The organism is Aeromonas sp. L_1B5_3, assembly GCF_963866575.1.
Lineage (GTDB): Bacteria > Pseudomonadota > Gammaproteobacteria > Enterobacterales > Aeromonadaceae > Aeromonas > Aeromonas jandaei.
The window spans coordinates 1-80,980 of sequence record NZ_CAWMDN010000164.1; the positions used below are offsets into that span (position 1 = coordinate 1).

An 80,980-nucleotide genomic window follows, 5' to 3' on the forward strand; every position below is an offset into this window, starting at 1 on the left:
GCACTAAAGTAGCGTAAACAAGACACCGGTTTGATGCCGGTGTCAGGTGATAACTAGATCTGTACACACTATTTAGTTAACTTGTATATATTACATAACAGACTTCAATAATTACATTGAAATAATCCATTTATTCCTAAATATATCTACCACTCAAAACCACAATTACTTGCCACTAAATAATAAAGTTGTCAAATCTGATAGAGAACGAATGCATTTAAAGTCATTCTTTTCTTGTGGAATATCTGGAGTCTCTGTAAGTAAATAAGTAACTAGACCTGCTTGGAGAGCAGATGTAGCACCTGGGATAGAATCCTCCACCGCAATAACATTGCCAGCACATAGCCGAGATTTTTCCAGTGCAAGCAGATATGGTTCAGGATGAGGCTTCCCATTACGAACATCTTCACCATCGATAATTAAATAGAAGGTGTCCTTCAAGCCATTCAGAGCTAACCATGCCTCAACTCTACTTCTCTTATTCGATGTCACTATAACTAAACGATACGAATGCTTCACCGCCTCATGAATCAACTTTATCGCCCCTACACTAGGGGGAGAATTAAGATATGATTCATCTATCAAATCATTATACTCAGCAAGCAATGATTGATTGCTTTCAGGTAAATTGAGCCACTCCTTTAGACAACGAACGATCTCGATTAAAGGAGGGCCATTTAACTTTTCAAATTCAATTTTAGACGCCAGTTCTCCCCTTCGAGACAAGAATAAAGAATAAACATGAAACATTGATTCCAAACTTTGAACCAATGTTCCATCAAAGTCAAAAAAAATCCCTTTCATATATTTACCTTGACCAAACATTATTGTTTTTTATATAGATACAATCTATTTTGGCCATAATCTCCTAACATTTCATAGTTATCTTCTGTTAGAGCACATGATAATTTTGCAGCAGCTTCAACCATGGGGTTTTCATAGTCGACTTTGCCACCATTAATCATTGGCAGAAGAACATAAAGAACGACATCATGCAATGTTGAGAAACAGCTGTTTTTAATTTCAACGAAACCCAACGATTTTAATTCATCATGAACCAGCTTTTCATTCATAAAGTGATTAAATTCCGCTGGTTCTCTCTCCTCAAGACCAACAAGTGTTCGCAAATGATTTTGTCTCGAGTAAGAGCCTATAGAATTTTCAAGCATCAAAAAATACCCACCTGATTTTATTTTTTCTGCTATATTGGCAATGGCTTTCATTTGCAGCGAATCTGTATTTATGTTTATCAAGCATCGAACAGTAAAAATTAAGTCGTATTGCTCAACCGGACATTCCAAATTGAGAACATTACCCACATCAAAGCAAATTGATTCATTATCGATTAGTTTGCTTTTCCTAAGTTTCTCCGCCGACATAATCATTTCTTCAATAAAATCTATCCCCTGGTATCTATAATCAGGAAAGACTTCATGCAACGAAAAAATATTGTAACCATTGCCACAACCGATCTCCAAAATTCTCGAGTTAATTGGGAGCGACTCTTTCAAAGATGAAATGGTTTTTTTTAATTCAGCCAACTCGATTAGTTTTGCTGTTCCCGTTTTAGTGGTAGCCCGGAGCTCGGTGCCATAGGTAATAGCCCAATTTTTCCAATGCTCATGAATCTGAATCAAATCAAACTTATCTTTCATAAGTTTACCTCCATACATACTATCTGTTAAGATAGCATAACATTCCACTTTAAGGGAAGATATAATATGCTAAGCGTGCATGAGCTTTCAGATAACGCAGTGCTTCTCATAGAAAGAGATCGAGCTAAACATGATGATGCACTGCTTACTATAGTCGATAAAATTTGGTGTGAAGCGCAAAGAAAAAACAGTCGCCTTTTCGATGGAAGTATACTCTCTTGCATATCAGACTCATCAAACAAAATTACATCAGTCATCGATGATTACAAATCTTTCTTTTCAAAAAAAAGCCATCCGGAGCTTCTTGAAAAGATTCAAATAATGCCCATTGCAGTTTCTGGCATTCTGGAATGCAAAGATGGTTTTGTTTTTGGAAAACGAGCCAAATTCACAACCCAAGATGCAGAACTCTGGGAGTTAGTACCAAGTGGTGGGTTAGATGCGTCCATAACAAACGACATAAATACATATGATTTCAAGCAACAATTGCTGACTGAGCTATATGAAGAAATGGGGATAAACCAAGATATGCTTCGCACAATAACTCCTTTTTGCTATGTTATTGACCATGAAGCATCTGTGCTAGATATTGGTATTTATATGTATAGTGATGTAAACCAAGAGACGATTAATCACTGCTTTACAACAGTCCGCTCTTTTGAGTATGAATCAATTATTTTTATCCCTAGGAACATAATTATTGATTATATTGCAATGGAAAGACAAAATATATCTTCTATTTCTATTGCAATTATGGAATTTTTCTTAAAAAAAAGATAAATTAACAAGTATAAATAGACCACGTGAGTATTTACCTATGATTCCTTTCTCTATTAATGGCCGTCTGATTGATCAGAATTCCCCACCTTACATTATTGCCGAATTATCTGGTAATCATAACGGGGATCTAGGCAGAGCATTAGCATTGGTAGATGCTGCAGCTGATGCTGGTGCTGATGCAATCAAACTTCAGACCTATACAGCCGACACTATGACACTCAACTGTGATCTGCCCGATTTTCACATCGAGGGTGGATTATGGAATGGCTATACACTTTACGAGCTCTACACCCTGGCACATACCCCGTGGGAATGGCACCGACCTCTCTTTGAACGAGCCAAATCACGCGGATTGACTATTTTCTCCACTCCATTCGATGAGAGTGCTGTTGATTTTTTGGAGGAGCTGGATACCCCTGCATACAAAATTGCCTCATTCGAAATTACCGACCTTCCCCTTCTCAGCTACATAGCTCAGCAAGGAAAGCCGGTCATTATCTCTTCTGGCATGTCGAATGAAATTGAAATTGCCAAGGCCCTGACCATTTTGCGTGAAAATGGCTGCCCACAGATCCTGCTACTTCATTGTGTCAGTGGCTACCCAACCCCTCTTGCCGATATCAATCTCAAGCGTATTACCCGCTTGGCAGAAACATTTTCAGTACCTGTTGGTCTATCTGATCACACGCTGGGGAATACCGCAGCTCAGCTGGCAATAGCATTGGGCGCTGTGGCCATCGAGAAACACCTGACCTTGGCTCGCGCTGATGGCGGCCCAGATGCCGAGTTCTCCATTGAACCACATGAACTGAAAGAACTCTGTAGCCAGACAAAGCTCTGCTGGCAAGCGGTGGGATCCGGAGAAAGTGGTGGTAACCAAGCTGAACAGGCAAACCTGAGATTTCGTCGTTCTTTATATTTTGTTGCCGACATTCCTGCGGGTACAACAATAAAGCAGGAACACATCCGAAGGATCCGGCCTGGCTATGGGTTGCCACCAGAATCACTACCACAAATATTGGGCAGAAAAACTCGCCATGATATTATTCGTGGGAAGGCCGTTCATATAGATGATTTTTTATAAAAGCTAAAAGCAATAAGTTATAACTCTCATATTACAGGATATGTTATATGAAACAAAAAAATGTATTCATGAAAGAAGAAGCAGATGCATGGTATGAGAGGAATAAACTCTGCATCAACCAAAAGTCTCTGAATAATGACCAAATATTCATAGCACTACAAAATATCGACTACCAACCCAAACGAATCCTTGAAATTGGCTGCGCAAATGGCTGGCGATTGGCACAACTGGCTAACCATTATGGCGCCACCTGCTATGGAATAGATCCATCACAAACAGCTATTGAGGATGGTACTCTGAGCTATCCGGCATTAAATCTAAGCGTTGGAACTGCAGATGGTTTACCTGATATTGAACCTGTCGATCTTATTATTTTCGGTTTTTGTTTATATCTATGTGATCCACAGGATCTTTTCAAGATTGCGGCCAATAGCGACAGATTACTAAAAGATAAAGGTGTAATGGCTATTTTGGATTTTTGCCCTCCGGCAGGGCACTATCGAAATGACTACCAACATCATGCTAACCTTTTCAGCTATAAAATGAATTACAGTAGTATGTTCAGTTGGCATCCAAGTTATTGTCGAATATATGAGCATGTCACACATCATGATGGCACCAATGAGCTGGAGCCAGATGCATTGGTGTCTGTTCAGCTATTAAAAAAAGACTCACAGCTTCTTGATGCGAAAAATCCATACTCCAAAAAATATTGCTAATAGTAATGGGAGGTTTTTTTACCTCCCATTATGAGTAATAATACCTTATGCACTACACTAAAAACATCATTCCTTTCTAAAAAAGGACATGATTTCATTATCAATCATATCAACACTATCGAAAGATCTTGGATACATCTCTTTTGCTTTTGCTAAAAAATCTAACCATAAGCAGATCGCTGGCCTCATCAGCTCTATTGTTTTCTCCTCTCCCTCAAAGGAGTAAAGAATGGAACTCAATAGAGTAAACACATAGTTCATTGAACCAATCATGATCTGAGATATATGTTTTTGTCGAGTTACTGCAATCTGCGAGAGATAGCCCATATTGCGCAACATCAACTGATTGATTTCATTTCTAGATGAGAACTTATGTTGCCACTCACCCATCATCTTATCGATTAAAATATCAAAAAACTCAACATCCAGATATGGTTTGAAGTCTTCTTTTGACAAAGGGATTGGGGCTGATAGTTGCGTAATTTGGTGAATCAGCTCAGCTTTATCTATGACTTGTGAAAAACTGATTTCACTATCAGGAAATGGTCTTGCTTTTGCAATTTTAGCCCCATCGCTGCAGTTAAAACACTGAACATGTTCATTCGCAGCTAATACTTGTTCAATCACTCTTCGGGATGTATTAAACATGGCATTGCTTATTACGACACCACCAAAGTTACCTTCATGCTGCCACTGACTATCTCCATACATCAACTCTCCAAGTACCTCAGCGCCTTTATCACTATTGTAATACGCACTAAATTTCGAGTGATGATGCCCTTTGTTTTTATAACCGTTATCAAGGCCAAATAAATAGATGTTTTTAAAACCAAGATGAATTGGCGCAGTGACTCCAATATTGCCAACTAAAGGATTCACCCCCCCCAAGGCCGCGTATTTTTGCAAATGTGGGAAATTTACATTATAGAGGAGAACACCAGGCTCACTGCGCTTAAACATTAATACTGATTTTTCAAACAGCGTAGAACAATAGGGATGGATAACATCTGTACTTAGGAAAAGTATATCTCTAAGATAATATGGGTCATTCATATTAACCAAGAAGTCATAAACAATCTTAGTTCGTTCTGTCTCAACATGAATGTCTGGCTTTATACCTACTTTATGCAATGCAGAAATCGCGCTGCCACAAGAAATTAAAATTGCTTTTTCTTTATTGTTTTCAATAACAGGAAGAGAGGCATCCAAAGATGGACCATTAGCAATAACAAAAATTGGAGTTCGATTGTATTCAGATGGTATCTTATTATCCTGTATAAGGAATGGAACAGTTCGTTCAATATTATCAACTGTATGAGAAAGAGCTATCAGATTATCATCAAAAAAACCCCATCCCATCACCAGCAGATAATACTCACGCTGGATTCTCTCAATTAAACTTTTGATTTTATCATTTTGGTAGCCCCACATGATAAAGGCATTAGCGATAAGAAAAGAACCTCGGCTATGAATAGCCGATGCAAAATCATTAAAAATAGTATCTTCATCCTGGCCTAATAGGATATGTAGACCGAGGTTCTCTTTATGTAAATAATCAAGCAGAGGTGCCCAATCGAAACAGAAAAGAGATGCATAAAAAAGATCTAGATCTGGTTCAAAAAGAAATAGAGTGCCAATTTTGCATTGTTCATAAAGATAACCAAGGTGATACCCCAAACCAACCCCAAACACCAGTGCGGTAGGAACTTCAGTTGGCACTTTGCTTAATGGCTCTTCTCGAATGGAAATATCATCTAGATAAGCATTGAGTTTATTAAGATACTCAACGTGCATAAATCCGAGTGGGTTGGCTTCTTGACTAAATGAGAACTTGGATAAACCCCCTTTATCCATGAACTCTTTAACTAATGTCTCGCAGATAAGATACGGTTCATCACCATATACCGCGACATCATCATCAATCCAGGCCATGTTTGGTTGGCCATTTTCATTACAAAAAAAACGAAATGGTCGGATTGGTTGATATGACTCATACATGTCTGCAATATGGGGGATATATTTACGAAATGCAGCAATATTCTGTGAGAATCGAAGTGGCAAAGCAACCGACATGGCAGCCTCTTGCTCTGCACGTTCTTTTAGTCGTAAAGCAACACCTTCGGCTTTTTTCAAAATATCATCAATATTTTCCGACATCAGAACTCCTTGCTACTCACACTATTATAAATTTGCTTTGCTTTACTCGCCAACCCAATAGCAGATAACTCATTGAAAATGAGTTGATGGTGATCAGATGCCACTTTTTTCATGCTTTCTTCTTGTCGAAAAAGTAACGTAGCCAATAAATTGGCATCTTGCTTCAGTGAAGGTTCACGTTCAACGAGATACAGCAAACGATCAATCAAAGAAATTCGATAATCCATACAGACCAGAGCATCATCATAGCTTTTTCTGGCTAATAGATATTGAAGTTGCTCGTAATTTTCTGTGAGAGCTTGTTGCAAAGAGGCTAAAGTGGTCATTACAACTCACCCAGTTGCTGTCTCATCTGATAGCCCTGTTGTTTAGCAGAATCGGGTAACTGATCCCAGCCAGATTTTATAGTTACCATCAAAGCCATAACCTCTTCAATCGGGGCTGCATCCAATGCAAGGCTCGCGTCCCAAATTCGCTCATCCATATAGGAGTAGAGGCTATATAGATCTTCAGCAATAGCCCCTTGACTCATATCAAGTGCATCCTGCAAACCATGTAATAACCCCTGAGCTTTCGATACAGCGGTAGATTTCGCTTCCATATCTCGACGCTCAATTGCACCTTTGGCTTGAGCCAAACGTTCAAGTACACCTTGCATCATGAGTTGAATCACACGATGAGGATCGGCAACAGCCAAGTCAGCAGCGACACTGGTTGCCTTATATGCTTTTAAATTACGCTGGTACATCGCCTGCTCCTCGTAATATGAATTTATTTATTGTTATTAATTTGTAATGATTGCAGCGCAGCCGCAGAGTGATTCATTTTCGCCAGCAACGCATCCAAGCTGCCATATTGAGCACGTAGTGATGCTTCATATTTTACCAGTTGGGCATTGGATGTAGCTTGTTTTTGGTTCAAGCTACGCAGATCAGCATTTAAAACATCTGTACGTTGATCCAACATACCGCCAGACTTGGAATACTCTTTTAAACCCGTATTCAAGGTTGCAGCAATACCCTTTTCGCCACCAAAAAGACCAACAACCTGGTCAAAGTTTTTATCCACAGCCTCATCAAATTTGGTTTTATCCAGAGACAACTTACCTTTATTGTCCATCTTAATACCCACTTCGAAGATGGTTGAATAAGTTGTACTGGTACCTGCTTTATTTGTTACGGTATTAGCCATAAAACTGCTAATGGTGCGTGTGCTCGCATCACCAGCAAGCGCGCCACCATCATCTTGTCTAACTCCGCCAACGATACTATTGCGCTTGCCCAGCGCATCCATTTTATCTTGCAGTGCGTTATAACCATCAATAAACTGCTTTACCATATCCTGAATAGCAGTTTTATCCGTTGTTATTGCAACTTTGTTGGATTTCAGAGTCGTGCCATCACTTTCTTTATCGGATACACGCAAAACCGTTAATTTCAAATCCTGAATAGAGTCGTCAAATACATTGGTATCACTTTTAAGTGTATTACCATCAACAGTAATCTCAGCACTACTAGCAGCTTGCTTCTGGCTCATCACCGAACCTGCCGCACCTGTAGCAAAGATATCCAGCTCAGAATTATTGCCAGTGATCACCAAATCTTTGCCATCTCCAGATATACCGGAGTCAATAACAAATTTTGCCTTACCATCTGCCGTATTGACGATATTTGCACTAAGACCGAAGTTATCGCCATTACTATTGATACTTTTACGAATGTCTTGCAGAGTATCCCCTGCTTTGACATCAACTTTGAACTCCTTGGTACCAGCTTTAAAAGTTAATTGACCGTCTTGAGTCACAAGTGGGGTGGTCGAACTGGCAAACTCACCTTCAACACGGCTAGTAGTAGCCAATTTATTGACGGTAATGTTGTACTGGCCATTGGAGCCACCACTTTTACTCTCCACCTTCATCACCGGATTATCTTTATCCTGGGTGATGGTAACGGCTCGCTTGTTGAAAGCGCCGGGTTTGCTCAAGGTATCGAGAATATCGGTGAATGCGGTGAGAGATGACTTCAACTGGCCTATACCTGATATGCTGATCTGGGTGCTGTTTTGCTTGGTGACTATGGGCTTCTGTAGTTGAGCCTTCTTGGCAGCCACGCTAGAGGCAATAACGCTCTCGAGATCCAACTGAGAGCCCGCCCCGGCAGAAGTAATGGCCATGTTATCTTCTCCTCATCAATTCGATTCAAATCTCGCTATCAAACAACAGTCCGCGTTTGGGGTTCGCCCCTGCTTCACCTTGTTGCAACGCCTGGATCCGCTTGTGGATAGCAATCAACTCTTCTGTAGGGATCTGGCGGATCACCGAGCGGGTATCAGAGTCCATTACCTTTATTACCATCTGGCCAGACTCCTGCTCCATGCTGAAATTAACGGTCCACCCTTGCAATTTGCCAAATTCCTGCAAGTTTTGTACCTGTTTTTCAACATCTGCCTGGCTCTGCACCTGTTGAAGCTCAGTCTCCTTTGGCTGCCCCTGACTTTTCTGCTGCACGGCCCCGGTATCCTCTACCGTGCCAGAAAGCAGTTGAGCGGCCACTTGGCCGCTCTTGTCACTTAGCTGTAAGGAAGCGCCATTGGCAGATGACAGATTGCCTATTTCGGTTGCCATCTTATCTCTCCCATCTTAGTCAGCCTGGTCCACTCATTACCCGAGCAGGGAAAGAGCAGACTGCGGTCTCTGGTTAGCCTGAGCCAAGACACTGGATGCAGCCTGCTGCAGAATATTCTGCTTGGTCATGTTGGCTGTTTCGGTTGCGAAGTCCGCATCACGGATACGAGAGCGTGCAGCACTGACGTTTTCCGAGATATTGGCCTGGTTACGAATGGTAGAATCCAAGCGGTTTTGCACTGCACCGAGCTCGGCTCGCTTGCTATCGACGACTCCGAGCATAGCATCAGCAGCTGCTAACACTTGCTGTGCACCATTTTGGGTACTGATGCTGATAGAACTACCTGCGACAAAGATAGCTGTCACGTTGATAGCTGTACCTATAACAGTACCAACATCCACTGTTGTGTTTGCCGCAGCAGCAATACCAGAAATACTGAAACCGTTTGCTTGGGTCAAACTGAAACTGATGGTCTGGTTGGCATCAGCACCGACCTGGAAGCTGCCAGAAAAAGTCCCATCAAGTAATTTGGTGCCAGCAAAGCTGGTATCTTTGGAAATCCGGTTGATTTCAGCACCCAGCTGATCAACCTCTTTTTGCAGCGCTTCACGATCCTTGGCTGAGTTTGAGCCGTTGGCAGACTGTTGCGCCAAGGTACGCATGCGCTGCAGCATACCGGTCACTTCATCCATCGCCCCTTCTGCCGTTTGTGCCAGAGAGATACCGTCGTTGGCGTTACGGTTACCCTGATCCAGACCGTTGATCTGGGAGGTCAGACGGTTGGAAATCTGCAAACCCGCAGCATCATCTTTTGCGCTGTTGATGCGCAGACCGGATGCCAGACGCGTATACGAGGTATCCAGAGATTTGGTGGTATTCATCAAATTACGCTGAGCGTTCAGTGATGACGTGTTGGTGTTAATGAACATGGCCATAATAAATTCTCCCGAAGAACATGCGACTGCGGGTTGCGCTGCCAAAGCTGACAACGGCCCACCGTAGAAGAGGAGGTTGAACGAGTCTCTCTCTTCTGGCGGGTATCTGTTTGAACGGACAGGCTACCCGCAGCTATGCAAACGTTGGATTCCGAACACCCCTCGATTGCCTCATCCTCTTTAACGGCAGTAAAGATGCAACCTTTAGAAAAATAATGTGCACAACGGCAGATAATCTGACGCATCTGATTTCAAACGTTAAGAATGAAACATCGTCTAAAGTGAGTAGCCAAAACTTTGACGCCAGTGCGCTTGTAGCCCTCATTTCTGCGAAATGAAGTGCGCTTGGGCAAAAGAGGGGGCTGAAAATGTGTCCTGATTCGGAATGTATAGAAGATAAAAAACAAAAAAGCGGCCTAAAGAGGCCGCTTTCTCATACTTGATGAAGCTCTGGCATTGTTATCCCAACAGTGACAATGCAGATTGCGGGCGCTGGTTGGCCTGAGCCAAGACGCTGGACGCAGCCTGCTGCAGGATGTTCTGCTTGGTCATGTTGGCAGTCTCGGTTGCAAAGTCCGCATCACGGATACGAGAGCGGGCTGCACTGACGTTTTCCGAGATGTTGGCCTGGTTGCGAATAGTGGAATCCAGACGGTTTTGCACCGCACCAAGCTCGGCTCGCTTGCTATCTACCACAGCTAGCATTGCATCGGTTGCGGCAAGCACGTTTTGAGCATTACTCTGGCTACTGATGCTGATCCCCCCAGCACTGCCGCCAACAAAGATCGCTGACAGCAACACCGTTGCACCTGTAGCAGTAGTGATAGAGGTGTTAGCTGCAGCTGAGATTCCCGAAATGCTAAAGCCATCAGCTTGGGTCAGGCTGAACCCGATAGTCTGGTTAGCATCGGCACCAACCTGAAAACTGCCAGCAAAAGAACCATTCAGCAGTTTGGTACCAGCAAAGCTGGTATCTGTGGAGATACGGTTAATCTCCGAACCAAGTTGATCTACTTCTTTTTGCAGCGCTTCGCGATCTTTGGCTGAGTTGGAACCGTTGGCGGATTGTTGAGCCAAGGTACGCATGCGCTGGAGCATACCGGTCACTTCGTCCATAGCGCCTTCTGCCGTTTGTGACAGAGAGATACCATCGTTGGCGTTACGGTTACCCTGATCCAGACCGTTAATCTGGGAGGTCAGACGGTTGGAAATCTGCAAACCCGCCGCATCATCTTTTGCGCTGTTGATGCGCAAACCGGATGCTAGACGGGTGTACGAGGTATCCAGAGACTTGGTGGTATTCATCAAATTACGCTGGGCGTTCAGTGATGACGTGTTGGTGTTAATGTACATGGCCATAATAAATTCTCCCGAAGAACATGCGACTGCGGGTTTCGTCACCATTACTGCATGACGGCCCACCGTAGAAGAGAAGGTTGAACAGACCTTTCTCTTCTGGCGGGTATCTGTTTGAACGGACAGGCTACCCGCAGCTATGCAAACGTTGGATTCCGAACACCCCTCGATTGCGTCATCTTTTTAGCGGCAGAATTTAGCCAAGCTTTAGGAAAATTGTTGCCGTTAGCGGCAAGCCTTCTCCGGTGAGGGGTAACATACTCAATCGCCCCACCCTCTATGGGGGAGCCTTCCAGCCATGTCCATAGATGAGCCTGAGGAAATATAATTTTGGCATGATGTATGCAGATATTGGGAGGAGTGACGCCAATTTGGCGACACAATAAAAAATGGCCGGAGAACCGGCCTAAAAATGAGCATATGCTCAGGAGAATATGACCAAGCGTGACAGAACTGAACAGCTGGACAACACTTGGCATTACTAGTAGAGAATTATATCTCTCCCGATAGAACAGAGTGCGAACCCGAACACCCCTTTGTTCCATCTCTTGACCAGGGCGGCCTGAACAACCGCCCTGTTTTCTTTTGTTAGCCTTGCAGCAGTTGCAGTGCTGACTGAGGTCTCTGGTTGGCCTGTGACAGGATACTGGAAGCTGCCTGCTGCAGGATATTCTGCTTAGTCATATTGGCAGTTTCGATCGCGAAGTCAGCATCACGGATACGTGAACGAGCTGCACTGACGTTTTCCGAAATATTAGCCTGGTTGCGAATGGTTGAGTCCATACGGTTTTGTACTGCACCGAGCTCGGCTCGCTTACCATCTACTATTGCGAGCATGGCGTCTGTGGCAGCAAGCACGTTTTGTGCATTACTCTGACTGCTGATACTGATCCCGCCAGCGCTACCACCGACAAAGATGGCTGACAGCAGCACGGTTGCACCAGTAGCTGTAGTGATTGATGTATTCGCGGCGGCTGCGATCCCCGAGATACTAAAGCCATCTGCTTGCGACAGGCTAAAGCTGATGGTCTGGTTGGCATCGGCACCGACCTGGAAAGTTCCGCCGAAAGAGCCATCCAGCAGTTTGGTACCGGCAAAGGTGGTCGAGGTCGAGATACGGTTGATCTCTGCCCCCAGCTGATCCACCTCTTTCTGCAAGGCATCACGATCCTTGGCAGAGTTGGAGCCGTTGGCTGATTGCTGGGACAGGGTACGCATGCGCTGCAGCATTCCGGTCACTTCATCCATTGCCCCTTCGGCAGTTTGTGCCAAGGAGATGCCATCGTTGGCGTTGCGGTTACCTTGATCCAGACCGTTGATCTGGGAGGTCAGGCGGTTGGATATTTGCAGACCCGCCGCATCATCTTTTGCGCTGTTGATGCGCAGGCCGGAAGCCAGACGAGTATAGGAAGTATCCAGTGATTTGGTCGCATTCATCATGTTACGCTGAGCGTTGAGTGATGAAACGTTAGTGTTGATAAAAAGGCCCATGACTATTCTCCTAAGCTATTAAATTTACTCTTCTATTTGCTCGAGCTTTATTATGTTTCGTGCCCGATGCGTCTTATTTAACGGCCCGTTTTTCGATGTCTTTAGCATTTTTTTCAACGCTTCATCGCATTAACGCCGCTTACCCTATTTATCGGCATGTCATCGATTAACTTAAGAAAAAAATCGCCACTTCAGTGAAGATGGGAAGGCCTGTATCAATGCGCCCTCGCTGCATCGCAAGCTGCTCATACGACACCGACGGTTCCAGGAAGAGGAAAAAAATCGGGGCAGACTCGCAATTTTGCCCGCTGCATCTTGGCGGTTGACGCCGCCAGCCCCTAAAATCGCCGCCCCATCAACAATTTGACGTGAGTTGTTTCCATGCAGACAGTGGTTGAGCAGCTTGTTTACATCAGCGACATGTTTGGTACTGCGGTATTCGCGTTTTCAGGGGTTCTGGTGGCGGGCCGGCTCAGGATGGACGGATTTGGCGTCATGGTTTTGGCGGCAGTAACAGCCATCGGTGGCGGTACCATTCGCGATATGATCTTGGGGGCTACCCCTGTGTTTTGGGTTCGTGACCCTCTCTACATCTGGGTGGTCATTGCAACGGCACTCATTGGTATGTGGATGGTCAAACTGCCGCGACGCATGCCCTGGTATGTCTTGCCGGTAGCGGATGCCTTTGGGCTCGCCCTCTTTACGGTGATCGGCGCCCAGAAAGCCCTCAACTTTGGTACTTCGGGACTAATCGCCGTGTTGATGGGCACCATGACCGGGGTGGCTGGTGGCATGATCCGCGATGTACTGGCCCGGGAAGTGCCCATGGTGCTGCAAAAAGAGATCTATGCCACCGCCTGTATCCTCGGCGGCATTCTCTACACGCTGGCACTGGAGGCCGATATGGATCGGGTCACCGCCATGCTTATCTGCATGAGCGCCGTATTTGGCCTGCGGGTTGCCGCCATCTATTGGCATCTCTCCCTGCCCACCTTCTCGCTACAGCGCAGCAATTGAGGGAAGCCCCGCACAGTGTGCGGGGCTTCGCGTTGAACCAAAAGCGCTTTTCTGTTGTCATACAACACAGTTGTTGTTAGCCGGAACTTCTCATGCAAAAGATCGGAATGTTCGCCACGCTCTTTCTCACCAGCGTGACGGCACTTCATGCCGAGGCACAGGCAGTATTTGGACGATTGGCCTCGGCGCCCGTACAACAGTTCAATCAGGTAATACGTGAGGCCAGCAACGAGCAGCAAGGCTGGGTCAATGACTATCGCGAAGTGGCGCGACGTTTTGTCGGCCATGGCGACATGACCAGTCGTATCCACGCCCAGCAGCTGGATAACGATCTGGTGCTCTCTGTCGCACTGGATGGCGCAAACAGTGACATGCTCTATATCCTGACCCTCTATCGCAGCAACAATCTCTGGCAGATGCGGGAAGCCGAAATGGGTTGGCGCTGTCAGGGACAGGACTCCTTCACCCCGGTCCCCTGCCCCTGACAGGCATGACAAAACTGGTGAAATAAAAAATCCGGCACATTGGCCGGATTTTTTATGGGTGATTGAGCGTCAAATTACGGACGGTAAACTTTGACGTTGGCAAAGCCTTTCTCTTTCAGGTAAAGCGCCTGCAGCTTGCTCATCACACCGCGATCACAGTAGAGCAGGTAGGTCTTCTCTTTGGGTAGATCGCCAAAGGCGGTAGCCAGCTTGAAGAAGGGGATATGCATGACCTCACGTCCTTCCACCAGCAATGGCTTCTCGTCGTGCTCGTCCATGGAGCGGATATCGAGGATCACCTCGTTGTCACCGCTCTCGGCGGTAGTCTCCACTTCCTGCACCTCGGCGGCGGTCTCTTCACCAATGCGACGAATGTCGAGGTAACGGGCCTCGGCCACCACCTTGTCCAGAATGGCGAAGTCGAAGTTGCCCTCTTCCTCTTCAATGCGCGCCAGATCGGCCTTCACGGTCGGCTTCTTGGAGATGACACCGCAATACTCCGGCATGGTCTCGGCAAACTCCAGAGTGCCGATGCGGCGGGCTTCACTGATGATGTCCGGCTTGTCCCAGGTGATGAGCGGGCGCAGGATCACCTTGTCGGTCACCCGGTCGATGACGTTCAGGTTGGTGAGGGTCTGGCTGGAAACCTGGCCCACACACTCGCCGGTCACCAGCGCCGGGATCTGGAACTCGTCAGCCACCTTGGCGGCGGCACGCATCATCATCCGCTTGAGCACCACCCCCATCTGACCATTATCGATCTTCTCGAGGATCTCTGCGACCACCGGCTCGAAGTCCACTGCGGTAAAACGCACCCGATGGGAGGAACCGAAGCGGTTCCACAGGTGATAGGCTACCTGCTTGACGCCGATTTCGTGAGCTGCGCCGCCCAGATTGAAGAAGCAGTAGTGCACCCGGCAGCCGCGCTTGATGAACTGGAACGACGCCACACCGGAGTCAAAACCGCCGGAGATGAGGCTCAGCACATCTTCCTGAGTGGCGATGGGCATGCCGCTCAGGCCCTGATGGATGGCGCTGACGATGAAGAGCTCTTCGCCGTCAATCTCGAGGTTGATCTTCACATCCGGGTTTTTGAGGCGCACGCCGTTGCTTTCGCAGTGCTGGTTCAAACCACCGCCCACGTAGCGCTCAATCTCGAGAGATGAGAACTCGTGCTTGCCGTGGCGCTTGGCGCGCACGCAGAAGGTTTTGCCCTTGAGCTGGTCGCCCCACACGGCTTTCACCTGCTCGAAGATGTCGTGCAGATCGGTGAACTTGCTTGCCTGAACCTCGAGGAAGGCCTGAATGCCGGGAATACAGGCCAAAGCTTCGATGGCCTGCTCACGAAACTGGTCATTGCGGGAGCTCACGATCAGCTTGTCCCAATCCATCCGTACGCGGGCATCGTCGTCGAAGCGGCGCAGGACGTTGCGGATATTGCCCTGCAGGATCTTGATAAAGCGCTGGCGAACCGACTTGCTCTTGATGGTGATTTCCGGGAACAGCTTGATAATGAACTTCATGGTAATGACTCGGGTGACCTTGATTTAAGGGCGCGAATTATATCAGAACTTTGTGGCCAGCGCCTACTGGATGAGCGTTTGCTCACATTCCCCCACGCAGTGTTTGCCGTGCAGCGCCAATCTTGCGTATATTCCCGACCCTGCACCCCGGCACCACTTCTGGCGACAGACCGATACGATGAAGACCTATATCTACTACCCCGGTATGGAGGTACGTGACGAGCTCTGGCTCAAGTTTGCTCTGCTCTATCTGGAGCGGCTCGCCTTTGTCTTCACCGTCAGCGAAAAGAGCGGTCTCACCGTCCTGCAGCAAACCCTCGAGCAGGAGACCGATCTGCTGGCCGAGCGACCCGATGCCGCCTTCTTTGCCGCCATCACTCCGCAACTCGAAAGCCAGTTAAGCGGTTTGCTTGCTCCCGATTTTGTCCGTCACAAGGTGTTTGGCAACAAGGAGCTGGTCACCCGCTGGCGTCAGGGGGCCAACCACGACTGCTTCTGCCCGGATCAGGCGGGGCTGGAGCGGCTGCACGGCTTTTGCCTCAACCATGGTTTTGCCAGTCGGGATCAGGGGGGGATCAGAATGGCACGGCGCTTTGCCAATCTGCTCTCCATGCGTCTCGCCCGTGAGTGGGCACTCGCCAATGACGGGGCGCTCATTACCGATCACGACTATCTGGACCGCCTGCTCCATCTGCTCGAATCCCGCTACCACAATCGCGGCGGTCAGGATTGCTTCCACCTCGAGATCCCGTTGCAAGTACCCACTCACCTCGGCGAGATCTCTTTCGCCGAGCTTATCGCCCTGCGCGGGCGCAGCGGCTTTCGCCAGCAGTTGGCCGAATTTCATCTGGCCCTCGACAACCTGCTCACCATGCTGGGGAGCGGCTATGCCGACCCGGCGGCCCTGACCCGTTTCGAGCAGGCCCGGCAAGGGCTGAATCAACTGCTCGGCCCCGAGACCATCAGCATGCCGCTCACCACTCTGGTCAGCACCAGCCTGCCCGCCGTGGCGATGCTCCATCAGCTAAAGGCGAGCCATCCCGAAAGCGACCTCATCTTCCATCCCATCAAGAAGAGCCACTTTCACCAGCGCAAGAGCCAGCACTTCTTCACCCGGCTCGGTCATCTGCGCCAACCGGGCTGAACCGGCGGAATGAAAAAGGGGTTGGCATCTGCCAACCCCTCTCGTTTTCTGCAGCCTACCAATCATCACCCCGGTGATTGGCCCGCTCTTGTGCGTCACGGCGCGCTTCCATCGCCCTGTCACGGCGGATATTGGCAGGGGTACAGGCAAACTGTTTCTGATAACAACGAACAAAACTCTCGGAAGCGGGTTCGAAAGGTGAATAGAACCCGGTACGTTCAGGAGAAACATGGTGATCAGCATGATTGGTAGTGGCACAGCCCGAACTCATCAGCACCAGCAAGGGACACAGAACACGCAGCAAAAGAGAACTCCCAATTGGATTTGAATGAACTCGCAATTATTCAAAAATTAATTCATCCAATCAAACATTGATGCATTTCAAATGATTAATTACATTCACCTCAATGGCAGTCGGCAAAACGCTCAACGGGTGATGGTGCCAGCATCACTGTCAGGATGCACCATGCGAAACTCGATGCGATCGCTGTTGCCCGCCTCGTCCACCACCACCAGTTGATAACGACCCGCCACGCTCAGCACCTGATCGCCATCCCAACGCAGCCGCTGGCCGTTGAGAAACCAGGCCGGCTTGCCGACACCGCCGAGCACCTTGGGCTGCAACCGATAGCGCTGGCTGCGGATAAGGTTGCCCTCCCCCAGCGCCACGATGCGAATGGGCGCCTGCAGCTCGGCGCTCTGCCCCTCCCCTGCACAACCGCTGGCCAGCAGCGCCTGCCGTCGCTCGCCGGGGGACCGCCACGGCTCCAGCGACAATGGCCAGAGCGCCCGAAAACCGGATTGCGCCACATCGTGGCAACGGGTCAGCGTCGGCTTGCCTTCAGAGGTCAGCGCAACCTGACGCAGCGGCGAGGGCCAGTCCATGGGATCCGGCAAGGTGGGAGGATCACGCCCTTCCAGCAACCAGGCACTCTGGCGCTGCAAGCAGGCCTCTGGCAGGGTCGCGCTCATTTTGCGCCCCAGCGGCCAGCAGATCTCGGCCTCGCTCACCGTGTTGGGTTGTGCCGGCAGGGGGCTGTTGTCAGCCAACCGCGAGTAGACGGAGAGCAGCAGCGGCACCGCCGCGCTCTGGCCGTAAAAACCGGGCATGGGGGTACCGTCGGGTCGACCAAGCCAGACGCCTATGGTCCAGCGACCGGAGACCCCCATCGCCCAGCTGTCGCGATAGCCATAGCTGGTGCCGGTCTTCCAGGCCAGTCGATTGACCCGGCCGGTCGCCTCACTGGCAAAGGGCTGATCGGCGCGCCCCTGCGCGCTCAGGATCTGCCAGATGATCCAGGCTGCACCCGGGCTCAGCAAGGGGCGCGACACCGCCTGCTGCCCCGCCAGCCAGACCGGCATTGCCACCTGCCCCTGTCGAGTGAGCGAGCTGTAGAGCGCGACAAGCTGCTCGAGCCGAATACCAGCCGCCCCCAGCGCGATGGCCGGATTGGGTTTGTCGGAGAGCGCCAGCCGCACTCCGGCGTTGTCGAGGCGACTGACCAGTTTGTCAGGCCCGAGCGCCTCCAGCACCTGCACCGCCGGCACGTTGAGGGATTGCTGCAGCGCCTGGGCCAGGGTCACCGGCCCCTGAAAGGCGCCGGAGAAATTGGCGGGGCGATACTCCGAGCCCAGCCTTGGCGCATCGGAGAGCAGGGAGGCCGAGTGCACCAGCCCCTCGTCCATCGCCAGACCGTAGATGAAGGGCTTGAGGGTGGAGCCGGGAGAGCGGATCGCCTGCACCATGTCGAGGTAACCGTGGCGGCGCAAATTGCCATACTCGGCGCTGCCTACATAGGCGCGCACCGCCATGGTTTTGTTATCTACCAAGAGCAACGCCGCTGAGGTCTGCTCGGGGAAGCGACGAATGTAGCTCGCCACCCGCCCCTCCAACCAACGCTGCAGATCGCCGTCGATGGTGGTGTGCACCAGCGCCCCGGCCTGATTGTCGGCGGCGAGACGGGCAAACAGCGGCGCCTCCATCGGCGTAAAGTGGCCGCGGGCCAGCACCGGCTCGATACGCCCCTCCAGCCACACCTGTTCGGGCCAGACGCCTTGCGCTACCAGCCGCTGCATCACCTTGTCACGGGCGGTGCGGGCCCGCTCGGGGTGGCGGTCCGGCCGGTTGCGGCTGGGAGCCTGCGGCAGCACCGCCAACAGTGCCGCCTCGGCATAGGTCAGCTTGGCCGCACTCTTGCCAAGATAAGCAAAACTTGCTGCCTGCACCCCCTCCAGATTGCCGCCAAACGGCGCCCGGTTGAGGTAGACGGTGAGCAGGGTGCGCTTGTCATAGTGCCACTCCAGCTGCAACGCGCGCGCCATCTGGCGCAACTTGCCGGGCACGCTCCTGTGGTAGGGCTCGATAAGACGCGCCACCTGCATGGTGAGGGTCGAGCCGCCCGACACAGCCCGCCCATAGCGCAGCCACTGCCAGACCCCGCGCACCATGGCCACCGGATTGACTCCGGGATGACGCCAGAAGTAGCGATCCTCGTAGCCCAGCAGCGCCTCGATATAGCGAGGGGAGACCTGCTCCAGGGTCACGGGGTAACGCCACACGCCGCTGGTATCGGCAAAGGCGCGCAGCGGTCGCCCCTTCATGTCGAGCACCACCCGTGCGTAGGCAGGGTCGAGCGGTGGCGGCGGGAAGAGTCGATCCAGTGCCAGCAATGACAGGAGCAGTGCTACAACGCCCAGCACCGAGCAACGCAGCCAGCGTGGCAGGCGACCAAGCCAGCGCCAGCCAGCGTGGCCAGTGCGACCCAATTTCAGCCAGCCACGCTGCCAGAAAGTGAGCGGGCGAACCCGCTCAAGGGAGGGGACGTTACTCGGAGGGCGTCTGCGACTCATAAAACGCCAGCTACTCAGAAATCGTTACCTCATGGATATCCTCACCCACAGCCCGCAGCTCAGGCCGGTACATATCCTCCACCTGGGTCGGCGGCACCTGATAGCGACCCGGCGTCACCGCCCGCATCAGGTAGACCAGTTGCTGGTTGCTCCCCTCGCTCAGATCCAGCGCTGCCGTGTAGCGGTCATCGCGAAACTCCTGATGCTTGAGATAGTCGTTCCACTCGCTCTGCCACGCCGGTTTCCCCTCGATGGAGAGCTCTTCCAGCTTGATGCTGTTGCCAAGGGCCGGGTTCTCCAGCTCGAAGCCAGCGGGCACCATCTCCACCAGCAGGGCATCGGGCACCGCCGATTCACTGCTGACGTTGAGCCGCACCACCACCAGATCGCCCACCTTCACCTTGGCGGGATCAAACGGTTGACCATCGCTGTTGAACCAGCTGCGGGTCACGCTCATCCCCTTGCTGATCCGTGCCGGTGCCTGTTCTGGGTAACCGACCAGGGTGCGCTGCACATAGAGCGAGCCCTTGCCCTCGTTGGTGACGGTGCTCGCGGCCAGTGCCTCTGGGGCGCCCTGCTGCAGTGGAGCCGAACCGCTCAGGGATCCACTGCCAAGAGAGGAAGTCACCTTGGCCTGCCAGTCGACGGTCGGATCGAAGCGGGCGAGTCGCAGCAGGGCGAGCCGCTCCTGAGTGCTTAGCCACTGACGATGAGCCAGGGTATCGGCCACCTTGGCGCTGAGAGCTGGCCAGCGCTCCGCAGCCAGCTTGTGCTGGCGCAGCAAGGAGAGCTCAAGGGCTTCATCGCGCAGCGGCGAGCCGTAATCACCCAGATAGTCATCACCGCGCTCGGTCGCCAATGCCCGACTGAGGGCCTTGGCGGCGTTCTGCTCATCCCCCATGGCCGAGAGGGCCAGCGAGAGGTGCAAGAGTGGCAAACCGGAGCGAGCGTGATCAGCCTGCTGCTCCAAGATAAGACGCAGGGTAGCGAGCGGCGCCTTGCCCACCCGGGCCAACACATAGGCACTGTAAGCCTGATACGCAAGTCGGCTATGCTCGGGGGCACTGCTCCAGCGCTCGCCATACTGGCTGTCGGTGAGATAGCTCTGCAGCCGGTTCAGCGCCTGATTGAGCATTGCCTCCGGCACGGCGTCGCCCGCCTCCTTGCGCGCCAGCAGGTAGTCGGCGGCATAGGCGGTGAGCCATTGCTCCTCGTCGGAGCGACCATCCCAAAGGCCAAAACCGCCGCTTGGCAGTTGCAACCGCTGCAGCCGTTGCAGCAGGGCGCGTTGCACATCCGCCTCGCTCGCCGCTTTCTTGCCCTCTGCGGGTTTGCTCCAGGCGGCCCGCTCATCGGCCGTGGTCAGCAAGTAAGGCCAGGCACGGGACAGGGTCTGCTCCAGACAGGCGTAGGGGTAGTCAGCCAGCGCCTGCCACTGGGCTGCCGGATCCCAGGGCGGAGTACCGGAAAGGCTGAGCAGCCCCTGCAGATTGGCGCGATCCAGCCCGGCCAGCTCACTTTGCGCAAAGCTCATCTGCTGGCCGGGGGCCAGCATCCGGTAGCGCTGGCGAGTCTCGGCCGGCCAGGGGGAACGCAGCGGCAAATACCAGTCGCGGCTGATGGCAAAATCCTTGCCGCTGGCCGCCAACTGCAGGCTCGCCACACCGCTCGCCCCGGTCACGGTGAGCGGCAGGGTCAACCACTGCTCTTCGCCATTTTTAAGGGAAAGGTTGCCAGGCAGCTCGCCATTTGCCTTGAGCCCACCGTTGAGGGTCCAGACAAGGGAGAGGGTCTGATCCTCGCCGCTCATGTTGCGTAGCTGCACCAGCGCCCGGGTCTCATCCCCTCTGGCGCCAAAGCGCGGCCAGCCGATCTCGGCCACCAAGGGCGCCACCACCTTGACGGCGCGCTCAGCCTCCCCGACCTGCTGTTCGTTCCAGGCCAGCGCCATCAGCGCCAACTCGCCGTTGAAGTTGGGCAGATCGAGCGGGATCACCGCCTTGCCACTCTCATCAAAGCTCACCTCGCCACTCCACAGTGCGGCGATCTCGACCCGGCTCTCCAGCGCGCCACCCTTTTTCAGCGGCGCCCGATCGCCCCCGTAGTTGAGGCGGGCCAGCTTGCCATCTTGCGGCGGGATCACCTGGCCGTAGTTGTCGAACAAATCTTGAGCGAAGCGCTTGCGACCAAAGAAGATCTCGAACGGGTCGAGCGGCTGGTAGTCGCTGATATTGAGCACGCCCCGATCCACCGCCGCCAGCACCACGCGCCCCTGACTGTTGGGGGTGGAGGTGGCGGTCACTTCCAGCCGGGTAAGCGGCACCGCTTTATCCGGTGCGCTCAGGGTAAGCGGCAGACGACGCGTTTCCCGATCCAGGGTGAGCGGCACCAGTCCGACCGAGCGCAGGCTCTGCCCCTGTTGCTTGCCGGACGGTTTGGACGAGCTGTCTGGCGCGGCGATCTGGGCCGATATATGCAGGTCATGACGCTGCCACTCGGGACTGACCGGGATCTCGAACTCGCCGCGGGCATCCTTGGCATCGCCACCTACGCCCTTGAGCTCGATGCGCTGCCACCAGCGCAGGCCGTCGCCATCCTCCACCAGCAGCAACCCCTTGCCGGGGCGCGGCGCCACCAGCGTCACTTTGGCCTTGTCACCCCCCTGATAGGCGCGCTTGTCGAGGGTGATGGCAATCTTGTCGGGCCGTGCCTGCTCGCCACCACCGCCCCAGGCGTAACTGCCTATCTCCACCCGCAGGCTGGATTGATGGCCCTGACTGTTCTCAACCTCCAACCGATACCAGCCCGCCGCCAGTTGCAGCGTGAGCGGGGTCGGCCCCTTGCCATCCAGCTGCAGGGTCTGCTCCTGCTCCAGATAGGGCTGGCTGTTGAACTCGTACTTCCACCCCTCGCCATCGGCGTAGTGCCAGTAGTAGTCGCGGTACTCGTTGATAAGGCGCACTTTCACCGCCCCCGCCACCGGTTGGCCCTTGTCATCGAGGTTGAGGATCTGGAAGGGGAGCGGCTTGCCCCCCTCTACCCGATCGGCCACGAAATCGGCCTTGAGTGCCGGCCACTGGCTGCCTGCAGGCCAGCCATACTGGGTGCGGCTGCGATTGACAGCGCGGCCACCGGGCTCGGCGAGCGATACCCGATAGGCCACCTCCAGCGGCCCGAGGGCGCGCACCCCATCGAGCTCATCAGCTAACGAAAAAGTCCCCTGCCCCTGCGCATCGAGGGTGAGATTGAGGGGCTCGAGATCTTTGGCCTGCTCCGCGAGCAGCACGTCACCCAGAGTGAACTCCTGCCACTGGGTAAAGGGCATGGTGGCGCGGCTGATCTTAACCTCCGCCTTCGCCTTGGTGGCGCTCGCCGGCGCGCCGTAGAGATAGTCCCCTTGCAGTGGCAGCGTCAGGGCAGCGTCCAGACTCGTGACTTCCCCATCCGGCCCCTTGCCAAGCTGCAGTTTCAGCCGTTCCGGCAGAAACTCCTCCACCAGGAAAGGCCACTCGAAGCGGCTACCGGCGGCGGTCTTGAGGTTGATGGTCCAGCGCCCGAGCGGCGCATCATCCGGTAGACGCAGGCTGTAGTGGGCCGCGCCCAAATTGTCCGGCAGCAGCCGTTTCTGTTCGAGCAATTGGCCGTCCGGCTGCTTCACCTCCAGCTCTACCGCCATGCCCGGCAGCAGCTGGCCATCCTGCCCCTTGAGCAGGATCTCGCTGTCGAGCCGCTCGCCGGGGCGATAGAGATCGCGACCGCTGAACAGATACAACTGCTGGGCCTGCCAGGGCTGGGTGCCGAGATCAAAGGTGGAGAGATCGAGCGCCGCTCCGTCGAGGCGCAGCACCGCCAGATGGTTGCCCTGTTCGGCCAGCAGCAGGCGAGCTCCCTGCACCTGATCGAAGCGACGATGGCCCTGCGGATCGGTGGTTTGCACCTGCAACCGGTTGCCCTTCTCGTCGAGCAGGGAGAGCTGCACATCCTTGAGCGGATCGGCGCTGGCCAGGGAGCTCACGAACACCTCCAGCTGATCGCGGTAGCGGCGGGCACTGAGCCCCATGTCGCTCACCGCAAAATAGGTGGTCTCCTTGCGCCAGTCGTAGTTGCCAAGGGGCGACATCACCGCAAAGTAGACGCCGGCCTCCGCCAGCTGCGGCTCCTTCACATTGATGAGGCGGGTCTCGCGCCGGTTGGCATCGGGCTCCAGCGCATAGCGGCCGCTGAACACCCGCTTGGCCCGTTTGGTGATCTGCTCAAGCTCCCAGTTGCCCATGCCGGAACCGGGGCGATACTCGGCCAGGAAGCGGGGCAGATATTCGGCATCGACCCGAAAGAAATCGATATTGACCTCGTCCACGTTGACAGCGCTGATGGGCAGGCGAAGTTCCTGACGCAGCGGCAATACCATGCCACTGGCGGTAAAGGAGGCCCCCGCCTCCAGCGGACGGGTCTTGAGGGTCCAGCTCTGGGGGGATGGCCCCAACCCAGCCTTGAGGCTCACTTCATAGCTCTTGTCGGGCTGAACGTTCGGGAAATAGAGGGTGCGACCATCGTCGGCGAGGATCCACTCCCCCTGCACCTGCTTGCCTCCCTCACTGACCCCAAGCCAGCTCTGCCAATTGGCCTTGGGCACCAGGGGGCCGGAGAAGACCAGTGCCAGTGCCGGTGCATCCCGATATTGACGGGCATTGGCTTGTACCACGGCGCTTGGCGCGCCTGTTTCCTGCTGCGCGGCAGGCTTTGTAGTCGGCCCATTGGCGACAGGCTTATCGGGGCCACAACCGGCCAGCAGCAAACCGGCCAGCCCTGATAGCAGCAGGGCCGACCAGCGGCGACGATTCAGAGGGAGTGCTCCTTGGACAGAGCGACGGGAAACCGGGCGAGCGTGAAAGAGGCGCATAGATTCCATCCTGGCTGGGATCCGCTGCAACAGCAGCGAGGCAGCAAACAGGATAAAGCATCGAGCGCCCCTGACACAAAGAGGATTCTCGCGACAACAGGCAGAAGCCACCTTGCTGCGACAACGGCCGCCCTTTCAGAGCTGCCAAACACTCAGCAGACCGAAATCAACGGAGGGGGGATTGCTCTCTTTTGGCACCGCCCTTGAACCAGCGAAAGAGGATGGCCGTGACGGCGATAAGGAAAAGCACCAGAGAGGTGATGAGCAGCATGCGGGTCAGCAGTTCGCTATGGGCAACAAAAAAAGGCACCGTCATCGCCAACTTGCCCACCAGACTCAGACAAAGTGACCAGAGCACGGCGCTGGCGAAACTCGCCACGCACATGCGCAGCACGCTCAGGCGACCTATCCCCATCAGCATGGGGGTCAGCACCCGGACGAACGGAATAAAGCGGGAGGCAAACATGGCCAGAAAACCATACCGGTTCAGCAGCCGGGTCGCTTTGGGCAAACTATCTGGCGGCAACATCCGCTCGATATGCTCCATAAAGCGGGTGCGCTGCAGCGCCCTGCCCTGCAGATAGGCAAGCACGGAGCCAAACCCCGCCGCCAGCGGCAGATAGATGAGCGTCACTTCCGTCCCCAGAACGCCCATTCCCACCAGCCCACCAGCCAGCAGCACCAGGCTGTCTCCCGGCAGGGGGAGAAAGACAAACGCCGACTCCAGCAACAGCACCAGCATCAAACAACAGATGAGCATGGGCACCGCCTGCATCTGGATCAGGGCATCAAAGTCCTGATGCCAAATGGCCATCAACATATCCAGCATCTCTTACTCCCTACCACAACGTTCACCGTGAACGAGGCAGGGGTTATAGCACTCCCCCCATGAACAAAACGTTAATTTTGTCTCGCAGAGAGAAAAAAATGCGGCGAAATGGCGCCGGGCGGAAAAAAGAAAAAGCCCCTCATCTTGCGCGCACAAGGGAGAGGGGCAAACAGGCACAGAAAGGGGTTACTCGGCAGTAGCCATCTGCCAGGTTTTAAAGCCGCCGGAGAGGTTCTTCACCTTGAAGCCATGCTGGCTCAGCAGGCGGCAAGCGACGTGACCACGCAGCCCGACCTGACAGCTGATCAGCAGCTCTTTCTCCTTGGGCAGCTCATGGAGGCGACCACGCAGCTCGTCGAGCGGGATATGCATGGCACCCGGAATGCAGCCCAGCTTGTCAAGCTCGGGGCCATTGCGTACATCCACCACCTGCTGGTGAGGATTGCGAGCCTCAACCTCGGCCACATGGCAGAGCAGGGTATCCCCCTTCAGGTGGTTGCTCGCCACAAACCCGGCCATGTTGATTACATCCTTGGCCGAGCCAAAGGGCGGCGCATAGGTGAGCTCCAGATCCTGCAGATCAAACACGGTCAGGCCAGCGCGCTGGGCTACCGCCAGCACGTCGATACGCTTGTCGATGCCATCCTTGCCCACTGCCTGGGCGCCGTAAATCTTGCCATCCGGGGCAAACAGCAGCTTGAGGCTGACCGGATGGGCGCCCGGGTAGTAACCGGCGTGGCTGCCCGGATGGACATAGACCTTCTCGAACGGCAATCCCAGCTGCACCAGTCGCTTCTCGTTGAGGCCTGTGCTGGCCACCGCCAGATCGAACAGCTTGCAGATGGCTGTCCCTTGCGTCTTCTTGTAGGTTTCGGCTCGGCCCAGCATATTATCGGCGGCGATGCGCCCCTGCCGGTTGGCCGGGCCCGCCAGCGGGATCAGCACAGATTCGCCGGTGACGAAGTCAATCTCCTCCACCGCATCCCCCACCGCGTAGATGAAGGGATCCGAGGTGCGCATGCCGGCATCCACCTTGATGCCGCCGCGCGGCCCCAGCTCCAGCCCCGCCTTGGCGGCGAGCAGGGTTTCCGGCTTGACGCCGATGGCGAGGATCAAGAGACCGGTATCAAGATGGGAGCCATCATTGAGGGTCAGGCGCAAGCCACCGCTGTTGGCGGTAGCCACGGCGGGCAGATCCAGACTCTCGATGGCGGTGAGGCCGGTGCGCAGGCGCAGGTCGATCCCCTCTTCCCGGATGCGGGCATGGAGCATATTAGCCATCTCCCTGTCCACCGGCGCCATCACCTGATCGGAGAGCTCCAGCAGGGTGACATCCAGCTTGCGCTGGTGCAGCGCCTCCATCATCTCCAACCCGATAAAGCCGCCGCCCACCACGGTGACATGGCGCGGCTGATCGTGGTGCAGGGCCGCCAGAATGCGATCCATGTCCGGGATGTTGCGCAGGGTATAGACATGGGGACTGTCGATACCGGGGAAAGGCGGCCGGATCGGCGCGGCGCCCGGGCTCAGCAGCAGCACGTCATAGGGTTCGCGCAGCTCTTCACCGGTTTGCAGGTTGCGCACCAGCAATGTCTTGCCTGCCCTGTCTATCTCGATCACATCGTGAAAGACTCGCACATCGACGTTGAAACGGCGCTTGAAACTCTGGGGAGTCTGCAGCAGCAAGGCATCCCGATTGGGGATGTCCCCCCCGATGTGGTAGGGCAGACCGCAGTTGGCAAAGCTGACAAACTCGCCCCGCTCGAACATCACGATCTCCGCCTCTTCGCTCAGCCGGCGTGCTCTGGCCGCCGCCGATGCGCCCCCCGCAACCCCACCGATAATCAGGATCCGTTTCATCTGCAAGACTCCTCCTAGAAGATAATGGCCAATAAATTAGCAACCCCTAATTTAGATTTCAATGAAATTTTGTTTCCCTCGATTTTGCAGTATTCTTGCAGCCCCGACGGTTGCTTAACAGGATGTTGTTCGTTCATGTCGTCTACCGCTCTCAGTCATCTTCCCCCTGCCCTCCAGACTCCCCTTTTCTTTCGTCTGGACCTGCGCAGCCAACGGCTGGTCGCCCTGACCGACGTGATGCAAACGCCGCTCTACTGGCTCGACGAACCGCGCTCCCCCTGGCCTGCCCAGCTGCCCGCCGATCTGCGCCTGCCCATCGAACAGATGCTGGCCAATGGTCATGGCGGCAAACTTTCCCTGCGCTTTGGCGGCCAGCTATGGCACATCGCCATCGCCCATGAGCAGGATGGCTTCTGGCTTATCTGCCTGCAGCACCGGCATCTGGAGCCGGTCTCCGAGCTGGCGCTGCAACTGCCGCGCCTTAGCCAGATGGCGAGCCAGCAACAGTATGCTCTCCTGCTGGAAACCCTCAAGGATAGTCTGGGCGCCGATCGACTCATTCTCTGGCACTATCAGGCCAACGGCGATCTGGGCTGCGAGCAGCTCACACCCGTCTTTACGCTGGGTGTTGATGGCATCTATCCCATTCGTGGCGACAGCCGCTATATCCGTGCCCTGCGCACCCGCAAATCCCTGAGCTTCTCGGAAGCGGCCCATCAGCCGATGCTGAGCAACCACCTCTATCTGGCCAGTGCCGGCGTCAGCTCGCGCCTCGACGGTGCAATGCTGGAGCAGGACAAGCTCTTTGGCGTGCTCAGCATCGAATATCTCGACCCGACTCCTCTTGGCGACGAGATGCTGCAACTGGTGCGGCACTGCGCCCAACTGCTTGGCCACTGGCAACCGGTGCAGGAGGAGAGCGCAAGCGACCTTGCCCTGCCTGCCGAGCTGCACCAGCTCACCGGCATCGATTACTGCAAAACGTTGCTGCAATGGGCCAAAGCCGCCAGCGGTGCACGTGCCGGCTGGATCGGCGAGTTCCAGCCACGGGGGCAGGATCTCTGGATCATTCCCCGCTGCGTCCTCAACGAGGAGACCTTCTCCGCCCTCAAGCCCCTACAGATGGATCCGGGCCCCGGCAGGGAGCTGTTCCAGCACGGGCAAGCTATCTATGTGGAAGATCTGGCGCTGCGCTATCCCAAGGCACACCGTCTGCTGGCCCTCAATGCTAGGGCCTATATCGGCATCCCGCTGCACAACGCGGGTGGCACGCCGACCGGCCAGCTCACCCTGCTGCTCGACGAGACGCTGAGTGACCCGGAGCCGCTGCTGGATCTCTTGAGCAGCCAGCACGAGCGGGCCGCCATCGAGCTCAAGCGCCTTGCTACCGACGACGCCCTGCGCCTGGCCGAAGTGGCCTTCAATACCCACGATGGCCTGCTGGTGATGGATCACAACGGCATCATCCTCAAGGTGAACCACTCCTTTACCCGCATCACCGGATTTGGCGAGGTGGAGGTCATTGGCCACTCCATCCGCAAGCTGCGCCCCACCTACTATGGCGATCACCTGAAAGAGGATGTCAGCCGCGCCGTGGCCGAACAGGAGTTCTGGCTGGGTGAGGAGCGCTGCCTGCATCAGGATGGCCACCTCTTCCCGGTGCGCCTGATGGTGAGCGGCGTGAAGGATGAGCGGGGTGAACTCAGCCACTTCATCTGCAGCTTCTACGACATCACCGAGGAGAAAGAGGCGGCCAGACACATAGAGCAGCTCGCCTACTACGACGACCTCTGCGGCCTGCACAATCGCCGCAGCCTCAACACCATTTTGCAGCGCACACTGGAGACGTCCGATGGTCAGTGGGGAGCATTGCTGCTGGTCGATCTCGACAACTTCAAGTCGATCAACGACTCCCTTGGCCATGCCTGTGGCGATCTGCTGCTGCAGGCGGTGGTTCACCGCTTCAGGGAGCTGCCGCAGGACAATCTGGTACAGGCCCGCATCTCGGGGGATGAATTTGCCCTGCTCTTTACCCAGCTTGGGCAGGGCGAGGTGACCGCCAAAATTCTGGCAGAGCACTTCGCCCGCGAGTTGATGGGGCTGTTTCGCACCCCGTTCGAAATAGCCGATCACAAGCTGCACTGCAGCGCCTCGGTCGGGATCAGCCTCTTTGCCGGCAACGGCATGGATCACCTCACCCTGATGCAGCAGGCCGACACGGCCACTCACATGGCCAAGCGCGCCGGTCAGGGCAACTACGTCTTCTTTACCGAAGCGATGGCCGAGCAGGAGAAAAACCGCCTCACTCTCACCAACCAGTTGCGCGATGCGCTGCGCCACCATGAGCTGCAACTGCACTACCAGCCGCAATATCGGGTGGATAACGGCACCCTCTCGGGGGTCGAGGCACTGCTGCGCTGGCAGCGCAGCGATGGCACCATGGTGCCGCCCGGCGAATTCATCCCCATCGCCGAGGAGACCAGCCTGATCCTCGAGATCGGCTACTGGGTCATGAAAACCGCCTGCGCGCAATACAGCTTCTGGCTCAACCGCGGCCTGCTGCTCCCTCACCTGTCGGTCAACGTCAGCGCCCGCCAGTTCCACACCCAGGGCTTCGTCCAGCAGGTGGAGTACATTCTGCGCGATACCGGCATTCCGCCCTCCCGCCTGCTGCTGGAGGTGACCGAATCCGTGGTGCTGGAGAATCGCATCGAGAGCATCGCCCGCATGCGCCAGCTCAAGGAGCTCGGTATCCTCATCTCCATCGATGACTTTGGCACCGGCTACTCGTCGCTCGCCTATCTACGGGATCTGCCCGCCGATGAGGTGAAGCTCGACAGAAGCTTCATCCAGACCCTGGTGCACAGCGAACAGGACCGGGCCATCGTCAAGGCAATCCTCGATCTGGCTCAGGTATTCCGCTTTACCGTCACCGCCGAAGGGGTGGAAGAGGAGGCGCAACTGGCCATTCTTCGAGAGCTGGGATGTCAGCATTATCAAGGGTTCCTCACCAGCCGCCCGCTCACCATCAGGGAGCTGGAACAGCTGCTGGACGGCAACGGGCCGGACTAAAGGTGTAGGATCAATAGGGGTTTATGTAATAAAATAACGGCCTGCTCGAATCGTTGGAGTTGTCTATGTCAGTCATTAACCGGATCCCTGCCGTTGAAATCAGTGAACAAGCCGAGAGTCACGGCGCCATTGGCCGGATCCATTCCGTTGAAACCTGCGGTACCGTCGACGGTCCGGGAATACGCTTTATCGTATTCATGCAAGGATGCCTGATGCGCTGCAAGTACTGCCACAACCGCGATACCTGGGATACCGAGGGTGGCCGCGAAGTGACAGTGCCGGAGTTGATGAGTGACATCACCAGCTATCGCCACTTCATGAATGCCTCCGGTGGCGGTGTGACCGCATCCGGCGGTGAAGCCATGCTGCAACCTGCGTTCATCACCGAACTCTTTACCGCCTGTAAAGAGAAAGGGATCCACACCTGCCTCGATACCAACGGCTTCGTCCGTCATCTCGACGAACAGGTGGACAAGCTGCTCGACCAGACCGATCTGGTACTGCTCGACATCAAGCAGATCAATGACGAAAAACATATTCCGCTGACCCACGTCAGCAACAGGTACACCCTGGAGTTTGCCCGCTATCTGGCAGCCAAAGGCAAGACCATGTGGATCCGCTACGTGGTGGTGCCGACCTGGAGCGACGATGACGAGAGCGCCGAAGGGCTGGGTCAGTTCATCGCCGAGCTGGGCGAGAGTGTCGAGAAGGTGGAGCTGCTCCCCTATCACGAACTCGGCAAACACAAGTGGGATGTGCTGGGTGATCCTTACGAGCTGAGCGGGATCAAGCCCCCCAGCAAGGAGACCATGGAACGGGTCAAGGGGATCCTTGGCAAGTACCACAACAACGTGAAATATTGATGTGCAAGCAGGCTGACTCGTCAGCCTGCTCTGTTTTCGGGTGGCAGGGATCTAGCTGCCCGGCGTAATCCGACGGCCTCGTGAGTGAACGAATGATGAGTGAAGGACAACTCGCCGCTCTTCTGATCTGGCTGCTGCTACTGACTTTCAGCCTGCGCCGCCCCCTGTGGCAACTGCTTCATGACAACCCCCTCTACCAGCATCTGCTGCTGGGAAGCGCCATCGCCCTCATCCCGCTCTGGACGCTGCGCGCCGGTCTGCACGACGGACTGGAGGTGCATTTTCTCGGACTCACCACCCTCACCCTGCTGCTGGGCTGGCGGCTGGCCCTGCTTGCCCCCTGTCTGACCCTGCTGGTACTCGACTACTTCGGCGTCACCAATCTGGCCGACTTTGGCTGGCAGGCGCTGGTCGGCATTGCCCTGCCGGTGGCCAGTAGCTGGCTGCTGTTTCTGGCCAGCTGGGCCTGGCTGCCGCGCCATCTCTTTGTCTATATCTTCGTTGCCGCCTTTCTTGGCGGCGCCCTCGCCATCTCGGTCAAGGTGGCAGCCAGCGCCCTGTTGATGGGGATAAGCGGCAGCTACCCCTGGCATACCATCACGGCAGACTACCTCTCCATCTGGCCGCTGCTGCTTTTCCCCGAAGCCCTGCTCAACGGCATGGCGATGACGGTGCTGGCCATCTACCGCCCCCACTGGGTCAACACCTTCTTCGATCGCACCTATCTGGGCAAATAACTCCTTTTCCCCGATCTGCGCGCATAAAAAAGGAGAGGCCATCGCCTCTCCTTTTGCTATTCCGAATTGTGGCAAATCCCGGCTTAGTGCAGCTTCAGGGTCGGACGCAGCACACGGTTGATACGACCCACCAGCATGATGAGGCCGGTCTTGACGTAGCCGTGCAGGGCGATCTGGTGCATCCGGTAGAGGGAGATGTACACCAGACGGGCGATATAACCTTCCACCATCATGGAGCCGCGCATCAGGTTGCCCATCAGGCTGCCCACGGTGGAGAAGCGGCTGAGGGATACCAGCGAACCGTGGTCGTGGTAGAGGTAGGGCTTCATCTCGCCACCGTTCATCTTGGCCAGAATGTTCTTGAACGCCTGGCTGGCCATCTGGTGGGCAGACTGGGCACGCGGCGGCACGAACTTGCCATCCGGCTGCGGGCAGGCAGCGCAGTCACCGATGACGAAGATGTTCTCGTCACGGGTGGTCTGCAGGGTCTCTTTCACCACCAGCTGGTTGATTCGGTTGGTCTCAAGACCGGCGATATCCTTCATGAAATCCGGCGCCTTGATACCGGCAGCCCACACCATCAGGTCAGCTTCAATCAGCTCGCCATCCTTGGTATGCAGACCTTCGGCGGTCGCTTCGGTGATCATGGTGGCGGTACGCACATCCACACCCAGCTTGACCAGCTCCTGATGAGCGGCGCCGCTGATGCGCTCCGGCAGGGCCGGCAGGATGCGGGGGCCCGCTTCCACCAAGGTCACCTTCAGGCTGTCGGTGGTCAGGTTCTTGAAGCCGTAGGCGTAGAGCTGCTCGACCGCGTTGTAGAGCTCGGCAGAGAGCTCGACGCCGGTGGCGCCGCCACCAACGATGGCAATCTTCACCTTGTCGCCCGGCTTATATTCGGTCGCAAACTGCAGGAAGCGGTTCATCATGCTGTTGTGGAAGCGGTGCGCCTGGGAGGGGCTATCCAGGAAGATGCAGTGATCCTTGATGCCCTTGGTGTTGAAGTCATTGGAAACAGAGCCGATGGCCATCACCAGATAGTCGTAAGGCAGCTCGCGCTCGTTGACCACGATGTCGCCACTGTCGTCGTGGATCGGGGCCAGTACGATGCGTTTCTCATCGCGCTTGATATCGGTCAGGGTGCCGAGCTGGAAATCGAAACCGTGGTTTTTTGCGTGAGACTGATAGCTCAGGGCATCGATGCCCGCATCCATGGAGCCGGTGGCCACTTCGTGCAGCAGGGGCTTCCACAGGTGGGTGCGGTTACGATCTACCAGAGTGATCTTGGCCTTGTTCTTTTTGCCAAGCTTGCGACCCAGACTGGTGGCCAGCTCCAGACCACCGGCGCCGCCGCCTACAACGACAATATTCATCATGATGATTTTTCCTCGGTTCCTCAAAACGAAAGGGAGCCATTGGCTCCCTAAAACGAAATCGGTCGACGTGATGGATCAGGCTTCTTTGAAGGCCTTCATCCGCTGCAGATGGTGCGAGATGTTTTTGAACTTATGGGTCTCGCGATCATCCCACACGATGTCGTAATAGTTCTTCAATTCACGTTCAGTGTCCCGATTATCGCGCACTTCATCCTGAACGGAAAGGATGCACAGGCAGTTTCCTGAATTTTTCTTACGAAATTCAGTTACACACTTGGTGCCAATATCCTCGTACTCCTCCGGCCGGTCGATCTTGCCCTGCATGTTATCTTCGGGGTGCAGATTGGGGTTGAAGATCACCTGACGAATACCGCACAAAAAGCCGATGCGCTCGCTCCAGTAGCCGCCGAGTCCGACACCGCAGATGAGGGGCTTGGGATCTGTGCTCATGTCGAGCTGCTTCTTCACTTCCTTGAGCAGGTGGCTCATATCATGACGGGGGTGAACCGTGCTGTAGTGCACGAAACGCACATCATCATCAATAAACTGCAACTGCAGCACTTTCTCGTGATTGCCGGGGCTGGTGGCATCAAAGCCATGCAGGTAGATGATCATGGATAAGACCTCAGGATCTGTGTCGGTTTTATCGAAACTACCCCAGCGGCAGCCTCACGCGCCACCAAAACATCCAACTTTCTTGCTTTGGATCACGCCAGCCCCTGCAACAAGATGCTGCGCAGGAGCCCTTGCCCGGCGCAACACGCAGGTCAGCACTATCAAAGTGAGAGCCGGTGGCCAAAAATGATACCACCATTACCAATCTGAGATGCACGGCAGCGCCCTTTGTCCTCCCTCTTCCGCCAGCGCTCCATCCAGATGTGATTGATCCCTCAAAAAAGCCAAACGTTTTCACCAGCAGTCACGATTGAGCATGTTTTGTGCACTGACCATGGCCTGCACCGGATCCCTCCCTCCTGCTAATCCGGATGAGCTTGGCGATCCACGCACTCGATAACATCTGTGACCGGGAAAGCCGCGGCTTTCCCTATCTTGCCCCAGCCCGTTGCCGGGGCTCGCCAAGGAGAGATCTGTTGATGAACGAGACCAATCCCCCCGCCTCCCGATCGGGAAAGCGAATACGTCCCGATGACGAAGTGGAGCGCATGCTCCCTGCCGGCCAGCTATTTACCCTCGGCCTGCAACATGTGCTGGTGATGTACGCCGGCGCCGTCGCCGTCCCACTGGTGATAGGCGGCAGTCTGGGACTGCCCAAGGAGCAGATCTCCTACCTCATCAGTTCGGATCTCTTTTGCTGCGGCATCGTCACCCTGCTGCAGTGCGTCGGTATCGGGCGTTTCGCCGGGATCCGGCTACCGGTCATCATGTCGGTCACCTTTGCCGCCGTGATGCCCATGCTGGCCATCGGTGCCAATCCGGATCTGGGGCTCACCGGCATCTTCGGCGCCACCATAGCCGCTGGTATCATCTCGACCCTGCTGGTGCCCCTGATAGGCCGGTTGATGCCGCTCTTCCCCACCGTGGTGACCGGGGTAGTCATCACCTCCATCGGGATCAGCATCATGCAGGTGGGGATCGACTGGATGGCGGGGGGCAAGGGCAACCCCGAATATGGCAGCCTGCGCTATATCGGCACCAGCTTTGTGGTGCTCGCCTTCATTCTGGCTGTGACCCGCTTCACCAAAGGTTTTTTCAGCAATATCTCGGTGCTGCTCGGGATCATATTCGGCTTCATAGTCGCCATCGCCATGGGGGAGGTGAGTCTCGACGGTCTTGGTGAGGCGGCCTGGTTTGCCCCCATAGTGCCGTTTGCGTTTGGTTGGCCCACCTTCGATCCCATCTCCATCGCCACCCTGACGGTGATCATGCTGATCACCTTCATCGAATCGATGGGGATGTTTCTGGCGCTCGGCGACATCGTAGGCCATCCGGCCAGTCGTGGCGATATCGTACGCGGGCTGCGGGTGGATGCCATTGGCACCATCATAGGCGGTGTCTTCAACAGCTTCCCCCACACCTCCTTCTCCCAGAATATCGGGTTGGTGAGCGTGACCGGGGTATCGAGCCGTTGGGTTTGCGTGATGTCCGGGGGGATCCTGCTCGCCTTTGGCCTTATCCCCAAGATGTCGGTGATGGTCGCCTCCATCCCTCCCTTCGTGCTGGGGGGAGCAGGCATAGTGATGTTCGGCATGGTGCTGGCCACCGGGATCCGCATTCTGGCGCGGGCCGACTACAACACCAACCGCCACAATCTCTACATTGTCGCCATCAGCCTCGGGATAGGCATGATCCCGACCGTCTCCGGCTCTTTCTTCCAGCACTTCCCGGCGGCACTGCAGCCGCTGTTTCATAGCGGCATTCTGCTGGCAACCATCAGCTCGGTAGTGCTCAACCTCTTCTTCAACGGCTACCAACCGGATCTGACCCACCAGACCAAGCCATTGCTGGTCGGCCCGGTCAAACCGAAGCAAGAGCAGGCATAACCAACAGGCCCCGGACAACGGTCCGGGGCCTGTCACTCACATCACCGCTTACCCAATCAGGCTGGCAGCTGTGCGAAGCGCTCTACCGCCTGCGCCACCTGAGCCAGACTCCCCTGCCAGAAGGCCGACTGGCGAATATCCTGCCCCAGATGTTTTGCCACCAGCGTCTCGGCGCTCATGCGGCCGGTATCGCGCAGCAGGTCGCGGTACGCCTGCGCCACATTGTCGTCTCCCGCCGCCTGGCGACTCATCAGTTGTTCATACACGCCGAGGCTGAAGAGATAACCGAACAGATAGGGATAGTTGTAAAAACCCAGCCCGGCGATGGAGAAGTGCGCCTTGGCCGCCCAGAACATGGGGTGATAGCGGCAGAGGCTCTTCTCATACCAGCGTCCCCACGCCTCATCGGTCAGCGCCTTGAGGCGGGCCGGCGCAACGTAGCCATGCTCCCGTTCGGCCACCAGCGCCCGCTCGAAGTCGAAACGGGCCGGGATATTGACCAGGAAGGTAGCTGCGCCATCGGCCTCGGCCCAGGCAATCGCCAACTGCTCCTCGGGACTTTCTGCCTGCTCGAACAGGGCACTGCGCACCAAGGTCTCGGCGAAGATGGAGGCCGTTTCGGCCAGCGTCATGGGATAGCTGCGCTGACTCATCGGCAGATCGCGGATCACCCAGTTGTGCCAGGCGTGGCCCAGTTCATGGGCCAGCGTAATGACGTTGTCCATGGTGCCGGCATAGGTGACGAAGACCCGCGGCTCGACCGGTTCGGCAAATTTGGTGCAGTAGGCGCCGGTGCGGCGATTTGGCGTAGGGGCCGCATCGATCCACCCCTTCTCAGCCATCATCCGGGCAAACTCCCCCATCTCGGGGTCGAAACGGCTAAAGGCAGCGGCAATCAGCTCGATCGCCTCCTCGAACGGGATCTCGCGGCTGCTGGCAGCCGGAGGCGGCGCAAAGAGATCCTCGGCCCCCGGATCGTCGATGCCAAGGCGTGCGGCCATCAGCTCCAGCGCCCGCTGACCAAGGGTGCGGGCCTGCCAGGTCTCGCTCATCAGCGTATCCAGGGTGGCGCGCTCGATATGGCTCTGATGACAGGAGAGATCGAGCGCATCGAGCTGCCGCTCACTGCCGCGCTGACGCGAGAGCTCCAGCCGCCAGCCGTTGATGGCGTTGAGGATGGCGGCCACCGTCTCCTGCTCTCCCTCCCAGCCAGCGCTGATGGCATCAAATGCTTCCCGGCGCAGGGAGCGCAGCGGGCTGGAGAGCAGATTGCTCGCCTCTGCCAGTCCCATCTCGCGGCCATCGATCACCAGCCGGATCTTGCCCACCAGATCGTTGTAGAGGTTGCCCCAGGCGTGCAGCCCATCGGTGCCCAGACCTATCACCAGTTGCTCTGCCGCCACCGGCAGACGCTGATCCTGCAATCTGCGTTCGTGACGCAGGCGATACTCCTCCTCGCCAAGCAGGGGCTCCGCCATCAACAGACCAAATTCGGCCTCCGGCAGCGCCAGCATCAGGTCTTCCACCGGCGCCAGTGTCTTGAACAGATCGGCATTGAGGGCGCGAGCACGGGACGCCAGCTGCTTGGCCAGGGTATCGCGAGCATCCTGACTGCCCCGGCAGGCCGCCAGAATCGCCACGTTCCAGCCGATATGACGAATGCGGCGGGCACGCAGGCGCACCTCCCGCAGACAATCTTGCCGCGCCTCCCCCGCAAGGTCGGCCAGATTGGCGACCAGCGCCGCCAGTGGTGCAAGGGCAGCACGGGCCTCGGCCATGTCGGCCTCAAGCTCGGGGCTGTCGAGAGCAGGATAGATATGATTGTTGTGCCACTGCTGAAGGTATCGGGTTGCTTGCATTGAAGGCTCGTTTTGAAGATGTCAAACAGGGAGAGATGGCCGCCAGCGCTTCTCGCTGGTGGCCCCGAAAGATAATGCAGACGCTTATTTGGCTGGCTTGAGTTTGCTTATCAGCGTCATCGCCAGCACCAGCAGCAGGCCCGCCACCACACCGGCCACCGCGTTGAGCAGAGTCGGCGTCACCACTGCCAGTACGGCCCCCACAGTGGGCAGAGTGGCGACAACAGCGGCGGCGCCTTCAATGAGGTGATGGGCAAAAGGCCAACCATGCACCAGAATGCCGCCGCCCACCATAAACATGGCGATCGTCCCTACCAGCGCCAGCAGATGCATCAGCTTGGGCGCCGTACTCAGCAATCCCTGCCCCACCGCGCGGCGCAGTGCCCCGCCATCCGGCTTTTTCAGGAGATGCAGGCCGATGTCATCGAGCTTGACGATAAGCCCCACCAGCCCATAAACCCCGATAGTCATCAGCAGGGCGATACCCGCCACAACCGAGAGCTGCAGGGCGATGCTCGCCCCCTGTACGGTGCCAAGAGCGATGACGATGATCTCGGCGGAGAGGATAAAGTCGGTGCGGATCGCCCCCTTTACCTTCTGCTGCTCGAAGGCCACCAGATCGTCAGGAATAGGGCCGGCATGATGTTTTCCCTCCTCCTGATGAGGCAAAAACTTGTGCGCCAGCTTCTCGGCACCTTCAAAGCAGAGGTAGGCGCCCCCCAGCATCAAGAGCGGGGTAATGAGCCAGGGCACCAGGGCACTGATGGCGATGGCGGCGGGCACCAGAATCAACTTGTTGCGAAATGACCCCTTGGCCACCGCCCACACCACCGGCAGCTCCCGCTCGGCACGCACTCCGGAGACCTGCTCCGCATTGAGGGCAAGATCGTCCCCCAACACCCCGGCAGTCTTCTTTGCCGCCATCTTGGTCATCAGCGCCACGTCATCGAGCACGCTGGCGATATCGTCGAGCAGGGCCAACAAACTGGTTCCGGCCATATCAGAGATTCCTTATATCAGTGAGAACAACCCCGGGAGAGAGATGTGCGGTTTGATGACAACCAGGGTCAGCAGGGCCACCTCATGGCGATGGCAGGCCATCATCGGCCGCGCCAGGCAACCGTCGCTCGCCATCTGGGGTTACTTCTTTCGGGCAAAAGATGGCACAGTGTAACGAGAAGCTACCGTTTCGGCAGCACCCCGGAGCCATTTGTTATTGGCCCTCCTCAACACACCAGCAAGGAGTCCCCATGCAGCCCTGGCAACCTCTGCTCGATTTCTGGTTTGGCGACCCGGCCGACGACACACTGCGCGCCAAACGACAAGCCCCGCTCTGGTGGGGCAAAAGTAGCGAGACCGATGCCCTGCTGGCCCGGCGCTTTGGCTCGCAGGCAGAGGCGGCCGCCAATGGTGAGCTGGCCGACTGGGCCGAGCTGCCTCACGGCAGGCTGGCGCTGATCCTGCTGCTCGACCAGTTGCCGCGCAATATCCATCGCGGCACACCCACCGCCTTTGCCCGGGATCCCCTCGCCCGCGAGCAGTGCCTCAAGGGGCTATCCCTTGGCATGGATCGGCAGCTCTCGCCGCTGGAGCGGGTCTTCTTCTATCTGCCGCTGGAACACGCGGAGTCCCGCGAGCAGCAAGCCAGAAGCGTGGCCCTGTTTGAAGAGCTGGCGGCCGAGCAGGCGCATTCCCCAGCGAACGAGACCTTCGCAGGCTTTGCCGACTTTGCCCGCCGCCATCAGGTGATCATCGAACGTTTTGGCCGCTTCCCCCACCGCAACGACATACTGGGTCGCACCTCGACGCCGGAAGAGGCTGCGTTTTTGCTGCAACCCGGTTCGGGCTTCTAAACCGGCCAACCATAAAAAATCCCCGCCATTATCATGACGGGGATTTCTCTTTGCACCGGCCAACCCTCTGGTCAGCTCAAGCTATGGTTATGCCTTGGCGGGAGCACTCTCGCCCAGCTCTTCGGTCTCGCCCAGACTGTCTTCGGTCTTGGCGACCACGCTGGCGGCGATGGCGTTGCCCAGCACGTTGGTGGCAGAGCGGCCCATATCGAGGAAGTGGTCGATACCCAGCAGTAGCAGGATGCCCGCTTCCGGAATATGGAACTGGTTCAGGGTCGCGGCAATCACCACCAGAGAGGCGCGCGGCACCCCGGCCATCCCCTTGGAGGTGACCATCAGCAGCAGCAGCATGGTGATCTGCTGGGCGGTGGAGAGCTCGATGCCATAAGCCTGAGCGATGAACATCACCGCGAAGGTGCAGTACATCATGGAGCCGTCGAGGTTGAAGGAGTAACCCATCGGCAGCACGAAACTGGCGATGCGTTTGTCACAACCGAACTTCTCCAGACGATCCAGGGTCTTCGGATAGGCCGCTTCAGAGCTGGCGGTAGAGAAGGCAAGCAGGATGGGTTCGCGGATCATCGCCAGCAGCTTGATGATGCGGCTACGCAGGAAGGCGCCACCCATGGCGATCAGCAGCAGCCAGAGGCAGGCCAGCGCGATGTAGAACTGGGCCATGAAGCTGCCGTAGGTAACCAGAATACCCAGCCCCTCTTTGGCCACCATGGCGGCAATGGCGCCAAACACGGCGAACGGCGCAAAGTTCATCACGTAGCCGGTCACTTTCAGCATGATCTCGGCAGCACTGGCCATCAGCACCACCACCGGTTTGGCCAGATCGCCCAGCGCCGCTGCGGCCAGACCAAAGAACAGGGAGAAGACCACGATCTGCAGGATCTCGTTGGTGGCCATCGCCTCGACCACGCTTTTCGGAATGGCGTGGGTCACGAAATCTTTCAGGGTAATCGCGCCAGCAGCAATGCCCGAGCTGGCGGTATCATTGGGCAGGGAGAGGGAGAGGCCCACACCCGGCTGCATCAGGGTGACCATCACCAGACCCAGGCTCAGGGAGAGCAGGGAGGCCAGCATGAACCAGCCGAGAGTTTTGGCACCGATACGACCCACGGTGCGGGTATCGCCCATCTTGGCGATGCCGACCACCAGGGTGGTGAAGACCAATGGTGCGATGATCATCTTGATCAGTCGCAGGAAGATATCGGTCAGGATCGTGATGTTGTTTGCAAAGTCTGCCGCCTGATCGGCAGCAAACAGGCGATAGCCCTGGCCGGTAAGGATGCCAAGCAACATCGAAATGAGGATGGCGACCGTCAGTTTATTCATTTTCATGGGGGAGTCCCGGTTTTGATTGGTGCAAGCCGTTGACAGTGGCATGGGAGCCACTACAGTCCGTTTTTGTGATCCGAGCCGTTGATTCCTGGCGGCTGGTATGCTGGGAGAATGCCTAAAAGCAGGGGGTAAATCTAGAGGCTTACTCCAGAATTTTATGCTGCTGTTAGATGTATGTGATATGGATCTTGCAACAAACCGATATTAATCACCGTTTATTTTAATATCAGCAAGATATTTGGTGGGAAGCGACTGTTCATTAATTGCCCGCCTTAGCAACCGGAAGGTAAGCAGGGCCGAGATGGTGTGCTGTACCTGCATCTGCGCCATGAAGGTGTCCGGCTCATCCTCGTCAAAGCCGAACATGGGGCGCTCCGGGGTCACCCTTATCGCATCGCGCGCAATGGTCAGCTCCTCCACCTGCAGCATGGGGTAACCCTCCCGCTGCGCCAGCTCTCCTGCCCGCTTGAGCACATATTTGCGGGCCGTCTCCCTGTCCACCAGATCGTTGCCGACAAACTCCAGCTGCCACTTGTCAGGCGCAAGGCGGGTCTCGGAAAAGCCGGTGCGACCGTTCCAGAACGACTTCTCCTGCTGATATGGCGTGGCACAGCCACCGAGCAGCAACGAGAGCAAAACCAGAGATCGCCAGATGGATGCAAAGAGAGACACGATAATCCCCGTCAGGGCAGAACAGTGCCGCTACTACAGCACAGCGCAAGGGGGATAGACAATCGCAGCAACGGCGCAAAGAAGAAAAGAAGAAAGGCCTTGTCGTTTGACAAGGCCTTTTCCGGGGAATGATGGTCGGCGTGAGAGGATTTGAACCTCCGACCCCTGACACCCCATGACAGTGCGCTACCTGGCTGCGCTACACGCCGACGAAGTCAGTCTGAGCTGACGGGGGCTGAGTTTATGGAGATGGCCCTGCCCTGTCAACAAAGAAACGCCGCCAATTCCCCGACAATGGTGCGTTCGCCTGCTTTGCGAACAATCAGCGGTTAAAGGTCAGCCGCTTGCCCAGGATCTGGTCAGTGACCTGCCCGTTTTGCCAGGCGATCTGGCCGTTCACCAGCGTCATCTCCACCGTGCTGTGGAAACGGTAGCCGTTGAAGGGCGACCAGCCACAGTGGTAGAGGATGTTGTCATCGTTGACCACGTAGGGCTTGCCCAGATCCAGCAGCACCAGATCGGCAAAGTAGCCCTCGCGGATGTAGCCGCGATCCTGCACCTGGAAGCGCTCGGCCACCGCATGGGAGGTTTTCTTGACGATGGTTTCCAGGGTGAATACGCCGTTATGGTAGAGCTCCAGCAATGCCTGCAGGGAGTGCTGCACCAGCGGCACACCGGACGGAGCCTTGAAGTAGCTGTTCTGCTTCTCCTCCCAGGTGTGGGGGGCGTGGTCGGTGGCGATGATATCGAGCACGTCGTTGCGCACTGCATCGAGCAGCGCGTGCTGATCGGCCGCGCTCTTCACCGCCGGGTTGCACTTGATCTGGCTACCGAGGGTGTCGTAATCGGCTTCGTTGAAGAACAGATGGTGAACACACACCTCGGCGGTGATGTTCTTGTCTTTCAGTTCACTGAGATCGTGACTGGCGGTAAAGAGCGACAGCTCCTTGGCCGAGGTCAGATGCAGCACATGCAGCTTGGCGCCGTACTGCTTGGCCAGTGCCACCGCCATGCTGGAGGATTTGTAGCACGCCTCGTCACTGCGAATGCGGCCATGCTCGCCCATCGGCACATTCTCGCCCCACTTGGCCCGCGCCGACTCTTCGGCTTTGGCGATGGTCGGGGTGTCTTCGCAGTGAGTAACGATCATCACCGGACTCTCGCGGAAGATCGCCGCTAGGGTCTCCTGATTGTCCACCAGCATGTTGCCGGTCGAGGAGCCCATGAACACCTTGACCCCGCAGGATTGCTTGGGGTCGAGACGCTTGATCTCTTCCAGGTTGTCGTTGGTGGCCCCCAGATAGAAGCTGTAGTTGGCAACGGAGGAGTTGGCGGCGATCTGATATTTGGCTTCGAGGGCGTCGAGGGTGGTGGTCTGGGGATTGACGTTGGGCATTTCCATGAAACTGGTGGTACCACCGGCGACGGCGGCCCGGGATTCACTGGCGATGGTCCCCTTGTGGGTCAGCCCCGGCTCCCGGAAGTGGACCTGATCATCGATCATTCCGGGGATGAGGTGGCGACCTGCGGCATCGATCACCACCGCATCGTGCGCGTCGATATCGGGTGCGATGCGGGCAATCCGTTCCCCCTCGATCAACACATCGGAGGCATAGATACGGCCTTCGTTGACCAAGGTGGCATTCTTGATAAGCAGTTTGTTCATGGGGGGTTCCAGTTCCTTTGCCGATAATCGCGGGTCATAATAGCGCAAAACTGCCCTTTCTCTGTAGCAAGGCCTGACTGATGAAGTTATTTGTAAGAGATTTGACCGTGATCGACTCCAGCTACCTGTGCGAACGCCGCGGCATGGTAGGTGAGAGCTGGCTGGTAGATATCGAAATGAGCGGCGAGCTCAACGAGATGAGCATGTTGCTGGACTTCGGCCGGGTAAAGAAGCTTATCAAGTCGATCATCGATGACGAAGTGGATCACAAGCTGCTGGTCCCGACCGAGAGCCCTCTGGTGCATGTCGAGACGCTGGAAGATGGCGAGAGCTGCGTCGATCTGCTGCGCCCCGGTCGCTCCATCCACCTGCGCTGCCCGACCCAGGGCTTTGCCTTTATCCCTGCCCCGCAGGTCGACAAGGAGTCGGTCACCCGCTACCTGCTAGCAGTCCTGGCCAAACGGCTGCCGGGCAACATCAAGGATCTGTCGCTGACCCTGCGTCAGGAAGCCATCGACGGCCCCTTCTATCACTACAGCCACGGCCTGAAAAAGCACGATGGCAACTGCCAGCGCATCGCCCACGGCCACCGCTCCCCCATCGAGATCCACATCGATGGCGAGCGTGATGGCGAGCTGGAGCTTAACTGGGCCGAACGCTGGGCCGATATCTATCTCGGCACCGATGAAGATAAAGTGGCCCTCGAAGAGCTGGCCCTCAGTGCCCGTGCCAACGTTCAGCTGGGTGAACACCACACCGGCTTCAAATATGTGGCGCCACAGGGGCTGTTCCAGCTGGCCATCCCCACCACCGAGGTAGAGATGATCGACACCGACACCACGGTCGAGCTGCTGGCCTGCTATATCGCCCGCGAAGTGAAGAAGATGGTGGGCGACAAGTTCGTCAAGATTGTCGCCTATGAAGGGGTCGGCAAGGGCGCCATCGCCTACGCCTGATCCTCTTGTCACTGCCGCAAACAACAAGGCCCCGCAGCTGCGGGGCCCTGTTGTTTCAGCCTGTTGCCATCAGGCGCTCAGGCGGAAGCGCTTGACCAGACTCTCCTGCTGCTCGGCGAGGGAGTCGAGCTGCTGGCTGGTCTGGGCCACCCGCTCGATCCCCTGATAGTTGAGATCCGAGATATCGGAGATGCGGTTGAGGTTGGTGGCGATGTCGGCGCTGGTCGCCTGCTGCTGCTCGGCAGCGGAGGCAATCTGGCTCGACATGTCGCTGATGAGCACCACGATCCCCTGCACCTCCTCCATGGCGTTGTTGGCGTGGGAGCTCTGATCCATGCAGCTGTCCATCTCGCGCGAGCACTCCTGCATCACGGTCACCGCTCTGGCAACCCCCTGCTGCAGGTTCTCGATCATGGTCTGGATCTCGCTGGTGGATTGCGCGGTGCGTCCCGCCAGACTACGCACCTCGTCGGCGACCACCGCAAAACCGCGCCCCTGCTCGCCAGCACGCGCCGCCTCGATGGCCGCGTTAAGAGCCAACAGGTTGGTCTGTTCGGCGATACCGCGAATGACATCGAGAATGTTGCCGATCTGGCTGCTCATGCTGCTCACATCGCCAATCACCTTGCCGGTCTGTTGCAACTTGCCCGCCAGCTGATGGGTGGTGGTGATATTGCCCGCCATCACCTTGCGCCCCATCTCGGAGGCCTTCTCCACATCCATCACCCGCTCCAGAGTCTGGTTGGCGGCCTGCGCCACCTCGCGTACCGAGGCCTCCATCTGGGTCATGGCTGCGGCGACCGAGGCGGTCTCCTGCCGCTGTTTCTCCAGATCGGCCCGCACCGATTCGGTGGTATGGCGGTTGCCGTGGGCGGCATCGTTAAGCTGGGCTGATGCGTTGGAGAGCTGGGCCAGCACCTCTCCCATCTGGGCGATCAGCAGGTTGAGCTGGCTGCCCAGCTGACCAAATTCGTTCTTGCTGTGAAAGCCGATGCGCTGGGTCATGTCACCGCGAGTCACCTCGGAGAGGACTCGCAGCAGCTCACGCAGCGGACGGCGGATCGCCTTGCCCAGGGTGTAGGCCACCAGCATGGCGATCAGGATGGCGACCACGATGCTCGCCCCCTGAGTCAGGGTGCTCTGGCGCTGCACCTCTTTGGCATGCTGGATACTGCCGTTCATCAGCTGCTGGCTGCTCGCGGTCATCCGCTCCAGCCGGTTCTGGATCTCGACGATAAGCGCGCTGGCCTGCTTGCTCTTCTCCCGCATCAGCTCCTGCTGCTTCATCAGCGCCAGATACTGGGCCAGCACCCCTTCACTGGCGGTGGTGTCGCGCACGAAGCCGTGGACATAATGGCCCATGTCGTTCTCGAAATTCTTGAGCTCGCCCTGCAGATCCTTGATGGTGCTGTTGAACCCCTCGATCTGCATCTTGTTACGTTTGAGCGCCCCTTCGATGGGAGCCGGGATGGTCTGGTTGAGCGCATCCATGGTGGAGAGTTCGATGGCGGAGAGCTTGGTGGTCAGGGTCTCGGAGAGCATCTTGATGAAGCTGTCGTCGATGGTGATCATCATGTCACCCAGATTCTTCTTGAACTGGGGCAGGCTGACCTGAAACTGCCCCTTGGCCAGATTGACCTTGTGCAATCGGGTGAGCAGCGCCTCGTGCTCACCGGGCAGGGTATCGGTCAGTTCCAGATAACGCGCCACCTGCTCGCCAAGGGCGGTCATCTCGCCCTGCAGCTCGGGGTGTTCGGCCACCTGCTGCCGCAAGGCGGCCAGGGTCTTGTCGACCTGCGCCTTGGCCTGTTTCAGCTCGGCCACTTCGGCCGGCAGCTGTTTGGGGTCCTGCTCGGTCAGCACATCCCCGAGCCACTTGTTGGCGCTGAGCAGAGAGATCTGGGTCTGACTGCTGGCGATCACCAGCGGCATCGACTGCTGGGTAACCTGTTCCAGCGCCCCGCCGAGGGTCTCCTGACTACGAAATGTGAGCAGTGAGCTGGCCACCATCACGGCCACCAGAATAGCGAAGCCGAGATAGACCCGCTGCAAGATGGAGAGATCCGACATTGATTGTTTCATTATTATCCCGCTGTATATGCAAAAGTCCCTTGCCTGAGTACCCCGTCCTTTTGATACCCTGCAGACCACCCTGAACAGGCGCTACAGATGACGTCCCTCCGGCTATCGGTATTTTTAACAATAACTGAAGGGAATGGGACATCAGCTGTGTCAAATCTCGGCTTGTGTCACACTTGCCGTGCAGCGCGGAGCCGCTTGGGATCCAAATTCGATTTTCTTTTTCTCATAAGGGAGTTAGCCATGGCGCAAGAAACCATTTTCAGCAAAATCATCCGCAAAGAGATCCCCGCCGACATCCTTTATCAGGACGATCTGGTGACCGCTTTCCGGGACATCCAGCCCAAGGCCAAGACCCACGTGCTGATCATCCCCAATGTGCTGATCCCCACCGTCAACGATGTGGAGCCGGAGCACGAGCTGGCCCTTGGCCGGATGTTCACCGTGGCCCGCAAGCTGGCTGCCGACGCGGGCATTGCCGAGGATGGCTACCGCCTCATCATGAACTGCAACCGCCACGGCGGGCAGGAGGTCTACCACATCCACATGCATCTGGTCGGTGGCCAGCCGCTGGGGCCGCTGCTCAGCCTGTAATGAATCGCCATGCCTCAACCTGCCGCAGCGCCATGTTGCTCTGCGGCGCCCTGCTGTTGCTGGGGGGCTGCGCCTCCCGCTGGCAAGACATGTTCGTCTCCTACTCCGATCAGATGGTGCCATTGCGCAACCAGTTGCTGCTGGGCCATGCCGCCGAGGCGCTGCCCGAGGTGCGCGACTCCACCCTCGGCGATGACACCTTTGTCCTCGATCGCCTTGAAGAGGGTCGCATCGCCTGGCTCGCCGGTCAGGATGCGGGTAGCAAGCAGGCGTTTTCTGCCGCCGACAGCCGCCTTCAGTGGGAAGACAATCAGGCCGAATACCGGCTGAGCCACGGTCTGGGTCAGGTGGGCAGCCTGCTCACCAACGACCAGTCGATGGCCTACCTCACCCCCGATTACGAACGCACCATGCTGCACCACTATCTGGCCCTTAACTACCTGCAACGAGGGGATGCCGATGGCGCCCTGGTGGAGGTACGCCGGGCCAATCAGGTGCAGGAGCAGGCCCTGAAACGGCGAGCTGACGAGGTGCGCAAAGCGAAGGATGAGAGCGAAGAGGCCGAGACCGAGGGGGAGATGCGCCAGCTGATGTCGCGCGGCGCCCCCGAGCTCGACCGGCTGATCGGCAAGGTCAAGAACGGTTTCCAGAACGCCTATACCTTCTACTTCACCGCCGTGCTCTATGAGGCTGCGGGTGATCTCAACGACGCCTGGGTCGATTACCAGCGCGGCTACCAGATAGCGCCGGACAACCGCAGCCTGCAGGATGCCTTGCTGCGTCTGGCGGTGCTGCGCGGCGCACCGGACGAGATCCGCGCGACCGAGAAAAAAGTGGGTCGCAAAGCGCCACCACTCACTAAAAATCAGGGCCAACTGGTGGTGCTGTTTGAAGATGGCCTGATCCCGGCGCGGCGCGAACTCTTCCTGCCGCTGCCCATCTCCACCTCCCAAGGCGATTTTCGCACCTTTACCGTGGCCATCCCCTATTACGATAATCGGGCCAGCGACACGGGGCCGCTCACGGTCACGCTCGGCAAACGGGTTGAGCAGACCAGCGAGCTGGTCAGGCTGGAAGCGCTGGCCGCCAAGGATCTGCAGGAGCGGCTGCCCGGTATGCTGACCCGCCAGGCGCTGCGGCTGGTGGCCAAGGAGCAGATGCGCCGCACCGCCGCCAAAGAGGGGGGCGATGTGGGCAATATTCTGGTGGGGATCTTCAACACCCTCTCGGAACGAGCCGATACCCGCAGCTGGCTGACACTGCCTGCGCAGGCATCGAGCTGGCAGGGGATGGTGCCGGCGGGTGAGGTGACCCTCACTCTGGGTGCGGGTGCCGCCCAGCGCCAGTTGCCGCTGACCATTCATAGCGGCCGCACCACCCTGGTGTGGGTTCAGCGCCTCGGCGCCGGCCTGACCACCCGGGTGATGCCGCTCTGAGCAAGCGGCAAAGAGAGATGAGCAAGACGATTAACCGGGCAGCCCCCAGTGCTGCCCCACTCACTCCAATCAAGGAGAGCAAGATGAAAGCATACGGGTTGGCCCTCGGGCTCGCGCTGCTGCTGACCGGCTGCGCCACCAACACCTCCGGCGTGGCGCTCTATGGAGCACCGGGCGCCGCAGCGGTGGCGGAGCAGCATCAAAACGTCAACGTCACCCTGACCGAGCTGAGCCGCCGTGAACAGAACGGACTGCTGCAGGTCAATGTGGCCGCCGCCAGCACCCAGCGTGGCGACAACAAGCTGCAATATATGTTCTATTGGTATGATGAGGCCGGTCAGGAGGTCGCCAGCGACGGTCGTGGCTGGACACCGCTCAAGCTGCATGGCTATCAGACCCGCACCCTGTCTGCCCTGGCGCCGAGCCCGACCGCCCGCGGTTACCGGATTTATGTACGTGAAGTGATTGAGGAATCCTACTGATGAAAATGAATCATGCCCTGCTGATCCTGACCGGCGCCCTGCTGCTGGGCGGCTGCTCCAGCACCACGGTCAGCTACGGTGATCCGACCGAAACCGAAACGGTCACCGTCGATTACGGCTCAAGCGATCTGCAGGCTATTGCCGACAAGATGGCGGATTCCATGCTGGCCTCCCCCGCCACCAGCGAGATCACCGCCGGCGGCCGTCCGGTTATGTTCATGGACTCCATCCGCAACAAGACCTCCGAGCACATCGATACTGAAGCGATCACCGACACCATCCGCACCAAGCTGCTGCGGGCCGGCAAGTTCCGCTTCGTCGACATGAGCAAGGTTGCCGCCGTCAAGCAGCAGCTCGAATATCAGCAGAGCAGCGGCATGGTTGACCCGGCCTCCATGGTACGACTGGGCAAGCAGACCGGAGCCCGCTACATGGTCTATGGCAACCTCGCCAGCATCGTCAAGGACAATGGCAAGGTGAAGGATGTCTACTACCAGATGACCATGAACCTGATGGACCTGCAAAGCGGCGAGCTGCTCTGGGCTGACCAGAAAGAGATCCGCAAGCAGGCGAAGAAGTCCACCTTTGGCTGGTAAGGCTAATCCGGTGATGCTCGCCCCCGACGTTTTGCTCGCCACGCTGCCCGTCCCATGGCGGGACGGGACTTTCGAGGCGCTCGGCGCGGGCCTCACCAACAGTAACTATCGACTGCGCCTCCCTTCGGGGCGCAGTTACTTTTTGCGCCAAGGCCACCCGGACCCGGTGCGCCTTGGCATCGACCGGGCCACCGAGTGGCAGCTCTATCAGGGCGCCATAAGGTCGGGTTTGGCACTGCCCTGCCATTACCAGGATCCCGCCAGCGGCCTGATGCTGCTGGAGTGGTGCGACGAGCCAAACTGGCTTGAAGCTGCGCCCCCCGTCGCCGAACAGCCCCGTTTGCTGGCAGATGTGCTGCGCAAGCTGCATCGCCTCCCTTTGCCCACGGTGGTGATGGCGGTACGGGCCCACGCCGCCGGTTATCGCGCCCGGTTGGCTCAGGTACCGACCTGGTTGCCGGCACTGGAGCGCAGCCTGCTTGCCAGCCGCGACCCCGGCGATTGCTGGCGACCTTGCCACCATGATCTCAATCCGGCTAACTTGTTGGGTCACGCGCCCTGGGTTATCGACTGGGAGTACGGTGCGGCAGGCCATCCCGGCTTTGAGGTGGCCAGCATCCAGCGCACCCACGACTGGCCTGCAGAGCGGCGCAAGGCGCTGGAAGAGCACTATCTGCGCTCGCTACCACGCCATGAGTGGCCTGATTTTCAGAGTGAGGCGTTTATCCCCTGGGTCGACTATATCGGTCTGCTCTGGGCCCTGCTGATGGCGGAACAAGACGCTTCACCCGACTACGACACACTGATTGCCCTCAACCGGCAACGACTGGAGTGACAGATGATCAACAAGGTACGCTGGCACAAGCCAAAAACCTGGGGTCTGCTACTGCTCGGCCTGCTGCTGACCGGCTGCTCGACCCGGGTTATCTACTACTGGATTGATACCGCCATCATCTGGCAGCTGGATGACTATTTCGTCCTCACCTCCCCCCAGAAGGATCTGCTGAGCCGCGAGGTCAAAGGGCTGATGGCATGGCACCGCCAGCACGAGCTGCCCCGCTACGCCCGGGATCTCGATACCCTCGCCAAAGCGGTGGCCAGCCCCATGACACCGGAGCAGATCTCCACCAATCTCGATGCGGTGCAGCAGAGCCTGACCCGCACCCTGGAGAACGCCATTCCCCGCACCGTCAGGCTGGCGAGCACCCTGAGCGATGAGCAGGTGACCCGTTTCATGGCCGATCGGCTCAAGCGCCAGCAGGAGCGGCAGCAGGAGTTTGCCAGCGAACCCAAAGAGAAGATGCTGGCGGAGTTTCGCGACAAGATGAACCAGCGCCTCGAGTACTGGATTGGCGAAGTGAAACCGGCGCAGGCGCCACTGGTGGCCCAGTGGGCCGAGTGGCAGTATGAGCTGATGCCCCCCTGGCTCGAGTTCCAGACCTCCTGGACCAAAGAGCTGGACAGGCTGATGCAGCAGCGCCAGAGCCCCGACTTCACCCGCGAGCTGACCGAGCTGCTGGCACAGGGGGATGGCATGATGGATGGCCGCTTCACCGGTTATACCGAGCAGTCGCGCCAGCGCACCGTCAACTGGCTCTGCGCCATGAGCCAGTCGCTGGATCTGGCCCAGCGGGCCCATCTCTACTCCCTGCTCAAGGGCTATGCCCGCGATTTCCAGCAGATGACCGGGAGCTGACCAAGGGGTTTCAGAATAATCCTAATTGGGCGGCAAGGGTTGTCCCGCCTGCGCCGCCTGTGGTAGTTTCCCCTTTCCATTTATCGGGAATACCCTTTTGCGCCTTATCGACAAAGTCAAACTGGGGCTGGTGGCACTCGTTGTCTCGCTCACTCTGCTTTGTTCCATCAATGTGATGGAAGGCCCGCGGCTACCCGATCAGCAACAGACCCAGAGCCTCTCGCAAGCGAGCGAGAGCGACGATGGTGTCATCAAGTTTGTTGCGACCAACCAGAATCACCTGCTGCGTTTTGAGCACTCCCTGCGCAGCGACAACCAGCCCAAAAATGTGGTCTACGAGCTGATCCAGAGCTGGTCTGCCCAGGCAATTCTGCTGGTGCTGCTTGGCTGGCTGTTGCTCGCCGCCCAGCTCTACCACAAGCAGCGCTTTCGCGATCCCTTCGCCACCATTCACCGCCACCGGCTGCAGCGCCAGTATCTGCAGTACCGCTTCACCCAGAGCTATCTGAGCGCCTGACCCCGAGGGGTTGGCACATCCACTGTTTGCTCATCTCCTCCTTCTGACGGATCCCGCTTCGGCCTGATCCGCACTTGATGCATCCATTTTTCTGCGCCTTGCCGAGCCTTGATGCTATCGGCCTGCGCACCATTCTCCTGACAGAGGCCAATTTGCCATGAGAAAAACCAGCCATACCCTTCTCAACCGCATGAGCAAGTGGCAGTACGCCCTACTGCTGCTCATGCTGCTGACCTTTACCTTCTATTCGCTGCCGACCTTTTTTGGCGAGCAGCCCTCTCTTGGTCTGCACGGTCAGCAGAGCCTGACCACCAAACAGCAGATGCTGCTGACCGACAACCACCTGACCCCGACCAAGATCATCGAACAACCGGAGCGGGTCGAGCTGGTCTTTGCCAGCCAGAGTGAACAGCAAAGAGCCAAACAACTGCTGGAGCAGCAGGGTCTCGACAGTGCAGCGCTGACGCTGGAGTTCCACTCCAACGCCCCGACCTGGATCAGCCGCCTTGGTGCCGATCCCATCAAGCTCGGGCTCGATCTGCGCGGCGGCTCCCAGCTGCTGATCGGGGTCGATGTCGATTTCGTCCTCGATGCCCAGACCAAGAATCTGGTCGACACCCTGCGCACCCGCTTCCGTGAAGCCAATCTGCGCGGTGCCGGCGTGGCCCGGGCCGATCTGGGCAGCGTCAATGTCACCCTGCCGGAAGCTGACGATCAGAGTGGCTGGCTCACCATCATCAAGGAGAGCGCCGGCACCCGTCAGGATCAGTGGAAAATGACCCGCAGCGGCAACCAGCTCAAGCTGGTGCTGAGCGAGGCCGAACGCACCCAGCTCATCAACAACGCCGTGACCCAGAACCTCTCCATCCTCAAGAAGCGGATCAACGAACTCGGCATCGTCGAAGCTTCGGTACAGCGTCAGGGTCAGGATGGCATCCGCATCGAGCTGCCGGGCGTGCACAATCCCAAGCAGGCGAAAGAGGTGATCGGGGCGACCGCGTCACTGGCCTTCTACGAGGCCAAGGCTGACAGCCACTTCTACATCGCCGATCGCAACGGTCAGGCCGTCGGCATGGCGCGCCGGCCAGTGCTGACCGGCGAGCACATCGTCGATGCCCGGGCCAACATGGGCGAGATGGGTCAGCCGCAGGTCAACATCGTGCTCGACACCCTGGGCGGCAACAAGATGAACCAGTTCAGCCGCCAGCATGTGGGCAAACCGATGGCGACCGTCTTCACCGAGTACAAGACCAATGCCCAGGGCAAGCTGCGCGCCCAGAGCGAGGTGATCAACGTCGCCACCATCCAGACCGCCCTTGGCAACCAGTTTCGCATCACCGGGATTGGCAGTCTGCCGGAAGCGCAGGAGCTCGCCATGCTGCTGCGCGCCGGCGCCCTCACCGCACCGCTCAAGATCCTGGAAGAGCGCAGTATTGGCCCGACGCTGGGGATGCAGAATATCGAAGCGGGCTTTACCGCCCTCGGGTTCGGGATGGCGGGCATGATGCTGTTTATGATGGCCTGGTATCGCAAGTTCGGCTGGGTCGCCATCACAGCGCTGGTCGCCAACCTGCTGATGCAGGTCGGCATGCTGGCGGTGCTGCCGGGAGCCGTGCTGACCCTGCCGGGGATCGCAGGTCTGGTGCTGACGGTGGGGATGGCGGTGGATACCCACGTGCTCATCTTCGAGCGGATCAAGGATCGCCTGCGTGACGGCGGCTCGCTGGCCAACGCTATCGACTTTGGCTATCGCTCGGCATTTCGCACCATCTTCGATGCCAACATCACCACGCTCATCTGCGCCGTGGTGCTCTACTCCATCGGTTCCGGGCCGCTGCAAGGCTTCTCCATCACCCTCATTCTGGGGCTTATCTCCAGCATGGTGACCGGGATCTGGGGCACACGCGCCATCATCAACCCCCTGTGGGGCCGCAGCAGCGAGCGCACGCTGAAGGTGTAACGGGGCGAACCGCCCCCTGATGAGCGGATCCGGCACCTCCGCCGGCCATGGAGATGGCCAGCCAAACGCGCCGGATCAGAGACATTTCCCCCGCAGTGCCAAGGCACGTCGGGACGCGGCCGCCAGCCCGGCGCTGGCAGGCCAAGGAGAGAACTATGTTGAGAATGATTGTTGCCATGGGGCTGACCCGCTGGCGTTATATCGGCCTGTGGGCCTCTATCGTACTGACAGTGGCGAGCATCGCCATGCTGCTGGTCAACGGCCTTGCCCTCGGCCTCGACTTTACCGGTGGCACCCTGCTGGAGTTTCATATCCAGACCCTCAAGGAGGCCCATGAGCTCAACGCCATGCTCACCTCCCCGCTGGCAGGCGCGGTGGAGCTCAGCTCTGCCGGTGTCCCCGGCGAGTGGCTGATCAAGCTGCCACCGCACGAACTGCCCTGGCAGGCCACCGAGCTTGCCACCATGCTGACCCAGCAACTGGGCATGCCGGTCGAGCTGCTGCGCACCACCATCGTCGGCCCGCAGGTAGGTGCCGAGCTGTTCCAGCAGGGGATGCTGGCGGTGCTGGTCGCCTCCCTCGCCATCTCGGCCTATCTGGCGTTTCGCTTCGAGTGGCGTCAGGCCATCGGCATCCTTATCTCGGTGATCCACGATGCCATCGTGGCACTGGGATTGCTGGCGCTGTTCAACATCGAGTTTGATCTCAACGTCATCGCCGGTCTGATGGCGGTGATTGGCTACTCCCTCAACGACAGCATCGTGATTTCGGACCGCTTGCGGGATCTGCTGAGCTCGCGCACCCAGATGGGGATCCACGAATGTTCTGATGTCGCCATCAAGGCCACCTTCAGCCGTACCATGATCACCTCGGGTACCACCCTGTTTACCGTCGGGGCACTGCTGCTGTTTGGCGGCGATACCCTCTACGGTTTCTCCTTCACTCTGTTCACCGGCATTCTGGTGGGGACCATCTCCTCCATCACCGTGGCCTCCACCGTGCAGGAGCTGCTGGGTCTGAGCCCGCAGGCCTATCAGAAGAAGGGTGAGGAGCCGCTGGCAGAGGCGGCATAACCGCCCTTTTTGCGGTGTGTTTTACCTCCCACCTTGCGGCCCCTGCACACAAGCAGGGGCCTCTTTCCTGCCCACGCTGTTAACGCTGTTAGCTTCTTTTTGCGAAGAAAATTTACGAGTGAGCAGATTGACAGCAAAAGATGAAAAAACAACCACACCTTAATAACAAAAAAGTCATTTTATTACGGCATACCCCGCAAAAGTGTGACTGAAAGCACTTTCTTTAGGTCTCAAAAGCGGCAAGATTGTAGTGATTTATCTACAAAGGGATACAAGATGTTGTTACAACCTGCCAATACAGCAAAAGCAAGACAGTTGCTGAACGAGACCATGGCTTTGGTTCTCGCCGGAGGGCGGGGTAGTCGCCTCAAACAGTTAACTGATAACAGAGCGAAGCCTGCAGTCCACTTTGGCGGAAAATTCCGCATCATCGATTTTGTGCTCTCCAACTGCATCAACTCCGGCATTCGCCGCGTAGGTGTGGTGACCCAGTACAAATCCCACAGCTTGCTGCGCCACCTTCAATCAGGTTGGTCTTTCTTGCGCTATCAGATGAACGAGTTCATCGACCTGCTGCCCGCGCAGCAGCGCGTGGACGAGGTCAACTGGTATCGGGGCACCGCTGATGCGGTCTATCAGAACCTGGACATCATCCGCGACCATGGTCCCAAATATATCGTCGTACTGGCAGGCGACCACATCTACAAGATGGACTACGCCGCCATGCTGCTCGACCACGTCAACATGGGCGCCAAGGTGACCGTTGCCTGTATCGAAGTGCCGCGCAGTGAAGCGAGTGCCTTCGGGGTAATGGCGATCGATGGCGATCGCAAGATCAACGCCTTTGTGGAAAAACCGGCCAACCCGCCTGCCATGCCGGGCAAGGAAGATACCTCCCTCGCCTCCATGGGGGTCTACATCTTCGATGCCGAGTATCTCTATCAGCTGCTGGATGAAGACATCACCAACGACGAATCCCACCACGATTTCGGGATGGACGTGATCCCCCGCGTGGTGCGGGAAGGGACTGCATACGCTCACCCGTTTGGCATGTCCTGCGTCGGCTGCAATGCCGAGAAGCGCCCCTACTGGCGCGATGTGGGCACAGTGGACTCCTTCTGGGAGGCCAACATGGATCTCGCCTCCGTCACTCCGGAGCTCGATATCTATGATCAGGACTGGCCCATCTGGACCAGCCAGACCATGACGCCACCCGCCAAGTTCGTGCAGGACAGAAACGGCCAGCACGGCATGACCATCAACTCGATGTTCTCTGGCGGCACCATCGTCAGCGGCTCCTTTATCCTGAGCTCGGTGCTCTTTACCAATGTGCGGGTTCACTCTTTCTGCACCCTGGATCAGGCCGTGGTCTTCCCCGGGGTCGAGATCGGGCCGGGCTGCCGCCTGCGCCGGGTGGTGATCGACAAGGGGTGCAAGCTGCCAGAAGGGATGGTGATCGGTGAAAACGCCGATGAAGATGCCCGTCGCTTCTATCGCTCCGAACAGGGCATAGTCCTAGTAACCAAAGAGATGCTGGACAAACTCAAGGCGTAATATCACGTCTTGAACGGGGCTCTGGCCCCTATTCGAAGGGGCCATCAAGGCCCCTTTCTTGTTTCTCTGCGGTGTCGACCCAGCTCTCCCTTTATGCTTCTTTTGCCCTCCCCCTGCGCAATCGTAAACATTTAATTACAAAAAACACACTCCGTCACGCTATCCCTCGCTATTTTATTACCATAACGACTATGTCAACGCGTTTTTATCTGCATAAATGGCAGTAAACCCGCTTATTTCACTTGATTGTTTGTTTTTACTTGGTAAGGTGAGGGCGGTTGCGTAACAAAGCACGTACCAATGTAAATATATGTGTACGGTTGCTTTTAGAATTCAGTCCAGAGAGAACGACATCATGCAAAGAGATCCCCTGAACAACATCCATATCCAGTCCGAACAAGTGATGATCACGCCTGCCCAGCTCAAGGAGAAATTGCCTATCTCCGCCAAGGCGCTGGCATTCGTGCAAGGGGCCCGCAATACCATCGCCGATATCATCCACCGCCGTGACCACCGCCTGCTGGTGATCTGCGGCCCCTGCTCCATTCACGACATGGAGGCCGCCAAAGAGTACGCAACCAGACTCAAGGCCTTGCATGATGCCTATCAGGACTCTCTCTACATTGTGATGCGGGTTTACTTTGAGAAACCCCGCACCACGGTGGGCTGGAAGGGCTTTATCAACGACCCCAATCTGGATGGCACCTTCGACGTAGAGCTGGGGCTGCACCGTGCCCGCGAGCTGCTCTGCTCGCTGGCCGAGATGGAGCTGCCGCTGGCGACCGAAGCACTCGACCCCATCAGCCCGCAATACCTGGCCGAGCTCTTCTCCTGGTCGGCCATCGGCGCCCGCACCACCGAATCCCAGACCCACAGGGAGATGGCCTCCGGCCTCTCCATGCCGGTCGGCTTCAAGAACGGCACCGACGGTAATCTGGGCACTGCTATCAACGCCCTGCAATCGGCCTCCTCTCCCCACGCTTTTATGGGCATTAACCAGCAGGGCCAGGTCGCGCTGTTGCAGACCCAGGGCAACCCGGATGGCCATGTGATCCTGCGCGGCGGCAAACACCCCAACTACGACTCGGTCAATGTGTCGCTGGCGGAAGAGGCGCTGGAAAAAGCGGGCCTGCAGCCGGGACTGGTAGTAGATTGCAGCCACGGCAACTCCAGCAAGGATCACCGTCTGCAGCCCAAGGTGGCTGACAACGTCATCCACCAGATCCTGGAGGGAAACCGATCCATCATCGGGGTGATGCTCGAATCCAACCTGTTTGAGGGCAACCAGTCGAGCGAGCAACCCAAGTGCGAGATGCGCTACGGTGTCTCCATCACCGATGCCTGCATCGACTGGGAGACCACAGATGCGCTGCTGGCCCGTTGCCACAGCCAGCTGGCGGCGCCACTCAAGAGCAGAACTGGCGGTTAAGCCGTGATATCTTAATGCAACATATTGAATCACAAGGTGCTGCCGCTGGCGGCACCCACAGGGACTGAAGATGGCAGAAGAGTTGAATGCCCTCAGGGACAAGATTGATGCGGTAGACCGGCAGCTGATCGATCTGCTGGCTGCCCGTCTGGCGCTGGTGGGAGAAGTGGGTGAAGTGAAGAGCCGCCACGGCCTGCCCATCTACGCACCGGATCGGGAAGCCAGCATGCTGGCCCGCCGCCGTACCGAGGCCGAGGCACTGGGCGTGCCGGGTGACCTCATCGAAGACGTGCTGCGCCGGGTGATGCGCGAATCTTACGCCAGTGAAAAAGATACCGGCTTCAAGTGCATGAAGCCGGATCTGGGCAAGGTGGTGATCATCGGTGGTCAGGGCCAGCTTGGCCGCCTGTTTGGCCATATGTTTACCCTCTCGGGCTATCACGTCGATACCCTCGAACAGGCCGACTGGCCGCGTGCTGACGAGATCCTCGCCGAAGCCGGTCTGGTGATGGTAGCGGTGCCCATCGACATCACCTGCCAGATCATCGACCGGCTCGGCAACCTGCCCGCAGATTGCCTGCTGGTGGATGTCACCAGCGTCAAATCAGCGCCGCTCGAACACATGCTGGCAGTACACCGGGGGCCTGTGCTGGGGCTGCACCCCATGTTCGGACCGGATGTGGCGAGTCTCGCCAAGCAGGTGATCGTCTGTTGTCAGGGACGTGACGCTGCCGCCAGCCAGTGGCTGCTGGAGCAGATGACTATCTGGGGCGCCCGCCTGCAGCAAGTGGAAGCCAAAGCCCACGATGAGGCGATGACCTTTATCCAGGCGCTGCGCCACTTTGCCACCTTTGCCTACGGCTGGCACCTCTCCCGGGAAGGAGCCAATCTTGAGCGGCTGCTGGCGCTGAGCTCCCCCATCTATCGGCTGGAGCTGGCCATGGTGGGGCGGCTGTTTGCCCAGGATCCCCACCTCTATGCCGACATCATTCTGTCGTCGCCACAGAACCTGGCTATGATCCGCCGCTACTACCAGAACTTCGGCGAGGCGCTGGGTCTGCTGGAGCGTGGAGACAGGGACGGTTTTATCGAGGCGTTCAGCCAGGTTTCCGGCTTCTTTGGCGAACACGCCGACCAGTTCCTGCGTGAAAGCCGCACCCTGCTGGCACAAGCCAACGATCGCCGCCAGCACAGCTGAGCGAGCCCGCACCAATCGATTGCCAAGGGAAGATGCCCGCCATCTTCCCTTTTTATTGGTACGCCCTTAATTGCCACGCTATTTCTTGGCTCTCCATTTCTTGACTCGCCATCCAAAAGCCCCAGCCTAAACGCACGCTGGAGATCCTTTTGCAGACCACGCTCTTCCCTTATCAGCTCACCAGCTGAAAATAACCGCGCCGGTTTTCCTACCCACTGCCAATGGTCGCTCGCTTGCTATCCATCTTACAGCAACTGGCAATCGGCAATCGGCAATCGGCAATCGGCAATCGGCAATCGGCAATCGGCAATCGGCAATCGGCAATTAAACATCAAGCTGCAACACAACCGAACAGCCAAGCCACAGGCCCAATCAGCCATATCGGCTATTGGCCTCTTCCGCCACAGATCTGAGGAGGACCAAACCATTGCAGATAGACGAAAAGCTATAACGTCCGTCCAACAGGCGCTCAATTAGACAGCCCGTTAAGATCGGCCATATCCCTCATTACGTTGAGCACAATGCTCCAAACCCCGACAACAGGCCAAGAAGGTCGCCATAAATTTAATTTATGTATTTTCCCAAAATGACCGAATTTTTGTTTATACCGCACATATATTTCTCCCCCAGCTCCTTCGCAGCCATTCTCCACCGGACAGAGGCTGCGCCCGAATTCGGGCTGTTCACTTAACAGAACCGTAGCGCCTGTTAGCCTGAAGACATTTATGAGCTGCAGGAGCAGGAGCAGGAGCAGGAGCAGGAGCAGGAGCAGGAGCAGGAGCAGGAGCAGGAGCAGGAGAGATTAATCGTGACAACGGCTTTGGCAACTTGGGCAGCAATACGGTTTACCCAGCCGCTCATCCAATCACTATCAAGACAACAAAAAGAAAATGGCCGGATATCAATCCGGCCATTTTATCGCTTGGTCAAAGACTCAAGCTTGGATATCGCTTGTCAGCAACTTCTTATTAGAAGTTGTACTGCAGAGCAACAGTCCACTCGTCGTCCAGCTTCTCGATGCTCTGGATTTTGTATTCGGTGTAAGCTTTCAGCTTCGGAGTGAAAGAGTACTGAACACCCAGCAGAGTTTCGTCAACTTGGTCTTTGTAGCTAGAGCCTGCCTTCTGGGCATTCTCTTTGGCTTCTTTGAAGTTATAACCAGCAAGGAAGGTCCAAGCGTCTACATTGTAAGAGGCAGCGAACTCGTAGCCACGGCCTTCATCTTTCACGCCAGAGCTCTTGTTCTTAACTTCACCTTCGGTGTAAACACCAGCGAAGTAGAAGCCATTGATTGCATAGTGTGCGCCAACAGCCCACTCGTCTTTCTTACCAGTTTGGCCGTTGACTTTATTTTGCAAGTCAGAGTATGCATAACCTGCATTGAAGCCCAGACCGAAATCGAAGTCATAACCAGCTGCTGCGGCATAAGCTTTCTTACGCTTAACGTCTTTACCCCAAACAGCATCTTCTTTAACTTTCTGACCGACGTCAGTTACTACAACAGCAACATCATCATTGGTTTGGTAGGAAACTTTGCCTTTGAAGCCACCGATAGCGTTGGAGTAAATGATCTGACCTTCTTGGCGACCATCGTAATAGTTACCGGCATCACCCCATTCGTTGAAGATATCGGTCGGCTCCAGAACGTCGTAGAAGGCAGTGTCGGTTTGACCGAAGATGATCTTACCGTACTGAGAACCGTCAAAACCGGCATAGATATGACGCGGGTCGATATCACTAGTTTTGCTACCAGAGTTTTCGGCAGCTACCTGCCATTCAGTCTTGGCGATAGCCGCCCAAGTATTGTTCAGAGCTACTTTACCGGACCAACCCAGACGAGTAGAACCAACCAGCTCAGCTGGTTTGTCGTTAGCATCGCCATAGTAGTTAGCCTGTACGCGGCCGTATACGTCGAAATTGGTACCGTCTTTGTCATAGATCACAGCTGCGTTAGCTGCGGATGCAAACAGAGCCGGGATAGCAATAGCCAGAATTGTCTTTTTCATAGTTTCCAATGCCTACTGTAATTAAACACTAAGTCTTTGTTATTCCCTGTGTTAGCGATGTACTTTGCATCACTATGACGGCGAGACTAGCACCGGGTTTTCACAACCGCAACGAAAAAACTTGGAACTTTTTATGAAAAGCATAGTCACCAAAGCAGAAATGTGAGCCAGCTCTCACATTATCTGATCATCGAAGGAAAACGTTTGCAATGCTTTTTGCTGTTTTTTTCTACTTGCACAGCCTGTTTTTTAGGTAATTGCAGCTAACTCCCTGATAAACAACCAACCTCATCAGACCAGTGCGAAATGAGGGTGATGAAAGTGCGCCCCTCGACCCCGACAAGGGGATACGGGTATCCTTGGCCTTTCCCAGCGCAACAACCAAACTGGCCTCCTCTTTATGCTGTCAACTCGCCTCAAAGCCACCATTCGTCAAACCTACCGCCAGATTTCGGATGGCTTGCCCGGTTTTGTGCCGCGTAAAGAACAGAATTTTCTGGTTGCCGAGATAGCCAAGACGCTGACCGGGGAGTATGACAAACAGCGCCGGATTCTGGTGGCCGAGGCGGGCACCGGTATCGGCAAATCCCTCTCCTATGCTCAGGGAGCGATCCCTGTCGCGAGATTGACCCAGAAAAAGCTGGTGATCTCCACCGCCACCGTGGCATTGCAGGAGCAGCTGATCCACAAGGATCTCCCCTTCTATCACCGCCACAGCGAGTTGCCGTTTCGCTTTATGCTGGTCAAGGGGCGCCAGCGCTACTGCTGCGAACATCTGCTGGAGCAGGCTGCAAGCGGTAGCGAGATGGCCAACTTCGAATTCGACTTCGGCGCCCTGAGCAAACACAAACCATCAGAAGCCGACAAGCGTTGCTATCAGGCGCTATGGCAGGCCTACACCGAAGGCAACTGGGATGGCGATCGGGACAACTGGCCCAAACCCATACCCGACCTGTGTTGGGATCGTATCGCCGCCGATCGCCACACCTGCAACAAGGCCCTGACCCATCATCAACACTGCCCCTTCCACCGCGCCCGCAACGACATGGATGCGGCCGACGTGCTGGTTGTCAACCACGCGCTGCTGCTCTCTGACCTCACCATGGGTGGCGGCATCATCCTGCCGCCACCCGACGAGTGCATCTATGTGCTGGACGAAGCGCACCACCTGCCTACCATCGCCCGGGATCACGGCGCCGCCTCGGCCAGCGTCAAAGGTTCGCGCCGCTGGCTGGAAAAACTGGTGCAAAGTGCTGGCAAGCTGACTCGAACGCTCAATAAAGAGAGCCTCATCGATCCGCAATTGAAGTTGCAGGATGCCCTCGCCTCCATTCAACCCGACCTCAAGGCGGTGGAGCAGTGGCTCGCCAGCAATGACCGGCTGTTTGGCAGCGAGACGCACTACCGTTTTGGCGAAGGGGTATTGCCAGACCCGCTGCCGATGCTGGCAGAAAATCTCAGGGAGTCGAGCAAGAAGGCGCTGCGAGCGCTGGACAGAATGCAGGCAGCCATCGGTGAAGCCCTGAAAGATGGCGAGATCCGTCGCAAGGAGGCCGAGCCGCTACTGGCCGAGAGCGGTTTTCATCTGCAGCGGCTGGAGAGCTTCTGCGCCCTGTGGGAGATGTTGGGGCGCCATATTCCCGAGGGGAAGACCCCGCTCGCCCGCTGGATGGCCAAGAGTGACGATGGCGACATCTGGCTGCATGCCTCCCCTATCGAGGTGGGTTATCTGCTGGAAGAGTGGCTCTGGTCCAGGTGTCTGGGCGCCGTGCTGGTCTCGGCCACCCTGACCGCCCTCTCCTCCTTTAGCTATTTCCGCCACCAGGTGGGTTTGAAGGAGCACGACGGCACCCGCTATCTGCGCCTGCGCTCCCCCTTTGATTACCAGAAAGCCGAGCTCTATCTGCCCAAGATGGCCCATGAGCCCAACTCCCCAGCCTTTACCAACGAGCTGATTAGCGCCCTGCCACGCCTGCTGGCGGGTAAAGAGGCAAGCCTGGTGCTCTTCTCTTCCTACCGGCAGATGAACGAGGTGGCCATTGGTCTCAGGGCAAAGGGGCTCTCTTTGCTGGTACAGGGCGAGGCCTCCCGCAACGCCCTGCTCACCCTGCACAAGCAGAAGTGCGACGGCGGTCAGGCCAGCATCCTGTTCGGTACTGGCAGCTTTTCCGAAGGGCTGGATCTGCCCGGTCACTACCTCACCAACCTGGTCATCACCAAGCTGCCGTTCGCGGTGCCCAACTCGCCGGTGGAAGAGGCCACTGCCGAATGGGTCGAGAAGCGGGGCGGCAATCCCTTTTTGCAACTGACGGTACCGGAGGCGTCGCGCAAGCTCATTCAGGCTTGTGGTCGCCTGATCCGCAAGGAGGCTGATCGGGGACGGGTCACCATTCTCGATCGCCGCCTGCTGACCAAACGCTATGGCAAGGGGCTGCTCGATGCCCTGCCCCCGTTCAAACGGCGCATTGAATGACACTTCCGAATCACGCTGCCACTCAATCCTAATGATAGAAAAGATGATATCTGGGTTGATTTTGACCAACTCAAAGAGCAATTGCCGCAGTGGACCAAACCTGTAAAAATGAGCCCCTGTTTTCAGCAGGCAATCGTCTGACTGTTCAAGGAGATGAAATGAAACTGACTGTTCTGGTACCGGCACTGGCTGGTCTGTTGTTTGCGGGTAGCGCTCTGGCCAATACCCAGGTCGAAGTAAGTGCCCCTTATGTTGCCCAGCTGATCGACGGCCAACCGATCAACCCCAAACTGCTCGACAAAACCAGCACTTTCCCGCTCAGCGCTGGCAAGCATCAGCTGGTTGTTGCTTTTGAAGGGAACTACTCCAGCCGCAACGACATCAAGCTGGTAACTGCCGAACCGCTGGTGCTCAACTTTACTGCCGCCGACAACCAGAAGCTGGTGCTGGACTTCAAAAAGCCCCGCAATGAAATGGAAGCCAAGCAGTTTGTCAAGGATCAGAAAGTTGCTCTGAAAGACGCCGCCAGCGGTCAGACCGTGGCCAGCGAGCAGTTCGTGATGCCGAAAGTCGAAGGCTTCCAGTTGACTCGTGACTACCAGCAAGAGCTGATCAACATGGGCAAAGCATTCAACCAGCCCAAAACTGTCGCCGTCTCCTCTGCGGCCGTCATGGCTGCCGCCAGTGCACCGGTTCAGGTAGCGCCTAGCAAAGCCCAGAGCAACCCGGAAGCCCTAACCCAGCTGCAAAACTGGTACAACAAGGCTGATGCGGAGACCCGCAAAGCGTTCCAGATCTGGGTTATCCAGCAGCAGTAATTGGATGATTCATCCCGCATCGCCGGGAGAGACAAGGGGAGCCTGGCTCCCCTTTTTCATATCTGCAAAGGCCCTGCCGTCATGTCACTGTGCATCTTCTATCACCCCCTCTACTCTGCCCTGGCCCTGCCGGAGCGTCATCGCTTCCCGCTGGCCAAGTATCAGGCGCTGTTTGAGCACCTTAGCAGCCTCGGCTATCCACTGGCAGAGGCCGCGCCCGCCAGCCGCGCACAGATAGAGAGCGTGCATGATGCTGCTTATGTGGAGGCGGCCCTCGCCGGCACCCTCGATGCGAGCGCCATCCGCCAGCTTGGTTTTCCCTGGTCTCCCTTGCTGATTGAACGCACCTTGCGCTCGGTGGGGGCCACCATTGCCGCCAGCTGCCACGCCCTGGAGCAGGGTTGCGGCCTGCAGATCTCTGGTGGTTATCACCACGCCCACCGGGATGTTGGCAGCGGCTTTTGTCTCTTCAACGATCTGGTGATCGCCGCCCAGACCAGTCTGGACGAAGGGCGCTGCGAGCAGGTGCTGATCATCGATCTCGATGTCCATCAAGGGGATGGCAGCGCAGCCCTGTGCCAAGGGCGGCGCGATATTATCACCCTCTCCCTGCACGGGGAGCACAACTTCCCTCGTCACAAACCCGCCTCCCACATGGATTTTCCCTTGCCAAGCGGCATGCAGGACGATGCCTATCTCTCCACGCTGGCAGAGGCGCTCAATCTGGCGCTGCGCCTCTACGCTCCCGACCTCATCCTCTATCAGGCTGGCGTGGACGTACACCGTGGCGACGAGCTTGGCTATCTCGCCTTGAGCGATGAGGGAGTGCGCCAGCGCGATGCCATGGTATTTGACTGCGCCCGGCAACACGGCTTGCCCATTGCAGCCGTACCGGGTGGTGGCTACCGGCGCGACTGGCAGCAGTTGCTCCCGCTGCATATGTCATTGTTTGAAGAAGCAAAAAAGCGTTACGGCTAGCCGTTAATCTCTGATAACCGCTGTTGCAGACAACAACAAGGCGGCCCAAGGGCCGCCTCTGCGTTATATCGCGCGTCATTGCGCCGTCTTTATCCCTTATCGGGAAGCGAGGATAGCCCCCTGATGCTCTCGTTCAGGCGTGGGCCACCGGCGTCGGATGTTTCCCCATGGGGCGCAGCAGCATCAGCAGATAGATAAGCGACACGCCGGCGATCATGACGAAGAGCAGGTTGTCCGAAAGGTGCTGCATCAGCAGCGCAGTATAGGCTGGGCCGAGCAGGCTGCCGATGGTATAGCTCAGCAGCAGTGCCTGATTCATCGCCACCAGCTGATGGTGTTCGACCTTCTCGCAGGCCCAAGCCATGGCCACCGGATAAAGAGTAAAACCGGCAGCGCCCAGGATAAACAGGGCCGGCCCCATCGCCACGCCGCCGAGCATGGCTGCGCAACCCAGGATCACCACCAGCACCTGCACCCGCAATACCGGCAGACGCCCGAAGCGATCCGCCAGACGGCCGACCGGCCACTGCCCCAGAATGCCGGCACTCACCATCACCGCCATCCAGTAGCCGATCTCTCCATCGCTCACCCCCTGATGATTGAGGTAGAGCGGCATCAGGCCATAGAGCGACCCCAGCACAATGCCGGAGATGATGCAGCCATCGACCCCGAGCCGCGCCTGCCGCAGCCGTAGCATCGGCCAGACCCGGGTCGTTCCCTGTGCTTCGCTGTGCTCACTGACGATGCGGGTGAACAACAGCGGCAGAATCGCCGCCAATATCAGTCCGGTCGCCCAAGGCAGCACGTCCATCAGGCCGGTCGGTAGCTTGCTGACCAGCAGCTGCCCAAGCACGGTTCCCAGGTAGTAGACCATCATGTAGGCGGCCAGCAGTCGCCCCCGATTGTGCGCGTTGCCGCTGCACATCAGCGCGCTCTCCACCACCACCCAGATCATGGCGCAGCCGATGCCGGCAATGAAGCGCCAGGCGAGCCAGCTCCAGAAACCGAGGGTAATGCCGAGCCCGATACAACCTGCGGCAAAGATAACTGAGGAGAGGTAGTAGCTGCGGTTAAAGCCAAAGCGCTTGATCAGGGTGCCCGCCAGCAGGGTTCCCAGCAGGTTGCCGCTGAAATAGGAGGAGCCGACCATGCCTACCTGCCAGGTCGGCAGATTGTCATGGGCCAGCCAGAGCGGCACCAACGTATTCAGCACCGCGATGGAGAGGGTCAGCAGCAACAGGCCACAGAGCAGTAACAGCACTGGCCGGGTGTATGTGGTCATGGGTAGAACCCTGAGGAGAGTCAAAATGCGAGCGCATCATGCCACTGCCAAATCCATTGTCAATCGGCGCTGCAGCCAAGTCGCAAGGTTTTGTTGCACGCAGTGATTGCTGCGAGATGCGGCACCATTTAATGCCGGCTTTATCTTTTTGATTAACGTGAAATTTGGCCATGTTACCGGCATATTGCCAGTTGAAAATCATCCCCTTAGCGCTGCCTTGGCTCGCTTTGGCGGCCATAAACAGAAGAGGCGGCCCCGTGGGCCGCCTCTTCTTTAATACCGAGCTCAATGCCGGTTAGCGCTGACGCTTCTTGGCGTACTTGCGACGAGCCCGCGCCTGGCGCTCCTCTTCCCGCTCCGCCTTCTCTTTGGCCTTCTGCTCGGCCTCGGCATCAGCTTCCACGATTTCTACGCTCACCATCTCCGGGGTCTCCAGCGAGATACGACCCAGCATCCCCGAACGGAATTCGTTGACCAGGATCTCGGACGCCTTGTGCAGATCCGCCAGCCCGCCCTTGCGCATGAAGCCGCGCTGGCGAGCGATCAGATCCAGCAGCTCGATCTCGGTCTCGGGCAGCTCTTCAATCTGATAGCGCGCCTTGATCCGCTCCGGATACGCCTTGAGGAAGTAATCGGCGGCGAACATGGCGATGTCCGCATAGTCATAGACGGTATCCTTGATAGCCGCCGTGATGGCCAGCCGATAACCGCAGGAGGGCGGGTTGAGCTTGGGCCACAAAAAGCCCGGGGTATCGGTCAGGATGACGTGGTTGTCGAGCTTGATCCGCTGCTGGGACTTGGTCACTCCCGCCTCGTTGCCGGTGCGGGCTATAATGCGCCCGGCCAGGGTGTTGATCAGGGTAGATTTGCCCACGTTGGGAATACCCATGATCATGGCGCGCACGCCGCGCAGCTCCAAATTGCGCTCCGGCAGCATCTCGTGGCAGAGAGTCAGCAGTTGTTTGATCTTCTCGGGCTCCTGCTGGGTCAGGGGCAACGCCTTGATCCCCTTCTCCTTTTCCATGTGGGCCACCCACAGCTCGGTGATCTCGGGGTCGGCGAGATCCGCCTTGTTGAGCACCTTGATCACCGGAGTATCGCCACGCAGCTCGGGCACCAGCGGGTTTTCGCTGGAGAAGGGGATGCGGGCGTCGAGCATTTCGATGATGACATCGACCTGGGGCATGACCTCGGCAATCTCTTTGCGGGCCTTGTGCATGTGACCGGGGAACCAGTTGATGGACATATCCGTTACTCTCATCTAGGGACTGCGGGCGCGGGCTTGCAATGAAGCGAGCGGCGAGCGGTGGTGGACGCAGGGCGTCGCAAGGGGGCGCATTTTACCTGCACCCGCCCCGATTTGACAGGCCATTCTAGCCCGCGGGTCCTAAACCGGCCAGATTTCCTCCCGTTTGTCAGCCTTGTCAGGCTGCGCTGCAGAGTCCGATTATTGATAGATAAGTGATTGATACAACATCACATTTAGATATCACTTTCACCAGATTGTCATTCACTCTCACTAAAAGTGTCATCTGCGACCTCTAGGCTGCGCTCAGGTTTTACAAGGAGCGAACCTCGATGAAAAAAATGGCAGGTGTTGCAGTGATGATGGGGGCCGCACTGGTCGCCGGCTGCAACTCAGAGAACAACTCGCAGGAGAACAAACCCGGCTCTGGCGCCCGGAACGTGATCTTCTTCCTCGGCGACGGCATGGGGCTCAACATCCTGACCGCCGCCCGCATCTACGGCGTCGGTGAAGAGGGCAGCCTCACCATCGATACCCTGCCGGAGACGGCCTTCATCAAGACCTTCTCTCACGACTCTCAGGTGACCGACTCGGCCCCCTCCATGTCCGCCTACATGACCGGAGTCAAGAGCAACAACGGCGTCATCAGCATGGACAGCGACGCCACTCAGGAGAGCAACTGCAGCAAGAGCGCCGGCAAGCCGGCCACCACCTTGCTGGAGCTGGCCAAGGCCGCCGGCCGCGGTACCGGCGTAGTCACAACCACCCGGGTGACTCACGCCACCCCCGCGGCCACTTATGCCCACCTCTGCAACCGGGATCTGGAAGCCGACATCGCCGCCCAGCTGGTGCCCGGCGGCGCCGGTTACAACAGCGCCCTTAAAGGGGGGGTGGACGTGGTGCTCGGTGGCGGCAGCAGCTTCTTCCTGCCCAAAGCCGACAAAGGCAAACGCGAGGATGGCCGCAACCTCATCTCCGAGATGAAGGCCAAAGGCTACCAGTTTGCCGGCAATCTGGACGAGCTGAACAAGGCCGAGGCGGGCAAGCCGCTGTTGGGGCTGTTTGGCGCAAGCCACATGAAATATGACCTGGATCGCCCCGCCAGCGAGCCCTCCCTGGCCCAGATGACCCTGGCCGCCATCAAGCAGCTCAAAGAGAAGAAGCAGGGTTACTTCCTGATGGTGGAAGGGGGCCGCATCGACCACGCCCTGCACGACACCAACGCCAAGCGTGCGCTGCAGGACACCCTCGCCTTCGACAACGCCATCAAGGCGACCCTCGACGAGGTGAAGAAAACCGATCCCGAGCTGAAAAACACCCTGATCGTGGTCACTGCCGACCATGACCATACCCTGGTGCTCAACGGCTACGCCAAGCGTACCGGCAAGACCACGGCCGATAACCCCGGCGTGCTCGGGCTGGTGAAAAATTACGAAACCGGCGAGCCGAGCAAGGATGCCGACGGCATGCCCTACACCATCATCGGCTTTGGCAACGGCTACAACCGGGTGGACGGGCCGCGCAGCAGCGTGGCACCGCTGGATGACGCCACCGTCTCCGCCAACGACTATCACCAGGAGGTAGTGGTCAAGGTGGGTGAAATCGGCAACGAGACCCACGGCGGCACCGACGTATTCCTCGGCGCCATCGGCCGGGGAGCGGATAGCTTCCACGGCTCACTCGACAACACCGCCGTGTTCGGCAAGGTCAAGGCTGCGGCCGGGCTGTAAGGAGCATTCCCATGAAAAGAGCCATCAACCAATCCATGAAGCAGAATCTACATAAAACCTTGGTCAGCACGGCCCTGCTGGCCGCCCTCTGTGGCGCGACCCAGGCACAGGCCGCCGATGCCAAAAACGTCATCCTCTTTATCGGCGACGGCATGGGCCCCACCGTGCTCACCGCTACCCGTCTCTACAAGGTGGGGGAAGAGGGCAATCTGGAGATGATGAAGCTGGCCCGCAGCGCCCGCATCAAGACCTTCTCCAACGATGCCCAGACCACCGACTCGGCCCCTTCTATGGCGGCCTACACCACCGGGGTCAAGATGAACAACGAGGTGATCGCCATGAGCAGCGACACCAAGGCCGTCGCCCCCGGCAAGGATGCCAACGGCAACAAGGGCGTCAACAACTGCGCCAGCGACAACGGCAAGCCGGTGCCCACCATTCTCGAGCTGGCCAAGGCAGCGGGCAAGTCGGTGGGGGCCGTCACTACCACCGAGCTGACCCATGCCACCCCGGCGGCCACCTACTCCCACATCTGCCATCGGGATGCAGCCTACGCCATCGCCGCACAGGCGGTACCGGGCGGCGCCGGCTTCAACCAGGCTCTGGGGAACGGGGTCGATGTGCTGATGGGGGGCGGCGCCAACCACTGGACGCCCTACAACGGCACCAGCAACAAGGGGGGCCGTGCCGACGGGCGGGATCTCACCGCCGAGCTGACCGCTCAGGGCTATCGCTACGTCACCACCCGAAGCGATCTAGCCAAGGTCGAGAGCGGCAAGCTCATCGGCCTGTTCAGCGCCAAGTCCCACCTCGACTACGAGCTGGACCGCGTCGCCAAAGGGGCAGCCAATACCCAGCCGTCGCTCTCCGAGATGACCGCCAAGGCGATCGATCTGCTGAGCCAGAACAGTCAGGGTTACTTTCTGATGGTGGAAGGGGGCCGGATCGACCACGCCCTGCACGGCACCAATGCCAAGCGCTCGCTCACCGACGCGGTGGCGCTGGACGAGGCGGTCAAAACGGCGCTCGGCAAAGTGGATTTGAAAGATACCCTGATCGTGGTCACCGCCGACCATGACCACACCATGACCATCAACGGTTACTCCGCCAAGGGCAACAAGGTGCTGGATCTGGTGAAAAATGGCGACGGCTCGACCCAGAACGACGTGGATGGCAAGCCGTTCACCACCCTGGTGTTCGGCAACGGCCCCAACCGTCCCGACGTGCGCTCCACCCTCACCAGTGCTCAGGTGATGGCGGACGACTACCTGCAGGAGACCGGGGTCAAGCTCGGCTCCGAGACCCACGGCGGCGGCGATGTGATGCTGTTCGCCGACGGCGCCGGCAGCAGCCGCTTCAAGGGGACACTGGATAACACCCGGGTGTTCGGCAAGCTGAAGGAGGCGCTCGGCCTGTAAACGGCAGGGCCCGGCGAGGTGCTGGGCCCTGCTCGTTCGAGCGATCACCATGATGCGATATTTACTTCCGCTGTGGCTGCTCGCCAGCAGCCTCTCTTTTCCCCTCCTTGCCGATGAAGTCCCCGATCTGGCCGCCCGCATCCGCTATCAGGACCGGGTGACCAGCAGCGACGGCATCAGCAAGGAGAGCCAGTGGCAGGAGAAGTGGCTGCGGGTTGGCGATCAGGTGTGGAGCCAGCGGCTCATCCCGCTGCCCCTTGCCCGCGCCTACCACGCCGCTCACGATGCCACCCCGGGTCACAAACACTTTACCCACCAGATGGCGGCGCGCTGGGTGACCCGCGACCAGCAGGGGATGCTGCAACTGCGCTACGCCGACAGCTGGCACAACCAGCTGGTGGAGGTACCGGAGGAGGAGTACGGTCAGGTGGCTTTCAAACCCGACTGGCCGCGGATCCGCCACCTCATCAACCCGGCCCTGTTGCAAGAGATGACGCCCCTCGATGAGACGGCCCCCGAACAGGCGCACTGGTATGAAAAACGCGAGGGCAACCAGCGCACCCGTATCCTCTGGTCGAGTCGCTGGCAGCTGCCGCTGGTGGTGGAGTCGGCGAGCCTCGACGGCTATCGCAGCTACCGGATGGAGGTGACCCTAAAAACGCTGCCCAAGAATTTGCCCTGGCAGCAGCTGGAGGGGTATCAGACGCTCGATCTGCGGGACTTCTTCGATTGAGATGAGGCTCCATAGCGGGCTGACTTGTCTCTGCGGGATGTTACACTCTGTGTACTCATCCCGGATCAGGTCTGCCATGCGTCTCCCCTTGCTCCTGCTGCTCTGCACCTCGCTCCTGCCAGCCTTTCACGCCCGGGCCATGGTGGTGGTCGCGGCTGAAATTCCCCCTTACGTGATCCGCTCTCATCAGGGCGCCCCGAGCGGCATGGCCATCGAGGTGCTGGAGGAGGCGGCCCGTCGTCTCAAGGAGCCGCTGACCATCGAGCTGATGCCGCTGGCTCGCGCCCTCAGCCAAGCCCAGCACCGGCAGGATGTGCTGCTGGTACCGCCGGTGAGAAGCCCCCAGCGCGAGCCGCTGTTTCTCTGGATTACTCCCTTGCTGGACGAGGCCTTCGTACTGGTGACTCATCGTCAGCACCATCCCCAACCGCTGACAACCGGCGAACTGCCCGGCCTCACCATCGGCGTAATGCGCAGCTCCTATGGCCAGAGCCTGCTGCTCCCGTTCAAACGGATCAAACAGGAAGAGGTGGCCGAAGAGGTCAACAACGCCAGCAAGCTCGCTCGTGGCCGCATTCAGGGCTGGGCGGTGGCCTGGAACAGCGCCCGCTACAACCAGCTGCAGGCAGGCTTGCCGCTGGCGGATCTGGTGCGCGGCGAAACGCTGAAACAGGCTGCGCTCTACCTGGCGGCCAGCCCCCATTTTCCAGCCAAAGAGGCAACACGCTGGCGTGACACCATCGCCGCCATGCGCGATGACGGCAGCCTGGCCCGCATCATCAAGCAGTACGATTACCAGGCACCCTGACAAACTTGTCAGGATAATTGCCAAAGCCGTCCAGAATGGTTATGGTAGCCCCATGAAAAGATTCACTATTTCCTCTCACAAGCTCACACCCTGCTGAGCCCCCGCCTCGCTCCTTCGGCCGCGAGTCGCTTGGGGGCATGGCACTTTCTCGATCTCTCGACACCCTTGTGATGGCCAGCCTGCGTTAGTGGGCTTGGCCCTGTAAGCTATTGATAAGGATTATCTTATGAAACAACCGCATCTCGTTATCTCCAGCCTTGATCTGGATCGGATTGAACAACTGCTCGGCAACCACCCCCAGCACCTTGCCCTGCAAGAGGAGCTGGATCGCGCCGAAATCCGCGAGCCGGCCGATATGCCGCCCGATGTCGTCACCATGAACAGCAAGGTACGCTTCAAGATGCAGAGCAGCGGCAACGAGTTCTGCCTCACCCTGGTCTACCCGCGCGATGCCAAGGGTGACGAGAGCAACATCTCGGTACTGGCACCGGTGGGCAGCGCCCTGCTTGGTCTGAAAGTGGGCGACAGCATCGCCTGGCCGGGCCCGGCCGGTCGCACCATCGAGGTGGAGATCCTTGAAGTGGTCTATCAGCCGGAGCGTGCCGGCGAGCTGCACCGCTGATCCCGGTTGCGGGCAGGCCAACCCGGGAGGCCAGCCCGCACAGCCTGATCCCGATCAAGCTTCCCCTGCTTATCGGGTCGATTTTCCCCCTATTCCCCCCCGCCCCTTGAGCCTGACTCGGGGGGCAGGTATCTTGTTGGCCGCGTCATGGTCATGACGCACCGAATTTCAGGCTGACATCATGATAAACATTGCCCTCATCGACGATCACCAGATCGTCCGTTCCGGTTTTGCCCAACTGCTCAATCTGGAGCCCGACCTGCAGGTGGTCGCCGAATTTGGCTCCGCCAGCGAGGCGCTGGCCGGCCTGCCCGGCAGTGGCGCCCGTGTCTGCGTCTGCGACATCTCGATGCCCGACCAGTCGGGACTGGATCTGCTCAAACAGCTCCCCTCCGGTCTGGCAGTGGTGATGCTCTCGGTACACGACAGCCCCGCCCTCATCGAGCAGGCGCTGCAAACCGGTGCCAAGGGATTTCTCTCCAAACGCTGCAGCCCGGACGAGCTGATCGCCGCAGTGCGCACTGCCGCACTCGGCGGCTGCTACCTCACCCCCGACATCGCCCAGAAGCTGGCCAGCAGCAGCCGGGATCCCCTCACCAACCGGGAGCGGGAGATTGCCCAGCTGCTGGCGCAGGGGCTGGAGGTGAAGAGCATCGCCGAGCAGCTTGGCCTCTCCCCCAAGACGGTGCATGTGCACCGCGCCAACCTGATGGACAAGCTCAAGGTCAGCAACAACGTCGAGCTGGCCCACCGCATGCTGGATAGCTGGTGATCCACCGTCTTGCCAGCTATGTCGCCATCACGCTGGCGGCCTGCTTCATCTTTGCCGCCGGCTGGTTTTGCCTCTGGAGCATCAGCCTGCATCTGGCGGGCGGCCCGGCACTGGCAGTACTGCTGTTCCCCTTCGGCCTGCGCCTCGGCCTGCTGCTGCAAAGTCCCGGTCGCTACTGGCTGCCGCTGCTGCTCTGTGAAGGGGGGCTGCTCTACTGGATCAATCTGGAGGTTGGGCTGCCCCACTGGCAGTGGTTGCTGATCGGCAGCCTGCTCACCCTGCTCCCCCTGCTGATTGCCCGCCGCCAGCCGGTGCGCAACGACTGGCAGCAACTGCTGTTGCTGCTCGCCACCGTCTCGGTGGCAGCCCTGCTGCAATCCCTGCTCTGGCATCTGGCGGGAGAAGATGGCCTCTCGGCCCTGCTGCTCACCCTCACCGGTGGGCTCACCCTCACCTCCACCTGCATGCTGATCTGGCACTACCTTACCCGCGCCACCTGGGTGCCGCTCGGCCCTGCCCTGGTGGATCAGCCGGTAGACTGGCGCTTTCGCCATCTGGTCTGGTATCTGCTGTTGTTCGTGCTGAGCCTCTGGCTGCAACTGGGGCTGCCCAACTCGCTGGTGCGCTTTACCCCGTTTTGTCTGGCCATCCCCATCATCGCCATGGCGTGGCGCTACGGCTGGCAGGGGGCGCTGCTCGCCACCCTGATGAACACCATCGCTCTGCTGGCGAGTCAGGCCTGGCACGATCATCCCCTCGATCTGCTGCTCTCCCTGCTGGCCCAGAGTCTCACCGGCCTGCTGCTGGGTGCCGGGATCCAGCGCCAGCGCGAGCTCAATCAGGCGCTGACCCGCCAGCTTGCTCACAATCGCCAACTCACCGAGCGGCTGCTGGAGACCGAGGAGAGCATCCGAAAGGAGGTGGCGCGCGAACTGCACGACGACATCGGCCAGACCATCACCGCCATTCGCACCCAGGCCGGTATAGTGCGCCGCCTCGCACCCGACAATGCGGGGGTGGGCCAGAGCAGCGCCCTGATCGATACCCTCTCCCTTGGCATCTACGACGCGGTGCGAGGCCTGCTCGGTCGCCTGCGCCCGCGCCAGCTCGACGACATGACCCTGGAGCAGGCGGTGCGGGCACTGCTCAGAGAGCTGGAGCTGGAGCGCCACGGCATCGTCACCCGGCTGGAGTGGCAGCTGGCGGACAGCGATCTCTCCGATGCCCAGCGGGTCACCCTGTTTCGGGTCTGTCAGGAGGGGCTCAACAACGTGGTCAAGCATGCCAACGCCCACTCGGTGACAATCCGGGCGCGGCACGGTGAAGAACAGCTGCAACTGGTGCTGGAGGATGATGGTCGCGGACTGCCGCAAAGCCGCGCGGCGCAGGGCTATGGTCTGCTCGGTATTCGCGAACGGGTGCAGGCGCTGGGAGGCACCTTGCAGCTCTCCTGCGTCCACGGCACCCAGTTGACGGTCAACCTCCCCTGCCGCAAGCGGGAGGAGAGCCATGAGTAACCTCGCCCTTCATCAGGGAGGAGCCCCATGCTGAGCTTTATGAGAAGCGCACCGGCGCAACCGCCGATCCGCGAGCAGGCCGAGATCGACGCCACCTATCGTCACTGGCGGTTGCATCTGCTGCTCACCATGTATCTGGGCTATGCGGTCTTCTACTTCACCCGCAAGAGTTTCAACTTCGCCATGCCGGACATGCTGGCGAGCGGCATGCTGGACAAGTCAGACATCGGCATGCTCTGGACCCTGTTCTACATCACCTACGGCTGCTCCAAGTTCTTCTCTGGCATCATCAGCGACCGCGCCAACCCGCGCTACTTCATGGGGATCGGGCTGATGGCCACCGGCGTCATCAATATCCTGTTCGGCCTCTCGTCCGCTCTCTGGATGTTTGCCGCCCTCTGGGTGGCCAACGCCTTCTTTCAGGGCTGGGGTTGGCCCCCCTGCTCCAAGCTGCTCACCAGCTGGTATTCGCGCAGTGAGCGGGGTGTCTGGTGGTCGGCCTGGAACACAGCCCACAATGCCGGCGGGGCGCTCATCCCCCTTATCGTCAGCACCCTGGCCCTGCAACATGGCTGGCGCTACGGCATGATAGTGCCCGGTCTTATCGCCATTGCGGCCGGTCTGCTGCTCTGCTGGCGGTTGCGGGATACCCCGGCCGCCATGGGGTTGCCGTCGGTGGGCGAGTGGCGCAAGGATGCGATGGAGCTGGCCCAGCAGACTCAGGATGCGGGGCTCTCCCATCGCCAGATCCTGCGCAAATATGTGCTCGGCAACCCCTATATCTGGCTGCTGGCCTGCTGTTACGTGCTGGTCTATGTGGTGCGCACCGCCATCAACGACTGGGGCAACCTCTACATGACCGAGCAGCGCGGCTTCAATCTGATGAGCGCCAACTCGGCCATCTCCATGTTCGAGGTGGGGGGCTTTATCGGCGCCCTGGTGGCGGGCTGGGGATCGGACAAGCTGTTCAACGGCAACCGCGGCCCGATGAACCTCATCTTTGCGGTGGGGATCCTGCTGGCGGTGGGATCGCTCTGGCTGATGCCCTTCTTCAGCTACGTGATGCAGGCAGCCTGCTTCTTCACCATCGGCTTTTTCGTGTTCGGCCCCCAGATGCTGATCGGCATGGCGGCGGCGGAGTGCTCCCACAAAAACTCGGCGGGAGCGGCCACCGGCTTTGTCGGCCTGTTTGCCTACATGGGGGCGGCGCTGTCGGGTTATCCGCTGGCCAAGGTGATGGAGATCTGGCACTGGAACGGCTTCTTCGTGGTGATCTCGGTGGCGGCGGGCGTCTCGGCCCTGCTGCTGCTCCCCTTCCTCAAGGCGCAGGCACCGCGCACCCAACCTACCGACACGATGTGATACCGGACTGAGCGGAAGTTACGCCTCCCGACCAGCCTGACAGACCCGGTTCTTGCCCTGCCGCTTGGCGCAATAGAGCGCATGGTCGGCCTGAGTGAACAGAGGATCAAAGTGCCACTCCCCGTGCCAGTGGGAGAGCCCCATGCTGACCGTGATGGAGAGGCCGCCCATGTTGCGGTTCGCGACCTCCTCCAGCAATCCCTCACAGCGCTGCAGCGCCAGCACACCGGGCTGCGAGAAGAGCAGCACAAACTCCTCGCCACCGAAACGGCTGCACACCAAATCGGGCTGGCTACCCAGATAGGCGCCGAGCTCGGCCAGTACCCGATCACCTACCTCGTGGCCATGCTGGTCATTGATCTGCTTGAAATCGTCGATATCGAGCACGGCCAGCGCGCCGCCGTCACCCAACTTCTGCTGCTTCAGCTGATCCATAAAGCCACGCCGGTTGAGCAGGCCGGTGAGAGGATCGTGGCTCGCCTGCTGGTGCAGCGCCAGCGCCCGGTACTGGGTACAGAGCAGCAGCACCCCGAAGGTGGAGAGATAGCTTCCCATCAGCATGGAGAGGAAGGGCAGCACATTGACCCCGCTCTTATCCATCAGCATCTGCACGTTGTCCTGCCACAGGAACCAGAGCCGCATCAGGTAGAAGGCGTAGAGCAGGATATTGACCACGGTAAAGACCATCACCGCCGGCAAATAGTCGGGGTAGCCGTGACGCCAGACCAGATAGACGATCACCGCCCCCAGCACCATGTAGCTCAGGCAGGCCAGCATCACCCGGGACTCCATCCCCCCCTTCACGATGCACCAGCTCAGGATCACCAGATAGACCAGCATGAATAGCACACCAGCACGCCAGTTCGGGGGTTGGCCGAAAAAGCGCTGCAGCGCCAGCGGCATCAGCGCGATGCAGAGCGTGATCAGGGTGTTGGCCAGCCAGATGCCGGATGGGCTGGGGAAAAATGCCTGCAACGAGAAGAGCGTCTGGGCCACCAGCGCACAGAGTGCAGACCACCACCAGTAACCGATACCGGGGATCTCCCTGTGGGTAGACCAGATGATGGAGAGGGTAATAAAGCCAAGACTGTAGCCACCCAGCGCCATCAGCATCAGGGTAAAAACGTCCAGTTTCAGCAGCAGTGAGAGCGCCATACAAGAACCAGTTTCAGAAGGTAACTGAGTATATGAGAAGCGTTTGCCAAGACCCAGAGGGGACTGACTATTTTCACAATAAAAACATATTGTTTACTGTCTCTGTGGCCTGCTTTCCCTGTCGAGATCGCACCACCGCAGGTACAGAAAAAGTCAGAGTACAAAACAAGTCACAAGCGAACCCCATCATATGTAACAAAAGGTATTGAACACAATTTGGGCTTGAACCGGCCACGTTAGATAGATATGTTGTTTTCGTGTGATTTTATGAGTGAAGCGGTGAGCAAAAAGCGCCTCTAACCTATTGAGTATTCTGACACAATTGGTTTTTGGTACATTTTTCGCTCAATTTCGATTCATAGCATCCCATATGGGGCTTTCCCCCGACCCAAGACATTCATCCTGTCTTGCCTGTTGCCGGATGCAGCAGTCTCTTGTGCCACGGAGTCGCACGGGATCAGGTTCAAGGCCGAACACAACATCGACAGAGACGTCACCCATGATCAAAAAACTGATTCTTTCTACCCTGCTCTTCTGCGGGCTGGCGACCGCCGCCCCCGCCACTACCCCCACCTCAACCCTGGATGCCGTGCTGGAGCGCGGTGTGCTGCGGGTTGGCTTCGACGCCGGCTATCAACCTTTCGAGATGACCAACAAACAGGGCCAGTACATCGGCTTTGACGTCGATCTCGCCAAGATGGTCGCCAAGGAGATGGGCGTGAAGGTCGAGTTCGTCAACACCGCGTGGGACGGCATCATTCCCGCGCTCCTGACCAACAAGTTCGACGTCATCATGGGCGGCATGACCGTTACCCCGCAGCGCAACCTGCGGGTCAACTTTGCCGATCCCTATATCGTGGTCGGCCAGACCATTGTTGTGCGCAAGGACAAGGCTGCCGAGATCAAATCCTTCACCGACCTCAACGACCCGAAATACAAGATTGCGGTCAAGCTCGGCACTACCGGCGAGCAGGCGGTCAAGCGCCTCATCCCGAAAGCCACCCTGCTGCAGTTTGAAACCCAGGATGACGCCAAGCTGGAAGTGATCAACGGCAAGGTCGATGCCTTCGTCTACGACCTGCCCTACAACGCCATCTTCGCCTCCCAGAACAAGGGCGCCGTGGTACACCTCGACAAGCCGTTCACCTTCGAGCCGCTGGCCTGGGCCATCCGCAAAGGAGATCAGGACACCCTCAACTGGTTCAACAACTACCTGCGCCAAATCAAGGGGGACGGCAGCTACGACCGCCTCTACAAGAAGTGGTTCGAATCCAACGCCTGGCTGAGTCAGCTCAAATAACCTCAAAAGGGGGCGCCTTGCCGCCCCCTCTCGCAACACCCCACACAATAACGAGAAGAGGTTGTGACTGTGCACACACCCAAACCGACAAGACAGATGGAAAAACAGCCCAACCCGCTGCTCTGGCACGGCGTCTTTTTGCTGATGCTGCTGGTGGCCGTGTTTGGCATCTACAAGGCGGTGCAATCCGTTGACTACACCTGGCGCTGGGAACGCATTCCCCAGTACATCGCCTATCAGGCCGAACAGAAGAATTACGCCGAGTTTGACGGCACCGTGGTGGCCGGCACCACTGCCGCAGAGAAAGGCAAACTGTTCCTGCAAAACGATCTCGACCCCAACCAGCGCCAGCCCATCGCGACCAGCGGTGTGCAGGTCAGCGAAGGGGATACCGTCTTTCGCGGCGATGCCCTCGATATCCAGCTGAGCTGGACCGCCGGCCCCATCGCCTGGGGCGTCTGGATGACCATCAAGCTCTCGCTGGTAGCGGGCATCTTCGCCATTTTGCTCGGCACCCTGGCCGGGCTGGCCCGACTCTCCCCCAACCCGGCCCTGCGCAATCTGGCCGTCACCTATGTGGAGCTCATTCGCGGCACCCCGCTGCTGGTGCAGATCTTCATCGTCTACTTCTTTATCGGTACCGTACTGAACCTCGATCGCTTCACTGCCGGGGTCGCGGCACTGGCCGTCTTTACCGGCGCCTATGTGGCGGAGATTGTGCGTGCAGGCATCAGCTCCATCCACAAGGGGCAGATGGAAGCGGGTCGCAGTCTGGGTCTCACCTCGGCCCAGACCATGCGCTACGTCATCCTGCCGCAGGCGTTCAAGCGGGTACTGCCGCCACTGGCGGGGCAGTTCATCAACCTGATCAAGGACTCCTCGCTGGTGTCGGTCATCTCCATCACCGATCTGACCAAGGCGGGGCGCGAGGTGGTGAGCTCCACCTTCAGCCCGTTCGAGGTGTGGTTCACCGTGGCGCTGCTCTATCTGGTACTGACCGGTACCCTCTCCTTTCTGGTGCGCCGTCTCGAGGTGAAATATGCGAAAAGCAACTGATCCCATCATCAAGGCGACCGGTGTAGAGAAGTTCTACGGCAGCGAAGTACATGCCCTGAAGAACGTCACCACCGAGGTCGCCGAAGGGGAAGTGGTCGTGATCGTCGGCCCCAGCGGCTCCGGCAAGTCCACCTTTCTGCGCACCCTCAACCAGCTGGAGACCATCAACGACGGCGATATCGTGGTGGACGGCATCTGCCTGACCCAGCCGGGCGATGTCAACAAGCTGCGGGAAGAGGTGGGCATGGTGTTCCAGTCCTTCAACCTCTTTCCTCACCTGACAGTGCTGGAGAACATCTGCCTCGCCCCGCAAAAGGTGCGCAAACTGCCCCGCAAGGAGGCCGAAGATCGCGCCAAGGCCCTGCTGCTGAAGGTAGGGCTTTCGGCCAAGGCGGGCAGCTACCCCTCCCAGCTCTCCGGTGGTCAGCAGCAGCGGGTGGCCATCGCCCGGGCGCTCGCCATGCAGCCACGCATCATGCTCTTCGACGAGCCCACCAGCGCGCTCGATCCCGAGATGGTTGGCGAAGTGCTGGATGTCATGAAGGGGCTCGCCCGCGAAGGGATGACCATGGTAGTGGTGACCCACGAGATGGGCTTTGCCCGGGAAGTGGCGGATCGGGTGCTCTTTATGGAGAGCGGCGAGCTGCTGGTGGATGAGAAGCCAACAGAGTTTTTCGACAATCCCCCCTCCCCGCGCCTGCGCCAGTTCCTGAGTCAGGTGCTGTAAACGCAGACCCACAGCCAGTTAAAATGGCCAGTAAAAAAGTGAGAGGAACCAT

The 80,980-nt window shown here is 57.9% G+C and carries 65 protein-coding genes and 1 tRNA gene; 38 read left to right on the plus strand and 28 right to left on the minus strand.

All coding sequences use genetic code 11. The annotated features are described in order from the left end of the window. Positions 1 to 165 precede the first annotated feature (165 nt). Both AACR93_RS21695 and AACR93_RS21700 read right to left on the minus strand, forming a co-directional pair. On the minus strand, positions 166 to 804 hold the full coding sequence (locus AACR93_RS21695; RefSeq protein ID WP_197077980.1) for an HAD family hydrolase: 639 nt from the start codon (positions 802 to 804) through the stop codon (positions 166 to 168). A gap of 20 nt (positions 805 to 824) precedes the next feature. Further along, the gene (locus AACR93_RS21700; RefSeq protein WP_052497106.1) at positions 825 to 1,655 is read right to left on the minus strand and encodes a class I SAM-dependent methyltransferase; all 831 of its coding nucleotides are present in this window, start codon (positions 1,653 to 1,655) and stop codon (positions 825 to 827) included. Positions 1,656 to 1,721: 66 nt separating this feature from the next. Between AACR93_RS21700 and AACR93_RS21705 the strand changes: the two genes are divergently transcribed. The 3 genes from AACR93_RS21705 to AACR93_RS21715 are packed head-to-tail and all read left to right on the plus strand — an operon-like array spanning position 1,722 to position 4,238. After that, positions 1,722 to 2,435 carry a hypothetical protein gene (locus tag AACR93_RS21705; protein ID WP_043851934.1) on the plus strand — a complete coding sequence of 238 codons (714 nt, stop codon included), beginning with the start codon at positions 1,722 to 1,724 and terminating at the stop codon, positions 2,433 to 2,435. A 37-nt stretch (positions 2,436 to 2,472) separates the two neighbouring features. Continuing rightward, positions 2,473 to 3,519, plus strand: a complete 1,047-nt coding sequence (gene pseI / locus AACR93_RS21710) for a pseudaminic acid synthase (protein ID WP_043851935.1) — start codon at positions 2,473 to 2,475, stop codon at positions 3,517 to 3,519. 47 nt (positions 3,520 to 3,566) lie between these two features. Continuing rightward, a complete protein-coding gene (locus AACR93_RS21715) occupies positions 3,567 to 4,238 on the plus strand; it encodes a class I SAM-dependent methyltransferase (RefSeq protein WP_082044174.1) in 672 nt (223 codons plus the stop codon). A gap of 66 nt (positions 4,239 to 4,304) precedes the next feature. Here AACR93_RS21715 and AACR93_RS21720 read toward each other — a convergent pair whose 3' ends face one another. From AACR93_RS21720 to AACR93_RS21755, 8 genes are all read right to left on the minus strand, one after another. Next, positions 4,305 to 6,395 (minus strand): motility associated factor glycosyltransferase family protein, encoded by a 2,091-nt coding sequence (locus AACR93_RS21720; RefSeq protein WP_043851936.1) that lies wholly within the window; start codon positions 6,393 to 6,395, stop codon positions 4,305 to 4,307. Further along, positions 6,395 to 6,721, minus strand: coding sequence for a hypothetical protein (locus AACR93_RS21725; RefSeq protein WP_041209324.1), 327 nt, complete (start codon positions 6,719 to 6,721; stop codon positions 6,395 to 6,397). The genes AACR93_RS21720 and AACR93_RS21725 overlap by 1 nt, the downstream gene beginning before the upstream one ends. Continuing rightward, positions 6,721 to 7,143: a flagellar export chaperone FliS gene (gene fliS, locus AACR93_RS21730; RefSeq protein ID WP_041209323.1), complete on the minus strand. Its 423-nt coding sequence runs from the start codon at positions 7,141 to 7,143 to the stop codon at positions 6,721 to 6,723. The genes AACR93_RS21725 and fliS overlap by 1 nt, the downstream gene beginning before the upstream one ends. Before the next feature lie 23 nt (positions 7,144 to 7,166). Next, positions 7,167 to 8,567, minus strand: coding sequence for a flagellar filament capping protein FliD (gene fliD / locus AACR93_RS21735; protein WP_043851937.1), 1,401 nt, complete (start codon positions 8,565 to 8,567; stop codon positions 7,167 to 7,169). Positions 8,568 to 8,592: 25 nt separating this feature from the next. Continuing rightward, on the minus strand, positions 8,593 to 9,018 hold the full coding sequence (locus AACR93_RS21740) for a flagellar protein FlaG (protein WP_043851938.1): 426 nt from the start codon (positions 9,016 to 9,018) through the stop codon (positions 8,593 to 8,595). Between the two features lie 36 nt (positions 9,019 to 9,054). Next, complete coding sequence (locus AACR93_RS21745; protein WP_043851939.1) at positions 9,055 to 9,954, minus strand: flagellin N-terminal helical domain-containing protein; 900 nt, start codon at positions 9,952 to 9,954, stop codon at positions 9,055 to 9,057. Between the two features lie 459 nt (positions 9,955 to 10,413). Then, a complete protein-coding gene (locus AACR93_RS21750) occupies positions 10,414 to 11,313 on the minus strand; it encodes a flagellin N-terminal helical domain-containing protein (RefSeq protein ID WP_043851940.1) in 900 nt (299 codons plus the stop codon). Between the two features lie 585 nt (positions 11,314 to 11,898). After that, complete coding sequence (locus AACR93_RS21755; RefSeq protein WP_041209926.1) at positions 11,899 to 12,801, minus strand: flagellin N-terminal helical domain-containing protein; 903 nt, start codon at positions 12,799 to 12,801, stop codon at positions 11,899 to 11,901. 381 nt (positions 12,802 to 13,182) lie between these two features. On the opposite strand from AACR93_RS21755, the gene AACR93_RS21760 reads away from it, so the two are divergent. Further along, positions 13,183 to 13,818, plus strand: a complete 636-nt coding sequence (locus AACR93_RS21760; protein ID WP_041209925.1) for a trimeric intracellular cation channel family protein — start codon at positions 13,183 to 13,185, stop codon at positions 13,816 to 13,818. A 92-nt stretch (positions 13,819 to 13,910) separates the two neighbouring features. Continuing rightward, complete coding sequence (locus AACR93_RS21765) at positions 13,911 to 14,303, plus strand: hypothetical protein (protein WP_043851941.1); 393 nt, start codon at positions 13,911 to 13,913, stop codon at positions 14,301 to 14,303. 74 nt (positions 14,304 to 14,377) lie between these two features. Here AACR93_RS21765 and thiI read toward each other — a convergent pair whose 3' ends face one another. Beyond that, positions 14,378 to 15,826 (minus strand): tRNA uracil 4-sulfurtransferase ThiI, encoded by a 1,449-nt coding sequence (thiI, locus tag AACR93_RS21770; protein ID WP_043851942.1) that lies wholly within the window; start codon positions 15,824 to 15,826, stop codon positions 14,378 to 14,380. A gap of 178 nt (positions 15,827 to 16,004) precedes the next feature. Here thiI and AACR93_RS21775 point away from each other — a divergent pair, with 178 nt between their 5' ends. Next, positions 16,005 to 16,970 carry a hypothetical protein gene (locus tag AACR93_RS21775; RefSeq protein ID WP_043851943.1) on the plus strand — a complete coding sequence of 322 codons (966 nt, stop codon included), beginning with the start codon at positions 16,005 to 16,007 and terminating at the stop codon, positions 16,968 to 16,970. A 426-nt stretch (positions 16,971 to 17,396) separates the two neighbouring features. Here the strand turns inward: AACR93_RS21775 and pbpC are convergent, their stop codons facing one another. The 4 genes from pbpC to AACR93_RS21795 form a co-directional block, all read right to left on the minus strand. Then, positions 17,397 to 19,820 (minus strand): penicillin-binding protein 1C, encoded by a 2,424-nt coding sequence (pbpC, locus tag AACR93_RS21780; protein ID WP_043851944.1) that lies wholly within the window; start codon positions 19,818 to 19,820, stop codon positions 17,397 to 17,399. A 10-nt stretch (positions 19,821 to 19,830) separates the two neighbouring features. Next, positions 19,831 to 24,720, minus strand: coding sequence for an alpha-2-macroglobulin family protein (locus AACR93_RS21785; RefSeq protein ID WP_043851945.1), 4,890 nt, complete (start codon positions 24,718 to 24,720; stop codon positions 19,831 to 19,833). Between the two features lie 166 nt (positions 24,721 to 24,886). Next, positions 24,887 to 25,549: a DedA family protein gene (locus AACR93_RS21790; protein ID WP_041209919.1), complete on the minus strand. Its 663-nt coding sequence runs from the start codon at positions 25,547 to 25,549 to the stop codon at positions 24,887 to 24,889. Positions 25,550 to 25,735: 186 nt separating this feature from the next. Beyond that, the gene (locus tag AACR93_RS21795; RefSeq protein WP_043851946.1) at positions 25,736 to 27,409 is read right to left on the minus strand and encodes an FAD-dependent oxidoreductase; all 1,674 of its coding nucleotides are present in this window, start codon (positions 27,407 to 27,409) and stop codon (positions 25,736 to 25,738) included. 135 nt (positions 27,410 to 27,544) lie between these two features. Between AACR93_RS21795 and AACR93_RS21800 the strand changes: the two genes are divergently transcribed. From AACR93_RS21800 to AACR93_RS21810, 3 genes are all read left to right on the plus strand, one after another. Then, positions 27,545 to 30,481 (plus strand): sensor domain-containing phosphodiesterase, encoded by a 2,937-nt coding sequence (locus AACR93_RS21800; protein WP_043851947.1) that lies wholly within the window; start codon positions 27,545 to 27,547, stop codon positions 30,479 to 30,481. Between the two features lie 65 nt (positions 30,482 to 30,546). Then, complete coding sequence (gene pflA / locus AACR93_RS21805; RefSeq protein WP_042033423.1) at positions 30,547 to 31,344, plus strand: pyruvate formate lyase 1-activating protein; 798 nt, start codon at positions 30,547 to 30,549, stop codon at positions 31,342 to 31,344. Between the two features lie 95 nt (positions 31,345 to 31,439). Continuing rightward, positions 31,440 to 32,081 (plus strand): energy-coupling factor ABC transporter permease, encoded by a 642-nt coding sequence (locus AACR93_RS21810; protein WP_042033493.1) that lies wholly within the window; start codon positions 31,440 to 31,442, stop codon positions 32,079 to 32,081. A gap of 83 nt (positions 32,082 to 32,164) precedes the next feature. Here the strand turns inward: AACR93_RS21810 and AACR93_RS21815 are convergent, their stop codons facing one another. Together AACR93_RS21815 and ycfP are read right to left on the minus strand one after the other, a co-directional pair. Continuing rightward, positions 32,165 to 33,457, minus strand: coding sequence for an NAD(P)/FAD-dependent oxidoreductase (locus AACR93_RS21815; protein ID WP_033113394.1), 1,293 nt, complete (start codon positions 33,455 to 33,457; stop codon positions 32,165 to 32,167). Positions 33,458 to 33,532: 75 nt separating this feature from the next. Beyond that, positions 33,533 to 34,072 carry an alpha/beta hydrolase YcfP gene (ycfP, locus tag AACR93_RS21820; protein ID WP_043851948.1) on the minus strand — a complete coding sequence of 180 codons (540 nt, stop codon included), beginning with the start codon at positions 34,070 to 34,072 and terminating at the stop codon, positions 33,533 to 33,535. A gap of 479 nt (positions 34,073 to 34,551) precedes the next feature. Here ycfP and AACR93_RS21825 point away from each other — a divergent pair, with 479 nt between their 5' ends. After that, a complete protein-coding gene (locus tag AACR93_RS21825) occupies positions 34,552 to 35,958 on the plus strand; it encodes a nucleobase:cation symporter-2 family protein (protein WP_043851949.1) in 1,407 nt (468 codons plus the stop codon). A 56-nt stretch (positions 35,959 to 36,014) separates the two neighbouring features. On the opposite strand, the gene AACR93_RS21830 is transcribed toward AACR93_RS21825, so the two are convergent. Next, the gene (locus AACR93_RS21830) at positions 36,015 to 37,817 is read right to left on the minus strand and encodes a M3 family oligoendopeptidase (protein ID WP_043851950.1); all 1,803 of its coding nucleotides are present in this window, start codon (positions 37,815 to 37,817) and stop codon (positions 36,015 to 36,017) included. A gap of 84 nt (positions 37,818 to 37,901) precedes the next feature. Continuing rightward, the gene (locus AACR93_RS21835) at positions 37,902 to 38,816 is read right to left on the minus strand and encodes a DUF808 domain-containing protein (RefSeq protein ID WP_043851951.1); all 915 of its coding nucleotides are present in this window, start codon (positions 38,814 to 38,816) and stop codon (positions 37,902 to 37,904) included. Positions 38,817 to 39,067: 251 nt separating this feature from the next. Here AACR93_RS21835 and AACR93_RS21840 point away from each other — a divergent pair, with 251 nt between their 5' ends. Further along, positions 39,068 to 39,670 carry a DUF924 family protein gene (locus AACR93_RS21840; RefSeq protein ID WP_043851952.1) on the plus strand — a complete coding sequence of 201 codons (603 nt, stop codon included), beginning with the start codon at positions 39,068 to 39,070 and terminating at the stop codon, positions 39,668 to 39,670. 87 nt (positions 39,671 to 39,757) lie between these two features. Here the strand turns inward: AACR93_RS21840 and AACR93_RS21845 are convergent, their stop codons facing one another. From AACR93_RS21845 to AACR93_RS21860, 4 genes are all read right to left on the minus strand, one after another. Beyond that, positions 39,758 to 41,017 (minus strand): dicarboxylate/amino acid:cation symporter, encoded by a 1,260-nt coding sequence (locus tag AACR93_RS21845; protein WP_043851953.1) that lies wholly within the window; start codon positions 41,015 to 41,017, stop codon positions 39,758 to 39,760. 204 nt (positions 41,018 to 41,221) lie between these two features. Continuing rightward, complete coding sequence (locus AACR93_RS21850; RefSeq protein WP_231556998.1) at positions 41,222 to 41,689, minus strand: CC0125/CC1285 family lipoprotein; 468 nt, start codon at positions 41,687 to 41,689, stop codon at positions 41,222 to 41,224. Positions 41,690 to 41,821: 132 nt separating this feature from the next. Then, positions 41,822 to 41,898, minus strand: a tRNA-Pro gene (locus tag AACR93_RS21855). 113 nt (positions 41,899 to 42,011) lie between these two features. Continuing rightward, the gene (locus tag AACR93_RS21860; protein ID WP_043851954.1) at positions 42,012 to 43,355 is read right to left on the minus strand and encodes a dihydroorotase; all 1,344 of its coding nucleotides are present in this window, start codon (positions 43,353 to 43,355) and stop codon (positions 42,012 to 42,014) included. An 80-nt stretch (positions 43,356 to 43,435) separates the two neighbouring features. Between AACR93_RS21860 and AACR93_RS21865 the strand changes: the two genes are divergently transcribed. Beyond that, positions 43,436 to 44,311: a 6-carboxytetrahydropterin synthase gene (locus AACR93_RS21865; RefSeq protein WP_043851955.1), complete on the plus strand. Its 876-nt coding sequence runs from the start codon at positions 43,436 to 43,438 to the stop codon at positions 44,309 to 44,311. A 69-nt stretch (positions 44,312 to 44,380) separates the two neighbouring features. Here the strand turns inward: AACR93_RS21865 and AACR93_RS21870 are convergent, their stop codons facing one another. After that, positions 44,381 to 46,393 carry a methyl-accepting chemotaxis protein gene (locus AACR93_RS21870; RefSeq protein WP_043851956.1) on the minus strand — a complete coding sequence of 671 codons (2,013 nt, stop codon included), beginning with the start codon at positions 46,391 to 46,393 and terminating at the stop codon, positions 44,381 to 44,383. A 240-nt stretch (positions 46,394 to 46,633) separates the two neighbouring features. On the opposite strand from AACR93_RS21870, the gene hinT reads away from it, so the two are divergent. The 12 genes from hinT to tyrA all read left to right on the plus strand — a co-directional run bounded on the left by hinT (position 46,634) and on the right by tyrA (position 58,925). Beyond that, positions 46,634 to 46,984 carry a purine nucleoside phosphoramidase gene (gene hinT, locus AACR93_RS21875; protein WP_041209906.1) on the plus strand — a complete coding sequence of 117 codons (351 nt, stop codon included), beginning with the start codon at positions 46,634 to 46,636 and terminating at the stop codon, positions 46,982 to 46,984. Then, positions 46,984 to 48,420 (plus strand): COG3014 family protein, encoded by a 1,437-nt coding sequence (locus tag AACR93_RS21880; protein WP_043851957.1) that lies wholly within the window; start codon positions 46,984 to 46,986, stop codon positions 48,418 to 48,420. The genes hinT and AACR93_RS21880 overlap by 1 nt, the downstream gene beginning before the upstream one ends. An 83-nt stretch (positions 48,421 to 48,503) precedes the next feature. After that, a complete protein-coding gene (locus AACR93_RS21885) occupies positions 48,504 to 48,902 on the plus strand; it encodes a YcfL family protein (protein WP_041209904.1) in 399 nt (132 codons plus the stop codon). Continuing rightward, the gene (gene lpoB, locus AACR93_RS21890; protein WP_033113381.1) at positions 48,902 to 49,498 is read left to right on the plus strand and encodes a penicillin-binding protein activator LpoB; all 597 of its coding nucleotides are present in this window, start codon (positions 48,902 to 48,904) and stop codon (positions 49,496 to 49,498) included. Before AACR93_RS21885 ends, lpoB begins: the two co-directional genes overlap by 1 nt. Further along, positions 49,488 to 50,333 (plus strand): choline kinase family protein, encoded by an 846-nt coding sequence (locus tag AACR93_RS21895; RefSeq protein ID WP_231556999.1) that lies wholly within the window; start codon positions 49,488 to 49,490, stop codon positions 50,331 to 50,333. The genes lpoB and AACR93_RS21895 overlap by 11 nt, the downstream gene beginning before the upstream one ends. 3 nt (positions 50,334 to 50,336) lie before the next feature. Continuing rightward, the gene (locus AACR93_RS21900) at positions 50,337 to 51,194 is read left to right on the plus strand and encodes a DUF6279 family lipoprotein (protein WP_042033397.1); all 858 of its coding nucleotides are present in this window, start codon (positions 50,337 to 50,339) and stop codon (positions 51,192 to 51,194) included. Positions 51,195 to 51,291: 97 nt separating this feature from the next. After that, positions 51,292 to 51,711 (plus strand): hypothetical protein, encoded by a 420-nt coding sequence (locus AACR93_RS21905; RefSeq protein WP_043851959.1) that lies wholly within the window; start codon positions 51,292 to 51,294, stop codon positions 51,709 to 51,711. Positions 51,712 to 51,868: 157 nt separating this feature from the next. Then, positions 51,869 to 53,671 (plus strand): protein translocase subunit SecD, encoded by a 1,803-nt coding sequence (secD, locus tag AACR93_RS21910; RefSeq protein ID WP_043851960.1) that lies wholly within the window; start codon positions 51,869 to 51,871, stop codon positions 53,669 to 53,671. Between the two features lie 155 nt (positions 53,672 to 53,826). After that, positions 53,827 to 54,744 carry a protein translocase subunit SecF gene (gene secF, locus AACR93_RS21915; protein WP_182927649.1) on the plus strand — a complete coding sequence of 306 codons (918 nt, stop codon included), beginning with the start codon at positions 53,827 to 53,829 and terminating at the stop codon, positions 54,742 to 54,744. Between the two features lie 276 nt (positions 54,745 to 55,020). Then, positions 55,021 to 56,298 (plus strand): glucose-1-phosphate adenylyltransferase, encoded by a 1,278-nt coding sequence (glgC, locus tag AACR93_RS21920; RefSeq protein WP_042033393.1) that lies wholly within the window; start codon positions 55,021 to 55,023, stop codon positions 56,296 to 56,298. A gap of 355 nt (positions 56,299 to 56,653) precedes the next feature. After that, complete coding sequence (locus tag AACR93_RS21925) at positions 56,654 to 57,727, plus strand: 3-deoxy-7-phosphoheptulonate synthase (RefSeq protein ID WP_043851961.1); 1,074 nt, start codon at positions 56,654 to 56,656, stop codon at positions 57,725 to 57,727. A gap of 70 nt (positions 57,728 to 57,797) precedes the next feature. Then, positions 57,798 to 58,925, plus strand: coding sequence for a bifunctional chorismate mutase/prephenate dehydrogenase (gene tyrA / locus AACR93_RS21930; RefSeq protein WP_043851962.1), 1,128 nt, complete (start codon positions 57,798 to 57,800; stop codon positions 58,923 to 58,925). 968 nt (positions 58,926 to 59,893) lie between these two features. On the opposite strand, the gene AACR93_RS21935 is transcribed toward tyrA, so the two are convergent. Next, entirely contained in the window at positions 59,894 to 60,931 is a 1,038-nt protein-coding gene (locus AACR93_RS21935) for a porin (protein WP_043851963.1), read from the minus strand. A 400-nt stretch (positions 60,932 to 61,331) separates the two neighbouring features. On the opposite strand from AACR93_RS21935, the gene dinG reads away from it, so the two are divergent. The 3 genes from dinG (at position 61,332) to AACR93_RS21950 (ending at position 65,200) form a co-directional block, all read left to right on the plus strand. Next, a complete protein-coding gene (gene dinG / locus AACR93_RS21940; RefSeq protein ID WP_043851964.1) occupies positions 61,332 to 63,404 on the plus strand; it encodes an ATP-dependent DNA helicase DinG in 2,073 nt (690 codons plus the stop codon). 158 nt (positions 63,405 to 63,562) lie between these two features. Next, positions 63,563 to 64,222, plus strand: a complete 660-nt coding sequence (locus tag AACR93_RS21945; RefSeq protein WP_043851965.1) for a YccT family protein — start codon at positions 63,563 to 63,565, stop codon at positions 64,220 to 64,222. 81 nt (positions 64,223 to 64,303) lie between these two features. Continuing rightward, complete coding sequence (locus AACR93_RS21950; RefSeq protein ID WP_043851975.1) at positions 64,304 to 65,200, plus strand: histone deacetylase family protein; 897 nt, start codon at positions 64,304 to 64,306, stop codon at positions 65,198 to 65,200. Positions 65,201 to 65,333: 133 nt separating this feature from the next. Here AACR93_RS21950 and AACR93_RS21955 read toward each other — a convergent pair whose 3' ends face one another. Together AACR93_RS21955 and ylqF are read right to left on the minus strand one after the other, a co-directional pair. Beyond that, positions 65,334 to 66,482, minus strand: coding sequence for an MFS transporter (locus AACR93_RS21955; protein WP_043851966.1), 1,149 nt, complete (start codon positions 66,480 to 66,482; stop codon positions 65,334 to 65,336). A gap of 295 nt (positions 66,483 to 66,777) precedes the next feature. Then, positions 66,778 to 67,728 (minus strand): ribosome biogenesis GTPase YlqF, encoded by a 951-nt coding sequence (gene ylqF, locus AACR93_RS21960; RefSeq protein ID WP_033114400.1) that lies wholly within the window; start codon positions 67,726 to 67,728, stop codon positions 66,778 to 66,780. A gap of 332 nt (positions 67,729 to 68,060) precedes the next feature. Between ylqF and AACR93_RS21965 the strand changes: the two genes are divergently transcribed. The 8 genes from AACR93_RS21965 to AACR93_RS22000 all read left to right on the plus strand — a co-directional run bounded on the left by AACR93_RS21965 (position 68,061) and on the right by AACR93_RS22000 (position 76,690). Then, positions 68,061 to 69,458 carry an alkaline phosphatase gene (locus AACR93_RS21965; RefSeq protein ID WP_043851967.1) on the plus strand — a complete coding sequence of 466 codons (1,398 nt, stop codon included), beginning with the start codon at positions 68,061 to 68,063 and terminating at the stop codon, positions 69,456 to 69,458. Between the two features lie 11 nt (positions 69,459 to 69,469). Further along, positions 69,470 to 70,876: an alkaline phosphatase gene (locus AACR93_RS21970; protein ID WP_082044176.1), complete on the plus strand. Its 1,407-nt coding sequence runs from the start codon at positions 69,470 to 69,472 to the stop codon at positions 70,874 to 70,876. Positions 70,877 to 70,925: 49 nt separating this feature from the next. Continuing rightward, positions 70,926 to 71,609 (plus strand): hypothetical protein, encoded by a 684-nt coding sequence (locus AACR93_RS21975; protein WP_043851968.1) that lies wholly within the window; start codon positions 70,926 to 70,928, stop codon positions 71,607 to 71,609. A 37-nt stretch (positions 71,610 to 71,646) separates the two neighbouring features. Next, a complete protein-coding gene (locus tag AACR93_RS21980) occupies positions 71,647 to 72,417 on the plus strand; it encodes a substrate-binding periplasmic protein (RefSeq protein ID WP_043851969.1) in 771 nt (256 codons plus the stop codon). A gap of 226 nt (positions 72,418 to 72,643) precedes the next feature. Continuing rightward, positions 72,644 to 73,039 (plus strand): nucleoside diphosphate kinase regulator, encoded by a 396-nt coding sequence (gene rnk, locus AACR93_RS21985; RefSeq protein ID WP_005334070.1) that lies wholly within the window; start codon positions 72,644 to 72,646, stop codon positions 73,037 to 73,039. Positions 73,040 to 73,220: 181 nt separating this feature from the next. Further along, on the plus strand, positions 73,221 to 73,811 hold the full coding sequence (uhpA, locus tag AACR93_RS21990; RefSeq protein WP_033114395.1) for a transcriptional regulator UhpA: 591 nt from the start codon (positions 73,221 to 73,223) through the stop codon (positions 73,809 to 73,811). Next, positions 73,808 to 75,328: a signal transduction histidine-protein kinase/phosphatase UhpB gene (gene uhpB, locus AACR93_RS21995; protein ID WP_043851970.1), complete on the plus strand. Its 1,521-nt coding sequence runs from the start codon at positions 73,808 to 73,810 to the stop codon at positions 75,326 to 75,328. Before uhpA ends, uhpB begins: the two co-directional genes overlap by 4 nt. Before the next feature lie 27 nt (positions 75,329 to 75,355). After that, positions 75,356 to 76,690: an MFS transporter gene (locus tag AACR93_RS22000; protein ID WP_043851971.1), complete on the plus strand. Its 1,335-nt coding sequence runs from the start codon at positions 75,356 to 75,358 to the stop codon at positions 76,688 to 76,690. Positions 76,691 to 76,708: 18 nt separating this feature from the next. Here AACR93_RS22000 and AACR93_RS22005 read toward each other — a convergent pair whose 3' ends face one another. Continuing rightward, positions 76,709 to 77,845 (minus strand): GGDEF domain-containing protein, encoded by a 1,137-nt coding sequence (locus AACR93_RS22005; protein ID WP_043851972.1) that lies wholly within the window; start codon positions 77,843 to 77,845, stop codon positions 76,709 to 76,711. 499 nt (positions 77,846 to 78,344) lie between these two features. Here AACR93_RS22005 and AACR93_RS22010 point away from each other — a divergent pair, with 499 nt between their 5' ends. The 3 genes from AACR93_RS22010 to AACR93_RS22020 all read left to right on the plus strand — a co-directional run bounded on the left by AACR93_RS22010 (position 78,345) and on the right by AACR93_RS22020 (position 80,928). Continuing rightward, positions 78,345 to 79,145, plus strand: coding sequence for a transporter substrate-binding domain-containing protein (locus AACR93_RS22010; RefSeq protein WP_041209881.1), 801 nt, complete (start codon positions 78,345 to 78,347; stop codon positions 79,143 to 79,145). Positions 79,146 to 79,241: 96 nt separating this feature from the next. Beyond that, positions 79,242 to 80,201 carry an amino acid ABC transporter permease gene (locus tag AACR93_RS22015; RefSeq protein ID WP_033114390.1) on the plus strand — a complete coding sequence of 320 codons (960 nt, stop codon included), beginning with the start codon at positions 79,242 to 79,244 and terminating at the stop codon, positions 80,199 to 80,201. Continuing rightward, entirely contained in the window at positions 80,185 to 80,928 is a 744-nt protein-coding gene (locus tag AACR93_RS22020; protein WP_043851973.1) for an amino acid ABC transporter ATP-binding protein, read from the plus strand. Before AACR93_RS22015 ends, AACR93_RS22020 begins: the two co-directional genes overlap by 17 nt. Positions 80,929 to 80,980: the final 52 nt, after the last annotated feature.

What these genes read in the sequence shown, in the direction of transcription:
- AACR93_RS22005 (WP_043851972.1), bottom strand. Translation starts at nt 77,845, where the DNA reads ATGGCGCTCTCACTGCTGCTGAAACTGGACGTTTTTACCCTGATGCTG.
- dinG (WP_043851964.1), top strand. Translation starts at nt 61,332, where the DNA reads ATGCTGTCAACTCGCCTCAAAGCCACCATTCGTCAAACCTACCGCCAG.
- AACR93_RS21845 (WP_043851953.1), bottom strand. Translation starts at nt 41,017, where the DNA reads ATGAAAATGAATAAACTGACGGTCGCCATCCTCATTTCGATGTTGCTT.
- AACR93_RS21775 (WP_043851943.1), top strand. Translation starts at nt 16,005, where the DNA reads ATGAAGACCTATATCTACTACCCCGGTATGGAGGTACGTGACGAGCTC.
- ylqF (WP_033114400.1), bottom strand. Translation starts at nt 67,728, where the DNA reads ATGTCCATCAACTGGTTCCCCGGTCACATGCACAAGGCCCGCAAAGAG.
- ycfP (WP_043851948.1), bottom strand. Translation starts at nt 34,072, where the DNA reads ATGATCATCTACCTGCATGGCTTTGATGCCACCAGCCCCGGCAATCAC.
- AACR93_RS21745 (WP_043851939.1), bottom strand. Translation starts at nt 9,954, where the DNA reads ATGGCCATGTTCATTAACACCAACACGTCATCACTGAACGCTCAGCGT.
- AACR93_RS21725 (WP_041209324.1), bottom strand. Translation starts at nt 6,721, where the DNA reads ATGACCACTTTAGCCTCTTTGCAACAAGCTCTCACAGAAAATTACGAG.
- AACR93_RS21695 (WP_197077980.1), bottom strand. Translation starts at nt 804, where the DNA reads ATGAAAGGGATTTTTTTTGACTTTGATGGAACATTGGTTCAAAGTTTG.
- AACR93_RS21975 (WP_043851968.1), top strand. Translation starts at nt 70,926, where the DNA reads ATGATGCGATATTTACTTCCGCTGTGGCTGCTCGCCAGCAGCCTCTCT.
- AACR93_RS21785 (WP_043851945.1), bottom strand. Translation starts at nt 24,720, where the DNA reads ATGCGCCTCTTTCACGCTCGCCCGGTTTCCCGTCGCTCTGTCCAAGGA.
- AACR93_RS21765 (WP_043851941.1), top strand. Translation starts at nt 13,911, where the DNA reads ATGCAAAAGATCGGAATGTTCGCCACGCTCTTTCTCACCAGCGTGACG.
- AACR93_RS21925 (WP_043851961.1), top strand. Translation starts at nt 56,654, where the DNA reads ATGCAAAGAGATCCCCTGAACAACATCCATATCCAGTCCGAACAAGTG.
- AACR93_RS21720 (WP_043851936.1), bottom strand. Translation starts at nt 6,395, where the DNA reads ATGTCGGAAAATATTGATGATATTTTGAAAAAAGCCGAAGGTGTTGCT.
- AACR93_RS21830 (WP_043851950.1), bottom strand. Translation starts at nt 37,817, where the DNA reads ATGCAAGCAACCCGATACCTTCAGCAGTGGCACAACAATCATATCTAT.
- AACR93_RS21790 (WP_041209919.1), bottom strand. Translation starts at nt 25,549, where the DNA reads ATGCTGGATATGTTGATGGCCATTTGGCATCAGGACTTTGATGCCCTG.
- AACR93_RS21755 (WP_041209926.1), bottom strand. Translation starts at nt 12,801, where the DNA reads ATGGGCCTTTTTATCAACACTAACGTTTCATCACTCAACGCTCAGCGT.
- fliD (WP_043851937.1), bottom strand. Translation starts at nt 8,567, where the DNA reads ATGGCCATTACTTCTGCCGGGGCGGGCTCTCAGTTGGATCTCGAGAGC.
- AACR93_RS21935 (WP_043851963.1), bottom strand. Translation starts at nt 60,931, where the DNA reads ATGAAAAAGACAATTCTGGCTATTGCTATCCCGGCTCTGTTTGCATCC.
- glgC (WP_042033393.1), top strand. Translation starts at nt 55,021, where the DNA reads ATGTTGTTACAACCTGCCAATACAGCAAAAGCAAGACAGTTGCTGAAC.
- AACR93_RS22000 (WP_043851971.1), top strand. Translation starts at nt 75,356, where the DNA reads ATGCTGAGCTTTATGAGAAGCGCACCGGCGCAACCGCCGATCCGCGAG.
- thiI (WP_043851942.1), bottom strand. Translation starts at nt 15,826, where the DNA reads ATGAAGTTCATTATCAAGCTGTTCCCGGAAATCACCATCAAGAGCAAG.
- AACR93_RS21740 (WP_043851938.1), bottom strand. Translation starts at nt 9,018, where the DNA reads ATGGCAACCGAAATAGGCAATCTGTCATCTGCCAATGGCGCTTCCTTA.
- AACR93_RS21970 (WP_082044176.1), top strand. Translation starts at nt 69,470, where the DNA reads ATGAAAAGAGCCATCAACCAATCCATGAAGCAGAATCTACATAAAACC.
- AACR93_RS21760 (WP_041209925.1), top strand. Translation starts at nt 13,183, where the DNA reads ATGCAGACAGTGGTTGAGCAGCTTGTTTACATCAGCGACATGTTTGGT.
- secF (WP_182927649.1), top strand. Translation starts at nt 53,827, where the DNA reads ATGTTGAGAATGATTGTTGCCATGGGGCTGACCCGCTGGCGTTATATC.
- AACR93_RS21715 (WP_082044174.1), top strand. Translation starts at nt 3,567, where the DNA reads ATGAAACAAAAAAATGTATTCATGAAAGAAGAAGCAGATGCATGGTAT.
- AACR93_RS21835 (WP_043851951.1), bottom strand. Translation starts at nt 38,816, where the DNA reads ATGGCCGGAACCAGTTTGTTGGCCCTGCTCGACGATATCGCCAGCGTG.
- fliS (WP_041209323.1), bottom strand. Translation starts at nt 7,143, where the DNA reads ATGTACCAGCGTAATTTAAAAGCATATAAGGCAACCAGTGTCGCTGCT.
- AACR93_RS21865 (WP_043851955.1), top strand. Translation starts at nt 43,436, where the DNA reads ATGAAGTTATTTGTAAGAGATTTGACCGTGATCGACTCCAGCTACCTG.
- AACR93_RS21705 (WP_043851934.1), top strand. Translation starts at nt 1,722, where the DNA reads ATGCTAAGCGTGCATGAGCTTTCAGATAACGCAGTGCTTCTCATAGAA.
- uhpA (WP_033114395.1), top strand. Translation starts at nt 73,221, where the DNA reads ATGATAAACATTGCCCTCATCGACGATCACCAGATCGTCCGTTCCGGT.
- pbpC (WP_043851944.1), bottom strand. Translation starts at nt 19,820, where the DNA reads ATGAGTCGCAGACGCCCTCCGAGTAACGTCCCCTCCCTTGAGCGGGTT.
- AACR93_RS21825 (WP_043851949.1), top strand. Translation starts at nt 34,552, where the DNA reads ATGAACGAGACCAATCCCCCCGCCTCCCGATCGGGAAAGCGAATACGT.
- AACR93_RS21870 (WP_043851956.1), bottom strand. Translation starts at nt 46,393, where the DNA reads ATGAAACAATCAATGTCGGATCTCTCCATCTTGCAGCGGGTCTATCTC.
- AACR93_RS21955 (WP_043851966.1), bottom strand. Translation starts at nt 66,482, where the DNA reads ATGACCACATACACCCGGCCAGTGCTGTTACTGCTCTGTGGCCTGTTG.
- AACR93_RS21795 (WP_043851946.1), bottom strand. Translation starts at nt 27,409, where the DNA reads ATGAAACGGATCCTGATTATCGGTGGGGTTGCGGGGGGCGCATCGGCG.
- AACR93_RS22020 (WP_043851973.1), top strand. Translation starts at nt 80,185, where the DNA reads ATGCGAAAAGCAACTGATCCCATCATCAAGGCGACCGGTGTAGAGAAG.
- AACR93_RS21815 (WP_033113394.1), bottom strand. Translation starts at nt 33,457, where the DNA reads ATGATGAATATTGTCGTTGTAGGCGGCGGCGCCGGTGGTCTGGAGCTG.
- AACR93_RS21860 (WP_043851954.1), bottom strand. Translation starts at nt 43,355, where the DNA reads ATGAACAAACTGCTTATCAAGAATGCCACCTTGGTCAACGAAGGCCGT.
- AACR93_RS21840 (WP_043851952.1), top strand. Translation starts at nt 39,068, where the DNA reads ATGCAGCCCTGGCAACCTCTGCTCGATTTCTGGTTTGGCGACCCGGCC.
- secD (WP_043851960.1), top strand. Translation starts at nt 51,869, where the DNA reads ATGAGAAAAACCAGCCATACCCTTCTCAACCGCATGAGCAAGTGGCAG.
- AACR93_RS21965 (WP_043851967.1), top strand. Translation starts at nt 68,061, where the DNA reads ATGAAAAAAATGGCAGGTGTTGCAGTGATGATGGGGGCCGCACTGGTC.
- AACR93_RS21885 (WP_041209904.1), top strand. Translation starts at nt 48,504, where the DNA reads ATGAAAGCATACGGGTTGGCCCTCGGGCTCGCGCTGCTGCTGACCGGC.
- AACR93_RS22015 (WP_033114390.1), top strand. Translation starts at nt 79,242, where the DNA reads ATGGAAAAACAGCCCAACCCGCTGCTCTGGCACGGCGTCTTTTTGCTG.
- lpoB (WP_033113381.1), top strand. Translation starts at nt 48,902, where the DNA reads ATGAAAATGAATCATGCCCTGCTGATCCTGACCGGCGCCCTGCTGCTG.
- hinT (WP_041209906.1), top strand. Translation starts at nt 46,634, where the DNA reads ATGGCGCAAGAAACCATTTTCAGCAAAATCATCCGCAAAGAGATCCCC.
- rnk (WP_005334070.1), top strand. Translation starts at nt 72,644, where the DNA reads ATGAAACAACCGCATCTCGTTATCTCCAGCCTTGATCTGGATCGGATT.
- AACR93_RS21945 (WP_043851965.1), top strand. Translation starts at nt 63,563, where the DNA reads ATGAAACTGACTGTTCTGGTACCGGCACTGGCTGGTCTGTTGTTTGCG.
- AACR93_RS21980 (WP_043851969.1), top strand. Translation starts at nt 71,647, where the DNA reads ATGTTACACTCTGTGTACTCATCCCGGATCAGGTCTGCCATGCGTCTC.
- pflA (WP_042033423.1), top strand. Translation starts at nt 30,547, where the DNA reads ATGTCAGTCATTAACCGGATCCCTGCCGTTGAAATCAGTGAACAAGCC.
- AACR93_RS21880 (WP_043851957.1), top strand. Translation starts at nt 46,984, where the DNA reads ATGAATCGCCATGCCTCAACCTGCCGCAGCGCCATGTTGCTCTGCGGC.
- AACR93_RS22010 (WP_041209881.1), top strand. Translation starts at nt 78,345, where the DNA reads ATGATCAAAAAACTGATTCTTTCTACCCTGCTCTTCTGCGGGCTGGCG.
- AACR93_RS21950 (WP_043851975.1), top strand. Translation starts at nt 64,304, where the DNA reads ATGTCACTGTGCATCTTCTATCACCCCCTCTACTCTGCCCTGGCCCTG.
- AACR93_RS21810 (WP_042033493.1), top strand. Translation starts at nt 31,440, where the DNA reads ATGAGTGAAGGACAACTCGCCGCTCTTCTGATCTGGCTGCTGCTACTG.
- AACR93_RS21750 (WP_043851940.1), bottom strand. Translation starts at nt 11,313, where the DNA reads ATGGCCATGTACATTAACACCAACACGTCATCACTGAACGCCCAGCGT.
- AACR93_RS21800 (WP_043851947.1), top strand. Translation starts at nt 27,545, where the DNA reads ATGTCGTCTACCGCTCTCAGTCATCTTCCCCCTGCCCTCCAGACTCCC.
- pseI (WP_043851935.1), top strand. Translation starts at nt 2,473, where the DNA reads ATGATTCCTTTCTCTATTAATGGCCGTCTGATTGATCAGAATTCCCCA.
- tyrA (WP_043851962.1), top strand. Translation starts at nt 57,798, where the DNA reads ATGGCAGAAGAGTTGAATGCCCTCAGGGACAAGATTGATGCGGTAGAC.
- AACR93_RS21700 (WP_052497106.1), bottom strand. Translation starts at nt 1,655, where the DNA reads ATGAAAGATAAGTTTGATTTGATTCAGATTCATGAGCATTGGAAAAAT.
- AACR93_RS21900 (WP_042033397.1), top strand. Translation starts at nt 50,337, where the DNA reads ATGATCAACAAGGTACGCTGGCACAAGCCAAAAACCTGGGGTCTGCTA.